104 protein-coding genes and 2 tRNA genes (1 of these 106 only partly in view) are annotated in these 115,343 nt (G+C 68.6%); 60 read left to right on the top strand and 46 right to left on the bottom strand.

The window, feature by feature from the left end; all coding sequences use genetic code 11:
- Positions 1-67 precede the first annotated feature (67 nt).
- Positions 68-141: transfer RNA gene (locus AOP72_RS06760), tRNA-Leu, on the bottom strand.
- A gap of 96 nt (positions 142-237) precedes the next feature.
- Between AOP72_RS06760 and AOP72_RS06755 the strand changes: the two genes are divergently transcribed.
- A complete protein-coding gene (locus AOP72_RS06755; protein ID WP_084631451.1) occupies positions 238-894 on the top strand; it encodes an ANTAR domain-containing response regulator in 657 nt (218 codons plus the stop codon).
- Between the two features lie 247 nt (positions 895-1,141).
- Positions 1,142-2,410, top strand: a complete 1,269-nt coding sequence (locus AOP72_RS06750) for an ABC transporter substrate-binding protein (protein ID WP_062134117.1) — start codon at positions 1,142-1,144, stop codon at positions 2,408-2,410.
- A gap of 310 nt (positions 2,411-2,720) precedes the next feature.
- On the opposite strand, the gene AOP72_RS06745 is transcribed toward AOP72_RS06750, so the two are convergent.
- Genes AOP72_RS06745 through AOP72_RS06725 form a run of 5 tightly spaced genes read right to left on the bottom strand, consistent with a single transcriptional unit; the run spans position 2,721 to position 6,892 of the window.
- The gene (locus AOP72_RS06745) at positions 2,721-3,449 is read right to left on the bottom strand and encodes an ABC transporter ATP-binding protein (RefSeq protein ID WP_062134115.1); all 729 of its coding nucleotides are present in this window, start codon (positions 3,447-3,449) and stop codon (positions 2,721-2,723) included.
- A complete protein-coding gene (locus tag AOP72_RS06740; protein ID WP_062134112.1) occupies positions 3,446-4,315 on the bottom strand; it encodes an ABC transporter ATP-binding protein in 870 nt (289 codons plus the stop codon). The genes AOP72_RS06745 and AOP72_RS06740 overlap by 4 nt, the downstream gene beginning before the upstream one ends.
- Positions 4,308-5,282 (bottom strand): branched-chain amino acid ABC transporter permease, encoded by a 975-nt coding sequence (locus tag AOP72_RS06735; protein WP_062134110.1) that lies wholly within the window; start codon positions 5,280-5,282, stop codon positions 4,308-4,310. The genes AOP72_RS06740 and AOP72_RS06735 overlap by 8 nt, the downstream gene beginning before the upstream one ends.
- 3 nt (positions 5,283-5,285) lie before the next feature.
- The gene (locus tag AOP72_RS06730) at positions 5,286-6,428 is read right to left on the bottom strand and encodes a branched-chain amino acid ABC transporter permease (protein WP_062134107.1); all 1,143 of its coding nucleotides are present in this window, start codon (positions 6,426-6,428) and stop codon (positions 5,286-5,288) included.
- A gap of 50 nt (positions 6,429-6,478) precedes the next feature.
- Positions 6,479-6,892 (bottom strand): PaaI family thioesterase, encoded by a 414-nt coding sequence (locus AOP72_RS06725; protein WP_062134104.1) that lies wholly within the window; start codon positions 6,890-6,892, stop codon positions 6,479-6,481.
- 18 nt (positions 6,893-6,910) lie between these two features.
- Between AOP72_RS06725 and polA the strand changes: the two genes are divergently transcribed.
- Together polA and AOP72_RS06715 are read left to right on the top strand one after the other, a co-directional pair.
- Positions 6,911-9,565 carry a DNA polymerase I gene (gene polA / locus AOP72_RS06720; protein WP_274519727.1) on the top strand — a complete coding sequence of 885 codons (2,655 nt, stop codon included), beginning with the start codon at positions 6,911-6,913 and terminating at the stop codon, positions 9,563-9,565.
- Positions 9,566-9,611: 46 nt separating this feature from the next.
- Positions 9,612-10,631, top strand: a complete 1,020-nt coding sequence (locus tag AOP72_RS06715; protein WP_062134102.1) for a 6-phosphofructokinase — start codon at positions 9,612-9,614, stop codon at positions 10,629-10,631.
- Here the strand turns inward: AOP72_RS06715 and AOP72_RS06710 are convergent.
- On the bottom strand, positions 10,628-12,007 hold the full coding sequence (locus AOP72_RS06710) for a CDP-glycerol glycerophosphotransferase family protein (protein WP_062134099.1): 1,380 nt from the start codon (positions 12,005-12,007) through the stop codon (positions 10,628-10,630). The genes AOP72_RS06715 and AOP72_RS06710 overlap by 4 nt on opposite strands.
- Positions 12,008-12,129: 122 nt before the next feature.
- Between AOP72_RS06710 and AOP72_RS06705 the strand changes: the two genes are divergently transcribed.
- The 5 genes from AOP72_RS06705 (at position 12,130) to AOP72_RS06685 (ending at position 18,055) form a co-directional block, all read left to right on the top strand.
- Positions 12,130-12,528 (top strand): FAD synthase family protein, encoded by a 399-nt coding sequence (locus AOP72_RS06705; protein ID WP_062134096.1) that lies wholly within the window; start codon positions 12,130-12,132, stop codon positions 12,526-12,528.
- Between the two features lie 156 nt (positions 12,529-12,684).
- The gene (gene rpsA / locus AOP72_RS06700) at positions 12,685-14,172 is read left to right on the top strand and encodes a 30S ribosomal protein S1 (protein WP_062134093.1); all 1,488 of its coding nucleotides are present in this window, start codon (positions 12,685-12,687) and stop codon (positions 14,170-14,172) included.
- 108 nt (positions 14,173-14,280) lie between these two features.
- Complete coding sequence (gene coaE, locus AOP72_RS06695) at positions 14,281-14,883, top strand: dephospho-CoA kinase (RefSeq protein ID WP_062134090.1); 603 nt, start codon at positions 14,281-14,283, stop codon at positions 14,881-14,883.
- 37 nt (positions 14,884-14,920) lie between these two features.
- On the top strand, positions 14,921-16,981 hold the full coding sequence (gene uvrB / locus AOP72_RS06690) for an excinuclease ABC subunit UvrB (protein WP_062134089.1): 2,061 nt from the start codon (positions 14,921-14,923) through the stop codon (positions 16,979-16,981).
- A gap of 39 nt (positions 16,982-17,020) precedes the next feature.
- Positions 17,021-18,055 carry a TerC family protein gene (locus AOP72_RS06685; RefSeq protein WP_062134086.1) on the top strand — a complete coding sequence of 345 codons (1,035 nt, stop codon included), beginning with the start codon at positions 17,021-17,023 and terminating at the stop codon, positions 18,053-18,055.
- Between the two features lie 116 nt (positions 18,056-18,171).
- On the opposite strand, the gene AOP72_RS06680 is transcribed toward AOP72_RS06685, so the two are convergent.
- Positions 18,172-18,474, bottom strand: a complete 303-nt coding sequence (locus AOP72_RS06680; RefSeq protein WP_062134083.1) for a YciI family protein — start codon at positions 18,472-18,474, stop codon at positions 18,172-18,174.
- Between the two features lie 81 nt (positions 18,475-18,555).
- Between AOP72_RS06680 and uvrA the strand changes: the two genes are divergently transcribed.
- The 11 genes from uvrA to AOP72_RS06625 all read left to right on the top strand — a co-directional run bounded on the left by uvrA (position 18,556) and on the right by AOP72_RS06625 (position 30,482).
- Entirely contained in the window at positions 18,556-21,402 is a 2,847-nt protein-coding gene (uvrA, locus tag AOP72_RS06675; RefSeq protein ID WP_193746375.1) for an excinuclease ABC subunit UvrA, read from the top strand.
- 10 nt (positions 21,403-21,412) lie between these two features.
- Positions 21,413-23,296: an excinuclease ABC subunit UvrC gene (gene uvrC, locus AOP72_RS06670; RefSeq protein ID WP_062134077.1), complete on the top strand. Its 1,884-nt coding sequence runs from the start codon at positions 21,413-21,415 to the stop codon at positions 23,294-23,296.
- On the top strand, positions 23,293-24,216 hold the full coding sequence (gene rapZ / locus AOP72_RS06665; protein WP_062134074.1) for an RNase adapter RapZ: 924 nt from the start codon (positions 23,293-23,295) through the stop codon (positions 24,214-24,216). The genes uvrC and rapZ overlap by 4 nt, the downstream gene beginning before the upstream one ends.
- Positions 24,213-25,181, top strand: a complete 969-nt coding sequence (locus AOP72_RS06660) for a gluconeogenesis factor YvcK family protein (protein ID WP_062134071.1) — start codon at positions 24,213-24,215, stop codon at positions 25,179-25,181. Before rapZ ends, AOP72_RS06660 begins: the two co-directional genes overlap by 4 nt.
- 4 nt (positions 25,182-25,185) lie before the next feature.
- Entirely contained in the window at positions 25,186-26,169 is a 984-nt protein-coding gene (gene whiA, locus AOP72_RS06655; protein WP_062134068.1) for a DNA-binding protein WhiA, read from the top strand.
- 160 nt (positions 26,170-26,329) lie between these two features.
- Positions 26,330-27,334 (top strand): type I glyceraldehyde-3-phosphate dehydrogenase, encoded by a 1,005-nt coding sequence (gene gap / locus AOP72_RS06650; RefSeq protein WP_062134065.1) that lies wholly within the window; start codon positions 26,330-26,332, stop codon positions 27,332-27,334.
- An 81-nt stretch (positions 27,335-27,415) separates the two neighbouring features.
- Positions 27,416-28,606: a phosphoglycerate kinase gene (locus AOP72_RS06645; RefSeq protein ID WP_062134062.1), complete on the top strand. Its 1,191-nt coding sequence runs from the start codon at positions 27,416-27,418 to the stop codon at positions 28,604-28,606.
- Between the two features lie 3 nt (positions 28,607-28,609).
- Positions 28,610-29,401, top strand: coding sequence for a triose-phosphate isomerase (tpiA, locus tag AOP72_RS06640; protein ID WP_062134059.1), 792 nt, complete (start codon positions 28,610-28,612; stop codon positions 29,399-29,401).
- A gap of 66 nt (positions 29,402-29,467) precedes the next feature.
- Positions 29,468-29,713, top strand: a complete 246-nt coding sequence (gene secG / locus AOP72_RS06635) for a preprotein translocase subunit SecG (RefSeq protein ID WP_062134056.1) — start codon at positions 29,468-29,470, stop codon at positions 29,711-29,713.
- A gap of 21 nt (positions 29,714-29,734) precedes the next feature.
- On the top strand, positions 29,735-30,100 hold the full coding sequence (locus AOP72_RS06630) for an RNA polymerase-binding protein RbpA (RefSeq protein ID WP_062134052.1): 366 nt from the start codon (positions 29,735-29,737) through the stop codon (positions 30,098-30,100).
- 157 nt (positions 30,101-30,257) lie between these two features.
- Positions 30,258-30,482 (top strand): SelT/SelW/SelH family protein, encoded by a 225-nt coding sequence (locus AOP72_RS06625; RefSeq protein WP_062134048.1) that lies wholly within the window; start codon positions 30,258-30,260, stop codon positions 30,480-30,482.
- A gap of 28 nt (positions 30,483-30,510) precedes the next feature.
- Here the strand turns inward: AOP72_RS06625 and pgl are convergent, their stop codons facing one another.
- The 4 genes from pgl to tkt all read right to left on the bottom strand — a co-directional run bounded on the left by pgl (position 30,511) and on the right by tkt (position 35,805).
- Positions 30,511-31,233: a 6-phosphogluconolactonase gene (pgl, locus tag AOP72_RS06620; RefSeq protein WP_062134046.1), complete on the bottom strand. Its 723-nt coding sequence runs from the start codon at positions 31,231-31,233 to the stop codon at positions 30,511-30,513.
- On the bottom strand, positions 31,230-32,147 hold the full coding sequence (locus AOP72_RS06615) for a glucose-6-phosphate dehydrogenase assembly protein OpcA (protein WP_062134043.1): 918 nt from the start codon (positions 32,145-32,147) through the stop codon (positions 31,230-31,232). The genes pgl and AOP72_RS06615 overlap by 4 nt, the downstream gene beginning before the upstream one ends.
- A complete protein-coding gene (zwf, locus tag AOP72_RS06610) occupies positions 32,144-33,661 on the bottom strand; it encodes a glucose-6-phosphate dehydrogenase (protein WP_238581628.1) in 1,518 nt (505 codons plus the stop codon). The genes AOP72_RS06615 and zwf overlap by 4 nt, the downstream gene beginning before the upstream one ends.
- A gap of 71 nt (positions 33,662-33,732) precedes the next feature.
- The gene (tkt, locus tag AOP72_RS06605) at positions 33,733-35,805 is read right to left on the bottom strand and encodes a transketolase (protein WP_062134040.1); all 2,073 of its coding nucleotides are present in this window, start codon (positions 35,803-35,805) and stop codon (positions 33,733-33,735) included.
- A 182-nt stretch (positions 35,806-35,987) separates the two neighbouring features.
- Here tkt and AOP72_RS06600 point away from each other — a divergent pair, with 182 nt between their 5' ends.
- Genes AOP72_RS06600 through der form a run of 11 tightly spaced genes read left to right on the top strand, consistent with a single transcriptional unit; the run spans position 35,988 to position 45,223 of the window.
- Positions 35,988-36,953, top strand: coding sequence for a heme o synthase (locus AOP72_RS06600; protein ID WP_084631434.1), 966 nt, complete (start codon positions 35,988-35,990; stop codon positions 36,951-36,953).
- 2 nt (positions 36,954-36,955) lie between these two features.
- Positions 36,956-37,873 carry a site-specific tyrosine recombinase XerD gene (locus AOP72_RS06595; protein ID WP_062134037.1) on the top strand — a complete coding sequence of 306 codons (918 nt, stop codon included), beginning with the start codon at positions 36,956-36,958 and terminating at the stop codon, positions 37,871-37,873.
- A 24-nt stretch (positions 37,874-37,897) separates the two neighbouring features.
- The gene (locus AOP72_RS06590) at positions 37,898-38,722 is read left to right on the top strand and encodes a ParA family protein (protein WP_062134034.1); all 825 of its coding nucleotides are present in this window, start codon (positions 37,898-37,900) and stop codon (positions 38,720-38,722) included.
- Positions 38,723-38,738: 16 nt separating this feature from the next.
- Positions 38,739-39,617 (top strand): segregation and condensation protein A, encoded by an 879-nt coding sequence (locus AOP72_RS06585; RefSeq protein ID WP_238581627.1) that lies wholly within the window; start codon positions 38,739-38,741, stop codon positions 39,615-39,617.
- Positions 39,610-40,155, top strand: coding sequence for an SMC-Scp complex subunit ScpB (gene scpB / locus AOP72_RS06580; protein WP_062134031.1), 546 nt, complete (start codon positions 39,610-39,612; stop codon positions 40,153-40,155). The genes AOP72_RS06585 and scpB overlap by 8 nt, the downstream gene beginning before the upstream one ends.
- Positions 40,155-40,904 carry a pseudouridine synthase gene (locus tag AOP72_RS06575; RefSeq protein ID WP_062134026.1) on the top strand — a complete coding sequence of 250 codons (750 nt, stop codon included), beginning with the start codon at positions 40,155-40,157 and terminating at the stop codon, positions 40,902-40,904. Before scpB ends, AOP72_RS06575 begins: the two co-directional genes overlap by 1 nt.
- Before the next feature lie 30 nt (positions 40,905-40,934).
- Positions 40,935-41,297: a chorismate mutase gene (aroH, locus tag AOP72_RS06570; RefSeq protein WP_062136945.1), complete on the top strand. Its 363-nt coding sequence runs from the start codon at positions 40,935-40,937 to the stop codon at positions 41,295-41,297.
- Between the two features lie 2 nt (positions 41,298-41,299).
- Positions 41,300-42,355 carry a prephenate dehydrogenase gene (locus AOP72_RS06565; RefSeq protein ID WP_062134023.1) on the top strand — a complete coding sequence of 352 codons (1,056 nt, stop codon included), beginning with the start codon at positions 41,300-41,302 and terminating at the stop codon, positions 42,353-42,355.
- Positions 42,352-43,029 (top strand): (d)CMP kinase, encoded by a 678-nt coding sequence (gene cmk, locus AOP72_RS06560; RefSeq protein WP_062134021.1) that lies wholly within the window; start codon positions 42,352-42,354, stop codon positions 43,027-43,029. Before AOP72_RS06565 ends, cmk begins: the two co-directional genes overlap by 4 nt.
- On the top strand, positions 43,026-43,724 hold the full coding sequence (locus tag AOP72_RS06555; protein ID WP_062134018.1) for a lysophospholipid acyltransferase family protein: 699 nt from the start codon (positions 43,026-43,028) through the stop codon (positions 43,722-43,724). Before cmk ends, AOP72_RS06555 begins: the two co-directional genes overlap by 4 nt.
- Before the next feature lie 44 nt (positions 43,725-43,768).
- Complete coding sequence (gene der, locus AOP72_RS06550) at positions 43,769-45,223, top strand: ribosome biogenesis GTPase Der (RefSeq protein WP_062136942.1); 1,455 nt, start codon at positions 43,769-43,771, stop codon at positions 45,221-45,223.
- Positions 45,224-45,295: 72 nt separating this feature from the next.
- Here der and AOP72_RS13560 read toward each other — a convergent pair whose 3' ends face one another.
- Complete coding sequence (locus AOP72_RS13560; RefSeq protein ID WP_193746374.1) at positions 45,296-45,469, bottom strand: hypothetical protein; 174 nt, start codon at positions 45,467-45,469, stop codon at positions 45,296-45,298.
- A gap of 92 nt (positions 45,470-45,561) precedes the next feature.
- Here AOP72_RS13560 and AOP72_RS06545 point away from each other — a divergent pair, with 92 nt between their 5' ends.
- A complete protein-coding gene (locus AOP72_RS06545) occupies positions 45,562-46,827 on the top strand; it encodes a GGDEF domain-containing protein (RefSeq protein WP_152650272.1) in 1,266 nt (421 codons plus the stop codon).
- On the opposite strand, the gene AOP72_RS06540 is transcribed toward AOP72_RS06545, so the two are convergent.
- Entirely contained in the window at positions 46,782-47,960 is a 1,179-nt protein-coding gene (locus AOP72_RS06540) for an FAD-dependent oxidoreductase (protein ID WP_238581626.1), read from the bottom strand. The two genes, AOP72_RS06545 and AOP72_RS06540, sit on opposite strands and share 46 nt — an antisense overlap.
- 5 nt (positions 47,961-47,965) lie before the next feature.
- Positions 47,966-48,604: a pyroglutamyl-peptidase I gene (gene pcp / locus AOP72_RS06535; RefSeq protein ID WP_062134013.1), complete on the bottom strand. Its 639-nt coding sequence runs from the start codon at positions 48,602-48,604 to the stop codon at positions 47,966-47,968.
- Between the two features lie 156 nt (positions 48,605-48,760).
- On the opposite strand from pcp, the gene nrdD reads away from it, so the two are divergent.
- The 3 genes from nrdD (at position 48,761) to AOP72_RS06520 (ending at position 52,840) form a co-directional block, all read left to right on the top strand.
- A complete protein-coding gene (nrdD, locus tag AOP72_RS06530) occupies positions 48,761-51,031 on the top strand; it encodes an anaerobic ribonucleoside-triphosphate reductase (RefSeq protein WP_238581625.1) in 2,271 nt (756 codons plus the stop codon).
- Between the two features lie 5 nt (positions 51,032-51,036).
- Positions 51,037-51,624 carry an anaerobic ribonucleoside-triphosphate reductase activating protein gene (nrdG, locus tag AOP72_RS06525; protein ID WP_062134010.1) on the top strand — a complete coding sequence of 196 codons (588 nt, stop codon included), beginning with the start codon at positions 51,037-51,039 and terminating at the stop codon, positions 51,622-51,624.
- Positions 51,625-51,781: 157 nt separating this feature from the next.
- Positions 51,782-52,840, top strand: a complete 1,059-nt coding sequence (locus AOP72_RS06520; protein ID WP_062134008.1) for a tRNA-dihydrouridine synthase — start codon at positions 51,782-51,784, stop codon at positions 52,838-52,840.
- Between the two features lie 29 nt (positions 52,841-52,869).
- On the opposite strand, the gene AOP72_RS06515 is transcribed toward AOP72_RS06520, so the two are convergent.
- From AOP72_RS06515 to AOP72_RS06490, 6 genes are read right to left on the bottom strand one after another with little or no spacing between them, the layout of a single operon-like run.
- The gene (locus AOP72_RS06515; RefSeq protein ID WP_062134005.1) at positions 52,870-53,955 is read right to left on the bottom strand and encodes a hypothetical protein; all 1,086 of its coding nucleotides are present in this window, start codon (positions 53,953-53,955) and stop codon (positions 52,870-52,872) included.
- A gap of 25 nt (positions 53,956-53,980) precedes the next feature.
- Entirely contained in the window at positions 53,981-55,699 is a 1,719-nt protein-coding gene (locus AOP72_RS06510) for an AMP-binding protein (protein ID WP_062136934.1), read from the bottom strand.
- A gap of 54 nt (positions 55,700-55,753) precedes the next feature.
- On the bottom strand, positions 55,754-56,275 hold the full coding sequence (locus tag AOP72_RS06505; protein ID WP_062134002.1) for an acyl-CoA thioesterase: 522 nt from the start codon (positions 56,273-56,275) through the stop codon (positions 55,754-55,756).
- A complete protein-coding gene (locus AOP72_RS06500; protein ID WP_062133999.1) occupies positions 56,272-57,093 on the bottom strand; it encodes a MaoC family dehydratase in 822 nt (273 codons plus the stop codon). The genes AOP72_RS06505 and AOP72_RS06500 overlap by 4 nt, the downstream gene beginning before the upstream one ends.
- A gap of 53 nt (positions 57,094-57,146) precedes the next feature.
- Positions 57,147-58,496, bottom strand: coding sequence for a 3-oxoacyl-ACP reductase (locus AOP72_RS06495; RefSeq protein ID WP_062133996.1), 1,350 nt, complete (start codon positions 58,494-58,496; stop codon positions 57,147-57,149).
- The gene (locus tag AOP72_RS06490) at positions 58,496-59,764 is read right to left on the bottom strand and encodes an acetyl-CoA C-acetyltransferase (protein ID WP_062133993.1); all 1,269 of its coding nucleotides are present in this window, start codon (positions 59,762-59,764) and stop codon (positions 58,496-58,498) included. The genes AOP72_RS06495 and AOP72_RS06490 overlap by 1 nt, the downstream gene beginning before the upstream one ends.
- 75 nt (positions 59,765-59,839) lie before the next feature.
- Here AOP72_RS06490 and AOP72_RS06485 point away from each other — a divergent pair, with 75 nt between their 5' ends.
- The 5 genes from AOP72_RS06485 (at position 59,840) to AOP72_RS06465 (ending at position 64,961) form a co-directional block, all read left to right on the top strand.
- Positions 59,840-60,490 carry a TetR/AcrR family transcriptional regulator gene (locus AOP72_RS06485; protein ID WP_062133990.1) on the top strand — a complete coding sequence of 217 codons (651 nt, stop codon included), beginning with the start codon at positions 59,840-59,842 and terminating at the stop codon, positions 60,488-60,490.
- A complete protein-coding gene (locus AOP72_RS06480) occupies positions 60,487-62,466 on the top strand; it encodes an acyl-CoA dehydrogenase family protein (protein WP_084631421.1) in 1,980 nt (659 codons plus the stop codon). The genes AOP72_RS06485 and AOP72_RS06480 overlap by 4 nt, the downstream gene beginning before the upstream one ends.
- 92 nt (positions 62,467-62,558) lie before the next feature.
- Entirely contained in the window at positions 62,559-63,017 is a 459-nt protein-coding gene (locus tag AOP72_RS06475) for a hypothetical protein (protein ID WP_062133987.1), read from the top strand.
- A gap of 64 nt (positions 63,018-63,081) precedes the next feature.
- Positions 63,082-64,338 (top strand): DUF2254 domain-containing protein, encoded by a 1,257-nt coding sequence (locus tag AOP72_RS06470; protein ID WP_062133984.1) that lies wholly within the window; start codon positions 63,082-63,084, stop codon positions 64,336-64,338.
- A gap of 8 nt (positions 64,339-64,346) precedes the next feature.
- On the top strand, positions 64,347-64,961 hold the full coding sequence (locus tag AOP72_RS06465) for a YitT family protein (RefSeq protein WP_062133981.1): 615 nt from the start codon (positions 64,347-64,349) through the stop codon (positions 64,959-64,961).
- A gap of 32 nt (positions 64,962-64,993) precedes the next feature.
- On the opposite strand, the gene AOP72_RS06460 is transcribed toward AOP72_RS06465, so the two are convergent.
- Positions 64,994-66,061, bottom strand: coding sequence for a methyltransferase domain-containing protein (locus AOP72_RS06460; protein ID WP_062133978.1), 1,068 nt, complete (start codon positions 66,059-66,061; stop codon positions 64,994-64,996).
- Between the two features lie 199 nt (positions 66,062-66,260).
- Here AOP72_RS06460 and AOP72_RS06455 point away from each other — a divergent pair.
- Positions 66,261-66,334: transfer RNA gene (locus AOP72_RS06455), tRNA-Pro, on the top strand.
- A gap of 114 nt (positions 66,335-66,448) precedes the next feature.
- Here the strand turns inward: AOP72_RS06455 and AOP72_RS06450 are convergent.
- Positions 66,449-67,567 (bottom strand): class I SAM-dependent methyltransferase, encoded by a 1,119-nt coding sequence (locus AOP72_RS06450; protein WP_062133975.1) that lies wholly within the window; start codon positions 67,565-67,567, stop codon positions 66,449-66,451.
- A 173-nt stretch (positions 67,568-67,740) separates the two neighbouring features.
- Here AOP72_RS06450 and AOP72_RS06445 point away from each other — a divergent pair, with 173 nt between their 5' ends.
- Positions 67,741-67,986 (top strand): putative acetyltransferase, encoded by a 246-nt coding sequence (locus AOP72_RS06445; RefSeq protein ID WP_062133973.1) that lies wholly within the window; start codon positions 67,741-67,743, stop codon positions 67,984-67,986.
- 89 nt (positions 67,987-68,075) lie between these two features.
- Here the strand turns inward: AOP72_RS06445 and AOP72_RS06440 are convergent, their stop codons facing one another.
- Entirely contained in the window at positions 68,076-68,636 is a 561-nt protein-coding gene (locus AOP72_RS06440) for a hypothetical protein (protein WP_062133971.1), read from the bottom strand.
- 151 nt (positions 68,637-68,787) lie between these two features.
- Positions 68,788-69,438 (bottom strand): hypothetical protein, encoded by a 651-nt coding sequence (locus AOP72_RS06435; protein ID WP_152650270.1) that lies wholly within the window; start codon positions 69,436-69,438, stop codon positions 68,788-68,790.
- A gap of 146 nt (positions 69,439-69,584) precedes the next feature.
- Between AOP72_RS06435 and AOP72_RS06430 the strand changes: the two genes are divergently transcribed.
- On the top strand, positions 69,585-70,625 hold the full coding sequence (locus tag AOP72_RS06430) for a helix-turn-helix transcriptional regulator (protein ID WP_062133965.1): 1,041 nt from the start codon (positions 69,585-69,587) through the stop codon (positions 70,623-70,625).
- Between the two features lie 136 nt (positions 70,626-70,761).
- Here AOP72_RS06430 and AOP72_RS06425 read toward each other — a convergent pair whose 3' ends face one another.
- Positions 70,762-72,354 (bottom strand): SDR family oxidoreductase, encoded by a 1,593-nt coding sequence (locus tag AOP72_RS06425; RefSeq protein WP_062133962.1) that lies wholly within the window; start codon positions 72,352-72,354, stop codon positions 70,762-70,764.
- Between the two features lie 317 nt (positions 72,355-72,671).
- Here AOP72_RS06425 and AOP72_RS06420 point away from each other — a divergent pair, with 317 nt between their 5' ends.
- From AOP72_RS06420 to AOP72_RS06400, 5 genes are all read left to right on the top strand, one after another.
- Complete coding sequence (locus AOP72_RS06420; protein ID WP_062133959.1) at positions 72,672-74,213, top strand: arylsulfatase; 1,542 nt, start codon at positions 72,672-72,674, stop codon at positions 74,211-74,213.
- Between the two features lie 4 nt (positions 74,214-74,217).
- Positions 74,218-75,141 carry a formylglycine-generating enzyme family protein gene (locus AOP72_RS06415; protein WP_084631419.1) on the top strand — a complete coding sequence of 308 codons (924 nt, stop codon included), beginning with the start codon at positions 74,218-74,220 and terminating at the stop codon, positions 75,139-75,141.
- Between the two features lie 21 nt (positions 75,142-75,162).
- On the top strand, positions 75,163-76,089 hold the full coding sequence (locus AOP72_RS06410) for an HAD family hydrolase (protein WP_238581624.1): 927 nt from the start codon (positions 75,163-75,165) through the stop codon (positions 76,087-76,089).
- 577 nt (positions 76,090-76,666) lie between these two features.
- Positions 76,667-76,834, top strand: coding sequence for a hypothetical protein (locus tag AOP72_RS13555; RefSeq protein ID WP_193746372.1), 168 nt, complete (start codon positions 76,667-76,669; stop codon positions 76,832-76,834).
- Between the two features lie 424 nt (positions 76,835-77,258).
- Positions 77,259-78,248 (top strand): DUF389 domain-containing protein, encoded by a 990-nt coding sequence (locus AOP72_RS06400; protein ID WP_062133953.1) that lies wholly within the window; start codon positions 77,259-77,261, stop codon positions 78,246-78,248.
- Between the two features lie 145 nt (positions 78,249-78,393).
- Here AOP72_RS06400 and AOP72_RS06395 read toward each other — a convergent pair whose 3' ends face one another.
- The gene (locus tag AOP72_RS06395) at positions 78,394-79,923 is read right to left on the bottom strand and encodes an SDR family NAD(P)-dependent oxidoreductase (protein ID WP_439645551.1); all 1,530 of its coding nucleotides are present in this window, start codon (positions 79,921-79,923) and stop codon (positions 78,394-78,396) included.
- An 86-nt stretch (positions 79,924-80,009) separates the two neighbouring features.
- On the opposite strand from AOP72_RS06395, the gene AOP72_RS06390 reads away from it, so the two are divergent.
- Positions 80,010-81,047, top strand: a complete 1,038-nt coding sequence (locus tag AOP72_RS06390; protein ID WP_062133946.1) for a phosphatase domain-containing protein — start codon at positions 80,010-80,012, stop codon at positions 81,045-81,047.
- A gap of 26 nt (positions 81,048-81,073) precedes the next feature.
- Here AOP72_RS06390 and AOP72_RS06385 read toward each other — a convergent pair whose 3' ends face one another.
- The 3 genes from AOP72_RS06385 to AOP72_RS06375 form a co-directional block, all read right to left on the bottom strand.
- Positions 81,074-82,042: an MsnO8 family LLM class oxidoreductase gene (locus AOP72_RS06385; protein WP_062133944.1), complete on the bottom strand. Its 969-nt coding sequence runs from the start codon at positions 82,040-82,042 to the stop codon at positions 81,074-81,076.
- 63 nt (positions 82,043-82,105) lie between these two features.
- On the bottom strand, positions 82,106-82,306 hold the full coding sequence (locus tag AOP72_RS06380; protein WP_062133941.1) for a CDGSH iron-sulfur domain-containing protein: 201 nt from the start codon (positions 82,304-82,306) through the stop codon (positions 82,106-82,108).
- Complete coding sequence (locus AOP72_RS06375; RefSeq protein ID WP_062133938.1) at positions 82,303-83,349, bottom strand: iron-containing redox enzyme family protein; 1,047 nt, start codon at positions 83,347-83,349, stop codon at positions 82,303-82,305. The genes AOP72_RS06380 and AOP72_RS06375 overlap by 4 nt, the downstream gene beginning before the upstream one ends.
- 165 nt (positions 83,350-83,514) lie before the next feature.
- On the opposite strand from AOP72_RS06375, the gene AOP72_RS06370 reads away from it, so the two are divergent.
- Positions 83,515-84,018, top strand: coding sequence for a hypothetical protein (locus AOP72_RS06370; protein ID WP_062136921.1), 504 nt, complete (start codon positions 83,515-83,517; stop codon positions 84,016-84,018).
- Between the two features lie 98 nt (positions 84,019-84,116).
- Here AOP72_RS06370 and AOP72_RS06365 read toward each other — a convergent pair whose 3' ends face one another.
- From AOP72_RS06365 to AOP72_RS06350, 4 genes are all read right to left on the bottom strand, one after another.
- Positions 84,117-85,673 (bottom strand): chitinase, encoded by a 1,557-nt coding sequence (locus AOP72_RS06365; protein WP_062133935.1) that lies wholly within the window; start codon positions 85,671-85,673, stop codon positions 84,117-84,119.
- A gap of 14 nt (positions 85,674-85,687) precedes the next feature.
- On the bottom strand, positions 85,688-88,093 hold the full coding sequence (locus tag AOP72_RS06360; RefSeq protein WP_193746371.1) for a glycosyltransferase family 2 protein: 2,406 nt from the start codon (positions 88,091-88,093) through the stop codon (positions 85,688-85,690).
- Positions 88,094-88,255: 162 nt separating this feature from the next.
- Positions 88,256-89,095 carry an SDR family oxidoreductase gene (locus tag AOP72_RS06355; protein WP_062133931.1) on the bottom strand — a complete coding sequence of 280 codons (840 nt, stop codon included), beginning with the start codon at positions 89,093-89,095 and terminating at the stop codon, positions 88,256-88,258.
- Complete coding sequence (locus AOP72_RS06350) at positions 89,092-89,868, bottom strand: enoyl-CoA hydratase/isomerase family protein (RefSeq protein ID WP_062133929.1); 777 nt, start codon at positions 89,866-89,868, stop codon at positions 89,092-89,094. Before AOP72_RS06350 ends, AOP72_RS06355 begins: the two co-directional genes overlap by 4 nt.
- Positions 89,869-90,017: 149 nt before the next feature.
- Here AOP72_RS06350 and AOP72_RS06345 point away from each other — a divergent pair, with 149 nt between their 5' ends.
- The 3 genes from AOP72_RS06345 to AOP72_RS06335 all read left to right on the top strand — a co-directional run bounded on the left by AOP72_RS06345 (position 90,018) and on the right by AOP72_RS06335 (position 93,417).
- Entirely contained in the window at positions 90,018-90,569 is a 552-nt protein-coding gene (locus AOP72_RS06345) for a PadR family transcriptional regulator (protein WP_062133927.1), read from the top strand.
- Positions 90,570-90,607: 38 nt separating this feature from the next.
- Positions 90,608-92,287: an ABC1 kinase family protein gene (locus AOP72_RS06340; RefSeq protein WP_062133924.1), complete on the top strand. Its 1,680-nt coding sequence runs from the start codon at positions 90,608-90,610 to the stop codon at positions 92,285-92,287.
- 128 nt (positions 92,288-92,415) lie between these two features.
- A complete protein-coding gene (locus tag AOP72_RS06335; protein WP_062133922.1) occupies positions 92,416-93,417 on the top strand; it encodes a phosphotransferase family protein in 1,002 nt (333 codons plus the stop codon).
- Between the two features lie 6 nt (positions 93,418-93,423).
- On the opposite strand, the gene AOP72_RS06330 is transcribed toward AOP72_RS06335, so the two are convergent.
- Positions 93,424-94,002, bottom strand: coding sequence for a hypothetical protein (locus AOP72_RS06330; protein ID WP_062133919.1), 579 nt, complete (start codon positions 94,000-94,002; stop codon positions 93,424-93,426).
- Positions 94,003-94,087: 85 nt separating this feature from the next.
- Here AOP72_RS06330 and AOP72_RS06325 point away from each other — a divergent pair, with 85 nt between their 5' ends.
- Positions 94,088-94,444: a DUF2200 domain-containing protein gene (locus AOP72_RS06325; RefSeq protein ID WP_062133915.1), complete on the top strand. Its 357-nt coding sequence runs from the start codon at positions 94,088-94,090 to the stop codon at positions 94,442-94,444.
- 96 nt (positions 94,445-94,540) lie between these two features.
- Complete coding sequence (locus AOP72_RS06320; RefSeq protein ID WP_062133912.1) at positions 94,541-95,140, top strand: thymidine kinase; 600 nt, start codon at positions 94,541-94,543, stop codon at positions 95,138-95,140.
- Between the two features lie 143 nt (positions 95,141-95,283).
- Here the strand turns inward: AOP72_RS06320 and AOP72_RS06315 are convergent, their stop codons facing one another.
- Positions 95,284-97,140: a DEAD/DEAH box helicase gene (locus AOP72_RS06315; protein WP_084631415.1), complete on the bottom strand. Its 1,857-nt coding sequence runs from the start codon at positions 97,138-97,140 to the stop codon at positions 95,284-95,286.
- A gap of 87 nt (positions 97,141-97,227) precedes the next feature.
- Positions 97,228-98,838 (bottom strand): M15 family metallopeptidase, encoded by a 1,611-nt coding sequence (locus AOP72_RS06310; protein WP_062133909.1) that lies wholly within the window; start codon positions 98,836-98,838, stop codon positions 97,228-97,230.
- 353 nt (positions 98,839-99,191) lie between these two features.
- On the opposite strand from AOP72_RS06310, the gene AOP72_RS06305 reads away from it, so the two are divergent.
- Entirely contained in the window at positions 99,192-100,346 is a 1,155-nt protein-coding gene (locus tag AOP72_RS06305) for a glycosyltransferase (RefSeq protein WP_439645535.1), read from the top strand.
- Here AOP72_RS06305 and AOP72_RS06300 read toward each other — a convergent pair.
- Complete coding sequence (locus AOP72_RS06300; RefSeq protein ID WP_062133906.1) at positions 100,290-101,519, bottom strand: glycosyltransferase 87 family protein; 1,230 nt, start codon at positions 101,517-101,519, stop codon at positions 100,290-100,292. The genes AOP72_RS06305 and AOP72_RS06300 overlap by 57 nt on opposite strands.
- Before the next feature lie 60 nt (positions 101,520-101,579).
- A complete protein-coding gene (locus AOP72_RS13550) occupies positions 101,580-102,239 on the bottom strand; it encodes a Pr6Pr family membrane protein (RefSeq protein WP_062133904.1) in 660 nt (219 codons plus the stop codon).
- A 162-nt stretch (positions 102,240-102,401) separates the two neighbouring features.
- Between AOP72_RS13550 and AOP72_RS13545 the strand changes: the two genes are divergently transcribed.
- From AOP72_RS13545 to AOP72_RS13205, 4 genes are all read left to right on the top strand, one after another.
- Positions 102,402-103,586: a GGDEF domain-containing protein gene (locus AOP72_RS13545; protein ID WP_062133901.1), complete on the top strand. Its 1,185-nt coding sequence runs from the start codon at positions 102,402-102,404 to the stop codon at positions 103,584-103,586.
- Positions 103,587-103,618: 32 nt separating this feature from the next.
- A complete protein-coding gene (locus AOP72_RS06285) occupies positions 103,619-104,530 on the top strand; it encodes an NUDIX hydrolase (protein WP_062133899.1) in 912 nt (303 codons plus the stop codon).
- A 116-nt stretch (positions 104,531-104,646) separates the two neighbouring features.
- A complete protein-coding gene (locus AOP72_RS06280; protein WP_062133896.1) occupies positions 104,647-106,359 on the top strand; it encodes a polysaccharide biosynthesis tyrosine autokinase in 1,713 nt (570 codons plus the stop codon).
- Positions 106,356-106,919, top strand: coding sequence for an arsenate reductase/protein-tyrosine-phosphatase family protein (locus AOP72_RS13205; protein WP_084631406.1), 564 nt, complete (start codon positions 106,356-106,358; stop codon positions 106,917-106,919). Before AOP72_RS06280 ends, AOP72_RS13205 begins: the two co-directional genes overlap by 4 nt.
- On the opposite strand, the gene AOP72_RS06275 is transcribed toward AOP72_RS13205, so the two are convergent.
- From AOP72_RS06275 to AOP72_RS06245, 7 genes are all read right to left on the bottom strand, one after another.
- On the bottom strand, positions 106,827-108,005 hold the full coding sequence (locus AOP72_RS06275) for a glycosyltransferase (protein WP_084631404.1): 1,179 nt from the start codon (positions 108,003-108,005) through the stop codon (positions 106,827-106,829). The genes AOP72_RS13205 and AOP72_RS06275 overlap by 93 nt on opposite strands.
- Positions 108,002-109,141, bottom strand: a complete 1,140-nt coding sequence (locus AOP72_RS06270; RefSeq protein ID WP_084631402.1) for a glycosyltransferase — start codon at positions 109,139-109,141, stop codon at positions 108,002-108,004. Before AOP72_RS06270 ends, AOP72_RS06275 begins: the two co-directional genes overlap by 4 nt.
- Positions 109,134-110,156 carry a glycosyltransferase family 4 protein gene (locus AOP72_RS06265; RefSeq protein WP_152650268.1) on the bottom strand — a complete coding sequence of 341 codons (1,023 nt, stop codon included), beginning with the start codon at positions 110,154-110,156 and terminating at the stop codon, positions 109,134-109,136. The genes AOP72_RS06270 and AOP72_RS06265 overlap by 8 nt, the downstream gene beginning before the upstream one ends.
- Positions 110,153-112,090, bottom strand: a complete 1,938-nt coding sequence (locus AOP72_RS06260) for a glycosyltransferase (RefSeq protein WP_062133888.1) — start codon at positions 112,088-112,090, stop codon at positions 110,153-110,155. Before AOP72_RS06260 ends, AOP72_RS06265 begins: the two co-directional genes overlap by 4 nt.
- Positions 112,091-112,152: 62 nt before the next feature.
- Positions 112,153-113,277, bottom strand: coding sequence for a glycosyltransferase family 4 protein (locus AOP72_RS06255; protein WP_152650267.1), 1,125 nt, complete (start codon positions 113,275-113,277; stop codon positions 112,153-112,155).
- A gap of 14 nt (positions 113,278-113,291) precedes the next feature.
- Positions 113,292-114,686, bottom strand: a complete 1,395-nt coding sequence (locus AOP72_RS06250; protein WP_062133882.1) for an O-antigen ligase family protein — start codon at positions 114,684-114,686, stop codon at positions 113,292-113,294.
- 32 nt (positions 114,687-114,718) lie between these two features.
- A protein-coding gene (locus AOP72_RS06245) for a glycosyltransferase family 2 protein (RefSeq protein WP_062133879.1) crosses the window boundary here: on the bottom strand, positions 114,719-115,343 show its 3' portion. 350 nt of this gene lie beyond the right edge of the window; the window shows 625 of its 975 coding nt (coding positions 351-975); the start codon falls outside the window, past its right edge; it ends in the stop codon at positions 114,719-114,721.

The following is a 115,343-nucleotide window of genomic DNA, read 5'->3' as shown; positions in this document are numbered from 1 at the left end:
GCGGTCCGTGACCGCACCGCACCGCTCACGCGAGATCGGCGCGTGCCTGACGTGTGGACCGCATGGGTGCCCCGAGTGGGATTCGAACCCACACTGGAACGGGTTTGAGCCGTTTGCCTCTGCCGGTTGGGCTATCGGGGCCAGCGGGTCACATGGTAGCGCGTGCACAGCCGCCGCCGGCGCGAGGCGGCCTCGCCGCGGGGCCATTCACGCGCATCGGCCGCGCCGGTTGGGCCAATGGGCACCAGGGATATTAGGCTGGGCACCGTGACTGAGACCCAAGACACCGCAGACCAGCCCGAGGCGCAGCCCAAGAAGCGCCGCGCCGTCGTCGCAGAGGACGAGGCGCTGATCCGGATGGACATCGTCGAGACGCTGACCGAGGGCGGCTACGACGTCGTCGGTGAGGCCGCCAACGGCGAGGAGGCGGTGGCGCTCGCCATCGAGCACAAGCCCGATGTCGTGGTCATGGACATCAAGATGCCCGTGATGGACGGCATCACCGCAGCCGAGAAGATCGCCGCCGAGCGGGTGGCGCCCGTCGTGCTCCTGACGGCCTTCAGCCAGACCGAGCTCGTCGAGCGGGCACGGGATGCCGGCGCGATGGCGTACGTCGTCAAGCCCTTCACTCCTGCGGACCTGCTTCCCGCCGTCGAGATCGCCGCCTCCCGATTCGTCGAGATCCGCGCGCTCGAGTCCGAGATCGCGGACATCACCGAGCGCATGGACACGCGCAAGAAGGTGGAGCGCGCGAAGGGTCTGCTCATGGAGAAGATGCGCCTGAACGAGCCCGAGGCCTTCCGTTGGATTCAGAAGACGTCGATGGACCGGCGCCTCACCATGCGCGAGGTGGCCGAGGCCGTCATCGACCAGATGGGCGACGCGAAGTCCTAGGCTCGCGCACCCCCCACACCAGCCCCTCCCACGCCATCCACCCCTGGCGCCCATCGACGCAGGAATGACGCGTCCCACCCGCAAGCGGTGCAGAATACCTGGCAATTCGATGCACGCAGGTCACGAAATCGTGATGCACGAGACCCACATCTGAAACGTCCGGGCGCTACCGTGAGGTTAATGCCGCCAGGGACCGTCCCTGGTGGGATGGTCTGGCGGACTTCCGCCAGTGTGGAGGGAACACAACATGGCTCGATGGAACACCATCGCGCGGGGCGCGGCCTTTGCCGCCGCGGCCTCGCTGGCCCTTGCGGCCTGCTCGAGCGAATCCGACCCTGAGACGTCGTCGACCGAGGGTGGCGGCTCAGAGGCCTCCGGCGACGCACTGACGATCGGCTCGCTGCTGCCGCTGACCGGCAGCCTTGCCTTCCTCGGCCCGCCCGAGGTCGCAGGAGTCGATCTGGCACAGAAGGAGATCAACGACGCAGGCGGCGTGTGGGGATCGGACGTGGAGATCATCCACACCGACTCGTCCGACACGGACAACCCGCAGATCGCTTCGCAGTCGGTGACCGAGCTCATCTCGCAGGACGTCGCAGCCATCGTGGGTGCGGCATCGTCTGCGGTGACGCTCAACGTGGTGGACGATGTGACCGCGGCCGGGATCGTGCAGATCTCGCCGGCGAACACCTCGACGGCGCTCACCGGCTACTCGCCGCTGTTCTTCCGCACGGCTCCGCCGGACACGGTCCAGGGCGACGCGCTCGGAAACCTCATCCTGGACGACGGGATCGAGAACCTCGGCATCCTGCTGTTCGCCGACGACTACGCCACCTCGCTGCGCGACGTGGTGCAGGGCGTCATCGAGGAGGCCGGCGGCACCGTGACCTATGGCGTCTCGGGTGATGAGTTCCAGACCGACGCCTCGAACTTCGAGTCGATCGTTCAGGACGTGCTCGCGACCAACCCCGATGGCATCCTCGTGATCGCCTTCGACCAGACGAAGGCCATCATCCCGGCCCTCGTGGGCGCGGGTTTCCCGGCGGACAAGCTGTACCTCACGGACGGCAACACCGCTGACTACTCGGCGGACTTCGAAGAGGGCACGATGACCGGCGCTCAGGGAACGATTCCTGGCGCCAACGCCGCCGACGACTTCAAGGCATTGCTCGACGAGGTCAACGGCAGCCCGCTCGACTCCTACGCCTACGGCGCAGAGTCCTACGACGCCACCATGCTGGTCGCCCTCGCGGCGCTCAAGGGTGGCGCCGGAGACGGCCAGACCGTCGCGGACAACCTGCCCGCGGTCTCTGGCGCAGACGGTGGCACCGAGTGCACCGGCTGGGTGGAGTGCTCGGAGCTGATCGAGGCCGGCGAGGACATCATCTACCAGGCGGTGTCCGGCGTGGGCCCGTTCAACGATGAGAACGACCCCTCGAGCGCCTACGTGGGCGTCTACGAGTACGACGAGTCCAACGTCCAGACCTGGGTCGAGGCGGTGTTCGGCGAGGTCTGATCCTCACTGAACGTCACGGACAGCGAGAGGGTCCCCGGCTTCGGCCGGGGGCCCTCTTCGCGTGCTCCCGACCGATGCGCGGGCGGGGTCGGCGTCCGTCGTCACGGAAGGGCGGCGCGCGACACGAGAGAAGGGTCGCCGGCAGCCGTCGTCACTCACGCTGCGAGTGCGGTACGCGGGGACGGGCGTCCGCGACCGTTGTCGCGCCTCCACGGCAGCGCCACGCGTGCGGGCGCCGCCGCCCGGACGCAGCAACGGACCCCGCCAGCATCGCTGCTGACGGGGTCCGGAACGGGGGAGCAGTGGGCGGTTAGGCGCCCAGCGTCCCCAAGTACAGCTCGATGACCTTGGGGTCCTTGAGGAGCTCCTGGCCCGTGGCCGTATATGCGGACGTGCCCTGGTCCAGCACGTAACCGCGGTCGCAGATCTGCAGGCAGCGCCGCGCATTCTGCTCCACCATGATGATGGTGACGCCGGACTTGTTGATCTCGCGCGTGCGCACGAACGTCTCATCCTGGCGCACCGGCGACAGACCCGCGGAGGGTTCGTCGAGCAGCAGCACCTTGGGGTCCATCATGAGCGCACGCGCCATCGCGACCATCTGGCGCTCGCCGCCCGAGAGCGACCCGGCACGCTGGTGATCGCGCGACGACAGATCGGGGAACAGGTCCATCACGCGCGCGTACTGCGCCTTGAATCCCTTGGCGTTCTGGTAGGCGCCCATCTCGAGGTTCTCGCGAATGGTCAGTGACGGGAACACGTTGTTGGTCTGCGGGACGAAGCCCACGCCCATCTGCACGAGCTCGTCCGCGCGCTTGTTCGAGATGTCCTCGCCGCCCAACGTTGCCGTGCCGGACGTGATGGTCACGAGACCGAACAGCGCCTTGAGGAACGTCGACTTGCCGGCGCCGTTCGGGCCGATGATGCCGATCAGTTCGCCTTCGTCGACGCGCATCGAACAGCCGTTGAGGATGTCGACGCCTGGCACGTAGCCGGCCACGATGTCGTCGGCGATCAGCAGAGGTGCAGTGTCGGTCATTCCGATGCCTCCTTCTTGATCTCGTCTACGGCAGCTGGCTCTGACAGGTCCTCGTCCATGTGCGCACCCAGGTAGGCCTCTTGGACCTGCGGGTTCAGCATGACGCTGTCGGGAGGGCCCTCGGCGATGATCTGCCCCTGGGCCATCACCACCACCCAGTCCGAGATGCGGCGCACCATGTGCATGTCGTGCTCGACGAACAGCACTGTGACGCCCTCGTTCTTGAGCTTCACGATGTGGTCCAGCAGGGACTCGGTGAGGGCAGGGTTCACGCCCGCCATCGGCTCGTCGAGCATGACCATCTCGGGGTCGGACATGAGCGCGCGCGCCATCTCGAGCAGCTTGCGCTGCCCGCCGGAGAGCGACCCCGCGAATTCGTCCTTCTTCTCGTAGAGCTTGAAGCGCTTGAGGAGCACGTGCGCCTTCGCCGTGATCTCCTCCTCTCGCGCCTTCCACAGCGCTGGGACGAACGCCACGAAGAAGTTCTCGCCGCTCTGGTCCGAGGCTCCCAGGCGCATGTTCTCGATCACGGTCATGCGGCTCAGCGCCTTGGTGAGCTGGAACGTGCGGACCTTGCCTGCTCGTGCGACCTTGGCCGGAGAGACGCCCTTGAGAGAGTGGCCGTTGAAGAGCCAGTCGCCCCTCTGCGGCTTGTCGAAGCCGGTGAGCAGGTTGAAGAACGTGGACTTCCCGGCGCCGTTCGGGCCGATCAGCGCCGTGATGGCGCCACGCTGGACCTCGAAGTGATCGACGTCGACGGCGGTGAGTCCGCCGAAGTGACGATGGACCTTGTCCGCGATCACGATGGGGTCCGGTTTGGGCGCTCCCGGCTCGCGGGGAACCTGTGCGAAGACGTCGTCAGTCATGGAAAGCCAGCTCCTTCTTGTCGCCCAGAATCCCTTGCGGCCGGAAGATCACCAGACACATCAGCGTCACGCCCACCAGCGTGAGCGAGAACGGCTCGAGCTGCTGCGTGTTGAGAACAGTGTCGGGAATGACCGCAGACGCTACGCCCTTCACGAAGACGAGCGCGCACCAGAACAGGATCGAGCCGAGCACCGGACCGAACACGGTCGCGGCGCCGCCGAGCAGCAGCAGCGTCCAGATCCAGAATGTGGTGGGACGGCCCATCGAGTCGGGCTGCACCGACGCGCCGAGGGCCCACACGATTCCGGCGAGCGCACCGATGGCACCGCCGATCACGAGCGCCTGCATCTTGTACGAGTACACGTTCTTGCCGAGCGACCGCACTGCGTCCTCGTCCTCGCGGACCCCCTTGAGGACGCGTCCCCACGGCGAGCGAGACAGTCGCCAGAAGAGCAGGACCATGAGCCCCACGAGGCTCCAGCCCACGAGGGCCAACCACCAACTGGTCGACTGCGAGCCGTGGAGCGCGATCGGGCCGAACTCGACCATGCGGTCAGGGAACGGCGAGAGCATCTCGAAGGAGCCCTTGAACTCGTTGCCGCGAATGCCTGTCGAGGCGCCCGTCAGCGAGTTCAGGTTCTGCGAGCGTCCCACGTATCGGATCATCTCCGCTGCCGCGATGGTCACGATGGCGAGGTAGTCGCCTCTCAGTTTCAGCGTGGGCCATCCCAGCACGACGGCGAAGACCACGGCCAACGCGATCGCCACGAGCACGCCGAGCCAGATCGGCCCGCCCTCGCGAGCGGTGATGGCGTACCCGTACATGCCGAGCAGCATGAATCCGGCCTGTCCCATGTTCAGCAGGCCGGTCATGCCGAAGTGGAAGTTGAGGCCGATCGCGGCGAGCGCGAATGCGGCAGTCGTCGGCGCGATCGCCTCGCGCAGGATGCTGACCAAGATGTCCATGCGCTAACCCACCCTCTCCGCTCGTCCCAGAATTCCTTGCGGTCTCACCAGCAGCACCAGGATGAGGATGGCGAGAGCCGTCGCGTACTTGAGGTCGGGGCCGAGCCACAGCGTCGAGGTCTCGACCACCACGCCGATGACGAGCGAGCCGACGAGTGCACCGAACGGCTGGCCCAGGCCACCCAGCGTGACGGCGGCGAACATCAGCAGCAGCAGCTTGGCGCCGGTGTCGAACTTGGTGCCGGAGTCGTACAGCGCCAGCAGGATGCCTCCGAGTGCGGCCAGGCTGGTGGCCATGACCCACACGAGGCGGATGATGCCGTCCACCTTGATGCCTGAGGCCGCGGCCAGCGCCGGGTTGTCCGAGACTGCGCGAGTCGCGCGTCCCAGGCGAGTGCGCAACAGGAAGTAGCCGACGGCGAGCAGTGCCACGACGGCGATGCCGATCGACATCGTGGTCGTGTCGCCGAGCTGGATGGGACCGATCTGCTTGCGCTCCTCGATCGCCGTGCTCACCCGGAGACGGTCGGGACCGATCCACCACTGCAGGAAGTTCAGCAGTGCCAGCGAGAAGCCGATCGAGACGATCATCTGCTGAACGGTCTTGACGCCGCGCTTGCGCAGCTTCGCCCACATGAAGCGATCCTGAAGCCAGCCGGTGGCGCCCGCGACGGCGATCGCCGCGATCGACGCAAGCCAGAGAGGCCAGCCGATGGTGAACTCCACCGGGACCAGCGGGATCGAGACCGGTTCCTGCGTGGCGAAGAAGTAGGCCAGCATCGCGCCGAGCGATACCTGCTCGCCGTGCGCGAAGTTGCTGAGTCCCGTAGTGCCGTAGATCAGTGAGAGTCCCACCGAGGCGAGTGCGAGCAGCAGCCCGAACACGATCCCGTTGAAGACGTTCTGTGCGATTCGGTTCGTGCCCAGGCCTGTCGTGCCGCCGGCATCCTCCTCGTCCACCGCCGCGTCGGCCGTCACTGTGTCGGAGTTGACCGCATCGGCAGCGACCACTGAGGTGGCGACGTCCGTGGCGTCGGCGGCAGCAGCTGTGGAGCCGAGCGTCGACAGTGCGGAGAAAGCGGCAACAGCAAGGACGAACACGATCACAGCGCGCATCACCGCGCGTCGGTCGATTCTCTTCGTCAAGGATCCCCTCCTCGTCAGGATTCCATCAACATACGCCATGCATGTTTCGGCTATGTGGCGGAATTTTGACGAATGGAGCAGGTAAGCCGCGCCGTTGCGACAGGTCTGCCCGATTCGTCTGTGATTGCGATCTCGTAGGTGGCGATGGTGCGGCCACGGTGCAGCGCAGTGGCGACGCCGCGTACGACGCCGTCCCTCGCCGAGCGGTGGTGAGTGATGTTCAGCTCGATGCCGACAGCGATGCCAGCGGGTGAGGCATGGGCCATCGCGGCGAAGGAGCCCAGGGTCTCGGCGAGCACCGCCGAGGCCCCGCCGTGAAGAAGGCCGTAGGGCTGGGTGTTGCCCGCCACGGGCATCGAGCCTTCAGCCCGATCCGCCGTGACGGAGTCGACAGTGATGCCCATGCGCTCCATGAGAGTGCCGGCCACCACAGCCTCGAATGACACGTCGTCGTTGTCAGTCATAGGGGATAGGTTGGCACAGTGAACGACTCCAGCCGACCGACACTGCTGCTGATCGACGGATTCTCGATGGCGTTTCGCGCCTTCTTCGCCCTCCCGGTCGAGAACTTCGCGACGTCGACGGGGGTGCCGACCAACGCCGTCTACGGGTTCGCGTCGATGCTCGCGACGCTCATGAAGGAGCACGCGCCCACGCACGCTGCGGTGGCGTTCGACCTTCCCGGCGGAACGTTCCGCACGGAGCGTCTTCCCTCCTACAAGGGCACCCGCGATGCCACGCCCCCAGAGTTCGAGCCGCAGGTGCCGCTCATTCGCGAGGTCCTCGACGCGCTCGGGATCGCGGCGGTCGACAAGGAGCGCTACGAGGCGGACGACCTCCTCGCCACGTACGCGCGCCTGGGCCGCGAAGCAGGGATGCGCGTCCTGGTGGTCTCGGGAGATCGCGACACGATTCAGCTCGTGACCGAGGACGTCACCCTGCTGTATCCGCGCAAAGGCGTGTCTGATCTGGTGCGCTTCACGCCCGATGCGGTGGTGGAGAAGTACGGGGTGAGGTCCGATCAGTACCCCGACCTGGCGGCACTCGTCGGGGAGACCAGCGACAACCTGCCCGGCGTTCCGGGCGTGGGACCCAAGACTGCCGCCAAGTGGATCGGCATCTACGGAGGTCTCGAGGGCATCCTCGACAACGCCGAGGATGTCCCGGGCAAGGCGGGGCAGAGTCTGCGCGACCACGTGGAGCAGGTCAGGCTCAACAGGGAGCTCAACCACCTGTTGACCGATCTCGAGGTGCCCCTCACCGTGGCGGACCTTGAGTATCGAGGCGCCGATGCGGTGGCCGTGCACCAGGTCTGCGACGCCTTGCAGTTCCGGTCGCTGAGGGAGCGCCTGCTGCCGCTCGTCACCTCGGACTCCGCCGAGGACGTGCCCGAGGAGCCCGACGAGGTCGAGGTCGTCACCGAGGGCGCTGTGGCGGCCGTGACCGGCCTCGCCGGACCAGTGTCACTTCACGTCGAGGGGCGCACGGGGGCCGATGCGGACGCGTGGGCGATCGGCGTGAGTGCCGGCGACGGGGCCTGGGGGATCGACCTCACGGCGCTGAGCGCGGCCGAGGAGGCCTCGCTGCGAGCGTGGCTCGAGGACGAAGCGGCCGCCAAGACCCTCCATGGGGCCAAGGATGGCTGGCACGCGCTCATGGCGCGCGGCATCGACCTCGCGGGCATCGCCGGCGACACGCAGGTGGGTGCCTTCCTCGTGAATGCCGACCAGCGGGGGTTCGATCTCGCTTCTGTGCTGCAGCGCTACCTGGGCGTGACGACGACCGGCGGCGCTGCGGGCGACGAGCTCGATCTCGGCCTCGATGCCTCCGCGGCACACGCTGCGGGCGTGACGGCGGCTCACGTCGGCCGACTCGCCGCCGAGCTGGATGCCGAGATCGAGCGGCGCGGCATGACGACCCTGTACCGGGAGGTGGAGATCCCGCTGATCGGTGTCCTGGCCCGGATGGAGCACGCGGGGATCGCGGTCGACCAGACGAGGCTGGGCGAGCGCGCCGACGGCGCGCGTGAACGCGCGGACCACGCCGCCGCGCAGGCCTACGAGGCCATCGGCGGCGAGGTCAACCTGGGCTCGCCCAAGCAGTTGCAGGAGGTGCTGTTCGAGCGGCTCGGCATGCCCAAGACCAAGAAGATCAAGACCGGCTACTCGACGGATGCGTCGTCGCTCGCCGATCTGCAGGCGAAGAGCCCGCACCCGTTCCTCGAGGCGCTGCTGGCACACCGCGACGCCGCCAAGCTCGGCCAGATCATCGAGACCCTCGCGCAGGCCGTGCGTGAGGACGGACGCATCCACACCACGTTCTCCCAGGTGGTGGCGTCGACGGGCCGGCTCAGCTCGAAGGACCCGAATCTGCAGAACATCCCGATCCGCACCGAGGAAGGTCATCGGATCCGCGAGGCATTCGTCGTGGGCCAGGGATACGAGACGCTGGTCACCGCCGACTACAGCCAGATCGAGATGCGCATCATGGCTCACCTCAGCGGTGACGAGGGACTGATCGAGGCGTTCCGGGCGGGGGAGGACCTCCACCGGTTCGTGGGCGCACGGGTGTTCGGGGTGGAGCCGGGGGACGTCACTCCTGAGATGCGGTCGAAGGTCAAGGCGATGAGCTACGGGCTGGCCTATGGGCTGTCGTCGTTCGGCCTCGCGCGCCAGCTGTCCGTGCCGGTGGGCGAGGCTCAGGCGATGATGGACGACTACTTCGCGCGGTTCGGCGGTGTGCGCGACTACCTGCGCACTGTCGTGGACCAGGCGCGCGAGGTCGGATACACCGAGACCATCCTCGGGCGCCGCCGCTACATTCCCGACCTCACCTCGACGAACAGGCAGCGTCGCGACATGGCGGAGCGAGTCGCTCTCAACGCTCCCATCCAGGGCAGCGCTGCAGACCTCATCAAGAAGGCGATGCTCGGCGTCGATGCGGCGCTCAGGGACCAAGGTCTTGCGTCCCGGCAGCTCCTGCAGGTGCACGATGAACTGGTAGTCGAGGTCGCAGCCGGAGAGCAGGACGCGGTCGAGGCGATACTGACCGAACAGATGCACGCCGCCGGCGACCTGTCTGTGCCCCTCGACGTCAACGTCGGCAAGGGGTCGGATTGGCGCGCGGCCGGACACTAGGCTTGCTGACGAACCAAGCTTGCCGAAGAAACCAAGGCTGGAGAACATGCGCGTAGGAATTCTGACCGGAGGTGGGGACTGCCCCGGCCTCAATGCCGCCATCCGAGCCGTCGTCAAGCGCGGCACGGCCGAGCACGGAATGTCCGTCGTGGGCTTCCGCAATGGCTGGGAGGGAGTGATCAACGGTGACGCCGTTCCCCTGACCAGGGACGACGTCAGCGGCATCCTCGTTCATGGAGGCACCATGCTGGGCACCGCACGGTGCCACCCCCACAAGGTCAAGGGCGGCATCGAAGCGGTTCACCAGACCGTGGAGGACGAGAAGCTCGACGCGCTCATCTGCATCGGCGGCGACGGCACTCTGAAGGCGGCGTCGAAGGTCCACGACTCTGGAGTGCCCGTGGTGGGCATCCCCAAGACCATCGACAACGATGTGGTGGGCACGGACGCGTCCATCGGCTTCGACACCGCCGTGTCGATCGCGACCGAAGCCATTGACCGCCTCCACTCGACCGCCGAGTCGCACAACCGCGTCATGGTGGTGGAGCTCATGGGACGGCACTGCGGCTGGATCGCGGTGACAGCGGGTATCGCGGGTGGCGCGGACATCATTCTCGCGCCCGAATCGCCGTTCGACATCGAGACCATCGGCAAGAAGATCCGTCATCGTCACCGCTACAAGGATTTCTCCATCGTGGCGGTCGCCGAGGGCGCCGTTCCCGCCGAGGGCAGCGAGTGGAACGCCTCTGACACGCTCGACGAGAAGGGCAACCCCATCGCGGGCCAGGTGGGCGCACAGGTCACGCGTGCGATCGAGCGCGTGACGGGATTCCCGTCGCGTCTCACCGTGCTCGGCTACGTGCAGCGCGGCGGTGTGCCCACGGCCGCAGACAGACTGCTCGCCACACGGTTCGGCGTGGCCGCGATCGACGCGGTGGCGACCCGCAACTTCGGGACGTTCACCGCCCTGCGCGGCGAGAGCATTGAGATGACGGAGTTCTCCGCGATGTCCGGCAAGACCAAGTACGTGCCTGAGGAACTCCTCCGCACGGCGTGGAGCCTCTAGCGATCGCCGCCCGGAGGGGTGCGCTGCGTCACCGTGAGCGTCTCTGAGATGGGCTCGGCTGACGGCGACGAGGGGGCAGACGGCACGTCGTCCTCGGCGACCTGCTGGCCCTGAGGCAGCACGGACGTCGAGGCTCGCGGAGCTCCCAGGGGAGCGAGCCGCTGCTCGCGCGCCGGGTTCTCGGGGTGGGCCACCCGGGGATGGGACGTCCACCCCCCGGGGTGGGCATCGGCATAGCCGGTGCCGGTGTACGGAGTGGGGTCCTCTCCGAGCAGCACGACCCGCACGACGATCTCGGAGGCGTTGCCGCGCTCGAACGTGGCGAACCGCTCTCGGAAGGACGCGCGGCGCGCGACGTGCTCGGGCGCGGCGTATGAGCCCGAGCCGATGATGTCCACGAGGTCGACGGCGGTCAGCGCCACCGGTCCGGGCGCATCGGCCGTGATGTCGAAGTAGGCCCCCCTGGACCAGCGGTAGTCGTCCCAGTCCTCGCACAGCAGCACGATCGGCTTGTCGAGCAGGGCGTAGTCGAACATCGCCGACGAGTAGTCGGTGAGCAGCACGTCGGCCGCCAGGTACAGGTCTTCCACTTCGCCGCCGGTCGAGACGTCGATGACCTGTTCTGGGATGAGGCGGCGTCCACGGCGGTCGTGGTAGTAGTGGTCGCGCACCAGCAGTCGGGTGCCCGCAGGCAGTGATCGCGCGAACACGTCGAGATCGAAGTCCTGCTCACGAGGGCGCCGTCGCGTTCGCCACGTCGGCATGTACAGCACCGCGGTCTCGTCCTCGCGCAGACCCAGGCGCGCGCGGGCCGCGACGCGATCCGCGTCCGTCGCGGCGAGCAGGACGTCGTTGCGCGGGAAGCCGACCTCGAGCTGGACGCAGCCGCTGTGGTAGGCCCGCTCCCACACCTCGGTGAGGTACGGGCTCGTGGTGAGGCTGTGCGTCCATCGCTGGCAGCGGCGGTGCATCGTGACGATGGTCTCGTCGGAGGGGCGCTTGCCGGAGTAGTGCCTGTCGGCGCCCATGTACTTCAGGGCGGTCCCGTGGTGGGTCTGGACGTATCGTTGGCCGTCGCGGGCCGGAAGGCTCCAATGGGGGTTCGCGTCGTCGACGAAGTACGACGCGGTGGCGATCACCCGCAGGTACCCCAAGGTGCGGGGAGTGACGTAGTCGATCCCCTCGGGGACCAGGTGAAGGTCCTGCTTGCGGACGATCCACACCGCCCTCAGGTGAGGCGCGAGTTCGAGCTGCTTGCGGTAGATCGCCAGGGGGTTGCCCCGCGGTGCGCGGTGCCAGAGCGTCGTGTACACCACCAGGTTCGGATCGAGCGGAAGCCGCATGTAGTACCAGCGGCCGAGGGTTCGATCCTGCACGGCCCTCACGGCCCGTGCCACGAACCGCCTCGCTCGCCTGACTGTGCGCCTTACTCGTCTCCCTATCACGCGGGAAGTATAGAGGTGAACAAACGGTGAACTCGAACCGATATATTGTTCTCATGACGCGCGTGCTGACCTTCGGAACGTTCGACCTGTTCCACATCGGCCACGTCAACATGCTGCTGAGGGCCGCCGAGCTCGGCGACCACCTCACCGTCGGGGTCTCCTCCGACGCGCTGAACTTCTCCAAGAAGCAGCGCTATCCCGTCTACAGGGAAGAGCACCGGATGGCGATCGTGGCCTCGCTCGCGTGTGTGCACGAGGTCTTCGTCGAGGAGTCCCTGGACCTCAAGGGCGACTACATCCGCGAGCACCGTGCGGACGTGCTGGTCATGGGGGATGACTGGGCCGGCAAGTTCGATCACTATCGCGAGCTGTGCGACGTCGTCTACCTCCCGCGCACGGCCGAGGTGTCGACCACCGACATCATCCAGAGCATCCGCGACGACCTGGAGTGACGCAGGCGGCGCCGTGAGTGCTCCGGCGCGCGGGCGTCCTTTGTGCTGGTGGGGTCACGCAGGGTAGGATGATCGTTGGTCTCGTGCGTCTTGTGCGCGCGGCGATCGATTGATGCATATTCCACTCATCCACCGTCCAACGGAGCTATCCCCTACATGTCCGTATCCACCCCCGAGTCCACCGCCATCGCGTTCAACGACATCGGCTCGAGCGAAGACTTCCTCGCCGCCATCGACGCGACCATCAAGAACTTCGACGACGGAGACCTCGTCGAGGGCACCATCGTCAAGGTCGACCGTGACGAGGTCCTCCTCGACATCGGCTACAAGACCGAAGGCGTCATCCCCGTCCGCGAGCTGTCGATCCGTCACGACGCGAACCCCGACGACGTCGTCGCCGTGGGTGACACCGTCGAGGCCCTCGTTCTCCAGAAGGAGGACAAGGAAGGCCGTCTGATCCTGTCCAAGAAGCGGGCTCAGTACGAGCGTGCCTGGGGCTCGATCGAGAAGCTCAAGGAAGAGGACGGCGTCGTCACCGGCTCGGTCATCGAGGTGGTCAAGGGCGGTCTCATCGTGGACATCGGCCTGCGTGGCTTCCTGCCCGCGTCGCTGGTGGAGATGCGTCGGGTCCGTGACCTGGCGCCGTACATCGGTCAGCAGATCGAGGCGAAGATCATCGAGCTCGACAAGAACCGCAACAACGTGGTCCTGTCGCGCCGTGCGTTCCTCGAGCAGACGCAGTCCGAGGTGCGCTCGAGCTTCCTCACTGCTCTGCAGCCCGGTCAGGTCCGCAAGGGCACCGTGTCGTCGATCGTCAACTTCGGTGCGTTCGTCGACCTGGGCGGCGTGGACGGCCTCGTGCACGTCTCCGAGCTCTCGTGGAAGCACATCGACCACCCGAACGAGGTCGTGTCCGTGGGCCAGGAGGTCGAGGTCGAGGTTCTCGACATCGACATGGACCGCGAGCGTGTCTCCCTGTCGCTGAAGGCGACGCAGGAGGACCCGTGGGAGGTCTACGCCCGCACTCACGCCATTGGGCAGATCGTGCCGGGCAAGGTCACCAAGCTCGTCCCGTTCGGCGCGTTCGTGCGCGTCTTCGAGGGCATCGAGGGACTCGTGCACATCTCCGAGCTGGCAGTGCGACACGTCGACCTTCCCGAGCAGGTCGTGCAGGCCGATGAAGAGGTCTTCGTCAAGATCATCGACATCGACCTCGAGCGTCGCCGCATCTCGCTGTCCATCAAGCAGGCGAACGAGGGTGTCGACCCGAACGGCGAGGACTTCGACCCCGCGCTGTACGGAATGACGGCCGAGTACGACGACAAGGGCAACTACAAGTACCCCGAGGGCTTCGACCCCGAGACCCAGGAATGGCGCGAGGGCTTCGACGAGCAGCGCGAGGCCTGGGAGGCGGAGTACGCGAAGGCGCACGAGCGCTGGGAGGCGCACAAGCAGTTCGTCACCAAGCAGGAGGAGCAGGCCGCAGAGGCCGAGACCTCCGATGCGCCTGCCGCTGCGCGCAAGCGCGGTCCGAAGGGTGAGGCTGGTCCGTCGTACACCTCGCACGACGAGCCGTCCGATGCGGGCACGCTCGCCTCGGACGAGCGTCTCGCCGCACTGCGCGAGAAGCTCACGGGCAACTAGCACCAGGACTATCGACAGGGCCGCGATCCGCTGAGGGTCGCGGCCCTGTCGCATGTCCGGGGCCCGGCCGGGTTGGCGAGACGTGGGCGGGAGTGCGACACTCTCGCCATGCTTCGCATCGGCCTCACGGGCGGCATCGCCGCCGGAAAGTCCACCGCATCCGCACGCTTCGCGGAACTGGGTGCCACTGTCATCGATCACGATGCCCTCGCGCGCCGGGCGGTGGCGCCGGGATCCGCTGCGCTCGTCGAGATCGTGCGGGCGTTCGGGGACCGTGCCGTGCGCGACGGCGAACTCGACCGTGCGGCGGTGGCCGACATCGTCTTCCACGACCCGTCCGCCAGGGCACAGCTCGATGAGATCGTGCACCCCTACGTCTTCGCGATGTCCAAGGCGGCGGACCGCCAGGCTCGCGCGCAGAACGCACGGGTGGTGGTCCATGACATCCCGCTGCTCGTCGAGAGCGGCCAGGGCGCGGCGGACTTCGACATGGTGGTGACGATCGCGGCCGACGTCGAGAGACGAGTCGCCCGCCTCACGCAGTCTCGGGGCATGACGTCGGCCGATGCACGGGCGAGGATCGCGTCGCAGGCGACCGACGAGCAGCGCGCGGCAGTCGCCGACGCGGTGCTGGACGGCAACGGCACGGCGGAGCAGTTGCGTGCTCAGGTCGATGAGTTCTGGGCGATGAGCGTCCCCGCACCCGCCTGAGGCGTCGGCGTCACACCCGGCGCGTACCGTAGAGACCATGACCGCAGACCTGCGACGTTCCCAAGCGCCCTTCCTCGTCGAATCCGACTATCGCCCGTCCGGCGACCAGCCCAAGGCCATCGACGAGCTCGCCCGCCGCATCACGGCGGGGGAGCAGGACGTCGTGCTGTTGGGCGCCACCGGTACCGGAAAGTCGGCGACGACAGCATGGCTCGTCGAGCGGCTCCAGCGGCCCACGCTGGTGATGGCACACAACAAGACGCTCGCCGCTCAGCTCGCCACCGAGTTCCGCGAGCTGCTGCCGCGCAACGCCGTCGAGTACTTCGTGAGCTATTACGACTACTACCAGCCTGAGGCGTACGTGCCGCAGACGGACACCTTCATCGAGAAGGACTCCTCGATCAACGAGGAGGTGGAGCGGCTGCGCTACTCAGCGACGAACTCGCTCCTCACCCGGCGGGACGTCGTCGTGGTGTCGTCCGTGTCGTGCATCTACGGGCTCGGCACGCCCGAGGAGTACATCCAGGGCATGGTGACCCTTGCCGTGGGCGACACCGTCGATCGCGACACCCTGCTTCGCGAGTTCGTCCACATGCAGTACTCGCGGAACGACCTCGCGTTCACGCGCGGCACCTTTCGCGTGCGCGGCGACACGGTGGAGATCATTCCCGTGTATGAGGAGCTCGCGATTCGGATCGAGCTGTTCGGCGACGAGATCGAGGCCGTGTACAGCCTCCACCCGCTGACGGGGGAGGTCGTCGAGCGTCAAGCCCAGGTGCACATCTTCCCGGCGTCGCACTACGTCGCGAGCGAAGACCGCATGAACAAGGCGATCTCCACCATCGAGATCGAGCTCGGTGAGCGGCTGGAGGAGCTCGAGCGTCAGAACAAGCTGCTCGAGGCGCAGCGACTCAAGATGCGCACCACCTTCGATCTCGAGATGATGCGCTCGGTCGGCACGTGCTCCGGCATCGAGAACTACTCGAGACACATCGAGCAGCGCGCGACCGGCACTCCGCCTCACACCCTGCTCGACTATTTCCCGGACGACTTCCTGCTCGTCATCGACGAGTCCCATGTGACCGTGCCCCAGATCGGTGCGATGTACGAGGGCGATGCGTCGCGCAAGCGCACCCTCGTCGAGCACGGGTTCCGGCTGCCCTCCGCGCTCGACAACCGCCCACTCAAGTGGGGCGAGTTCCAAGAGAGGGTGGGGCAGACCGTGTACCTGTCCGCCACGCCTGGACAGTACGAGCTCAACCGCGCTGACGGAGTCGTCGAGCAGATCATTCGGCCCACGGGTCTGGTCGACCCCAAGGTCGTGGTCAAACCCACTGAAGGGCAGATCGACGATCTCCTGGAGCAGATCCGCGCCCGCGTGGAGCGCGACGAGCGTGTGCTCGTCACCACGCTGACCAAGAAGATGGCTGAGGACCTCACCGAGTTCCTCGCGGACCGAGACGTCCGCGTCGAGTACCTTCACTCGGACGTCGACACGCTGCGACGGGTCGAGCTGCTGCGCGAGCTGCGCATGGGGCGCTTCGACGTCCTCGTGGGCATCAACTTGTTGCGTGAGGGGCTCGACCTGCCCGAGGTGTCCTTGGTGTCGATCCTGGACGCGGACAAGGAGGGATTCCTGCGGTCGGGGACCTCCCTCATCCAGACCATCGGTCGCGCGGCCCGCAATGTGTCGGGCGAAGTGCACATGTATGCCGACAGGATCACGGACTCGATGGCCCAGGCGATCGACGAGACCGACCGGCGCCGTGAGAAGCAGGTGGCCTTCAACACCGAGAACGGCATCGATCCCACCCCGCTGCGCAAGAGGATCGGCGACATCACGGAGATGCTCGCGCGCGAAGACGCCGACACCGCGGAGACCCTCGAGCGCGCCCAGCGCTCGTCCGGCGGTGGCAAGGGTGGGAGTGCGTCACCGATGGCGGGCCGTCCCGCAGACGAGCTCACCCAGCTGATCGAGGACCTGTCGGGCCAGATGCGCACCGCGGCGGCCGAGCTCAAGTTCGAGATCGCCGCGCGGCTGCGTGACGAGATCGCGGAGCTCAAGAAGGAGCTCCGACAGATGCTCGATGCGGGCTGACCGGCGCGGCGCGGGCGTGGCGCGGCTTAGGATTGCACGGTGACAGATCCCTTCGTGTGGACCGCGACCATCGCGCTCATCATCGCCCTGTTCGTGTTCGACTTCGCAGTCGTGATCCGCAAGCCGCACGAGCCCAGCTTCCGCGAGGCCGCCACGTGGTCCATCTTCTACATCGCTGTCGCTGTGGTGTTCGGCTTCGCCCTGCACCTGTGGCACCCGGAGTTCCCCACGGTCGAGTACTTCGCGGGCTACGTCACTGAGAAGTCGCTGTCAGTCGACAACCTGTTCGTCTTCCTCGTGATCATGTCCCGCTTCGCTGTGCCTCCCAAGTACCGCTCGCGGGTGCTGCTCGTGGGGATCGCGATCGCGCTGATCCTTCGCGCGGTGTTCATCGCGGCGGGCGCCGCTGCTCTCGATGCGTTCTCCGCGCTGTTCTATGTGTTCGGCGCCTTCCTCATCTACACGGCGTGGGGACTCGCACGCGAGAGCGAAGACGACGCGGGCCATCCGGACTACGAGGAGGGCCGCATGGTGCGGCTCGTGCGCCGGTTCTTCCCGGTGACGGACGGCTACCGCGAGGGCAAGGTCGTGGTGCGCGAGGCGGGCAGGCGCATGGTGACCCCGATGCTGCTCGTCATGGTCGCCATCGGCTCGACCGACGTGCTGTTCGCCCTCGACTCGATCCCTGCCATCTTCGGGCTCACCCAGGACCCGTTCATCGTGTTCACCGCCAATGCGTTTGCGCTGCTCGGCCTGCGGCAGCTGTACTTCCTGGTGGAGGGGCTCCTGCAGCGCCTCGTGTATCTGCACTACGGCCTCTCGGCGATTCTCGCCTTCATCGGCGTGAAGCTCGTCCTGCACGCGCTGCACGAGAACAACCTTCCGTTCATCAATGGCGGGGAGCCGCTCAAGGTCCCCGAGATCTCCACGGGTCTGTCGCTGACCGTGATCGTCGTGATCCTGACGATCGCGACGGTGGCGAGCGTCGTAGCGACCCGCAATGCGGCCCGGCTCGAGGACGAGATCGAGGCGGAGGAGCATGCGGAGAGCCTCAAGCCCGAAGAGCGTCCATAGCGCGGTGAACGCGAGCAATGCGTGCGCTCGCCAGCGCGGTGGCCTGGCAGGTGCGCACGGCGAGAGCGCGTCAGCGGGCGACGGCGGGAGCCGGGCCCGACGAGTGCTCGGGAGGTTCAGGCCTCGAGGTGCGAGCCGAGGGCCTTCGCCCAGGTCGCCGGCCATCGACGGATCCGGTGCTCTGGCACCAGCGCGGCGGCCACGAACGGGTCGCCGGCGACGATGAACTCGACATCGTCGACGCCGTCGGCCTCGCACACCAGCAGCGCGCCAGGCGCCCCCTCGTCGTCGTAACGCCCGTAGGCGAGCATCGTGCCCTCGTTCGCCAGCGCCGCAAGATACTCGCGGTGTGCGGGACGGTGCAGATCGCGCGCGTCGGCGCGGTCGTCGTAGCGGTATTCGATCGTCCAGGTCGCCATACCCCTCATCCTGCCAGCCTCGACATCAAGACACGACCGTTCGAACATGCGTTCGAACGCAAATGCACGTAGCATTGCCGTGTGAATGACCGACTCATGGTGCGCGGAGCGCGCGAACACAACCTCAAGGGCGTCGACATCGACCTGCCCCGGGACTCGCTGATCGTCTTCAGCGGGCTGTCCGGGTCCGGCAAGTCGTCGCTGGCCTTCGACACGATCTTCGCCGAGGGGCAGCGTCGGTATGTCGAGTCGCTGTCGGCCTACGCCCGCCAGTTCCTGGGGCAGATGGACAAGCCCGACGTGGACTTCATCGAGGGGCTCTCGCCGGCGGTGTCGATCGACCAGAAGTCGACCAACCGCAACCCGCGCTCGACGGTCGGCACCATCACCGAGGTCTACGACTACCTGCGCCTGCTGTACGCGCGGGTGGGCACTCCGCACTGCCCGGTATGCGGCGAGCGCATCCAGGCGCAGACGCCGCAGCAGATCGTGGACTCCGTGCTCGCGCTCCCAGAGGGCACGCGTTACCAGGTGCTCGCCCCCGTGGTGCGCGGCCGCAAGGGTGAATACGCCGATCTCTTCGAGGAGCTCCAGCAGCAGGGCTTCGCGCGAGCCCGGGTGGACGGCGAGACGGTGCAGCTCACCGACGTCCCGCAGCTCGAGAAGAAGCTCAAGCACACCATCGAAGTGGTCGTGGACCGGCTCGTGGCGCGCGATGGTGTGCGCCAGCGCCTCACCGACTCCGTCGAGACGGCGCTGCGGATCGCCGAGGGCCTGGTGCTGATCGATCCCGTCGATGACGACATGCCCCCACGCCGGTACAGCGAGAAGCGCGCGTGCCCGAACGATCACGTCCTCACGCTCGAAGAGGTCGAGCCACGCACCTTCTCGTTCAACGCCCCGTACGGCGCGTGCCCGGAGTGCACCGGCATCGGCGTGCGCCTGGAGGTCGATCCGGAGCTCATCGTGCCGGACCCGGCTCTCAGCCTGCGTGACGGCGCGGTGGCGCCGTGGTCGAGCACCTCCACCTCCTCCGAATACTTCGGTCGCATGATGACCGCGTTGTCTCATGACCTGGACTTCTCGATGGAGACACCGTGGGAGGACCTTCCGCAGAAGGTGCAGACCGCGATCCTCCGCGGCAACGACTACGAGGTCCACGTCAAGTTCCGCAACCGGTTCGGGCGCGAGCGGCAGTACACGACGGGGTTCGAGGGCGTCATCACGTGGCTCGAGCGGCTCCACTCGCAGACGGAGTCCGAGTGGTCGCGCGAGAAGTACGAGTCGTACATGCGCGAGGTGCCGTGCCCCGTCTGCAAGGGCACCCGCCTCAAGCCCGAGGTACTGGCAGTGACCATCGGCGGACAGTCGATCGCGCAGGTGTGCGACTTGTCGATCGCCGACGCCCGGGACTTCCTCCTCACGGCAGAGCTCGACGAGCGCGGCCGCCAGATCGCAGTTCAGGTGCTCAAGGAGATCGACGCTCGGCTCGGGTTCCTGCTCGACGTCGGCCTCGACTACCTCACCCTGTCGCGCGCCGCCGGGACGCTGTCGGGCGGCGAGGCTCAGCGCATCCGTCTCGCGACCCAGATCGGCAGCGGCCTGGTCGGCGTGCTGTACGTGCTCGACGAGCCCAGTATCGGTCTCCACCAGCGGGACAACCGGCGACTGATCGACACGCTCACCCGCCTTCGGGACCTCGGCAACACCCTCATCGTCGTCGAACACGACGAGGACACCATCCGCGCTGCGGACTGGATCGTCGACATCGGACCTGGCGCCGGTGAGCACGGGGGAGAAGTGGTCCACTCGGGGACGTACGAGGAGCTCCTGGCCAACGAGCGGTCCATCACCGGCGCCTACGTGGCGGGCCGGCGAGCGATCGCGATGCCGGTGGAGCGACGCACGAGCGACGCCGATCGCACCTTGACGGTGATGGGCGCGCGGGAGCACAACCTGCAGGACATCGACGTGACCTTCCCGCTGGGCGTGCTGACCGCCGTCACCGGGGTGTCAGGCTCGGGCAAGTCCACCCTGGTGAATGCGATCCTCTATACGTCCCTCGCCAACACCCTCAACGGCGCGCGCCAAGTGGCCGGACGCCACACCCGCATCACCGGCACGGATCACCTCGACAAGATCGTCCACGTGGACCAGGGGCCCATCGGCCGCACGCCGCGCTCGAACCCCGCGACGTACACGGGAGTGTGGGACAAGGTCCGCAAGCTCTTCGCCGAGACCAACGAGGCCAAGGTGCGCGGCTACGGGCCGGGCCGCTTCTCGTTCAACGTCAAGGGCGGTCGCTGCGAGTCGTGCTCCGGAGACGGGACGCTGAAGATCGAGATGAACTTTCTTCCCGACGTCTACGTGCCGTGCGAGGTCTGCCGCGGCGCCCGGTACAACCGCGAGACGCTCGAGGTCCACTTCAAGGGCAAGACGGTTGCCGATGTGCTGGACATGCCGATCGAGCAGGCGGCGGACTTCTTCGAGGCCATCCCGACCATCTCGCGCCACCTGCGGACCCTCGTGGACGTGGGGCTCGGATACGTGCGGCTCGGCCAGCCCGCCCCCACCCTCTCCGGGGGCGAGGCGCAGCGAGTGAAGCTCGCGTCGGAACTGCAGCGCAGATCGACGGGACGCACCATCTACGTCCTCGACGAGCCCACGACCGGTCTGCACTTCGAAGACGTGAGCAAGCTTCTTGGCGTGCTCCAGGGCCTCGTCGACAAGGGAAACACGGTCATCGTGATCGAGCACAACCTCGACGTCATCAAGTCGGCGGACTGGGTCATCGACATGGGGCCGGAGGGTGGCAACGGCGGCGGTCTCGTGGTCGCCGAGGGAACCCCGGAGCACATCGCAGACGTCGAGGCGAGCCACACCGGCCGGTTCCTCAAGGAGATCCTCGGCGTCGAGGCCCCCGCGTAGGCTGGCGGCCGTGACCAACCCTGCGGACTATCGGCCCGCGCCCGGGAGCATCCCGACGGACCCGGGCGTGTATCGCTTCCGCGACCCGCACGGACGGGTGGTGTACGTCGGCAAGGCGAACAACCTGCGTGCACGGCTGTCGAGCTACTTCCAGTCCCTCGCGGGTCTGCACCCGCGCACGCAGCAGATGGTGACCACGGCCGCATCGGTCGAGTGGACCGTGGTGCGCAACGAGGTCGAGGCGCTCATCCTCGAGCACACGTGGATCAAGCAGTACGATCCGCGGTTCAACGTGAGGTTCAAGGACGACAAGTCCTACCCGTATCTTGCCGTCACCCTCAATGAGAAGTACCCGCGCATGCAGGTGATGAGGGGCGACCGCAAGCAGGGGGTCCGGTACTTCGGGCCCTACGCGCGGGCATGGGCCATTCGCGACACGGTCGACACGCTGCTCACGGCGTTGCCTGTGAGGACCTGCGCCCCTGGAGTGTTCCGCAAGGCAGAGCGGCAGGGGAGGCCGTGCCTGCTGGGCTACATCGACAAGTGCTCGGCGCCGTGCGTGGGACGCATCTCGGAAGAGGACCACCGGGCATTGGCGGAGCGGGTGTGCGCCGTGCTGGGCGGGGACGCGAAGGGCATGATCCGGGACCTCACGAAGGCGATGACCGACGCGTCGGAGCGGGAGGACTTTGAAGCGGCCGCCCGTGCCCGGGACCGGCTGCGGGCGCTGCGCGACGTCATGGACCGCAACTCGATCGTGCTCGCGCCAGGGACGGACGCGGACATCTTCAGCCTGCTCGACGACGAGATGGAAGCTGCCGCGCACGTCTTCCATGTACGGGACGGGCGCATCACGGGCGAACGCGGGTGGGTCGTGGACAAGCCCGAACCGGTGGGGACGGCGGGACTCGTGGCCCAGCTGATCCAAGAGGCCTATGCCGGCGCCGACCGCGAGGAGGTGCCGCCGGAGATCCTGGTGCCCCAGACTCCCGACGGGGCCGATGCGGTGCGAGCGTGGCTGCGTGGCGTCCGCGGCGCGGCCGTCGCGATCAAGGTGCCCGCCCGCGGAAAGAAGGCCGAGCTCGCTCAGACCGGTCATCAGAACGCGCGCCAGGTGCTGGAGCAGCACCGCCTGCGGCGAGCATCGGATCTCACTACCCGGGCCGCCGCGCTGCAGGAGCTGCAGGAGTCGATCGGCATGGATCAGGCGCCGTTGCGGATCGAGTGCTACGACATCTCCCACACCGGCGGCACCAACCAGGTGGGATCGATGGTCGTCTTCGAGGACGGACTGCCGCGCAAGGCGGAGTACCGCCAGTTCTCGATCGCCGACGGGACGGACGACACGGCCGCGATGCGCGAGGTGTTGACGCGGCGCTTCCGGCGCTATCTCGAGGAGTCCGCACTGCCGCCGGAGGAACGCGACAGCGCTCGTTTCGCCTACCCTCCGCAGCTCGTGCTCGTCGACGGGGGCCTTCCTCAGGTCAACGTCGCGCGGGAGGCTCTGGACGCGCTGGGCATTCAGGACATCACCGTGGTCGGTCTGGCGAAGCGACTCGAGGAGGTCTGGGTTCCGGGTGAGGAGTTTCCGGTGATCATGCCGCGGGGCTCCGAGGCGCTGTTCCTGCTGCAGCGACTGCGAGACGAAGCGCACCGGTTCGCGATCACGCGCCACCGCGGCCGCCGGGGCAAGGCGATGAAGGCCTCGGCACTCGACGACGTCGCCGGGGTCGGCCCCACACGCGCCGCCGCCCTCATTCGGCACTTCGGCTCTCTCGCGAAGGTGCGGGAGGCCTCGGTCGACCAGATCGCGCTCGTCCCTGGCATCGGCGCCCGGACTGCGGAGACGATTCATGCCGCCGTGCGCGGCGGCAATGGCATGCTGGAGACATGAGCGACGAGGCACCGGCAGTCACCTACCCCTCCGGGATCCCCCGGCCCACCTTCGAAGCACCGGCCTCCGTGCCGGAACTGCTCGTGCTCACAGGCATGTCGGGTGCGGGCCGGACCAAGGCCTCGGCCGTGCTCGCGGATCTCGGGTGGTACGTCGTCGACAACCTGCCGCCCCACCTGCTGGCGGGCCTGGTCTCGGCGCACATCGCAGGCGAGGCGCAACGTCGGCTGGCCGCGGTGGTCGACGTCCGCGGTGGAGAGTTCTTCCAGGACCTCGACACCGTCATGGACGACCTGGAGCGCAAGGGCGTTCCGGTCCGGGTGCTGTTCCTCGACGCCTCCGACTCGACCCTCGTCCGCCGATTCGAGGAGGCCCGCCGGCCGCACCCGCTGCAGGAAGAGGGCACCATCCTCGAGGGGATCGCCCGGGAGCGGGAGCGCGTCGCCGACGTCCGTGACCGCGCGGACCTCGTGATTGACACCACGTCGCTCAACGTCCACCAACTGCGCGACGTGATGACCACAGAGGTCTCGCACGACGTGCCTGCGCTGCAGATCAACGTACTGTCGTTCGGGTTCAAGAACGGCCTTCCCGCAGACGCGGACTACGTGGCGGACGTGAGATTCCTGGACAATCCGCATTGGCAGCCGGAGCTGCGGCCGTTGACCGGCCTCGATGCCGCCGTGCGCGACCACGTGCTCTCCTCCGACGGTGCCCGCGAGTTCATCGACGGCTACGCCGAGGTGGTCCACGGCGCTCTCCGTCACTACCGTGCCCATGACAAGCACTCCGTCACGATCGCGGTGGGATGCACCGGCGGACGACACCGCTCCGTCGCCATCGCCGAGGCACTCGGCACCGCACTCCGCGCCCGCGGACATCAGGTCCGCACCACTCATCGGGACCGGTCTGGCACATGACGGGCGACGCGCGGATCGTCGCTCTCGGCGGCGGTCACGGGCTGTACGCATCGCTGACCGCGCTGCGAGGCCTCACGCCCGAGCTCACGGCGATCGTGACCGTCGCAGACGACGGCGGATCGTCTGGTCGCCTGCGCTCGGAACTGGGGATCGTGCCGCCCGGCGACCTGCGCATGGCGCTCAGCGCGCTGTGCGCGGACAACGACTGGGGCCGCACCTGGCGCGACGTGCTGCAGTGGCGGTTCGCGACGGATGGACCTCTCAACGGACACGCGCTCGGCAACCTGTTGATCGCCGCGCTGTGGGAGCGCAACGGCGACGTGGTGGACGGTCTCGCGTGGGTGGCGAGCCTTCTTCAGGCCCATGGTCGTGTCCTGCCGCTCTCCGCGGACCCACTGGAAGTGACTGCGCTCGTACGCGATGATGCCGGCCTGCGCGAGGTCGTGGGTCAGGTCGCGGTCGCGACGGCGCACGGCTCGATCGAGCAGCTGCGGCTGTCACCGGCGGACCCCGTAGTGCCGCGCGAGACGGTCGACGCCATCGATGCCGCCGACCTCGTGGTGCTCGGTCCGGGCAGCTGGTACACCTCGGTGCTCACGCACTTCATGGTGCGACCGGTCGGCGACGCACTGGTGCGAGCGGGGCAGCGGAGCGTGCTGGTGCTCAACGTCGGCCATGACGACGAGGAGACCGCCGGCACAGGCCGGGCCGATGATCTGCGCGCTCTGCAGCGGATGGCTCCTGACTTCGTGCCGCATACGGTGCTGGTCGACGCGGAGCACCGTGACGAGCCGGGCCTGGCCGATGCGGTGGCGACGTGGGGCGCGCGACTCCTGGTAGCACCGGTGAGAGACGGGCGCGGCGCATCGGCGCACGACCCCGAAGCGCTGCGGCGCGAGCTCGCTCACGTCGCGTTCGAGCACGGTCTCACGGTCCGCGGCGCCGAGCGAGGAGTGGCAGGATAGCGCCATGGCATTGACCGCTCAGGTGAAGGACGAGCTCGCGCGCGTCGCCGTCGAGAAGACGTCGGCCCGCAAGGCGGAGGTCGCGACGACGCTGAGGTTCGCAGGCGGACTTCACATCGTCTCGGGCCGCATCGTGATCGAGGCGGAGCTCGACACCGCGATCGCCGCGCGCCGATTGCGCGGGTACATTCACGAGGTCTACGGCCTGACGAGCGAGATCATCGTGGTGTCGGGCGGAGGGCTCAAGAAGGGCAACCGCTATGTGGTCCGCGTGGTCAAGGAGGGCGAGTCTCTGGCCCGCCAGACCGGACTGCTCGACCATCGTGGCCGTCCGGTCAGGGGCCTTCCGCCGCAGGTCGTGGGAGGCTCGATCGAGGACACGGTGGCGGCGTGGCGCGGGGCGTTCCTCGCCCATGGCTCGCTGACCGAGCCTGGCAGGTCGTCCGCTCTCGAGGTCACGTCTCCCGGGCCCGAGGCCGCGCTGGCACTCGTCGGTGCGGCGCGCAGGCTGGGAGTGAGCGCGAAGTCTCGCGAAGTGCGCGGCATCGACCGGGTCGTGATCCGCGACGGCGAGGCGATCTCACAGCTGCTGACGCGGCTCGGTGCTCATGACTCGGTGCTCGAGTGGGAGAACAAGCGCACGAGGCGCGAGGTGCGAGGCACGGCGAACCGCCTCGCAAATTTCGACGACGCGAACCTGCGCCGCAGCGCCCAGGCCGCAGTAGCCGCTGGTGCCCGCGTGCACCGCGCGTTCGAGATCCTTGGCGACGACGTGCCCGACCACCTCCAGGAGGCCGGACGACTGCGCCTCGAGAACCGCGATGCCTCGCTCGAGGAACTCGGCAAGCTCGCGTCGCCCCAGCTCACCAAGGACGCAGTGGCGGGCCGCATCCGCCGTCTCCTGGCGACCGCGGACAAGCGTGCCGAGGAGATGGGAATTCCCGACACCGAGGCCGGAATCAGCCAGGACCTGCTCGAACTGGAGTGACGGTTTGCAGGACTTTCGTACCGTGCCAGACGTGACTGGTTAGTAGTAGGCTGGCACAAGTGGCCTGTTCCCAACGGGCTCCCCGCGCACGTCGAGGTGCGCACCCGCATCCATCCACAACCGCGCCGGTCTCGTCCGGCGCAAGTCGAGGAGATCAATAGTGACCATCAAGGTCGGCATCAACGGCTTCGGCCGCATCGGACGCAACTTCTTCCGCGCCGTGCTCGCGTCGGGAGCGGACATCGAGGTGGTGGGGATCAACGACCTCACCGACAACGCGACCCTCGCTCACCTGCTCAAGTACGACTCCATTCTCGGCCGTCTCGGCAAGGACGTGTCGTTCACCGAGGACAGCATCACGGTCGACGGCCACACCTTCGCCGCCTCGGCAGAGCGCGACCCGGCCAACCTCAAGTGGGCAGACCTCGGCGCTGACGTCGTCATCGAGTCGACCGGCTTCTTCACGGACGCCACCAAGGCGCAGGCGCACATCGACGCCGGCGCCAAGAAGGTCATCATCTCGGCCCCGGCCAAGAACGAGGACGCCACCTTCGTGATGGGCGTGAACCACGAGGACTACGACCCTGCCTCGCACCACATCATCTCGAACGCTTCGTGCACCACGAACTGCCTCGCGCCGCTCGCGAAGGCGCTGAACGACGGCATCGGCATCGAGAAGGGCCTGATGACGACGATCCACGCCTACACGGCCGACCAGAACCTGCAGGACGCACCTCACAAGGACCTGCGCCGTGCCCGCGCCGCGGCACTGAACATCGTGCCGACGTCGACCGGTGCCGCCAAGGCCGTCGCGCTCGTGCTGCCGGAGCTCAAGGGCAAGCTGGACGGCTACGCCCTGCGCGTGCCCGTCGCGACTGGCTCCGCGACCGACCTCACCTTCACGGCCTCGCGTGAGACCTCCGTCGAGGAGATCAACGAGATCGTCAAGAAGGCCGCCGAGGGCGCCATGAAGGGCTTCCTGGTCTACACCGAGGACCCGATCGTGTCGAAGGACATCGAGACGGACCCGGCCTCGTCGATCTTCGACTCGGGCCTCACCAAGGTGATCGGCGACCAGGTCAAGGTCGTCTCCTGGTACGACAACGAGTGGGGCTACTCGAACCGCCTCGTGGACCTCACGGTCTTCGTCGGCGACAAGCTCTGAATCACCCCGAGATCATGACGACGTCCGCGCACGCACTGCGTGCGCGGACGTCGTCATGTCTGGACCACTAAGGACTCTGTGATGAAAACGATCAACAGCCTGGGCGACCTCACCGGCAAGAAGGTGCTGGTCCGCTCCGACCTCAACGTGCCGCTCGACGGCACCACGATCACCGACGACGGCCGCGTGCGCGCGTCGGTGCCCACGATTCAGAAGCTCCTCGACGCCGGTGCCGCCGTCATCGTGATGGCACACCTCGGCCGCCCCGGTGGTGAGCCGAAGCCCGAGTACTCGCTCGCTCCCGCAGCCGCGCGTCTGTCCGAGCTGCTCGGTCAGCCCGTGACTCTCGCAGACGACCTCGTCGGCGAGTCCGCGGCAGCCACGGTCGCCGCCCTCGAGTCCGGCCAGGTCGCGATGCTGGAGAACGTGCGCTACGACGCCCGTGAGACGTCGAAGGTCGACGCCGAGCGTGAGGAGCTCGCCGCAGAGCTGGCAGCGTTCGGAGATGCCTTCGTGTCCGATGGGTTCGGCGTCGTGCACCGCAAGCAGGCGTCCGTCTACGACATCGCCACTCAGCTTCCCGCAGCGGCAGGCACTCTCGTTCAGAACGAGGTGGAGTCACTGTCGCGCGCCACGACGAACCCCGAGCGTCCGTACGCCGTCGTGCTCGGCGGCTCGAAGGTGTCGGACAAGTTGGGCGTCATCGCCAACCTGCTCGGCAAGGCGGATCGCCTGCTGATCGGCGGAGGCATGGTGTTCACGTTCCTTGCCGCCAAGGGTCATGCGGTGGGCAACTCGCTGCTCGAAGAGGACCAGATCGAGGCCGTCAAGGGCTACCTCGCGACGGCAGAGGCCAATGGCGTCGAGATCGTGCTCCCCGAGGACATCGAGGTCGCCTCAGCGTTCGCGGCTGACGCCGAGCACAAGACTGTGCCCGCCGATCAGATCCCCGAGGGCTGGATGGGTCTCGACATCGGCCCCGTCGCAGCCAAGGCGTTCGCCGCCAAGATCGCGGACGCCAAGACGATCGTCTGGAACGGCCCCATGGGCGTGTTCGAGTTCGACGCCTTCGCAGGCGGCACCAAGGCCGTCGCGCAGGCGATGATCGACTCGGACGGGTTCTCCGTGGTCGGTGGCGGGGACTCGGCTGCGGCCGTGCGTCGTCTCGGCTTCGACGAGGCCGGCTTCAGCCACATTTCCACGGGCGGCGGCGCGTCGCTCGAACTGCTCGAAGGCAAGGTCCTGCCGGGCCTCGCCGTTCTGGAGGACTGACCCATGGCACGCACCCCGCTGATTGCTGGCAACTGGAAGCTCAACCTCGATCACCTCGAGGCCACTCACACCGTGCAGAAGCTGGCATGGCTGCTGCGCGACGCGAAGCACGACTTCGCGGACGTCGAGGTCGCAGTGCTCGCATCGTTCACCTCGATCCGGTCCGTGCAGACACTCGTCGACGCGGACCAGCTCGAGATCAAGTACGGCGCGCAGGACATCTCGCAGCACGCCTCGGGCGCCTACACGGGCGAGGTCGCGGGTTCTCAGCTCGCGAAGCTGGGCGTCTCCTACGTGGCCGTCGGCCACTCGGAGCGTCGTGAGTACCACGGCGAGACCGACGCGGTCGTCGCCGCGAAGGCCGCCGCCGCGTTCGAGAGCGGCATCGTGCCGATCGTGTGCGTGGGCGAGGGCCTCGACATCCGCAAGGAGGGTCGTCAGGTCGAGTACACGCTCGCCCAGCTCGACGGCTCGCTCGCGGGACTGCCCGCCGACAAGGCCAAGGACGTCGTCATCGCGTATGAGCCCGTCTGGGCCATCGGCACCGGCGAGGTCGCCACTCCCGCCGACGCGCAAGAGGTGTGCGCGGCGATCCGGGGGCGTCTCGCGGAGCTCTATGACGCCGAGCTGGCCGCCGGCGTGCGCGTGCTGTACGGCGGTTCGGTGAAGTCCGGGTCCATCGCGCAGCTGATGGCCGAGACCGACGTCGATGGTGGTCTCGTAGGCGGGGCAAGCCTCGATCCTGAGGAGTTCGCCAAGATCGCCCGTTTCCGTTCCCACCAGGTGGGCCTGTAACGGGTCCCCGTCGCGCGTGTCGTCGCGTATCCTGGTAGGCGTTCGATTCGGATCTGAAGGAGAGTTGTGGACATTCTCGAGACCACGCTGTGGGTGCTGCTGGTGATCACCAGCGTCATCATCATCGGCCTGGTGCTGATCCACCGCGGACGCGGCGGCGGCATCACCGATATGTTCGGCGGTGGATTCGCCTCGGGAGTGCAGTCCTCCGCAGTCGGCGAGCGCAACTTGTCCCGCATCACCTGGATTGTTGCGGTGCTGTGGGGCATGATCGTCGTGCTGCTGGGTCTCATCACCCGGTATTCGTTCTAACGCCAATTCCGAGGGGGAATCATGGCAGGTGGCAGTGCGATCCGTGGATCGCGTGTAGGCGCGGGACCGTTGGGCGAGGACGAGCGCGGCGAGTCCGCGCCTCGTCAGATGGTCCAGTACTTCTGTGCGCGTGGTCACATCACGTCTCCGAGTTTCGCGATGGGCGACGAGGGAGAGGCACCGGAGATCCCGCTCGAGTGGGATTGTCCCAAGTGCGGCTTCCCGGCCGGGCTCGACGCTGACAACCCGCCCGAGCCCATCCGCAACGAGCCCTTCAAGACGCACCTGGCGTACGTGAAGGAGCGCCGTTCGGAGGCGGAGGGCGAGGCACTGTTGGCCGAGGCTCTCGACGTGCTTCGCCAGCGGCGCATGGCCATCGCCGACTGATAGCGCGCGTACGCGCAACCGAGACCGCTCGCGCCCCTCGGGGCCGGGCGGTCTCGTGCGTCAAGAACCGGCGTGTCCGCGCGTGGTTCGTGTCGGCGGCGCGCACCGGGTAGCGTCGTGGGTGGGCAGCGTGCCCGCCGTCGAGACGAGGAGAACCATGCAGATCGAGATCGAGTACTGCGTCCCCTGTGGCTACCTGGACCGCGCGATGGATGCGCAGCGCACCCTGCTGAGCACCTTCGGGCAGCACCTCGCCGGTGTCACGCTGAAGCCGGGAGAGAAGGGTGTCTTCACCTTCCGCGCGGACGACGACGTCATCTACTCGAAGCCCGCCGATTTCGACATCACGACGATCGTCGAGGCCGTCAAGGAACGTCTCTAGCGCTCAGTTCTCGAGCCCTGCGGGCCCCTCAGATGCTGGTGGCGGCCGCCGCGTCGATCAGCCACAGCGTGCGGTCGGATCCGCTGACGGCCGCGCCCGGCAGGTCGGCGTCCCCACGGAGGCAACGGGCGACGACGTCTGCCTTGGCCGCCCCCGCCGCGATGACCCAGACCTCGCGTGCGCCGTTGATCGTCTCGAGAGCAAGCGACACCCGCGTGGGCGGAGGCTTGGGGGAGTCGTGGACCGCGAGAGTCGGCGCGCCGGATGCGGCAAACCCGGGGTGGCCCGGGAAGAGCGACGCGACGTGGCCGTCCGGTCCCAGTCCGAGCATCAGCACGTCGAAGGCGGGGGAGCCCGCGTCGGAGTAGTCGTTCGCATACGCGGACGCGGCATCCTCGACTGTCGCGTACTGACCCGGTGCACCCATCCGGTGGATGTTCTCCTCCGGCAGGGGAAGCGACGCGAGCAGCGCCGCCTGCGCCTGCCCCTCGTTTCGGTCCTCGTGTCCCACCGGGACGAACCGCTCGTCGCCCCACCAGATGTGGACGTCTGTCCAGTCGATCGCCTTCGCCAGCGGAGAGGTCGCAGCCGCCGCGAGCGTGGCGATCCCGACGGTGCCTCCGGTGACGACCACGTGGACGCTCTCCCGGTGGGCGAGCGTGTCGCCGATGCTCAGCAGCAGCCGTGCCGCAGTGGCGTCGGCGACCGCCTCGGCGTCCGCATAGACGATCACCTCGCGCGCGGCAGTCATGACCCGCTCCTCAGCTGAGCGTATTGCGACAGCGCCTCGCCGTAGACGGGATCGTCGTCGAGGCGGCGCAGCTCCTCCGCCAAGCAGTCGCCCAGCGTCCGGGCCGGCAACGCGATGGTGTGGTCTGGCTGACCTGGTTGCGTGAGGGTGGCGTTGTGGCCGTCGGGACGGTGAATGCCGATCTCGCCGGAGGGCGTCTCGAGCACGATCGACTGGAGGCCGCGCACCTGATCCGAGTAGGTGGCCTCGAATTCGCATCCCAGTGCGTGCTGGAGCCAAGCGCCCAGCAGCAGGATGGACGGGCTGCCGGTGTCGCCGTGCAGTCGCGCCTTGGTGACCTCGCGGTCGCCCACCTGTTCCAGCGCCGCGGCGAGCAGGGCGCGCCAGCGTGTGACCCGCGTCCAGGCCAGGTCGGTGTCACCAGGCTGGTACGCGTCCGCAAGCCTCACCAGCACCTCGTCGGGGTGATCCTCACCCTTGGTGTCGGTGATGCGGCGCGCAGCCATGCGCCCGATCCCTGAACCGGCCGTGGCAGCGGGTACCGCAGCCGGCCACCACGCGACGATGGGCGCGTCGGGGAGCAGCAAGGGCGTGACCAGGGTGTCGCCGTGCGCCACCTGCTCGCCAGATGGGCGCAGCACCACGACCTCGGAGGCGCCAGCATCGCCGCCCACGCGCAGCTCGGCGTTGAGGCAGTCGTCTCCGCACTCCTCGGGAGAGACCACGATGATGCGGCACGGATGCTCGCGAGAGGCGACGTTGGCCGTCTCGATGGCGGCCTCCACGTCAGCGTCGGTCGCGTCGATGACGAGAGTCATGACGCGACCCAGCGTGATCACGCCATAGTCCTTGCGCGCCTGCACCAGCTGCTTGTTGATGGCGGACGTGGTGGTCTTGGGCATCGTGTAGATCATGGGCGCCTCCAGACGCGGCCATCCTTCGCGAGCATCGCATCGGCGCTCGCTGGGCCCCACGTGCCCGAACGGTACTGCTCGGGCTGTCCCTGAGTCTCCCAATGCGAGGTGACAGGATCGAGAAGCTTCCAGGACAGCGCCACTTCCTCGTGCCGGGGGAACAGCGGGGGGTCTCCCAGCAGCACATCCAGGATGAGGCGCTCATAGGCCTCGGGCGAGGACTCGACGAACGAGTTTCCGTACGCGAAGTCCATGGTGACGTCACGCACCTCCATCTGGGTGCCGGGCACCTTGGAGCCGAACCGCAGCGTGACGCCCTCGTCGGGTTGCACGCGGATGACGAGCGCGTTGTTCCCCACGTCGACGCCTTCGATCTCCTGGAAGTACGGGCTCGGCGCCTTCTTGAAGACCAGCGCGATCTCCGTCACGCGCCTCCCGAGGCGCTTGCCTGCACGGAGATAGAACGGCGTTCCGGCCCACCGACGGTTCGAGACGTCGAGCCGGATGGCCGCGTAGGTCTCGGTGATCGACTCGGGGTCGATGCCGTCCTCGTCGAGGTAGCCGCCCACCTGTTCACCGCCCCGCCAGCCGGCGGAGTACTGACCGCGCGCCGTGTTGGCACTCAGGTCTGCGGGCAGCTTGGCCGCCCTCAGCACCTTCTCCTTCTCGTCACGGAGGTCGTTCGCGTCGAACGTCGCGGGCTCCTCCATGGCGGTGAGGGCGAACAGCTGGAGCAGGTGGTTCTGAATGACGTCACGGGCCTGGCCGATGCCGTCGTAGTAGCCGGCGCGCGACCCGATGCCGATGTCCTCGGCCATGGTGATCTGCACGTGGTCGATGTACTGGCTGTTCCAGATCGGCTCGAAGAGCTGGTTCGCGAAGCGCAGTGCCAGCAGGTTCTGCACCGTCTCCTTGCCCAGGTAGTGGTCGATGCGGAACACCGCATCGGCCGGGAAGACCTCGGACACCACGGCGTCGAGCGCGTTCGCCGATTCCAGGTCGTGTCCGAACGGCTTCTCGATCACGACGCGGCGCCAGGCGCCTTCGCGCGGATCTGACAGGCCAGAGTCCCGCAGCTGTGTGAGCACCTGGGGGAAGGCCGAGGGCGGAATCGACAGGTAGAACGCGTGGTTGCCACCGGTGCCGCGGCGCTCGTCGAGCTCCTCGACGGTGCGGCGCAGCTCGTGGAACGCATCGGGATCGTCGAATGTGCCCTGGACGAACCGGATGCCCTCGGCGAGCTGCTTCCAGGTCTCGTCGCGGAACGGCGTCCTGGCGTGCTCACGGACGGAGTCGTACACGACCTCTTCGAAGTCCTGTCGCTCCCAGTCGCGCCGCGCGAAGCCGGTGAGGGCGAAGGCGGGGGGAAGGAGACCGCGGTTGGCGAGGTCGTAGACGGCCGGCATGAGCTTCTTGCGAGCGAGGTCGCCCGTGACGCCGAACATCACCAGTCCACAGGAGCCGGCGATGCGGGGAAGCCTGCGATCCCGGGGATCACGCAGGGGGTTGTTCACGTGGGGTAAGCCCTTCAGTTCGGTGGTCCGAGGTGCGCGAACGGGGTGTGACGTCCGCGCACCTCGTCCGGTCACTTGGCGGCGTCGAGGGACTCGCGGGCATGTGCCGCGACGTTCTCGGCGGTGAAGCCGTACTTCTCGAACAGCAGGTTGGCGTCTGCCGAGGCGCCGTAGCTCTCGATCGAGACGATGCGGCCTGCATCGCCCACCAGGTCGTGCCACGACAGGGCGATGCCCGCCTCCACGGCCACGCGTGCCTTGACTGCGGCGGGGATGACGGACTCGCGATACGCCTCGTCCTGGTCGTCGAACCACTCGCGGCACGGCATGGACACGACGCGGGCGTGGATGCCGTCCTTCTCGAGCAGGTCCTTCGCTCCCATGGCGTGCTGGACCTCGGAGCCGGTCGCAATCAGCACCACGTCGGGAGTGCCGTCCGTGTCCGCGAGCACGTAGCCGCCCTTGAGGACGCCCTCGGCTCCGCCCAGGTCCGTGCGGTCGAACGTGGGCACGCCCTGACGGGTCAGGATGATGCCCGCGGGGCCCTCGACGCGCTCGAGAATGCCTCGCCACGCGTAGGACGTCTCATTGGCATCCGCCGGGCGCACCACGGCGAGGCCGGGAATCGCGCGCAGTGCCGCGAGGTGCTCGATCGGCTGGTGCGTGGGTCCGTCCTCTCCCAGGCCGATGCTGTCATGCGTCCACACGAAGATGCTCGGGGCCTTCATGAGTGCTCCCAGGCGGACTGCTGGCCTCATGTAGTCGGAGAACGTGAGGAAGGTTCCGCCGTATGCACGGGTGGGGCCGTGGAGCGCGATGCCGTTGAGAATCGCTCCCATGGCATGCTCGCGGATGCCGAAGTGCAGCGTGCGGCCGTAGATGTTGCCAGCGAACTTCTCGGTGGAGCGGTGCTCGGGCAGGAACGAGGGCTCACCGGCCATCGTGGTGTTGTTCGAGCCAGCGAGGTCGGCGGAGCCGCCCCACAGCTCCGGGAGCACGGGCGCGAGCGCATTGAGCACCTCGCCAGAGGCGGCGCGGGTCGCGACGGACGTGCCGGCCTCGAACACCGGGAGCGCGTCGGTCCAGCCCTCGGGGAGCTGCTCCGAGTTGAAGCGAGCAAGCAGCGCGGCGCGCTCGGGGTTCTCGGCCTCCCAGCGGGCGAACACGGCGTTCCATTCGGAGTGGGCCTGCTGGCCCCGCTCCCGAACCTTGAGGGAGTGCTGGAGAATCTCGGGCTCCACCTCGAAGGTCTTCTCGGGGTCGAAGCCCAGCAGCTCCTTGAGCGCCTTGACCTCATCGCCGCCGAGCTTCGAGCCGTGGATGCCACCGGTGTCCTGCTTGGTGGGGGAGGGCCAGCCGATGATCGTGCTGAGAGCGATGAAGGACGGCTTGCCGGTCTCGGCCTTCGCAGCGGCGAGGGCATCAGCCAGTGCGTCGATGTCCTCGACGTACGCCTCGCCGTCCTTCTTCCACTGCACGTGGTGGGTGTCCCAGCCGTACGCGGCGTAGCGCGCGATGACGTCCTCAGTGAAGGCGACATCCGTGTCGTCCTCGATCGAGATGTTGTTGTCGTCCCAGATCAGGATGAGGTTGCCGAGCTCCTGGGTGCCGGCAAGCGACGACGCCTCCGCCGAGACGCCTTCCTGCAGGTCGCCGTCAGAGGCGATCACGTAGATGTGGTGGTCGAACGGGCTCTCGCCTGCGTCGGCGTCCGGGTCGAGCAGGCCGCGCTCACGGCGAGCCGCCATCGCCATGCCGACCGCGGTGGCCACGCCCTGGCCCAGCGGGCCGGTGGTGGTCTCGACGCCGTCAGTGTGGTGATACTCGGGGTGCCCGGGGGTGCGCGAGCCCCAGGTCCGCAGCGCCTTGATGTCGTCCAAGTTCAGGTCGTAGCCGGACGCGAACAGCTGCAGGTACTGAGTCAGCGACGAGTGACCCGCTGAGAGCACGAACCGGTCGCGACCGAGCCAACGTGAGTCAGACGGGTCGTGCCGCATGACGTTCTGATAGAGCAGATACGCGGCAGGGGCCAGCGAGATGGCGGTGCCGGGGTGGCCGTTGCCGACCTTCTCGACTGCGTCGGCGGCAAGAACGCGAAGGGTGTCGACAGCGCGGCGATCCGCGTCGGTCCAATTGACGGTCACAGAATTCTCCCAAGGACTCGTGTGCTGATTCTCGGCCAGCCTACCGGGCACAGTGCCGCTACGGGCACGCTCGGCCATACCTCACAGGCGCGGACACGCGCGCGTGAGCGGGCGGACATGTGCGCGTCATGCCCGCCCGTCCGCTGGGGTCTCGGTCGCCCGTGCGCGGGTAGGATGGTGGCATGTCCTCAGCCGCCTCTGTGACCGACGAGGTGCCCGCGCCCACCGTGCCGCGGTGGCTGCTCGCCACCCGTCGGCTCAAGGCCTATGTGGCGCTGACGAAGCCCCGGATCATCGAACTGCTGCTGGTCACCACGATCCCCACGATGGTCCTCGCGGCAGACGGCTGGCCGTCCTGGGGACTCGTCGTCGCCACCTTGATCGGTGGGGCGCTCGCCGCCGGAGGCGCCAACGTGTTCAACAGTTACATCGACCGTGACATCGACGCCGTGATGAAGCGAACCCAGAACCGACCGCTCGTCACCGGCGCCGTGACTCCGCGGGCGGCGCTCGTGTTCGCGTGGGCTCTGAGCATCGCGTCGACGGCGTGGTTCCTGTGGGTGGTGGACTCGCCCCTGGCGACGCTGCTGGCCGTGCTCGCCATCCTCGGCTACGCCGTGGGCTACACCCTCGTCCTCAAGCGACGCACGTCGCAGAACATCGTGTGGGGCGGCCTCGCGGGCTGCATGCCGGTGCTGATCGGCTGGGCGGCCGTCACGGAGTCGCTGTCGTGGACGCCGGTGCTCCTCTTCGCTGTCATCTTCTTCTGGACCCCGCCGCACTACTGGCCCCTGTCGATGCGCTTCCGCCGCGACTACGCGAACGCCGAGGTGCCGATGCTTCCGGTGGTGGCCTCGACGCGTCGCGTCGCGATCGAGATGATCGCGTACGCGGTGGCGATGGTCGCCGCCACGCTGGCGCTCGTCCCCGTCGCGGGGATGACGTGGGTCTACCTGGCGGTCGCCGTCGGCTCGGGCGCGTGGTTCGTGGGCGGATGCATTCGTCTCTACCAGCGCTCGGAGCGCGGCGAGTCGAAGCTGCGCGAGATGCGGCTCTTCCGTGACTCCATCACCTATCTGAGCCTCGTGTTCGCGGCCGTGCTGATCGACCCCTTTCTTCCCGATGCGCTGACCGTCCTGCAGGCGTGAGCATGCTCGCAGACGAGCGCGAGGCCTACTTGGCTCACGTCACCGTCGAGCGGGGACTCAGCAGGAACACCGTCGCGGCGTATCGGCGCGACCTCGGGCGGTACGAGACTTTCCTGACCGAGCGCGGGCGCCCGGGTCTCGCCGAAGCGACGCGCGCCGACGTCGCCGCCTTCGCGGAGGCGATCGGGACCGGTGACGACGGAGGGCGCGCGCTCGCCCCTGCATCGGCCTCGCGCACGGTCGTCGCGGTGCGCGGCTGGCACCGCTTCGCCGTCGCCGAGGGATGGACGCGTGACGACCCGTCGCTGGACGTCAAGCCCCGGTCGGTCCCCAAACGACTCCCCAAAGCCATCTCGACTGACGACGTCGCGCGCATCTTGGATCAGGCCGGTGCCGGCGACGGAGTCGGCCCCGTGAGGGATCGCGCACTCCTCGAGTTGGTCTATGCCTCCGGTGCGCGAATCTCCGAGGCGATCGGCCTCGATGTCGATGATCTCTCCCTCGCTCCAGGGGAGCAGGCGGTGCTGCTGCGGGGCAAGGGGCGCAAGGAGCGCGTCGTCCCGATCGGCTCCTTTGCGGCCGATGCGCTCGAGGCCTATCTGGTGCGCGCCAGGTCTGCGCTGGCCCAGTCGGGACGCGGCACCGCCGCGTTGTTCCTGAACACCCGCGGTTCGCGACTGTCGCGACAGAGCGCGTGGGCCATTCTGAAGGCCGCGTCCGATCGTGCCGGCGTCGACGGGGTCTCGCCTCACACCCTCCGCCACTCGTTCGCGACGCACCTGCTGTCAGGCGGAGCAGACGTGCGGGTCGTGCAGGAACTGCTCGGCCACGCGTCCGTCACCACCACCCAGATCTACACCGCGGTGACCCAGGACGCCCTGCGTGAGGTCTATGCCGCGACGCACCCGCGTGCCCGCTGAGCGGCCCCGTCCTGGTTCGGTAGTGTGGGGCGGGTGACCGACTTCCCCGAACCGACCGCGCTGCGAGGGCACGGCCCGGCCCGAGTGATCGCCCTGTGCAATCAGAAGGGCGGCGTGGGAAAGACCACCACCACGGTCAATCTCGCGGCTGCGCTAGCCGAGTACGGACGCAAGGTGCTGGTGGTGGACTTCGACCCCCAGGGCGCCGCCTCCGCCGGCCTGGGCGTGAACCCCAACGAGCTCGACACCACGGTGTACGACCTGCTCATGCGCTCGTCCGTCGGCATCGAGGAGATCGTGCGCACGACCCCGGTCGAGGGCCTCGACCTCGTGCCCGCGAACATCGACCTGTCCGCCGCCGAGGTGCAGCTGGTCGGCGAGGTCGCGCGTGAGTCGACCCTGGCGCGCGGGCTGCGGCCCGTCCTCGACGACTACGACGTCATCCTCATCGACTGCCAGCCGTCGCTCGGCCTGCTCACGGTGAACGCCCTGGTGGCAGCTCACGGCGTGATCATTCCGCTCGCCTGCGAGTACTTCGCGATGCGCGGCGTCGCGTTGCTGGTGGAGACCATCGACAAGGTGCAGGATCGGCTCAACCCCCGCCTTGCCGTGGACGCGATCATCCCCACCATGTACGACGGCCGCACCCTGCACGCACAGGAGGTGGTCGAACGCGTCCGGGAGCGGTTCGGCGAGAAGGTCACGCAGACGATGATCCACCGCACTGTGAAGTTCCCGGACGCGACAGTCGCCGCCGAGCCCATCACGACGTTCGCACCCAAGCACGCGGGTGCCGAGCAGTACCGCGCCCTCGCCCGCGAGCTCGTCGCCTGGGGCGTCGCGGCCTGACCGCGACCGTCCGACCGTGACCGTCCCGACCGAGGCCCCAGCCGGGGAGCAGCGACCGGCGTTCTCGGTGCACCTGGACAACTTCGAGGGCCCATTCGACCTGCTGCTGTCGCTCATCTCGAAACATGAGATGGAGATCACGGATGTCGCGCTTGCCCGCGTGACCGACGAGTTCCTCGCCACGATCGCCGCATACGAGGCGGATTGGGACCTGTCGCAGGCCAGCGAGTTCCTCGTCGTCGCGGCCACCCTGCTCGACATGAAGGCGGCACGGCTGCTGCCGCAGGGCCAGGTCGATGACGTCGAGGACCTCGAGATGCTCGAGGCGCGCGATCTGCTGTTCGCGCGATTGCTGCAGTACCGGGCGTACAAGCTGGTCGCCGGGACGTTCGCCCAATTGCTGTCGGCGCCCCGGCGCCTGCCGCGCGACGTTCCCTTGGAGCCGCACTTCGCGATGCTGCTGCCAGAGCTGGTGTGGTCGGTCACTCCCGACGACCTGGCGCGCCTCGCCGCTCACGCGCTGAAGCCCAAGCCTGAGCAGGCGGGGGTGAGCCTGACACACCTGCACGCCCCGGCGGTGAGTGTCAGGGAGCAGGCCGCACTCGTGACGAGCCGGCTGCAGCGCGAGAAAGTGGTCACCTTCCGCGCGCTCGTGCAGGACGCGGATCACGTGAACGTGGTCGTCGCGCGGTTCCTCGCCCTGCTTGAATTGTTCAAGGAGGCGGTGGTCGCCTTCGAACAGATGAGATCGCTCGGCGAGCTCACCATCCGCTGGACTGGCGGAGAGGGAGACGTCGACATCGAGGTGTCGGACGAGTTCGACGAAGGCGCGCCCCACGGCGTGGCGGGCGCGGACGAGTCGGCACGGGAGACGGAGACGCGATCGGATGACTGACGTGCACACGAGGGGCGCGATCGAGGCGATCCTGATGGTGGTGGATGAGCCAGTGGACGCGGCAGATCTCGCCGCGGCGGTGGACAAACCGCTCGACCAGGTGATGGCCGTGCTCCACGAGCTGCGCGACGAGTACGCGGACCCCGCGGCGCCGCGCGGATTCGAGTTGCGCGAAGTCGACGGTCGCTGGCGCATCTACTCGTCACGCCTGTACGCCGATGCGGTCGGCACGTTCATCGTCGAGGGTCAGTCCGCGCGGCTGTCCCAGGCGGCGCTCGAGACCCTCGCTGTGGTGGCGTACCGGCAGCCCGTGACTCGCGGCCAGATCTCTCAGGTGCGCGGAGTGAGCGTCGACTCCGTCATGAAGACGCTGAGCGCGCGTTCGCTCGTCACTGAGGTGGGCGAGGTGGGCGGCGCCGTGCAGTACGGCACGACCACCGAGTTCCTCGAGCGTCTGGGCCTCGCCTCGCTCGACGACCTGCCCGAGCTCGCCCCGTACCTCCCTGACCTCGCTGACATCGACGGAGAGGGCCGCTGATGGATGAGCTCGAAGTGCATCGTCCGGAGGGCGTGCGATTGCAGAAGGTGCTGGCGGCCGCGGGAGTGGGGTCGCGTCGCAAGTGCGAGATCCTCATCGAACGCGGGCTCGTCAAGGTGAACGGTGAGGTCGTCGACCAACTCGGCGTCCGCGTCAATCCCGACGAGGTGACGATCGAGGTCAAGGGTCAGCGCATCAGCGTCGACGACTCGAAGGTGGTCGTGGTCCTCAACAAGCCGGCTGGCGTGGTCTCGACCATGAGCGACCCCCAGGGGCGTCGCTCCCTCGACGAGTTCGTCGCCGACTTCGACGAACGGCTCTTCCACGTCGGCAGGCTCGACGCGGAGACCACGGGGGTGCTGCTGCTCACCAACGATGGCGACCTCGCCAACCGGCTCGCCCACCCCTCGCACGGGGTGCCAAAGGTGTATGTCGCCAAGGTCGAGGGACGGGTCCCGAAGTCGCTGTGCACGATGCTCCGCGCCGGGGTGGACCTCGACGATGGCCCGGTACGGGTGACCGACTGTGCCATCCTCGACGCACGCGACGACGCCTCGCTCGTCAAGGTCGAACTCCACGAGGGCCGCAACCGCATCGTCCGCCGCATGCTCGACAAGGCGGGCCACCCCGTGATCGACCTGGTCAGGACCGACTTCGGGCCCATCCCACTGGGCACCTTGCAGCCCGGGCAGGTGCGCCGGCTGGGTCGCGAAGAGGTCGGCTCGCTGATGAAGGTCGCGGGGCTCTGAGCCTGTGCGCTGGCCGATACCATGGTGTCCATGCCCCTGAGAGCCATCCGTGGAGCCACCACGCTCGAGCGCGACGAGCGTGACCACCTGCGCCAGCGCACGCAGGAATTGGTCGAGGCGGTCGTGGCCGCCAACACCCTCGAGACTGACGACATCGTCTCGGTGATCTTCACCTGCACCCCCGACATCATCAGCGACTTCCCCGCCGCGGCAGCACGTGAACTGGGGTTCGGCGCAGTGCCGCTCATGTGCGCGCAGGAGATGGCGGTTCCGGGCGCACTCCCGCTCGTGGTGCGGGTCATGATGCACGCCGAGACCACGCGGTCCCGGAGCGACATCACCCACGTGTACCTTCACGACGCGGTGTCTCTGCGGCGCGACCTGGCGCAGTAGCCATGGATGGCACGCTGCCGCGCACCCACGTCATCGGCGCGGGACTCATCGGCGCGTCCATCGGCATCGGTCTGACGGCCGAGGGGTGGTCGGTCTCCCTCGAGGATGCGGACCCCGATGCTCAGGCACTCGGTCACGCCATCGGCGCGGGTGGCTCGCTCGGCAGCGCCGCACCGGACCTCGTCATCGTCGCGGTGCCCCCGGCGCTGGCCGCCGTGGTGGTCGCAGGCGCGCTCGAGCGATGGCCCGACGCGGTGGTCACCGACGTCGCCAGCGTGAAGGCGCCCATCGCCCGGGCCGCTGACGCGACGGGCTGCGGCGACAGGTATGTGGGGTCGCACCCGATGGCGGGCCGCGAGATCTCCGGCGCACTCGCGGCTCAGGGTGACCTGTTCAAGGCCAGGCCATGGGTGCTCTGCCCCAACGGGGCGACCCCGCATGCGGTCGAGCTCGTGTCGCGGGTGCCGCACGCGCTCCAATGCGACCTCGTCACGATGGAGGCTGACGCGCACGATGCTGCGGTCGCGCGAGTGTCGCACGCACCTCAAGTCGCCGCCTCCGCCGTCGCCGCGGCGCTCGGCACGCTGGGACCAGACGATGTGGCGCTGGCGGGCCAGGGGCTGCGGGACGTGACCCGCATCGCGGCCTCCGACCCTCGCATGTGGGCGGACATCGCGCGGCTCAACCGTCACGCGCTCGTCGCCACGCTGACGCACATCATCGACGACCTCGAGGACGTCCGGGACTCCGACGATGTGGGCGAGGCTCTCACCGACCTGATCGAACGTGGACGTGTCGAAGTCGCGCGCATCCCCGGCAAGCACGGCGGCGCCAAGCGGGAGTGGATTCCCGTCACCGTCATCGTTCCCGACGAGCCCGGGCAGCTGTTGCGGCTCCTGTCCGACGTGGCCTCGGTCGGAGTGAACGTCGAAGACATCACCATCGAGCACTCGCCACGACAGCCTGTGGGACTCACCACGCTGCACGTTCTCCCCGCCATGGCGGACGAGCTGTCGCGAGCGCTCATCGCACACGAGTGGGAGATCGCAGCCTCATGACCGGAATCGTCATCGCCATCGACGGGCCAGCGGGCACCGGCAAGTCCACGGTGTCCCGTGAGGTCGCCACGCGGCTGGGCCTGGCCTACTTCGACACCGGGGCGACCTACCGAGTCGCGACCCTCGCGTGCCTCATGGAGGGCGTCGACTTCTCCGTGACGAGCGACGTCGCCGCGATGGTCGCGACCATGAACGTGGAACTCGTCCTCGACCCGCGCAATCCGCGCGTGCTGCTGGACGGGGAGGACGTGTCGCGGCAGATCCGCACCGACACTGTCGCCCTCACGGTGTCGAAGGTCGCGACCAACCTGGAGGCGCGCCCGATCCTGCAGGAGATGCAGCGCGAGGTGATTCGCATGGAGCGGGCCGGTGGGATGTCTCAGGGCAGGGGAGTGTGCGTCGAGGGTCGCGACATCACGACAGTGATCGCACCCGACGCCGATGTCAGGGTGCTGATGACCGCCGATGACGAGGTGCGCGTGGCACGTCGCGCCGGCGAGGGTGCCGACGTGGCGACAGTCCGTGAAGCGGTGCTGGGTCGAGACCGACGAGACTCGGCCGTGGTGAGCTTCCACGAGGCCACCGACGGCGTCCACACCCTCGACACCACCGACCTGACCATCGACGAGGCGGTACGAGCGGTGGTGCAGCTCGCGCACGAGGCGACGCTGTGAGCGAATCTGACGCGCCGACCGTCTGGGGCCCGCGCTGGTCCCGGTGGATCGGCCTTGCTCTCGCGCGGGGCTGGTGGGCGACAGAGGTCCGCGGTCACAAGCACCTGCCGCGACGCGGCGCCGCCATCGTGGTCGCGAACCACGTGGGTTTCATCGATGGCCCGGTGCTGCACGGCGTCGTGTCCCGGCCGTCGCACTTCCTCATCGGATCGCACATGTTTCGCGGGGCGCTCGGGTTCATTCTGCGCGCCGCCGGCCAGATCCGCGTCGACGGTGCCGGCCGGACTGCACTCGCACAGGGGCTCGCCGTGCTGCGCAGAGGCGGCGTCGTGGGGATGTTCCCCGAAGGCACGCGCGGCGCGGGCACGGCCGATGCGGTGCACGGCGGCGCGGCGTGGTTGGCGCTCCAGTCGGGTGCTCCCATCGTTCCGACGGCGCTCATCGGCACACGTCGAGCGGGCGAGCCGGTCAGCGTGTGGCCGCCGCCGCGCCGCCGCATCCTCGCGGCGTTCGGCGCGCCCGTGACGCTCGCCCCGCCCGCGGATCTCAAGGGCCGCCGGCGCCAGGAGTGGGCCCAGCAGGCCGTCGCCGCCGCATTGCGCGCGCAGGTAGAGGCGACGCTCGCTGACACCGACCTCCGCTTGCCGGGGGATGATGGGGGCCGGACCAACGCAAGTATCGAGGAGAACGCATGAGCGACGAGCAGCAGTACCCCGGCCTGGAGGACGTCCCGCCGCCGATGCCCGTGGCGTCCGATCCTGAGGAGAGCCTCGACGAGGTTCGCGAGGCGGCGCTTCGCGCGGGTCTCGACGACTACGAGCTGAGCCCCGAGGACCTGGCGGCGCTGGAGGGCGACGTCGAGCCCGTCACCGAGCGTGCGCTGCCCATCCTCGCGGTGATCGGCCGCCCGAACGTCGGCAAGTCCACTCTCGTCAACCGCATCCTCGGCAAGCGGCTCGCCGTCGTCGAGGACAAGCCGGGCGTCACCCGCGACCGCGTTCTGTACCCAGCAGAGTGGTCCGGTACGGACTTCATGCTGATGGACACCGGTGGCTGGGAGGCCAAGGTGACCGGTCTCGATCTGTCCGTGGCCCAGCAGGCCGAGGTTGCGGTGGAGATGGCCGATGCGGTCATGTTCGTCGTGGACTCGAAGGTGGGCCCCACGGCCTCTGACGAGAAGGTGGTCCGGCTGCTGCGCCGTTCCGGCAAGCCAGTGGTCCTCGCCGCCAACAAGGTGGACGGTCCGCAGGGCGAGCTCGAGGCGGCATCCCTGTGGAGCCTCGGACTGGGCGAGCCGTATCCCGTCAGCGCTCTGCACGGCCGCGGCACCGGCGACCTCCTCGATGCGGCCGTCGCCATGCTTCCCACCGAGATGCCGCAGGTGGAGGTCGACCCAGACGCCCCGCGTCGCATCGCGCTGGTGGGCCGCCCGAACGTGGGCAAGAGCTCGCTGCTGAACCAGCTGGCCGGCGAGAACCGGGTCGTGGTGAACGAGGAGGCGGGCACCACGCGTGACCCGGTGGATGAGAGAGTCGAGATCGCAGGCCGCTCGTGGACACTGGTCGACACTGCGGGAATCCGTCGTCGGGTCCACATGTCCAAGGGGGCGGACTTCTACGCGTCGCTGCGGACCGCCACGGCCATCGAGCGCGCCGAGGTGGTGCTCGTGCTGCTCGACGCCTCGGTTCCGCTCACCGACCAGGACTCCCGGGTCATCACCCAGGTGCTGGACTCGGGTCGCGCGATCGTGCTGGTGTTCAACAAGTGGGACCTGGTGGGTGAAGACGAGCGGTTCCTGCTCGAGCGCTCCATCGAGCAGGACCTGGTCCAGCTGACCTGGGCGCCTCGGGTGAACCTGTCCGCTCTCACCTCGTGGCACACCAACCGGCTGGTGCCGGCGATCGATCTCGCCCTGGGCAGCTGGGACCAGCGCATCTCGACCGGGAAGCTCAACTCCTTCCTCGGCGAGCTCGTCGCGGAACACCCTCACCCGGTGCGCTCGGGCAAGCAGCCCAAGATCCTCTTCGCGACGCAGGCGTCGAACCGTCCTCCCCGGTTCGTCATCTTTGCTTCCGGGTTCCTGGAGCCCACCTACCGGAGGTTCATCGAACGGCGCCTCCGAGAGAAGTTCGGCTTCGAGGGCTCGCCGATTCAGATCTCGGTGAGAGTGCGGGAGAAGCGCAAGCGACGCTGAGGGGCGCGTCTCACGACGCGTCGTCGGCGCTGCGGTACGCCGAGTCGATGAGTTCTCGCAGGACGTCGTCGCTCACCGCGTCGGGACGCGTGATGTAGCCGCACCCCACGTGGTGGGGGCCTCTCCCGTCACGTCCGCCATGAGTGTGAGCAGCCGAAAGCCGTCCTCGCGTCGGCCCGCGGGTTCGATGGTCGCGAGGTACTCCTCGACGTCGCCGTCGGTGGGCTGTGCTGCGTTGTCGACCATGCGGTCACGATATGGCGACGAAGGCGCGTCTGCAGGGTGGGATGGGTCACGAGCATGCCCGAATGCGACACTCCGCCCGGTAGGTTGGACGCGTGCTTGACAACGAGACCATGCGAATCGCCCTGGGCGGCGTATCGCTGACGGTTCTCGTGCTGTTCTACCTGGGTGTCTATCGCCCCACGCGGTCGAGCTTCTCCGGTTGGTGGAGCGTCTCGCTCCTCTGTGCAGGCTCGGCCACGACCCTGCTGCTCTTGAACGGAAGCGCGCTGCAGGTGGTGGCGAACCCCGTCTCGAACGTCTTGTCCGTCATCGGGGTGACATGCGTGTGGTTCGCGACGCGGTCGCTGCGCCGTCGCCGTCTGCCGCGCTGGGTCCTCGCGGTCAGCCCGGTGCTGATCCTGATCCCCACGCTGCTCCAGAGTCCCGCGGACAACATCTGGGCCGGCAATGGGCCGCTGTTCACCTACATGGGTGTGCTCTTCGCGGCAGGTTCTCTCGAGGTGTGGATCGCCTGGCACGCGCGCCGGTCACGCACAGATTACGAGCCGAACGGCGAGGCCGTGGTGGCGCTGCTGGTGAGCGCCATCGCGTCGAGCGTGTTGGGGGCGTTCTACCTGCTCCGCAGCTTGTTGTTCTTCGTGGTGGGCCCCGAGAGCCCGACCTTCGAGACGATTGTCGGCACCGGGCCCACCACGGGAATCCTGCTGGTCACCCTTGTCGCTGTCACCTTCAGCGTGTCGGCCGTCGGCTGGGACCAGCAGACGCAGGAGCTGCGCACCCGGGCGATGCAGGACGACTTGACCGGCCTGCTGGGACGGACCGAGTTCCGCCTGCAGGCGGAGCGCGCGTTCGTGGACGCGAGGTCCGCCGGCACCGGCGCGCTGCTGGTGATGGCCGACCTCGACCACTTCAAGGCCGTCAACGATGCTCACGGTCACGCCGCGGGCGATCGGGCGCTGCTGACGTTCGCGGCGACGGTCAAGGACTCCCTTACGCCCGGCGAGCTTGCGGGAAGGCTGGGCGGCGAGGAGTTCGGGCTCGTGCTGCTGGAGGTGGATGCCGTGGGCGCGGTCGCGCGGCTGGAAGCCATGAGCACCGCGTTCGCCGCGCGATCCGACAAGCACGACTTCGAGCTGCCGACGGTGAGCTATGGCGTCGCTGGGCTCGCGGACGGGGTTGCCGCCGCGGAGATCTTCGAACGCGCCGATGTCGCGCTCTACCGAGCGAAGGCCGACGGTCGCGACCGCGCGGTCGCCTACACGCAGGAGTTCGGGCAGGACGCGGGGTTCGCCATGCGGCGTCGGGCGACCGATCAGGCGCGGGTGATCGACTCCGATGCCCCCACCCGCCGAGGCTGAGGGGGAGGCCACTGGCCGTCGGTCAGATAGGCGCCCACGTCACGCGCGATGCGGCGCGCGCCGCGATTCGCGCTGACGGTTGAGGCCTGCGGGCCGTAGCCCGCGAGGAAGAGCCCGGGCACACGCACGGCGCAGCCCCGGTCCACCTCGACGCCGTCGCGCGCGTCGACCCCGAGGGCGGCGAAGGGTGCCAGATCGGCGCGGAAGCCCATCGCCCAAATGATCGCGTCCACCACCGTGGTGTGCCCGTCCTGCTCGACGACGCCGTCGGTGACGAGGCGCACGAACATGGGGCGGCGTTCGAGAAGGCCCCGGTCGCGGAGCTTCCGGATCCGGGGCGTGAGCGGAATGCCAGTCGTCGACACGATGCTGGGCAGTTCCTGTCCCGCCCGCGCCGCCTCGTCCTGGAGGCGCACGGACTCGCGGCCCAGGTCCTCGCCGAGGGTCGCGTCAGCCTCGAGGAACCGCACGGGCTTGCGGGTGAACCACAACGGCGCCGCCCCGGCATCGGCCAGTTCGCGCACGAATCCGATGGCGGATGTGCCACCCCCCACGACGGCGACCCTGAGACCCGCGAAGTCGGCGGCGGAACGGTAGGCGGCGGTGGTGATCTGCACGCCCCGGAACAGGTCCGTGCCGGGGACCTCGGGCTGCCGGGGGGCGCCCCACGTCCCGACCGCGGCCACCACGGCCTTCGCCGTGAGTGGTGCTGCGAGATCCTCGGAGTCGACGAGAAGCCTGCCATCACGCTGACGCCTCACCGAGGCCACCTCGACGGGCCGGCGCACCTGGATCCTAAAGTGGTCCTCGAACCTGCGGTAGTACTCCGCGACGACGTCTCGCGCAGGCCGATCGCGCGGCGCAGTCTCGAAGGTGATCCCCAGCTCGTCCATGCCGGGCAGGTCGTGCACCCGGTGCGCGTCTCCGAGTCGCAGTGCCTCCCAGCGGTGCTGCCACGCGCCGCCGGTGGATGGGTCGCGGTCCAGGACCGTCACGTCGGCTCCCGTGACGAGCCCTCGCCTGCGCAAGTGGTATGCGACGGACAGCCCTGCCTGTCCAGCGCCGATGACGACGACGGGCGACGGGATTGGTGACGGCGCTGGTGCGCGCGCCGGAACTGCGGTGGGTGGCACCACCGTCAGTGCACCGTTCCTTCGGAGACCGCGACATCCGTGGTGTGCGCCAGCGTCGTCTCGACCGCGATGCGAATCCCGGCGGTGATGGTCGATTGCTCCATGGTGGGACCCGTGCCGTCGTGGCGCATGTCGGGACTCGCCGGGACGTGGATGAAGCCCGAGCGTGCGTCTGCGTGTCGCAACGCGTGCTGCAGCCAGAAGAAGACGTGGTTGCACACGAAGGTTCCGGCGCTGGCGGAGAGCTCGGAGGCGATGCCTGAGGCGCGGACCGCCTGCACGATCCTCTTCACCGGAAGGGTGGAGAACAGCCCGTCGGGGGCGCCCTCCACCACCCGAGCGTCAACGGGACGCGCGCCGCCGTTGTCCGGGATGCGAGCGTCGTCGACGTTGATCGCGATGCGCTCGGGCGTGATCGCGGCGCGCCCCTCGGCCACTCCCAGCGCGACCACCACGTCGGGCTGGTGCATGTCGAGTGCCTGGTGCAGTGCCGCGGTGGCCCGGTCAAACTCGACAGGCAGACGCACGGCCACCACAGTCGCCTCCCCGGTCCACTCCGCGGCCACGGCGCGCGCCGCCTCCCACGAGGGGTTGCAGGTCGCGGAGGCGAAGGGTTCGAAGGCGGTGATCAGCACAGTCGTCACCTCTCCAGGGTAGGTGACCCCGGCGGTGGGTCTGCCCCTCTCGCACACATGGGACCTAGGGCCTAGTTCCCCCAGATCACGAGATCTAGTGTATTCACACGGTGTTCACCACTAGATGTTGTGGTGACGGGGTGCCGGCGGACCACGGAGGGCGATATGAGCATCATCGAGAACGACCACGACATGACGACTCGCGGGGCGGGCTCCACAGGCACGCCTACTCTCGAGGTGGTCAAGCGCGACGGCCGCACGCTGACGTTCGACGACAGTCGCATCGGCATCGCACTCACGAAGGCATTCGCGGCCGTGCATGGGACCGTGACTCCCGGGCATGAGCGCGCGATCGACGTGCTGGTCACCCGGATCGTCGCGGAGCTCGCCCGCAGGCACGATTCCACCGTGATGATCTACGAGATCCAGGCCGTGGTCGAGCATGAGCTCCTCGATGCGGGCGAGCGCGCGGTGGCACGTGCGTACATCGACTACCGCGTCGATCGTGATCTGGCGAGGTCCGAGTCCACGGACCTCAACCACTCGATCCACCGGCTGCTCGGCAAGGAATCGTCCGTGGTGCACGAGAACGCTAACAAGGATGCGGACGTCTACAACACGCAGCGCGACCTCACGGCGGGGATGGTGGGCAAGGCGGTGGGTCTTCGCATGCTGCCGCCTCACGTGGCGAACGCCCATCAGAAGGGTGATCTTCACTACCACGACCTCGATTATCACCCCTATTCGCCGATGACCAACTGCTGCCTCATCGATTTCACGACGATGCTCTCTGCCGGATTCCGCATCGGCAATGCCCAGGTGGACCCGCCTCGCTCGATCCAGACCGCCACCGCCCAGATCTCGCAGATCATCGCCAACGTGTCCTCCAGTCAGTACGGCGGGTGCACCGTCAACCGCATCGACGAGCTGCTCGCTCCCTACGCCGCCCTGAACCGTGCGAAGCACGAGGTGGACGCGGAGCGCTGGATCGCCGACCCGGAGGCCCGCGCCGAGTACGCGCAGGAGAAGACGCGCAAGGACATCTACGACGCGATGCAGAGCCTCGAGTATGAGATCAACACTCTCTTCACGTCGAATGGCCAGACGCCGTTCACGTCTGTCGGTTTTGGGCTGGGCACCAATTGGTACGAGCGCGAGATCCAGCGGGCGATTCTGCAGATACGCATCCGTGGGCTCGGGCGCGAGCAACGCACAGCGATCTTCCCCAAGCTGCTGTTCACGGTGAAGCGTGGACTGAACCTGGTCGAGGGGGACCGGAACTACGACATCAAGCAGCTGGCCGTCGAATGCGCGACCAAGCGGATGTACCCGGACATGCTCAGCTACGACAAGATCGTCGAGCTCACCGGCTCCTTCAAGGCGCCGATGGGATGCCGGTCGTTCCTGCAGGGCTGGACCGACGAGGATGGCAATGACAGTGTCGACGGCCGCATGAACCTGGGCGTCGTCACCCTCAACCTGCCGCGCATCGCACTCGAAGCGCAGCGAGACCAGGACAAGTTCTGGCGACTGCTCGACGAGCGTCTCGAGACGGTCGGCGATGCCCTCATGTATCGCATCGCGCGGTGCAAGGAGGCGGTTCCCGGCAACGCTCCCATCCTCTACGTCCACGGCGCATTCGGCACTCGGCTCGGGCCCGACGACGACGTCGACTCGCTCTTCCGCGCCGGTCGCGCCACGGTCTCCCTGGGATACATCGGCCTGTACGAGGTGGCCACGGCGTTCTACGGCGGTCAATGGGAGTCGAATCCTGAGGCGAAGGAGCTGACCCTTGCCGTCCTGCGCCGCCTGGGGGAGCGGGCCGCGGCATGGAAGGCGCAGTCCGGATATCACGTCAGCGTCTACTCCACGCCGTCGGAGAGCCTCACGGACCGGTTCTGCCGGCTCGACAAGGAACGGTTCGGCTCGGTGCGAGACATCACCGACAAGGACTACTACACGAACTCGTTCCACTACGACGTGCGCAAGAGCCCGACGCCGTTCCAGAAGCTGGACTTCGAGGCGGAGTATGCGCCGCTCACGTCCGGCGGGTTCATCCACTACTGCGAGTACCCTGTGCTCCAACAGAACCCGCGCGCGCTGGAGGCGGTGTGGGACTACGCCTACGACCGCATCGGCTACCTGGGCACGAACACCCCGATCGACCGCTGCTACGAATGCGGCTACGCGGGAGACTTCGAGCCCACCGCGACGGGCTTCGAATGCCCCGCGTGCGGCAACGATGACCCGCGTTCGTGCGACGTCGTCAAGCGCACGTGCGGCTACCTGGGCAACCCGCAGCAGCGGCCGATGGTGCACGGCAGGCACGAGGAGATCGCGGCCCGCGTCAAGCACCTCCCGGGGGACACCCGGGTCGCGCCCGCGCTCGTGGATCGCATGGTCGAGCCCAACGACGCCCACGAACCGGAGCGCTGAGAGCGGTGTCGTCCGAGTTCGCATCGCACCGCACGCCGGTGCCGCGCACGTGGGTCGCCAGCAAGGTGAGCCACGACTACGTGGCGGACTACAAGCCGTTCCAGTTCGTGGATGGCGAGGGCGTGCGCTGCAGCCTCTACGTGGCGGGATGCCTGTTCAAGTGCGACGGGTGCTTCAACGAGGCGGCGTGGAGCTTTCGTCGCGGCGAACCGTACTCGACCGCTCTCGAGGATCGGATACTTGCGGACCTCGCTCATCCGGCCATCCAGGGCCTGTCGCTGCTGGGGGGCGAACCCTTCCTCAACACCACCGTGTGCCTCGCGGTGGTGCGGCGCATGCGGGCCGAGCTCCCGGCCAAGGACGTGTGGGCCTGGTCGGGGTACACGCTCGAGCAGATCCTGATGGACAGCGCCGACAAGCAGGAGCTGCTCGGTCACATCGACGTGCTCGTGGACGGGCCCTACGACCACGCTCGGCGGGACCTGTCTCTCGCCTTCCGCGGTTCCACGAACCAGCGTGTGCTCGACGCACGGGCCTCGGTGGCGGCAGGGCGAGCCATCCCCTGGGCGGGCGCGGACACCACAGCCGGATGAACCGAGCCCGCGAGGCAGTGCGCCTGCGTGGGGAACGCGGCGCTGCTCAGTTGGTCCGAGCCGCGTGTCCGGATCGTCCCGGCAGCCGATGCGCGCTCTGGCGGCCCGGGCCAGAGGTCACGGGGAAGCGGCGAAGAGCGGCGCTAGCGTCACAGGCATGGACTGGTGGTTCGATCCCGCGCGGACGTACGACGACAACGTGAGGAACGGTCCGTTCGGGGCGTTCGACGGCCAGCCCCCCACAGTGGCCGGCGCCACGGCGCCCGGCGAGACCTTCTTGGGACACGCCGTGCATCGGCCGTTCGGCGTCGCCGCGGGACCGCTCCCGACCGCGCGGCACTGCGCCGCCTCCTTCGCCCACGGCTTCGACGTGAACGTGTTCAAGACGGTGCGGTCGCGCGCGATGCCTGCTCATCCCTTTCCCAACACGCTTGCGGTGCGAGTCGACGGCGATCTGCCGGCGGAGCCTGGCGTGACGCTCATGGCGGACGCCGACCTCACCACCGCACACAGCATCTCCAACTCGTACGGCGTCCCGTCTCCTGACCCGGACGAGTGGCAGCCCGACATGGCTGCTGCGGCAGCGGCCGCGGCCGACGGCCAGGTGCTCGTCGGCTCGTGCCAGGGCACGCGCGATGGAGACGACGCGAATCTCGTCGCGGACTATGCGCGCACTGCGCAACTGGTCGTGGAGACCGGCGTCGGAGCCGTGGAGCTCAACCTCAGCTGCCCCAATGAGGGCACCGGAGCCTTGCTGTGCTTCGACACGGCGCTGGCGGCGAGAGTGGTGCGAGCCGTCAGGGAGCGGATCGGCGACATACCGCTGGTGCTCAAGATCGCCTACTTCCGCGACGACGATGCACTGGCGGGCTTGGTCCGTGCGGTGGCACCGGTCGTCGACGGGATCGCTGCCATCAACACGTTGCCCGCAATGCTCGTGGACGCGGCCGGACGGCAGGCGCTGCTGGGCCCTGGACGAGAGACTGCCGGCGTGTGCGGTGCCTCGATCCGGTGGGCTGGCCTCGCCATGACCCGCCGTTTGGTGCGCCACCGTGAGGACGGGGGCCACGCCTACGCGATCGTGGGGGTCGGCGGCGTGCTCACCGCGGAGGACTACCGCGTGTACCGCGACGAGGGCGCCGATGCGGTGATGACCGCCACGGGCGCGATGCGCGACCCTTCACTGGGCAGCGAGGTGCGCGCGCTGGCGCGATGACGAGAGGGCGCACCAGGAACTGTCGAGTGTCACGCCCGGCGCCACTCTCCGCCATCGGGCCACACCCATTCCACCTCCTGATCCTCCGGATGCGTGACGTCGCGCAGCCACACGGTCGCGTCGGGATTCCACCCGGCGATCACGCTCGCAAGACCGTCGCCGACCGTGATGGGAACACGTGAGGCCTCAAGATAGGCGGCGGCGGTGAGGTGCACGCCGTCGTACTCCGCGGCCACCCGCCCCCAGTCCGGGATCACCCAGTCTCCGTGGCGGCCGGTGCAGTTGAACCAATCGTGACGTCTCGACGCGGTCACATCGATGGAGTGGCGGCGGCACAGCTCCGCCCAGTCCTCCGCGCACGCAATCTCGAGTACGCGGGCGCGTGGCGGGACCGTGACCGGCACAGTCGTCGCCTGTTCCTCGCCGAAGGAGTCCTCCACCAGGTGCAGTCCCACGGGACCACGCTCGCCGAGGTTCCTCGTGGTGCTGACGAGTGGCAGCGGGGGGACCGACCACCAGGTCCCGCTCCAGTTCGCGTGGGGGTCGGCGGGACGCTCGCGCCGCGCGGTCGACTCCTCCTCGCGCACGGCCAGTCCCCACTGACCGAGCACCTCTGCCGCGGGCACCGACGTGTCCCAGGTGCCCGGCTCCCCGTGGCGGATCTCTGTCTCCGGCCACCGCACCCGATGCTGGTCACCGCCGCTCAGGGGAGCATCGAGCCATGCAGCAGCAGGGGACTTCGCGACGACACTCGCCATCCGGGCCAGCACCTTGTCGAGTCCCGGTCGGGACGCGAGGACTTCTTCGTTGCCTGGGGGCTGCCAATACATCGCGTCGTTCACAGTCTCGCGGAACGCGTGAAGCAGGCCCTCGCTCTCGGGAGCCGTAGGCGCGACCCCGGCGAGTGCATCAGCCGCCTGAGGGGCGGTGACGTGCGGAGGCTCCCCGTCGGCAGGTCCCTCGACAGCCCAGCCGAAGGAGGCGGTGTGATCGGAGAAGTCGCTCGTTGCGAAGACGACTGCCTCGCGGGCGCGGTCGTCCGCGGACGTCAGCAGCGCCATCAAGAAGCGACGCCCTCGCGGGCCGCGCATCAGGCGGTCTGCAAGGGCGTCCATGCCTCGAGGGTACTGAGTGGTTGACCTACGTGGTCTTGGCTGCTTCGAGCTCGCGGAGCCCGCGTCGCAGCACCTTGCCCACATTCGTCTTGGGCAGCTCGTCGAGGAACTCGATCTCCCGGGGGCGCTTGTAGCCGGTGAGCTCCTCCTTGAGGAAGGCCATGAGCTCGGCCTCGGTCAGCGAGTCATCGCGCCGGACCACGAACAGCTTGGGAACCTCGCCCGCGTGCTCGTCCTCGATGGGGATCGCGCCCGCCTCGAGCACCTTCGGATGCTGCATCGCCGCGTCCTCGAGGTCTCCCGGATACACATTGAAGCCGGACACCAGGATGATCTCCTTCTTGCGGTCCACGATGCGCAGGTAGCCGTCCTCGTCCATGGTGGCGATGTCGCCGGTGAGCAGCCAGCCGTCGTCCGTGATGACCTCTGCGGTCGCCTCCGGCTGGCGCCAGTAGCCCTGCATCACCTGCGGCCCCTTCACGGCGAGCTCACCCGGCTCGCCGAATGGCGCCTCAGTGCCGTCCTCGGCGAGAATCCGGACGTCGGTCGAGGGCAAGGGCACGCCGATGGTGCCCACGCGCGGCGGCAGGTGGGTGGGGTTGACGCTCACGACCGGTGAGGCCTCCGTGAGCCCGTAGCCCTCGATGATCTCCGAGTGGGTCAGGTCGCGCCAACGCGAGCCGACGGCCGTGCGCAAGGCCATGCCGCCCGCGACGGAGACCTTGACGTTGGACAGGTCGAGCTTCGAGAACTCGGGCCTCTCCATCAGCGCGCCGGCGAGCGTGCTGACCAGCACCAGGCAATCGGGCTTCTCGGCGTCGAGCGTCTTGATGAAGGCCGCCGTGTCGCGCGGGTTCGTGATGAGCACGTTGTGCCCGCCGAATCGGAAGAAGCCGATGCAGTTCACGGTCAGCGCGAACACGTGATAGAGCGGGAGCGCCGCGATGACGGAGGTGTTGCCCTCCTCGAGCACCACCCTGATCTGGCCGATGAACTGCTCCTGATTGTTGAGCAGGTTCCAGTGGGTGAGCACCGCGGCCTTGGTGCCACCGGTCGTGCCGCCCGTGTACTGCAGGAAGGCCACGTCGGAGTGCTCGACACCCGGGTCGGTGAACTCGACGGGGTCTCCGGTCAGCAGCGCGCGGAACTCGATGGCCTGCGGCAGCGAGTACGCGGGCACCATCTTCTTGATCCGCTTGGCGACGAGGTTGACGATGGCGCGCTTGGGCTGGTGGAGCATGTCGCCTGCCTGCGTGACGATCACGTGCTCGATGGTGCTGCCGGGCAGCACCTTCTCCACCTTGTCCGCGAAGTTGGCGAGCACGATGATGGCGCGCGGCTCCGCATCCTTCACCACCGCGGCGAGCTCGTGGGCGGTGTACAACGGGTTCGCGTTCACCACCACGAGCCCTGCTCTCAGCGCGCCGTACAGCGCCACCGGATACTGCATGAGGTTCGGCATCTGCAGCACGATGCGGTCGCCCTTGTGGAGCCCCAGGTCGTTCTGAAGGTACGAGGCGATGCGGGTGGCGATCTCGTCGACCTCGGCGAAGCTGAGCGTGCCGCCCAGATTCGAGAAGGCGGTGCGGTCCCCGTAGCGCTGCGCGGCGTGGGCCGCCATGTCGCCGAGCGAGCGCTCGACCGGCGGGTCGATGGTCCGGGACACGCTGTCGGGATAGAACGCGAACCAGGGGCGGTCGGCGTCCCCGATGGGGTCGTGACTGGGGAGGGTGGTGTCGTTCATCATTCATCTCCATTGATGGCGATGGGTCGGGGGACCGCGGGGATGGGGGACTGCTCAGACGGTCTTCGCCGCCGAGTGCGTTGTCCAGGAGCGTACCCAATCGGGCACGCTCACATGGTCAGGGAAGCCGCCGAGTTCCGCGTCGAGATCGGCGGTGGGGACGCGGCCGTGCCCACGTTCGACGAAGCAGGCTCGGATGAGCGCGTGAGCGTGCACGACGTCACCGCGCCTGAATGTCTGCTCGAGGTACACCCAGCGTTCGTCGCCGCCGGCCACGCGCGTGTGGACGTCGAAGGACTGGGCAAGAGTCAGGTTCTTCCAATAGGTGATGGTCTGGCCCGCCACGACCGGGAACCAGCCGCGGTCGCGGCATCGCTGCCAGAACCCGGAGCGGACCATCAGATCCAGCCGGCCGAGGTCGAGCAGCGTGAGGTACCGGCCATTGTTCATGTGGCCTACGGTGTCGAGGTCCGTGGGCACCACCCGGAACCGGGTCGCGACGGTGTCCCAGAGGCTGATGCGTGCGCCACGCTGCGCGGCGAGCCGCACGCGAAGCAGCCTCAGCCACAGGTTCACGGCGACCCGTCCTTGGCCCTCATCAGCAGGAACGGCGTGGCGCCGTCCCGCGAGGTCACGGCGACGTCCAGGCTGCGCTCGGTGGCGGTCGACGTGAAGCCCACGGTGCGCGGCAGCAGGATGGGCTTCACGAAGTCGACGTGCACCGAGAACGCGTCGGCGAGCCGTCCTTCGAGAGCTGCCAGGGCCCGAGCGTGAGTCCACATGCCGTGAATGATGGGCCGCGGGAACCCGAACGCCTTCGCCGCAAGACGGCTCGTGTGGATGGGATTGGGGTCCTTCGACGCGCGGCGGTACCGCCGCCCCAGGTCGGCGGGGAGGCGCCAGAGTCCGTGGGGCGTACCAGCCTCGAACGGCGTCCGGTCGCGCCCTTCGGGGTCGCCGGGAACGCTGACGCTGCTCGACAGGTACGTGCTGACGCCGTCCCAGACCAGTTCCCCGTCCGCGTGAGCCTGGCCCACGAGGTCCACCAGGGCGCCACGGCGGTGCGGGCGCAGGTTCTCGAGATGCACGGTGAGGTCCAGCGCCTCATCGGCGCCAACAGCCCGATGCATCGTCATGTCGTTCGACACGTGAACCGCACCTACGAGGGGCACCGACGACTCAGCGTCGCTCAAGAGGTGCACGTGGAGCGGGAACGTGAGGACGTGGATCCACGTCGCGGGCACCGAGTGCCGCAGCGTGAATTCGCAGACCCGGGAGTACTCGGCGAGACGGGCGAGGTCCTGCCGGTGCCCGTGAATCGTCACCGCACGGTCCGGGATGCGGGCCGTGTCGCCGCGGCGGGGGATCAGCGCGCGGGCGAACGCGGCTCCCATCCCGGGCGACTCACTGAGGTGCTCAACCGTGCGCGCTGGCTCCGTCCCGGCCATCACGCGCCCACCAGGTTCTGGCCGCAGACGCGCACGACCTGACCGGTCACCCCCTGGGAGCGAGGGTCGAGCAGGTATCCGATCGCCTCGGCGACGTCCTCGGGGTGGCCGCCCTGGCTCAAGGAGTTGCTGCGACGGAACACCTCGCGCTGCACGAACGGGATGCGCGCCGTCATGTCCGTCTCGATGAACCCTGGCGCCACGGCGTTGGTGGTGATCGATCGCGAGGCGAGGTCGGGCGCCATCGCAGCGACCAGGCCGGCCACCCCTGCCTTGGAGGCGGCGTAGTTGGTCTGTCCCTTGTTGCCGGCGAGCCCCGACGTGGACGCAATGCCGACGATGCGGCCCCCGTCCGTGATGCCGCCCGGGGTGGTGGGGTCCAGCAACACCTCGTTCATGCGGATCTGTGCCGCGAGGTTCACGTCCAGCACCGAGCCCCATCGGCTCGCATCGGTGTTCACCAGCATCTTGTCGCGGGTGATGCCGGCATTGTGAACGATCCCGTAGATGCTCTCGCCACGGCCGGCGACGTGCGCCGCGATGGTCGCGCCCGCATCGGCCGCCGTGATGTCGAGCTGCAGCGCGGTGCCGCCCACCTCGTTGGCGACCGCCGCGAGCGACTCACCGGCGGGCGGGATGTCGACGGCGACGATGCTCGCGCCGTCACGGGCGAGCGTCCGAGCGATGGCGGCGCCGATGCCGCGAGCGGCGCCGGTCACGACGATGACGCGGCCGTCGAGCGGCCTGTCCTCCATCGCCTGCGGACGCTGGGCGGCTGCGCTGACACGCCACGCCTGACCGTCGACGAACGCCGACCGACCCTGCAGGACGAAGCCGAGCGTCGACACCAGGTCTCCTGAGGCGGCATCGGCGTCGACGTAGAGCAGGGTCGCGGTCGCCCCCTTGCGCAGCTCCTTGCCGACGGTGCGATTGATGCCGTCGAGAGCGCGGGTCACGGCCTTCGCCTCCCAGCCGTCCTGTTCCGCGCGAGCGAGGATGACGATGCGTCCGGAGGGCTCGATGGCACGGACGGCGGGCCGCAGCACAGCCCTCAGGTCCTCGAGACCCGCGATCGTCGTCAGTTCAGTGGCGTCCACGACGAGCGCGCCGATGCGCGAGCCGTACCCTGCGGGGGTGTCGGGCTGGTCGTCGACGACGGGGGCCTCAGTCGCGCGCCCGAGCAGGCTCAGCGCATCGGCCGCGACGGTGCCGCCGCCCAGGGACGCGAGCACGATCGCGCCCTGCGGCCACGTGCGGCCCCGGCGCAGTCGCGGCGGCTCCTTGAGGCCGGCCTTCGCGGACAGCGCCTTGCCGGCGGGGGAGTAGAAGGCCTTCTCGAGCACGCCCATCACACGGCCTCCAGAATCGCGACGACTCCTTGGCCGCCGGCGGCACACATCGAGATCAGCCCCTTCGAGCCCGGTCCGCGCTGGTGCAGCAGCTTGGCAAGCGTCGGGACGATGCGCGCGCCGGTGGCGGCGAACGGGTGGCCCGCCGCGAGCGAGGAGCCGGTGACATTCAGGATTGAGCGGTCGATGGTGCCGAGCGCGCCGTCCAGGCCAAGGGACCGGCAGTATTCGTCGGACTTCCATGCCTCGAGCGTGGTGAGCACCGTCGACGCGAAGGCTTCGTGAATCTCGATCAGCGCAAAGTCGTCGAGGGTGAGGCCGCGGCGCGCCAGCATGCGCCCGGCCGCGGCGACGGGTCCGAGCAGGAGGTCGTCTCCGCCCGGGTGGTCCACGGCGGCCACCTCGGCGTCCACGACCTTCGCGAGCACGGGCAGGTGGTGCTCGCGTGCCCAGTCCTCGCTCGCGAGCAGGGACGTCGCGGCCCCGTCGGAGAGCGCGGTGGAGTTGCCTGCGGTCATGGTGCCGCCCGGACCGCCGAACACTGGTCGGAGCTTCGCGAGCTTCTCGACCGACGTGTCGGCGCGCAGGATGGCGTCGCGCGCCAGCCCCAGGTACGGGGTGACGAGGTCGTCGAAGAAGCCGTCATCCCACGCGGCGGCGAGCTTGTGATGCGAGGCCGCGGCGATCTCGTCCTGGTCCTCGCGCGAGATGCCCCACCGCTCGGTGGTGAGGGCCTGATGCTCGCCCATCGACAGGCCCGTGCGGGGCTCTGTGACGCTGGGGGCCTGCGGCTTGAGGTGAGCCGGGCGGATGCGGGACAGCGCCTTGAGGCGCTGGGGTGCCGTCTTGGCCGCGTTCGCGGCGAGGAGCGCTCGGCGCAGCGGATCCGAGACGGTGATGGGCGCATCGGAGGTGGAGTCCGTACCGCCGGCGATGCCCGAGTCGATCTGGCCCAGCGCGATCTTGTTCGCGACGTAGACCGTCGCCTCGAGACCCGTGCCGCACGCCTGCTGCAGGTCGCACGCGGGAGTGGACGGATCGAGAGCGGAGCTCAGCACGGCCTCGCGGGTGAGGTTGAAGTCCTTGGGATGCTTGAGCACCGCCCCGGCGGCGACCTCGCCGATCCGGGTGCCAGCGAGTCCGTAGCGTGCGACGAGTCCGTCGAGCGCTGCGGTGAGAAGGTCATGGTTCGAGGCCTGGGCGAGCGGTCCGCCCGCCTTCGCGAACGGCGTCCGATTGCCTCCGACGACCACGGCGTTGTGGGTCATGCGTCCTCCATCGTTGAGAGAAACTAGCCGATACCGACAGTAGCAGATACTCCCGGTATCGGGTACGGTGGCGCTATGGCCATCGACGGCAGGGACTCCCGCTGGGACGAACATCGCGCGACGCGGCGCAAGGAGCTCGTCTCCCACGCGCTGCGCGCCATTCGCATTCACGGCGCAACCGTAGGGATGGACGCGATCGCTCATCGCGCCGGCACCTCCAAGACCGTGATCTACCGGCACTTCGGCGACCGCGCCGGCCTGTACGACGCCGTGGTGGAGCAGGTGCATGACTACATTCATGCGGGCCTGTCGACGGCGTTCCGGCTCTCGGACCCCACCGACCTGGGTCGGCTCACCTCCGATCTGGCCGACGCCTACCTCGACCTGGTCGAGCGGGACCCCGAGATCTATCGCTTTGTCATGACACCTCCAGCGCCGGCAGCAGGTGCGGTGGTGGACCCGGTGCGCGGGCTCCCAGGGCTGATCGGAGAACAGATCTCGGACTCCATCGCACAGAACCTCGCGGCCCGCGGCCTCGACGTCTCCGGTGCGGCGACCTGGGGCCATGGGCTCGTGGGCTTCATCAGGGCGGTCGCCGACCACTGGATGGCGACCGATCCGCGACCGCCACGCGAGCACATCGTCCAGCACATCTCCGACTTCTTCGCCCCTGCACGGGTCGGCGCGTCTGCGCCGACCGCCACCCCTATGGAGGACCGACAATGACGTTGACCCACCCCGAGCGCTCGACCACTGCATCGGCGCCCCCGACGACGGACGGATCAGGGGCCGAGCGCCTGACCACCCTGGGTGCGCAGCTGCGCACGGCGCTGGACGGCGACTTCGCGGAGGACCGCGCGAGGATGCGCGCGACCTTCCCTGCGGAGGATCTGCTGCGCGACCCTGAGCTCGACGTCCAGGCCTCGCGAGAGTGGACGCTGAACCGCCTGTTGTCGCTCAACGATCAGGGATTCGGAAGCGCGGGCGTGCCCACGACCGCGAACGCCGGCTCCGACCCCCGCGGTGCGGTGCTGACGTTCGAGATGCTGTCCCATGGCGATCTGTCGGTGACCATCAAGTCGGGCGTGCAGTTCGGACTCTTCGGCGGTGCGGTCACCAATCTCGGCACAGAGTGGCATCACGAGACGTTCCTCCCGGACATCACGTCGATGACACTGCTGGGTGGCTTCGCCATGACGGAGCTGGGGCACGGCAGCGACGTGGCGAGTCTCGAGACCACGATCACCTATCTGCCGGACTCGGAGGAGTTCGAGGTGCACTCGCCCACGCCTGGCGCGACCAAGGCGTACATCGGCAACGCCGCCAAGGACGGCACCATGGCGGCCGTCTTCGGCCAGCTGGTGGTGGGAGGCGAGTCCCACGGCGTGCACGTGGTGCTGGTGCCGCTGCGGGACGACGCCGGGAACGACCTGCCTGGCATCACCACCGGGGATCACGGGCACAAGGGCGGACTGCTGGGAGTCGACAACGGCACCATCAGTTTCGACCACGTGCGCGTGCCGCGGCGCATGCTCCTCGACCGCTACGGCGGGGTCGACGAGTCCGGCACGTACGTGTCGCCCATCGACAACCAGAACCGGCGCTTCTTCACGATGCTCGGCACCCTCGTGCGCGGCCGCGTGTGCGTGGGAGGAGGGGGCGGAATCGCTGCCCGCCGCGGACTGTCCATCGCGACGCGTCACGCTCTTCGCCGCCGCCAGTTCCCCGCGGCCGGTCGTCCCGGTGGCGTGCTGCTGCTCGACTACCTGGTGCACCAGAAGCGCCTGCTGCCGCGAATCGCCCGCTCGTACGCGTTGGGCTTCGCGCAGAACGTGCTCATCGAGGCGCTGGTGCACGTCCAAGGAGGGGACGAGTCCACCGAGGAGGACCAGCGCAGCCTGGAGACCCATGCTGCGGGCCTCAAGGCCATCCAGACGTGGTTCGCGAACGAGGCCATTCAGGAGGCTCGCGAGGCGTGCGGCGGGGCCGGATACATGAGTGAGAACCAGCTGGTCGAGATGCGCCGCGACGTCGACATCTTCGCGACCTTCGAGGGCGACAACACCGTGCTGATGCAACTCGTCACCAAGTCGCTGCTCACCGACTACCGCAAGGAGTGGGGCGAGTTGGACCGCACCGGCGTGGTGCAGGCGACAGCGCGGGTCGCGGGGGAGTCGGTCCTCGAGGCCACGTCCGCCGGCATCATGCTGGGTCGGCTCGCCGATGCGGTGCGACGCCGGCCGGAAGAGACGACGCTGGTCGACCGTCGCTGGCATGCACTGATGTTCGAGCAGCGGACCCGGCACTCGCTGGAGTCGCTGGCGATGCGCATGCGAGCGGCTGCCAAGGGCAGGGACGATCAGTTCGAGTCGTTCAACGCCCTGGGCGACCACGTGCAGTTCGTCGCGCGTGCGTACATGGAGGAGTGGGTACTCTCGGCCTTCGTGGACGCACTCGAAGCGGTGGAGCCGGGCGAGAGCCGTGACGTGCTGGAACGGCTGTGCAGCCTGTATGCGCTGCAGTCGATTCACGACACTCGCGCATGGTTCATGGAGCACAACCGCATCAGTTCGGGCCGGTCCAAGGCCATCGGCGCGCAGATCAACGAGCTGTGCCGAGAGCTGCGTCGACACGCGCTGCCGCTCATCGAGGGCATGGGCATTCCTGAAGGGTGGCTCGGAGCCGCGCTGCTCGAGGACTGACGCGACTGGGCTGCCCTGGCGGGCGCATCGGCTAGCCTGACGAGGCATTTCGTCCCCGTCGCGCCCGCGCTGAGCCCTCAGGAGTCCCTGCAGTGATCGAAAGCCTTCAAGAGTTCGCCGCCTCGTTTCCCGCGTGGGCGCAGTGGTTCGCCGTCGCGCTCGTGTCCGCGATTCCCTTCGTCGAGTCGTACTTCGGCTCGGTGATCGGCGTGGCCATCGGCCTCCACCCTGGCGTCGCGATCGGCGCGGCCGTGGCGGGCAACGTGGTGTCGATGGTCGCGTTCGTGTACGCCGCGCATGCGGTGCGCCGTCGCAACGTGGGCGACGAGGCTCCGAGCGCGCGTCGCGTCAAGCTCAAGGCCATGTTCGACAGGTACGGCGTGCCAGGAGTGTCGCTGCTCGGCCAGACGATGCTCCCCAGTCAGATCACGGCCGGCGCGATGGTGGGATTCGGTGCGTCCCGCACCGCGGTGACCGGATGGCAGGTGCTCTCGATCATCCTCTGGGGAGCCGCCTTCGGACTCATCGCCGCGGGGCTCATCAGCGTGTAATGCGCGCCGATGCGCGCGCGGGTCGCTCGCACACGGCACTATCGACGTGACAAGAGGAGTCTCCATGGCAGGCATCGAATGGCGCACCTTCGTGGCGCGACTGGCTCAGCGCATCTGGTTCAGGCTCGCGCTGTTCACCGTGCTCGCGCTCGCGGTCTCCCTCCTTGGCCGCTTCGCTGGCCCGGCGCTGCCGGAGGCGTGGGCGCTCGACTTCGGTCAGGACTCGGTCGCGACCATCCTGCAGATTCTCGCGTCCTCAATGCTCGCGGTCACCACCTTCTCGCTCACGGTGATGATCTCCGCCTACTCGGGGGCGGCCGCCCAGACCACCCCACGAGCGACGCAACTGCTGCTCGCAGACAACACCTCTCAGAACGCGCTCTCGAGCTTCCTGGGATCGTTCGTGTTCGCCATCGTGGGCATCGTCGCGCTGTCCACCAGCTACTACGGCGAGAGGGGGCGCACGCTGCTGTTCCTCGGCACGCTGCTCGTCATCGCGATCGTCGTGGCCACGTTGGTGCGATGGATCCACCACCTCACCAACTTTGGCCGCATGGCGGACGTGCTGGATCGCGTGGAGAAGGCCGCCCACGACACCGTCTGTGCGTACGCCACGGCCCCCACTCTCGGCGGCGCCGCTGCCACGGACGTGCCGGCGAGCGCGCGCGCGATCCGCGCGGACGCCGCCGGCTGCGTCACGGGCATCGCGGTCGCGGCGTTGGCCGACGCCGCCGAGCGCGCACGCCTGACGGTGCACGTGGCCGCGCTTCCTGGAGTCATGGTGGGCCTGGGGACGCCCCTGGCCTACGTCGAGGGCTTCGCCGACGATGGCACGGCCGATGCGGTGCGCGAGGCGTTCCGTGTCGAGAAGCATCGGACGTTCGAGCAGGACCCCCGCTTGGGGCTCGTCGCCCTGTCCGAGATCGGCAGCCGCGCGTTGTCGCCGTCGACGAACGATCCGGGCACGGCGATCGAGGCACTGAACGCGATTCAGCGGGTGTTGACAGACCTGCTGACGACGTCGGCTGACTCCGAGGTCGCACATCCGAGTCTCCGGGTGCCCACCGTGAGCCTGGAGGACCTCATCGAAGACGCGTTGCGACCGCTCGCACGCGACGGGGCGGGAATCGTCGAGGTGGGCCTGCGCGTGCAGCGCGTGCTGGGCGACCTCATCGCCATTGCCGACTCGGAGGCGGCGGCGTCGCTCCGCGCGGCGTCGGAGCACGCCGAGCAGCGTGCAGTCGGCGGCCTTCCCGACGAGGGAGACCGCGACCTCATCACTGCTGCGGGGGCGAAGGCCCGCGCCCGCCACGAACGTTAAGGACACTCATGTCAGTGGTCGACCCACCCATCGCCGAGCGGCACGCCCTCTGGGAGGATGCCCTGGCGCTTCCCAGTGGGGCCTTCCTGATGTCGTTCGGCCTCTTTCTGCTCGAGCAGATCGGGGGAGTCTCAGGCGGGCTCGCAGGCGTGGCGATCCTGGGCGGTTACTGGACCGGCGTCTCGTTCGGCCTGCTGTTCTTCCTGGTGAACCTGCCCTTCTACTGGCTTGCCGTCCGACGGATGGGGTGGGTGTTCACGGCCAAGACCCTCATCACGGTCACGCTCGTGGCCGTGCTCGCGGAGGTGCACGGGCTGTACATGGACGTGAGCGAGGTGGCGCCGCTGTATGCCGCGATCTTCGCGGGGCTGGCGATCGGCGTGGGCATGATCATGATCTTCCGCCACGGTGCGTCCGCGGGCGGGTTCGGCATCCTCGCCGCGTACATGCAGGATCGGCACGGCATCCGTGCGGGATACGTGCAGGGCGCCCTGGACATCGTGGTGGTGGCCGCGTCGCTGGCGCTGGTGGAGCCGTTCATCCTGCTGTGCTCGGTCATCGGCGCAGTGCTGCTGAACCTCGTGCTGGCGATCAATCACCGGCCGGGCCGCTACTTCGGCTGAGGCTGCGGCACGCGATCGCGCACCGGCGCCCGTCAGTGGTGGAGCCGGTAGAAGCGGAAGAACGAGAAGTCCTCGATGGGCAGCACGGACATGTCGCTGAAGCCGGCCTCCTGCGCGTAGCTGCGGAGCGTGGAGGGACGCATCACCGTGCCGGTGCCCACCGACGGCTGCGACGACAGTCCGTCCGGAAGGCACACGAAGAGGCTGAACCCGTACATGAGCCGCTCGATGTCGTCGCCGACCGCCACCGGGGCATCGCCCACCCCTTCGTCCATGATGACCACGGCACCGTGCGGCACCACCGACCGGCGGATGGCGCGCAGGACGTCGACGGGCTGCGACATGTCGTGCACCGCCTCGAAGACGAACGCCGCGTCGAAGGACCCCGCGAGCGTGCTGGCATCGCCCTGGTGAAACGTGACCCGGGGTGCCACGCCTGCCTGTTCGGCGTTCGTGCGGGCCCGCGCGATCGAGGGTGCGTCGATGTCGACTCCCACGACGGTGGCCTGGGGGTACGCGTGCGCCAGAGCGATCGCTGACCATCCGGCGCCACATCCCACGTCGACGATGCGCGCGCCGGGCCTGTCCAGGATGTCGTGGAGGTCGGCGGCGCCTTCGAGCGCCCCCGCGAGCATGGACTCGAACCAGGGCCTGTTCATGTCCGCCTGCGACCAGCGGGCGTCGTCTCCCATCTGGTCCCAGCTGACGCCGCCGCCCGTGCGGTAGGCCTCGAGAAGCAGCGGCATCTGGGCGGCCGATGCGGCGAGCATGCGCGCGAGCGGCGAGATGAAGGCGAGCGAGCGCTCGTCCGTGAGCGCCTCCGCAGCGCCCGCGGGGAGAGAGAAGCGCATCGGCTCGTCATCTGTCGCGTCGACGAAGCCAGAGGTGGCCTGCTGTTCCAGCCATTCGCGGGCGTAGCGGGGGGAGGTGTCGGTGCGCTCGGCGAGCTCGTCCGCCGTCAATGGCCCGGCTTCCGCGAGGGCGCGGTACCAGCCCAGGCGATCTCCGATGTGGATGGCGAGGGTGTCGATGGCGCCGAGCGCCGAGGTGAAGACGTGCTCCGCCCATTCGTCGGCGGGCGCATGGGTGAGTGGGGACATCGTGATCCTCTTCTCGATCAGTGCGGTCCTCAGCCAGTCACTATTGAGCCTCGCAAACCGGGTCCGCGCAACCGCTGGCCTCCGTCGTCAGAGGGCGGTCCGTCGCGGTGGCGGGATCGCACTACGCCCGCGCTGGGCGCGCCGGGTCCCACCTGGTGCCGACCACCGCCAGGCATCCGGTACGATTATCAGGCTGTCACGGGCTGTGGCGCAGCTTGGTAGCGCACTTGACTGGGGGTCAAGGGGTCGCAGGTTCAAATCCTGTCAGCCCGACGATGAGGAGCCGTCTACCTGGGGAGACCCGGGTGGGCGGCTCCTGTCGTTCTCTCTGCCGCACGTGGGCTGTGACGACAGGGGAGACCCCGCGGTCCCCTCGCCTATGTCTGCTCAGCGACGCGTCGAGACTGTGACAGTGAACTTGGCGTTGCGTGCGACTTGGTGCGTGGGCCCCACTGCCTTCTCCAGGAGCGGTCGATACTTCAACGCCGAGTTCCAGACGCACCAGAGCTGTCCTCCGGGGCGCAGGACCCGGGCAGCATCGGCGAACAGGCGGGGCGCCAGCACGTCGGTCACGGCCGCGCCTGAGTGAAACGGCGGATTCAACGCGATGAACGATGCGCTGGCGGGGGGCCTTGCGCCGAGTCCGTCGTCGCGGACCACGTCGGCACGGTCCTCGATGCCGTTCGCGAGCATGGTCGCGTGTGCAGACTTGACCGCGATCGCCGACTGGTCGCACGCGTAGACGTGAGCATCAGGATGCCGCCTCGCGAGCCATGCCCCCACGATCCCCGTTCCGCACGCGAGGTCGATGAACGGATCGTCCAGCGTCCCGCCCTTCAGCTCTGGGGGGAGGCTCTCGAGGAGCAACCGAGTGCCGATGTCCAGGCGCGCTCCCGCGAAAGTGCCTCCGAAGGCCCGCACCTCGAGACCATCGATGCGCGCTGCCGACGGCTCTGGATCGCGGCCATCGTGCGGCTCACGCGCCACGAGCACACGGGACTTCTGCCGCGCGCGGGTCACGTCCAACCGCCCGAAGAACTCGCTCAGCACGTCATTCATCGAGAGGGCCATGTGCTTGAGCCGGCCGCCTGCGACGACGACCACCTCCGGATCTGCATGCGCGGCGATGAGCCCGGCGATGTCGCTCAGCGCGTCGAGGGATCGCGGCAGCCGGAGGAGGACGACGCGCGCGCCGCGCACGAGGTCCGGGTCCAGCGCGAAGGCGCGGTTGCTTCCCTCGAGGCCGGCGCGCTCGGCGTTGGCCGCGAGGGCGCGCTCGCCGTTCAGCGCATCGAGATGCGCCCTGATGCCGGTCGCACCCGCATGTGCCGCCCCGAGAGTCAGTGCCCCGTAGGCGTCGCCAATCACCACGATCGAGCCCGCATCCGCGTCGGCACGCAAGGAAGCCGACTCGTCCAGAATCAGGCGGTCCGCGGCATCGACGGCAACGAGGCCGGGCGCTTCGACATCAGGCCAACGCCGCAGCCCATCGAGCACCACGCTCACGGCATTCGACCCTCGCCAGGGGAGCACGCCCGCAGGATGCAGCGGCGTCCGTGGGAGTGGGCGTCCGAGGCCAGCGTCCCCGAGTTGATTCCGATCACGACGAAAGCCTAGACGCGTGTGCGGGGGAGGCTCGATCGTGCGGTGCCAGCGGCCGATGCTGCGAGGATGAGTTCATGACCGAGCCGAGACGAGAGAAGGGCCAGATCGTGCTGCCCGCGGCCGGCGCACGGGTGGTCGTTCGCTACTTGATCCCGACGGGGCAAGCAACCGATGCGCTAGGAGAGCTGCTCAGCGTCGACGACGAGACGGTGGTGGTCGACGGCGTGCGTGGCGTGGAGCGCATCGCGGTCGGGGACATCGTTGCCGCGAAGCCAGTGCCGCCCCGCCCGGCTTCGCCGCGAGACCCCGCTCAGTCCTGAGACCATGAAGGAGCGCGTCGCCGCCGGCCGCGGCGCCGCCGCGCACTCAATCCCTCGCTGGCGTCCGCATCGTCGATGCCCGCGTCCGGTCAGTTCGCACATCCCGGTACGTCCAGCGTGACACCGCTCCCGATCGTTGCCAGCGTGATCGTGTACGAGCTGACGTCCGGATCGGCGTCCGACTGCATTCGGAAGGTGCCGTCCGGCTGTGCCACTGCTCGGAGCTCGAAGTCCACTTCGGGAACGGTCTCGGCCACGTACTCGGCGTCGCCGGTCAACCCGCGTGCTCCGATGAGCATGAACGGCGTGCCTTCCTCGGGGCAGTTGATCCCCGCCGCGACGAGGACGCCGGTATCGGACGTGGCCTCAACGACGTTGTCGAAGGTCTCGCGAATGCTCGTGACGGTGTCGCGGACGTCGGCCGACTCCGGCTCGGCGTCATCGCCCGCGTCGGTGGACTCGGGGTCTCCGGCACCGGTACTCCCTTCTGACGTCTCGGCAGGCTGGCCACCAGCCTGAGTCGTGTCGTCATCAGCGGCGGGGGAGCACGCCGCGAGCGTCGCAGCTATGGCGATGACGGCGGCCGTGACCAGTGCTGTGCGGGCTCGTGGAAGCGGGCGGAACGCAGGGGAGATGAGTGCGGTTGTCATGAGTCGAGGGTGCCGACCGGCAACGGGCCTGTGCAATACGTCTTTCGCCGTACGCCCGCCTCTGGGGCACGCGCGACGTGGCTGCAGCTCGACTGTGCCCGGAGGATATGCTCATCGCCCGGAACTCGACACACGTCCGTGGGCAGGACAGCTAGAAGGCGTTCTGAAGCTCGCAGACGACGTCCGCCTCAAGCGTCGTACCGTCTTCGACGACTCCAGAGAAGCGCACTTCAACGATGTCGCGGCTGCCTTCCGCGGTTCGCGGACCGAGTTCCTTGATGGTGGTGATCTCACCTCTCGCGGGGGTGTCCACGCCCGATACTCCGGCGAGGTCGCCGAATCTGAAGCTCTCCTCATTGATCGCCGTGTAGTTCATGAACGCCTCGTCTTGGCCCTCTTGGGCCACGACATTGTCGATCCCCACGATCACCTGGATGTCGCCTTCGGTGAGATCCCCCACGTCCTTGCTTCCGGCCTCTCGGGAGATTTCGCAGTCTCCCGTGAAGTCGGGAAACTCCACGCCATTGACGCGGAGGGTGGCGTCTCCGACATCGTCGGAAGTGTAGCCGCCAGCATCGGGTACCTCGTCGGTGGCCTCGACGCCAGCGCTCTCGACGGGCTGCGGGTCAGGGCTGTCACCCGTGCTGTCCACGGGCAGTGCGTCAGCATGCGTCGGTTCGACGTCCGCAGCGGCGGAGCAGGCGGCGAGAGTCGCACCCATCGAGAGGACGACGAGGGCCACGAGTACCGTGCGTACGCGGCGAACAGCGAGGGACAGAGGGAGCGAGTGCGCAGGTGTCATGCGACCAAGGCTGACGAGTGGCAGCACGGTGGCGCAATGGGTCTTTCTGCGTAGGCGTCCCCCCATCGAGAGATTGTCCCTCGAGAGAGGTGAGTTCAGGTCGCTGCCACAGCCCTCACCATGGCGACCCGGTAGCGTGTCGCACCATGGGGCTGGCCGATTCTGATGCGCAAGCTGTCCTGCGAGTGGCCGGACGGCTCACCGCGCATCCGCCGCTGGGGTTCGCAGAGGTTCTCACGGCGGTGCGTGAGCTGATCGAGTGCGACAGCGCTTCCTTCAATGACATGGTGATGGCCACACAGGACTTCCGATACGTGATCGCGCCGGACAGCGAGACCGAGAAGGCAACCCGGCTCAAGCCTCAATATGACAAGTACTTTCACCAGCATCCGCTGATCGCCGCAAGCACGTCGACACCGGGGCTTGGCGCCATCCGGTTCTGTGATGTGGACGGCGGAGCAGATATCACCTCCACCGATCTCTACCGGCGCTTCTACGGCCCATTCGGTGTACGTTTTCAACTTGCGGTCCAGCTCCCGTCACCACCGGACGTCGTCGTGGGATACGCCCTCAATCGCAGTGAGCGCCTAGGCGAGTTCAGCGATCGCGACGTGGCCGTGATGAACGCCGTGAGCGGACATCTCGCCATGCACCACCGGTCAGCACTCGACGCTGAGCGCGCACACCTCGTGAACGCGGACATGGAACGCCACGCCTGGGCCGTCGTCTCGGTGCGTTCCGACGGTGTGGTCGAGGCGTCTTCATCGAAGGTGCTGGATGCGGGAGCAAGAGTTCCCGACAGTCTCGCGTCGCTCATCGTCGGCACAGAGCTCGTGCCTGGCGTTGAGTCTCGCCACGAGGTGATGATCGGGGGCCAACGATGGCATTGCATCGTGCATGCAGTGCGCTGGGGGCCTACGGTGCTCGTGCTGCGCAGGCAGCAAGATGTGGCGGCGGATGCCGCCGCGCTTCTGGCTGCGGGACTGACCCGCCGCCAAGCCGACGTGGTGATCGCTCTCGCACGCGCAGGAGGCTCGAACAACGAGCTCGCGCGTGAGCTCGGGATGTCAGAGTCGACCGTCAAGAAACACCTCGAAGTGATCTTCCGCGTACTTCAGGTCCCGAGCCGAGCCGCTGCGGTGCTGCGTCTGCGCGAGCTCACGGAGCCGGGTCCACCGGCACAGTAGTCGTCGCAGGCGAGCGAGGCCACGTGCTTCTCCTCGGCGACGTGAACGGAAGGCGCCCGCCTACGGCAGGAACGCTCCCCACCTATGCGCCGGTGAGGGCGGCCCTTGGTCTGATCCTCGTGCTCGGAGGCGCCGATCAGCGGGGCTGTTCCGCAGTTGCTGACTCGGCCTCGGCCTCGTCTTCTGCGATCGCGACGATTCGGTTCACCATCCCACTGAAGATCAGCCCGTGGAACGGCAGCATCGACAGCCAGTACAGGCGTCCCGTCAGCCCGCGGGGGAAGAACACGGCGCGCTGCCAGTACTTCGAGCCCTCGTCCGTGGGATCCACGCCGAGCTCGAGCCACGCGGCGCCGGGGACGCGCATCTCCGCGCGCAGGCGCAGCAACCGGCCGGGGTCCACGCGCTCGACGCGCCACACGTCGATCGCATCGCCCACTTTGATGTTCGAGAAGCTGCGGCGCCCGCGGCGCTGGCCGACGCCGCCAGACAGACGGTCGATCAGCCCTCGCGTGGCCCACAACACCGAGGCGGAGTACCAGCCGGTGGCACCTCCCACTTGGGAGATGACCCTCCAGACCGCCGCCGCGTCCGCTGCGGTCTCCTTGCTCCGGGAGTCCTCGAAGACGGTGCGGCCGGTCCAGTCGGGGTCACTGGGCATGGGGTCGCTGGGCGCGCCCGTCACGCGAGCGTCCACCCAGCTGGTCTCCACCTGGTCGAGTTCCATGCGGCCCAGCGCCCAGCGCACGGCCTCGCGGTATCCGGTGAGTCCCTCTGGGGGCGGCGGGATCAGGTCATTGATCGCATCGTCCTCGACGACGCACGAGTGCAGCAGTGACTCCACCAGCGGCCGTGCGATCTGGCGCGGCACTGGGGTGACCAGCCCGACCCAGTGCGACGCGAGGCGCGGGGTGAGCACGGGCAGAGCCGTGATGTGCCGCTCCGGAAGCCCCGCCTCGGCCGCGTAACCGTTCATCATCTCGGAGTACAGCATCACGTCCGGGCCACCGATGTCGTAGGTTCCGTTGGTGCGCTCCTCGACGCGCGCGGCTCCGAGGAGGTAGTAGAGCACGTCCCTGACGGCGATGGGTTGGATGGAGTTGCGCACCCAGCGGGGCGCGGGCATGTAGGGGAGGACCTCCGTGAGGTGGCGAATCATCTCGAAGGATGCGGAGCCCGCGCCGATGACCACCCCCGCCTCGAGCACCACCGTCGGGACCGCCGATGCGAGCAGGATGTCGCCCACCTCCTTGCGGGAGGCGAGGTGGGGCGAGAGCTCGACGCCGTCGGGGTGCAGGCCGCTCAGATAGATGAACCGCGCTACTCCGTGAGTGGCGCCGTGCAAGGCGACGTTGATCGCGATCGCGCGGTCGAGGCGCCCGTAGTCCTTGCCGCTGGACATCGAGTGCACCAAGAAGTACACGATGTCGACGTCGTCCATCGCGCGGTCCATGGCCTCGGGGTCGGCGGCGTCGCCCTCGACGACCTCGACGTCTTCCGCCCAGGGCATCGCGCCGATGCGGCCAGCAGACCTCGTCAGGGTGCGGACGCGGTATCCCCCTTGGAGGAGGCGCGGAACGAGCCGTCCGCCGATGTAGCCGGTCGCTCCGAGCACCAAGACACGCGGCGTCTGACCATCGGCCTTGGGGGCGGCCCGGACTTCCGGTTCCGAACCAAACGGAGTGCTGAGCGGCGGATGATCGAGCAGCGGGTCCGACTCGTGGGACATCCTCGATCTCCAGTCTCGCGCGTCGTGGGATGCGCGTGTAGTGAAAGGAACCGTGGGTGCTCTCCACCCATTCCCGATCGCGAATGGCCGCTGCGCCGCCGAAGGAGGTGTCCAGCCCACGCCCATCGGAGCAGGACGTGCCCGAGTTCGGGCGCGACCGGACTGCCGCCCATCGTCGAGCGGAGGAGACCGCGGACGCGCTGCGGTCAGAGCCCGACGACAGCGACGGCGCACCGCCCTTGACGAGCGAATGACAGAACCAGACCGGAGGCTTACAGTGCGAGAGTCGGACATATCGGACTTCGGGGGAGTGTGTCATGCCAGACGGCAAGCCGAACATATTGGTGATCTGGGGGGACGACATCGGTATCTCGAACCTCAGCGCGTACTCAGACGGACTGATGGGCTATCGGACTCCGAACATCGACCGCATCGCGGCCGAGGGAATGCGATTCACCGACTCGTACGGAGAACAGAGCTGCACCGCAGGACGATCGTCGTTCATCACCGGGCAGAGCGTCTTTCGCACGGGACTGAGCAAAGTAGGGATGCCCGGTGTCGACGTGGGACTCCAGGAGGAGGATCCCACGATCGCCACGCTTCTCAAGCCCTTGGGCTACGCGACGGGCCAGTTCGGCAAGAATCACCTCGGTGATCTCAACAAGTACCTTCCCACCAACCACGGGTTCGACGAGTTCTACGGCAATCTCTATCACCTCAATGCCGAGGAGGAGCCCGAGTCACCGAACTGGCCGACGCCTGAGGACTTTCCGGAGTTCAACCAGCGGGCGCGGCCGCGCGGCGTGATTCACTCCTGGGCAAGCGATGCGTATGACGACTCCGACGATGGTCGCTACGGCCCCGTCGGCAAGCAGCGCATCGAGGACACGGGGCCGCTCACCAAGAAGCGGATGGAGACCATCGACGAGGAGTTCGCCGCAGCGGCCAAGGACTTCATTGCGCGTCAGGCCGCCGAGTCCACGCCCTTCTTCGTCTGGATGAACACGACGCACATGCACTTTCGCACGCACACCAAGCCCGAGAGCGTCGGTCAGGCGGGGCGCTGGCAATCCGAGTACCACGACACGATGATCGACCACGACGTGCTCGTCGGCGCACTGCTCGACCAACTCGACGAACTCGGGATCGCGGACGACACGATTGTGATCTACTCGACCGACAACGGTCCGCACATGAACACGTGGCCGGATGCTGGCATGACGCCGTTCCGCAGCGAGAAGAATACTAACTGGGAGGGGGCGTTCCGCGTCCCCGAGATGATTCGCTGGCCCGGCCATATTCCTGCGGGAGTGGTCTCCAACGAAATCATCCAGCATCACGATTGGCTGCCTACCTTGCTGGCTGCGGCGGGGGACACGACGACCGTCGAAGAGTTGAAGTCGGGCAAGAGGATCGGCGCACGCACCTACAAGGTTCATATCGACGGCTATGACCTGCTGCCGTACCTCACGGGGAGCGCCGACAGGAGTCCGCGAAAGGGTCTCGTGTACTTCTCCGATGACGGCGACGTTCTCGCTCTACGGTTCGACAATTGGAAAGTCGTGTTCATGGAGCAGCGCACTCAAGGCACCTTGCAGGTGTGGTTTGACCCGTTCGTCGTCCTGCGCGTGCCCAAGCTCTACAACCTGCGCACGGACCCGTACGAGCGAGCCGACCTCACCTCGAATACCTACTTCGATTGGTTCTTCGAGAACGACTTCTTGGTCTTGGCCGCAAGTTCGATGGTGGCGCAATTCCTCGAGACGTTCAGGGAGTTTCCACCACGGCAGAAGGCGGCGACGTTCAGCATTGACCAGGTCGTCGAGAAGTTGCAGGGGTTCCTCGCGGGGGGCGACTGACGCCATGCGTTCGGCCGCGACGTCACCAGCGCAGGACTTCGTGCACCTCGATGGCGGCGAGTACGTGATGGGTTCAGATCATCACTATCCCGAAGAGGCGCCGGCGCACCGCGTGCGGGTAGGTGCCTTCGACATTGCCCGCACGACGGTGACCAACGAGGATTTCGCGCGGTTCGCGATTGCCACCAAGTACAAGACGGTGGCCGAGCGCCCACTCGATCCGGACGCCTATCCCGGCGCGCCTCCAGAGAATCTGGTGGCGGGCTCCATGGTGTTCACCGGAGCCCCCGGTCCTGTCGACCTTCGTCATCTGAGCCAATGGTGGGCGTGGACTCCCGGCGCCAATTGGCGTCGACCGTTCGGCCCCGGCTCGTCGATCGTGGACATGCCTCGCCATCCCGTCGTGCACGTGGCGTACGAGGACGCCCTCGCCTACGCCGAATGGGAGGGGGCACGCCTCCCCACCGAGGCCGAGTGGGAGTTTGCCGCGAGGGGCGGCCTGGACGCAGCGACGTTCACGTGGGGCGACGAGCCAGAAGGGCGAACCGACCGCAAGGCGAACTATTGGCACGGCGACTTTCCGTGGCGAGCTGAGCGTGGATACGGCTCGACGGCACCGGTCGGGACGTACCCCCACAACGGGTACGGACTCTACGACACGGCCGGCAATGTCTGGGAATGGACATCGGACTGGTACGGCGGGCATGACGACGGCGCGGGTTGCTGCATTCCGGACGACCCTCGAGGCGCGAGCGAAGAGGGAAGTATCGATCCCGGTCAGCCATTCGCCGTGCCACGCAGAGTCGTCAAAGGCGGATCGTGGCTGTGTGCGGACAGCTATTGCCTTCGCTACCGTCCGGCCGCTCGTCGGCCACAACAGGTCGACACGGGGATGAGTCACGTGGGGTTTCGGCTCGCTCGCGGCTAGACATCGAGTAGGAGACCTCACGTGAGTGCAGCGCTGGCGTCCTGGCGTGACGGACCTGTGCGTTCCGCGATCATGGACTTCGTCGCTGCGGTCGCTACAGGGCCCGCAGCCATACCCGAGGAAGAGCGCGTCGCCGTGTTCGACAACGATGGCACGCTCTGGACAGAGAAGCCGATGCCGACCCAGTTGCACTTCATCGTGGAGCAGTGGGCAGCGGCGGCTCACGCAGATCCCGCGCTCGCGGAGCAGCAACCGTATAGAGCCGCTGTCACGGGCGACTACGCGTGGTTGGGCGCTGCGGTCGATCAGCACTACGAGGGCGACGACTCCGACCTGCGGGCGCTCATCGCCGCGCTCGTGCGGACGACAGCGGGCCTGAGCGTCCAGGACTATCAGGCGGCCGTTGCCGCCTTCTATCGGGAGGCCACCCACCTCACCCTCGGGCGTGGGTACTCCGCCACCACCTATATCCCGATGGTCGAATTGCTCCGCTACCTGGAAGCTCACGGCTTCGCTTGCTACATCGTCTCCGGGGGCGACCGGGACTTCATGCGGCCCATGACGATGGACTACTACGGCATCCCTCCGGAACGCGTGATCGGCTCCGCCGTGGGACTCCGATACGACGCGAACAGCAATGATGTCCGCTACGGCCCGGACTTCGACTTCTTCGATGACGGACCGGAGAAGCCCCTGCGCATCTGGACGCGCATTGGCCGTCGGCCCGTCCTCGCGGTGGGAAACGCAAACGGCGACATTCCGATGCTGTCGTTCGTGAAGAAGCACCCGCGATCGCTCAGCCTCGTCGTCCATCACGACGATGACACCGGCCGAGGCGACGAGCCCTACGACAGAGGCGCGGAGACAATCCTCGCGGAAGCGTCGCGCCGAGGGTTCACTGTGATCAGCGTCAAGAACGACTGGCGGCGCGTCTTTGCCCCGACGTGACCGAGATCACGGTGGACGCACGCACGGGTGCTCGCAGAGGTCGTAGGTAGGGGACATGGGTGGGGCAGAGCAGAGGGGTCGGCCGTGAGCCCGCTGCCCACAGTGCGATCCTGGGCGGCCACGGGCGGTCCGGGCGGTGCCGGGTGAGGTGGGAATTCAGCGGGGATGCCTCTCTGACAGTGATCGACATCACCCGGAACGGACCGTCGGCACCCGAATCCAGTGGCAGGGCGCGAACCGACCGACTCCCTGACGACATGAGGGAACCCACAGGACTCCGACACCTCCGTGGAGTAGCGGCATGAGACCGGCTACTGCGCGGGGTGGCAGGTGCACGTGCCGTGGGACCGACTGTGAGCCAGCGGGTAGAGGGCGCTCTTCGCGGGATGCCGGGGAGGACCTTGGCCGTGTGTGGAGTGCGCATCGTGTGCCGCGCGATGCGCCTGCGGGGACATCGCCGGTGGCGGGAGGCACGTCGTCGCCGTGGAACGGGTCCCGAGGCCCCATACCCGCCGGAACTGAGCCGCAGAACAGCGAAGCACTTAGGCTGTCGTTGTTGCCGACCAAAGGACTCGCGATGTCTCCCCAGCACGATCACCCGTCTCAGGAGCGGATTCCCAGCCCAGATGAGTCGCCCATCCCCGAGCTCGAGACCGACCAGTCCATCGCACCGCGTCCCGAAGAGGAGATGGCCGACGCCCTGCGGGCGAAGACCGACGACGAGGACAGCCAGCAATCTGAGTGACGGCACCCAGGCCGGCCTTCCTTCGCCCCCGTCCTCCGCCCTGCCGACGGTGAGGAGCTGGGAGAGGCCTGCGACGGTGGCGCGAGTGCCGAACACCGCTCCCGACGTCCGCAACCGCGGTTCTACGGTGAAGGCTGGAACCGACGTCCGACACGCCGTGGCTGCGCTTGTCCGCGACACAGCCCCACCCCGAATGGCGGCGCGTACCGTGTCGCGGTGAGGTTCGGTTCCGACGAGGTCCTCAAGGTGGGTCTCGACAGCCTGTGTCCAGTGGTCGATGATGACCGTACTGATCGAACGGTGACGAGGTGGGCTCGGATCCGTCGCTTGTGCGCTGGGCGCGGCACCGTCGACCCTCACGGTGAGGCGACGGACGAGGACTCGCGGCTCGACCACGACACGATCGACCGCAAGGGAGGATCGCATGGGCCCTCGATTGGGTGGTGAGCGAAACACGGTCGAGCACGTGCGCTCGGCGGTGTTCTTCGAGGGCCCGAACGCTGCCCAGAAGCTCAGTCGGTTCTGGATCCTCCTCGTGCTCTCAGGTGTCATCGCGGCCGCCGGAGTCGTCGCCGACTCGACCGCAACGGTGATCGGCGCGATGATCGTGGCGCCGATGATGATCCCGATTCAGGGCATCGTGGTCGCCACCGTGCTCGGTGACAGAGTGGCCCTCGGCAGGTCCGTCACCCTCGTCGTGACCGGCGCGCTCGCCGCGGTGGCGATCGCCTACCTGATAGGCCTGCTCTCGGTCAACGAGATCGTGGCCGCGACCAACACCCAGGTGTCTGCCCGAGTCAATCCGAAACTCATCGACATGCTGGCCGCGCTCGGCACCGGCGTCGTGGGCTCGATCGCACTGGTGCGTCAGGACATCTCCGACACGCTTCCCGGCGTGGCGATAGCGATCTCCCTCGTCCCACCGCTCAGCGTGATCGGCGTGAGCCTCGAGTCCGGGGCATACGCGGAGGCCGGTGGCGCCGCATTGCTCTTTCTCGCGAACGTCGCAGCAATCCTTCTGACAGGGATCGTGGTGATGGGCGTCTATGGCGTCCATGGCCCCGACGCGGATGCGGTGAGCGCGAGGAGGCCCCGCCGTGCGCTGCTCTCGATCATTGCCATGGTCATCGCCATCGGCATCCCGTTGAGTGTGGCGACGGTCGCCAGCACTACCGCTGCGCTGCGCATCGACAAGGTTCAGCAGGTCGCCGATGACTGGCTGTCGGGAACCGAGTGGGAGCTGCTCGGCGTCGACGCCGAGGTTGACTCGCTGAGGGTTCGTGTGACCGGACAGTATCCGGCGCCCTCGAGTGAGGAACTCGCACACGACCTGACGCAGGCCGGGATCGATGTCGGAGGCGTCGAGGTCGAGTTCGTGCCCTCGACGATCGTTGACCTGGGTGCGCTCGAGTAGCAGGCCACGGTGTCACCGCACGCGGAACTCGCGGTGCACCGTCGTCAGGCTGAGACCGGCGACGACTCTCGTACGAGTGTTCTCATTGCGGAATGTCCAGCTGTCGACCCCCGGAACGTGATCGGCAGCCACTGCGCGTCTCCCGCTACCACCGCGACGGTTCGTAGTCCTTCAGGAACACCCCCAGCAGGTCCTCGCCCCGTTCGCCTCGGACGACCGGGTCATAGACGCGCGCGGCGCCGTCGACCAGGTCGAGCGGCGCGTGGAAGCCCTCCTCGGCGAGCCGGACCTTGGTGGGATGGGGACGTTCGTCCGTGATCCACCCCGTGTCCACACTGGTCATGAGGATCCGGTCCGACTCGAACATCTCCCGGGCGCTGGTGCGCGTGAGCATGTTGAGCGCAGCCTTCGCCATGTTGGTGTGGGGGTGTCCTGGACCCTTGTAGCCGCGCTCGAACACGCCCTCCATGGCCGAGACGTTGACCACGTAGCTGCGGCGGGCGGGCTCACGCCGTGCCGCCGCGGCCAACTGCGGCCGCAGCTGGTTGATGAGGATGAACGGGGCGGTCGAGTTGCACAGCTGCACCTCGATCAGTTCCCGAGGGTCGACGTCGCCCACGCCGTGGACCCACGAGTTCGAATCGTGAAGGTCGGGAACCAGTCCTCCCGCGTCGATCGCACTGCCGTCCGCGAGCCTGGCCAGCGACGATGAGCCGGGTGCCAGCGCGGCATCGGTGAGGCGTTGGGCAGATGCGGCCGGCCCGTCGGCGAGCTCGATCGAGGCGAGCAGCGGATGCGCAGCGACGGCGGACTCGATGCCGGGTGGGTGCTCATCCTTGGTCCGGCCGAACGTCAGCAGCCTCGGGCCGTGCCCCTCCTGCCAGAGTCCATCGGCCAGCGGCACCGCCTCGGCATCCACGAGTGGTGCGTACGCACCGGGGGAGCGGCGCACCGTCTGCGCAGCGTTGTTGATGAGGATGTCGAGAGGCCCAGCCGCCGCGATCGACTCCGCCAGCGCCACCACCTGCGACGGGTCGCGGAGGTCGATGCCCACCACGGTGAGCCGGTGCAGCCACTCGTCTGCGTCCTCCATGGCGGCGAAGCGGCGGACCGCGTCCCGAGGAAACCGGGTGGTGATCGTGAGGTCGGCGCCGTCGCGCAGCAGCCGCAGCGCGATGTGCATGCCGATCTTGGCCCGACCGCCGGTCAGCAGCGCCCGCCGACCCCGCAGGTCGGTGCGGGCGTGCCGTTTCGCGTGACTCGTCTCCGCACACGTCGGGCACAGCTGGTGATAGAACGCGTCCACCGTCGAGTACTTCTGCTTGCAGATGTAGCACGGGCGGGGCTTGGCGAAGGTCCCTGCCACCGGTGCCTCGGCGCGCGCGGAGAGCGTGAGGCCCCGGGTCTCGTCGTCGATCCTGTCGGGGGCCCCCGTCGCCGTCGCGGCGACCACGGCTGAATCGGCGGAGTAGATCGCCGCGCGCCGCTCTCGCCGGCGGGCTTGCTTCACCGACTTGATCATGCCGGCAGCGGCGTTGCGCACCGTGGTGAAGTCCGGATCTGCCTCATCGAGCTGGTCGAGCATCCCGAGCACCCGCAGCGTCGTCGCGAGATCGCTGGGATCGAGCCGTGACGGTGCGGAGGCACGAGAAGCGGGTGGAGGCACGTGCGGAATTCTACCGACCGGCGCCGTCACCAGACTGCCCCGCGAGTGGCCGCCCGGATTCGGCAGCAGTCGTCACTCGCGCATAGCGTGGACCAATGTCCTCCGACCACACCTTCACGGCCCGCCTCAACGCGAGAGCCATCTCCGTGGCGTATCGCACCGAGACCGGCGTCCGGGATTGGTTCGCTCGCCGAGCGCGGCGACATGGGTGGAATCCTGCGGTGCTCCCGTACTCGGGCTACTCGAGCCTCGGTACGGCCCGCGTGCTCGCGCGAGTCGTGCTTGCGCCTCCGTCCTTTGATCTGAATGCTCGTCAGGGAATGCGGGGATGGAGGCATCTGCTCTCGCTGGAATGCCCACACACCGAAGTCGAGATCACCCTGGGCGACACCACGGTCGTGGCGACGAGCGACGAATCGGGACTCGTGGACCAGCTGATCGCCATGGACGCCCCGCTCGCGCCAGGCACCACGCATGCGCACCTCGTGCTTCCCGACCGCGACCCGGTGCCCGCGAGCGTCCACTCCATCAGTTCGGGTCCGGTGCGAGGCGTGATCTGCGACATCGACGACACCGCATGGGTGACGGGCCTGGCCCACCCCTTCCGCGCCGCATGGCGCACCCTCCGCGGCACCAGCGGCTCGCGACAGTCCGTCCCCGGCATGCCCGCACTGGTGCGGACGGCGCTGGGCGTTGAGCCTGATCCCGCTCTGATGTATCTGAGCAACGGCCCGTGGAACTTCGTGGGCGCGGTGACGCACTTTCTCGAGTTGCAGAAGTTTCCGGCCGGCGCCCTGCTGATGACCGACTGGGGCGTGACGCCCACGACGTGGTTCCGGGACGGAAGGCTCCACAAGGAGTCGTCGATCACGCGACTGATGACGGACCTGCCTCACGTCACGTGGGTGCTCATAGGAGACGACGGTGAGAATGATCCCGAGATCTACATGGCAGCAGCGAAGGAGCACCCCGGTCGCGTGGCGGCGATCGTGCTCCGGCGTGCGGGCCTCAAGCGCGTGGGCGAGGACCAGGAGTCCGTCCACGGTGTGCCCGTCATCCGGGGCGACGACGGCGACGAGCTCCTGCCACGGCTCCTGACGGTGCTGCCGGACGGTGGCGCGACCAGCGACTGAGCCCGCTGGCGTTCGGGATGCGGCTGCTAGGCGTGCAGCGACGCGAGGAACTCATCGGTCCGCGCCGTGTGCTCCCGGTCGTAGGTGCTGACGTTCGCGAGGATCTCTGAGGCACCCGTGCGCGCCAGCACCTCGACGAGCGCCGCCTCCACCTGGTCAGGACTGCCCGCCACGCCTGCGGATGCCCATGAGCGCACGGTCGACACCTTCTTCCGGCTGGGTTCCACCTCAATCAGGCGTCTCACTTCCTCGACGGGTCGCAAGGGGCCGAACTCCCCGACGTCTCGTGAGTCGGCATAGGCCCAGGCTTCGGGCAGCAAGAGGTCTCGCGCGTGGCCTGGGTCGTCGGACACCGAGACGTCGAGGTTGACCATCAGGTAGGGAGTGGACAGCTGCTCGCTCGGGCGGAAGGAACGAAAGTACGCCTGAATCGCGTCCGTATCGTGCACGATCGGGCCCCCGACCACTGCCGGCAGTCCCATCTGTGCTGCCGTGGCAAGTCCGCCCTTGACCGCGAGCAGGTACATGGGTGGGGGATCGACACGCGGCCGCGCCGTGATCTCGCCACGCCCCGCGAGGAAGTCGCGCACCTGCTCGAGCTCAGCGCCGTACTCGCCCTCGGTGATCCCCATGCGCCCCAGGGCGCGCCGGATCGGGGGTGTGAAGCCGAGGGAACCCCCGAGCCCAAGGTCGATCCGGCCCGGGTGCAGGGCCTCGAGGAGCAGTGCCTGCTCGGCGATCACCAGTGGACGATGCTGGGGAACCATGACACCGCCCGTGCCCACGCGGATGCGCCGGGTGCCGGCAGCGATCATGGAGGCGAGCACGGTAGGCGCCGCGCTGGCGATGCCGGGAACCGCGTGGTGCTCGGCGGTCCAGAAGCGATGAAGACCAAGTGCGTCTGCCCGGACGGCGCGCTCCACCGTCGTCGCTACGGCGTCGGCATCGCTCTCGCCGACGCGCGTACGCGATCTGTCAAGAAGAGAGATTCGCATGGGGAAGGGGCACCTCCTCCCGGCACCGCGGCCGTCGGGGACGGATGGGTCGACCGAGGACTGTCACTCGTCGGTGCGGAAGTTCGACAGCTTGTGCGTGCCATCGCAGAACGGCTTGATCGCCGAGAGTCCGCACCGGCACAGTGCGACGGTGGGGCGGTGGCGTGCGATCGGGTCGCCGTCGGCAGTCAGCAACTCCACGTCACCCCGCAGAAGCAGGGGGCCATCCGGATAGGTCGTGATGGAAGGGCGCTCATCTCTCACAGGAGCGCTCCGGTCCTCAGCGACGATTCGCCTCGTGACCACGCATCCAGGATGTGCTCGTCGACCCAGGCGTCGACCGCCATGCACGCGGCGGCGCCGAACATGATGTCGCTCAACGCCTCCGGGCTATCCTCGGCAAGTGCGCCGGCGAGATCGCGGCCGGCGATCTGCTCGTGAACCGCGTCCGCTTCGACATGGACGTCGAAGTAGTCCGTGACGTCCGTGCCGAAGCCGAGCCTGCGCAGCCCGTCCGCGTACATGCGGCTCGGAATCGAGGACGTCATCTCGAACGCCGCGAGATGACCGACGATCGCGCCGATCAGGCGTCGGTTGATCCCGAACATCGACATCATGTTGTGAGAGGTCAGCGTGAGCGCCGGGACGGCGTCCACGTACGCGCCATACGCGTCGTCGAGGCCCATCCCGCGCATGGCCGTGGCGAACATCGCGGAGTGCATGTGCTCGACCCTGCCGCCTCCGTACTCGTCGGCCTGGATCTCCACGAGTGCTGCTTTGGCGCGCCCGTGGAGGCGGGGGATGGCCCACGAGTGAGGGTCGGCTTCGCGCAACGTGTAGACCGAGCGCTGCACGAGCAACTCCTTCGCCTGTATCGCGGTCGCCCTCGTGGCGACGTGGCGAGAAAGGCTCGGACCGGGTGAAGGCTTGGTCAGTGAGAACAGCGCCCGTGCCACTGCACCCTTCTCAGCGGTGGGGAGCGCAGGCGCGGGAACCGCGGCCCGGAGAGCTTCCTCGAGGCTGTGCTCCAGCACCTGTCGCGTGGCGATCAGGTGGGGATCCCATTCCAGGTCGGGTGCGAGAGGGTCGATCGAGCCGTAGGACGAGGCATAGAGCGTGAACAAGGCGAGCGCGAGATCCTCGTCACGACAGGCGTCAGGCGTGCGCGCGACGGCGCGTTGAGCCAATTCCGTGTGATCCACGTGCTCCGTCGACCCGCTCAGGTGACGCATCACGGCGTCGCTGACGGGACCTCGCTCGGTGAAGGGAAGGCGGACCGCGCTGGGGGCGGCAACGGTGACTGCCATGGTGGTCTCCGATTCTGAGGAACTGGCGCGGACCGCGCTCGTTCAGGATGGGACTGAAACGCCCCGTGTCGTCGTGATATTTCGTGGGGGTCGCGCTGGCCTCGCCCGGGTCAGGCCGCGGGAGCCACCGGGAAGACGCCACGATGGCGGATGGTTGCACCTCACATGCCCCCAGCCGTGACCGTGCCGCCCGTGTACCGCGCTCCGATGCGTTCGCGCCGGGCCGACGTCCCCGAGGGCGCCGGAGTCGAACGGGCCCTGATCGCCCGCGTGTGCGGGTTCGGCGGCGTGCTGAAGCCGGCGCCGGGGTCCCTCGATGACGCGATCGTCAAGGCGCGAGACCAGCACGACGACCGTCTGGCGCGACGCATCCGCCGGTTCGCCGACGCTCCCGCCGGCGCACACGTGTGGACGCGCGACATCGACGGCTGGTACTGGTGGGGTCGCCTGGGCGGCCCATGGGCCTACGACGAGAGCGCGGCCGCAGTCGGGGCCGACCTCGTCCACGTACGTCCGTGCGAGTGGCTCACGTCTCCGGTGGCGGAGCACGTCGTGCCGGAGGGCGTGCTCGCCACCTTCGCGCGCGGGGGCAAGAACTGGCAGGAGAGTCATTCCGTCGCAGACGCGGAGGCCAGCGATCGGCGCTGGCGGGAGGCCGCGCCGCGCTAGTCGTGCGGGGTGGTCTGTCGGTCACGACGTCCGCATGCCAACGAGATCGAGCGCTCGTCAGACGCTGGCGACGCGTCAGGGTCTCCGGTTCCGGCCGGCTAGCTCGCCGGCATCACCAGCACCCACGGGGTCCCGCCCTCGACGGGCACGCCGGGCTCAACGCCCTGGGTCCACCACTTCGCCTCGTAAGGCACGAGGCCGAGCTGCACGCGTGAACCTGCCGTGTAGACCTCCTCCTCGTCCCACTGCGGGTAGCTGCCCTCTGGCAGTGTCGGCAGCGGAGCGGGGGTGTCTCCGGGCAGCACGGGGCCGAGGAGTGACCAGGGAGAATCGGCGGCGTTCGCGACTGCCGAGTCGGGTGCGACTCCGCTCGTCCAGAACTTCGCCTCGTACACCTGCTGGCGCCACACGATCTTGGTGCCGGCGGGATACGTGCCCAGTGGGTCCCAGATGGGGTAGGGGCTGCTTGCCGGATCGTCCACGACCCGGCGCGTCGTCGGCGCCGCGGGCGCAGAGGCGACGGGCGCCGGGGACGCATCCGACGACACGTGCACGGTGCTCGACGGAAGGTCGACGGCCAAGGCTTCCGCGAACAGTTGACCGTTCTGGTCGACTCCGCTGCACGACGTCTGGACGACGGTCAGGACGGACGGCAGTGGCGCGGTGCAGGTCGCGTCGCGGTTCAGCGACCACATCGACACCAGGCCCACGCCGGTGTCCCGCGCGAACTGATTGATCACCGCCGCATCAGCGAGAGTGAAGCGCTCGTTGGGGATGTCGTTCTGGCCGATCATCGGGGTGATGCCGACCTTGCCCCACGCCTGCGTCTCGCTCAACGAGATCCCCACCTGCTGGTGGAGGTCGGACACCTGTTGCTGGAGCGCCGTCGCCGACTCGATGACGGCATCGGACTGCGGCTTGCTCGCGGTGGTCGGCACTCCGAGGTTCATCGTCATGCCGTTCACGCCCGCGAGCTCCACGCCCGCAGCGAGCATCTGGGAGACGACCTGCTCGCCCGCTGCGGTCATGCCGTGGGGATCCACCGGCAGCGTGAGCCAGACGGCCAGACCGTCGTCCGTCATGCGCTCGTCCTGCAGTGCGGCGATCGCCACGGCGCGCCGGGCGATGCTCGCCGTGTCGTCGAGAGCGCCGCCTTCGATGTCGAGGTCGATCGTGGTCAGGCTGTAGCGCTCCACGACCGACCGGTAGGCCTCCAGGAGACTGTCGGGGTCGGTGCATCCGAGCGCGAGTTCACTGTTGGCTTGTCCGCCGAACGAGACGCGCACGTCGCCACCGACCTCCCGCAGCTGGCGCACCCGACGCTCGAGCTCGAGGTCTGCTGCGGCCGAGTCGAGAGAGTAGTAGGCGCCCCAGCTCGGTGCGCAGGCGTCTTGGGGGTCGGAGACGACGAACGCGAGAGTGACGTCGGATTGGGCCGGGCCGTCGGGAGTCTCGAAGGCGTAGCTCGGGGTCGCCGTCACGTCGACGTACCCACTGAACGTGGACGGTCCCGGCTTGGCAGGGCCCAGGGCCACGGCGGAGATGGCGTGGAACCCGAACCATCCGGTGAGGCCGACGGTGAGCAGCAGGATGCCGAGCCTCAGCAACGATACACGGGTGCGGCGTGGATTCTTGGCAGACGAAAGGCTGGTCATAGCGGATTCCTGATTCACGAGGTGCGTTGACGCGAGCGGGTGTCGCCGTGACGCCGAGGGGCAGTGGACGTCATCGCGACCGGCGGCGGCGCGTCGGAGGACGGGTCGTAGTCAGGCCCGAAGTAGAGGATCGACTCCCACTGGCTCTCGACCGTGCGGGGAGCCTCGGCGGCCTTCTTCGGACGGCGCGGCACCTGAATCCAGTGCACTGCGCCCAGCACCAAGTCCGCGATCGAGTTGCGGAAGCCGATGAAGGCGCCGATCGCGTAGGTGGTGAGCACTCCGTTGAACGCCGCGAAGGCCGCGTGGCTCCAGTTCTCCGTCCGGATGTCGTTGGCCACGGTGTAGAACGAGAAGATCGCGATGGCGTACGCGGCCAGGATGTAGAGAGCAGGGGCGGCGGTGCGGTTGGCGACCTTGGGCGTCCTCGCGAACGCGATCTTGGACTTCGCGGCGGCCTGCTGCAAGGACTTGAACGTCCCAGCGAGGTTGACGGGAAGCAGGATCAGGTTGAACGCGTACACCCGGAAGATGTCGGAGCGCTTGTATCCGAGCCTGCGGAAGTCGTACGACATCGCGAGGAAGTACGGGAGCGCTGCCGCCACGATGATGGGGCTGAGGAGTCGGTCATCGAACGGGAACGTGAGGAGGACCACGAGGCCGATGCTCGCCCAGGAGATCGACGCCATGTAGTTGGTGCGCAGGATGATCGACGCGCGGCGCACGCGGTTGCCCTCCTTGCGGCGGCTCTTGATCAGACGCCGGAACTTGGGCGCGATGAGCAGTCCGCCGTTGGCCCACCTGGCTCGCTGAACTGCGAGCGACCCGAAGTCGGGCGGCGTCGCGCTGTAGCTCAGTCGCTCGGGGTAGTTATACAGGCTCCACCCGTGCGCCACGAGGTCGATGCTCGACTCGGTGTCCTCGATCACGGTGCGGTCCTGAACGTAGCGACGCACCTCCTGGCCGCCGACGAACGAGACCTCGACGATGTCGTTCAGGGCCGCCTTGCGGATCACGGCGTTCGCCCCCACCCAGAAGGTGGCGTCGAAGTGCGTCAGCCCCTGGTGCAGGATGTGCTGGATGTCCGTGGTCGCGGCAGCGATTCGCTCGAGCCGGGTGGGTGCGCCGCGGAACGCGGAGTAGGGCGTCTGAATCACGCCGATGCGCTCGTTTCCTGGCATCTCCAGGTGGTGGACCAGGCGCAGGCAGTACTCGCGCAACAGCACGCTGTCGGCATCGAGGGTGAGCAGGTAGTCGCTGTCGGGGATGAGGATGCCATCCTCCGCGTCGGTGTAGCGGAGCATCGATCCCAGGCGCGTCTCCACACGCTTGACCTTGCGGCCCATCAGCCCCATGTACGCGTTGAGGTTCATCGCCTTGTTCGCGTCGTGCGGCAGGTTCTCGTAGGCCTTGCGCTCGAACGAGGAGAGCTTGACGTCGAAGGTCCAGACGAGTCGGCGGCACAGCTGGCTGAGCCGTTCGGCGGGGATCGCTGCGCCCTGGTCGAGTGCCGTGAACAGCGCCTGTGACGTGCGCTCGAAGTCGCCGGCCAGTCCGCCCAGCACCTCGTCGGCGAGGAAGTCGTCGGCGTTGGACGCTCGCACGTAGGCCTTCTGCTGCTCACGGAGCCACGTCGCCGCCCAGCGGTAGTCGATCGCCAGCGTGCGCACGCCCTGGGGGGTTCCGGCGCCGCTCTCCCCAGCGGCCTCCTCGTGGGCCAGGAGGGAGTGGCTGAACCGCTCGTAGGGTCCATCCAGGAGGACCTGCAGTTCACCCGGAAGGGCCCGGCACGCGTCCAGGCTTGCCGCAGCGGCCGGATCCGTCGGGTTCGGCGGGTCATCGAGGAGCAGGACCACACGCAGCTGCGGGTACTCCTGGAGTGCCGCGGAGAGGAGCGTCGCGCGCACCACCCCGGGGTCCTCGGCGTAGGAGGGCACGAGAGCGGTCAGTGACGGACGCTTGGTCGACATGAAGGCGTCGATCTCTGCCCGGGGCGTCCGGACGTGGCCGCGGGAGCGGTACAGCGCGCCCTGTCGAGCCAGGAGATAGGAGAACGTCGAGAAGATGAGGAAGCCCATCACGATCACGTACGCAAGTGACTGGCCCAGGTACCTGCTGTCCGTGATGCCGTTGTCGATCACCTGCGAGACGATGGTCAACGCGAAGTATGCGACGAACGCGACGACCGTGGCGACGATCGCGAAGCCCCCCATCCACGTCGCGGCCGTGCTCGCCGGCTTCTCCATCGCGGGCAGCGGAGGACGAGGGCGCTCGGCGCCCCACTGCCGTCGCCTGCGGCGCGGCGGAGCCACGGGCTGCGACGAGTCGCGGTGCTCCTCGGGATCCATGGACAGCACGTCCAGTGGATTGGCGTGGTCGTCGGTGTGGTCCATCGTGTCGACGGTGCTCGCGCGCTTCACGTCGAGACGGTCGAAGCCCGTCGGGTCCGGCCATCGTTCGTCACTCTGCATTATTGGTATGCCCCATCAGCGTCATCGCGGCTCTCCGCTCGAGAGCCTCACCGAGTGTAGGCGGTTTCGAGTGATGCAGATCACACCGACGGACCAATGTGTCCGTTTCGCTCAGTCCAAGAAGACGTCGGGATAGAGCCTCTCGTCCGGAGTACCTGGCACGGCGGCATAACGGGAGAAATCGGTCACTCCGACGGACTCCAGCACATCCTCGACGATGAGGCTCTGACCGGTGACCTCGTGGGCAGGAGCCGTGATCACCTCATACGCGGCATCGGCGTAGATCTCCGGGGTGCGGCTCACTCGCATCAGCCTCTCGCCTCCCAGGACGTTCCGGACCGCGGCCGTGGCGATCGTGGTGCGAGGCCACAGGGTGGTGGCGGCGATTCCCTGCTGTTCGAGCTCGGCGGCGAGGCCGAGCGTCGCCATCGTCATGCCGAACTTGGAGAGCGTGTACCCGGTATGGGCGCCCAGCCACCGAGGACTGGGATTGAGCGGAGGGGACAGGGACAGGATGTGCGGGTTCGTCGACCGCACCAGGTGCGGCAGCGCCGCGCGCGAGAGCATCAGCGTGCCGCGCACGTTCACATCCTGCATGAGGTCGTACTTCTTTGCGGAGAGCTCTGCCGTCGTGGAGAGGTCGATCACGCTCGCGTTGTTCAGCACCACGTCGATGCCGCCGAAGGTGCTGACAGTCTGCTCCACGGCGCGCGCGATGTCCTCGTCTCGGCGGACGTCGCCCACCACGGCGAGCGCCTGGCCGCCTGCCGCGCGGATCGCGTCGGCCGCGGAATGGACCGTTCCCTCGAGCGTGGGGTGCGGTGAGTCCGTCTTGGCCAGCATGGCGATGCTGGCCCCATCGGCGGCTGCTCTGAGGGCGATGGCGAGGCCGATGCCGCGGCTCCCACCGGACATCAGGATCGTGGTGCCCGCCAGGGTGCGATCAGTCATCGCGCTCCTCCTCGTGCCGCGCTGGCGGCGGCGAACGCGGCGATGCGCTGTCGCGCCTCATCGCCGTCGAATGCCGCGCCGATGGTCGTGGCCTCGTCCGCGAGGCTGTCGCCCACGGGCCGATGCGCGGACGCTCGCACCAGTCGCTTGGCCTGTCCCAGGGCGCCGGCTGCCCCCGCACTCCAGGTGAGTGCGACCTCCCGGGCGCGCGCCTCGGGATCGCCGGCGACTTCTGCGGCCGCCCCCCACTCCAGCGCCGTCTGCGCATCGAGCTCGCGTGACGTGAGGAGCAGGGTCAGCGCCCGGCGCTCGCCCACGGCCCGGCTCAGCAGGGTGCTCACCCCGAGGTCTGGCGTGAGCCCGATGTCCGCGTACTTGCCGGCCATCCTCAGGTCCTCCCCGGCGACCACGTAGTCGGCGGCGAGCATCAGCCCGATGCCGCCGCCTGCGACCGCGCCGCGGGCGGCGAGGACGACGGGGACGGCGGACTCGAGCAGGGCCATGATCCCGTCGTGGATCACGTGTGCGCCCGACGTCACCTGAGAGCCCGAGACCTTCGCACCCGCCATCGCCAGCACGTCGCCGCCGGCGCAGAACGCGGGGCCTTGCGCGGTAATGAGGATGGCGCGGACGTCAGGGGAGGAGGTCGCCGCCACGCACGCGTCGCGGTACTGCCGGCCCATCTCGAAGTCGAAGGCATTCAGGCGATCGGGCCGTGCGAAGGTGAGGTGCGCGATGCCATCGCTGATGTCGAGGGTGATCAGGGCTGCCACGGTCGCTCCTAGGAACTCGTCGTCGAGTCGTCTCGTTCATCGTGCCACAGGCACGGGGCGGTCATGTGGTTGTCAACTGACGTCTCGCGTGCGAGGATAGCGACATATCGTTCAGTATCGCTCACGCGTCAACGACAGAGGAGTTCCGCATGACCAGCACCCACCGACACAGTCGCTCGAACTTCAACCCCGGCCAGGCCGCCGACGCCATGTGGGAGGCCATGGAGCAGATGCGATCCTCGGTCGAGAAGAAGGTGGGGACGCGGATGGGCCGCGGGGACGTGCGCGCCGCGGTGCTTGCGCTGCTCACCGAGCAGCCGATGCACGGGTACCAGATCATCCGCGAGATCTCCGAGCGGACCGGCGGGCGCTGGAAGCCCAGCGCCGGCTCCGTCTACCCCACGCTGCAACTCCTCGCCGATGAGGGAGTGGTGCGCGCGGAGACCACCCAGGACCGCAAGACCTACTCCCTCACCGAGGCAGGCAAGGACGAGGCCGCTGCCGCCGCCGCATCGGCCCCGTGGGAAGAGCACGCCGACCAGGAGGACAGCCGGTTCGGCAAGGTCTCGAAGGCCGGGTTCGACCTGGCGCAGGCCGTCTCGCAGGTGGCGCGCACGGGTTCGCATCCTCAGCAGGACCAGGCCATCGAGGTTCTTCACGACGCGCGACGTAAGATCTACTCGATCCTCGCGCAGGACTGACGGGGGTGCCGTCGGACCGTCGGGGTCGAGGAGAGCTGATGCCCGACGACGTACTCGACCGCGCGCGTTATCGCCGCATTCTGCGCTTCGCCGCGTGGAACCTGTGGGTGACGTGGTGGTACGAGATCTTCCTGCCCACGATCGGCCTGTCGCGCATCGCCGAGCGCACCCGGACACGGCGAATGCAGCGCTTCGCCCGCAGGTTCCGCGTGCTCGCGGTCGAGCTCGGCGGATTGATGATCAAGCTCGGCCAGTTCATGTCGTCCCGGCTCGACGTGCTGCCGCCCGAGATCACGAGAGAGCTCGAGGATCTGCAGGACGAGGTCCCTCCGGTGCCGTTCTCGGCCATTCGTGCGCTCGCAGAGGACGAGCTCGGCGTCTCCCTCGAGCGAGTATTCGCATACGTCGAGGACTCGCCCCTCGCCTCAGCCTCGCTGGGCCAGGCCCACCGCGCACGGCTGATGGAGCGCGATGCTGCAGCCGCGGGATTCGAGGACGTCGTGATCAAGGTGCAGCGGCCCGGCATCGGCGCGATCGTCGCCGTCGACCTTGCCGCGCTGCGCAAGGTGGGCGGCTGGCTCAGCCGAGTGCGCCTCGTGAACACCCGCGTGGACATGCCGGCGCTGGTCGAGGAGTTCGGAGAGGTCAGCCTCGAGGAGATCGACTACCTCCACGAAGGACAGAGCGCGGAGCAGTTCGCGGAGAACTTCGCGGACGACGCGCGCATCCGCGTTCCCGAGGTGGTGTGGGAGCGGACGTCCAGACGCGTACTGACGCTCGAGGACGTGACAGCGATCAAGATCACCGATCACGACGCGCTCCGCGCCGCGGGGATCGATCCGGTCGACGTGGCTCCTGTGTTCGCCGAGGTCATGTTCGACCAGCTGTTCATGCACAGCTTCTTCCACGCGGATCCGCACCCGGGCAACCTCTTCATCGCCCCTAGCGCCGATGCGGGCGACGGGCCTCCCTGGCGCCTCACCTTCGTGGACTTCGGCATGATGGGCCACGTCCCGCCCCACCTGCGGGGCTCCCTGCGCGCGCTCATCATCGCGGCCGCAGCCCGTGACGGCAAGGGCATGGTGGCCGCCATGAGCGAGGCGGGCGTACTGCTGCCGAACGCGGACACGGTCGAGCTCGAGCGCGTGATGAGCCACGTCTTCGAGAGGTTCGGCGGGATGGGCTTCGCCGAACTGCGTGAGCTCGACCCCAAGCAGTTCCGAGACTTCGCTCTCGAGTTCAGCGACGTCATCCTGACGCTGCCATTCCAGCTGCCCGAGGACTTCCTCCTGGTGATGCGCGCGGTGTCACTGACCTCTGGAGTCTGCAGCGCGCTTCATCCCGCCTACAACCTGTGGGACTCCGTCGAGCCCTACGCTCAGACGCTGCTGCGTGCCGAGGGCGGAAACGTCGCCGGGGACGTCGCGCGGGAGGGGCTCGAGTCTCTCGCGGTCCTGTGGCGACTCCCCAAGCGGATCGATGCCGTGCTCACTCGCGCCGAGGACGGCACCCTGCCGCTCAGTGCGCCCACGCTCGAGACCGCCGTCACGCGGCTTGAACGCACGGCGCGGCGGGGCGTCTCGGCCCTCGTGTTCGCAGGCCTGCTGGCGGGAGGCGCCCTGGTGCGACCCGAGGAGCCCGGACTGAGCACGTTCTTGATGATCGCATCGGCCATTCCTCTCGTGCATGCGGTGCTGGGTGGACGCTCCGGACGCTGACGGACTCCGTAGCTCGGGGCAGTGAATCCACGTGGAGTGCAGGGGTACGGTAGGGAACGGCGGTTTCACGGCGACGTTCACTGCGTGGTCCCGCCCCTCTCCACGCCCACCCTGTCTGCCGAGGACCCATGACTGCCGCGCACACGGTCGACCTCAGTGCTACCGACCTTGCGACGGTGCTCGCGCCATTGGGGCAGGTCCGCGAAGCCGTCACCCTCACCGGTGGCATGTTCGCAGCCGCCACCCTCGCCACCTTGGCTGATGACACCAAGGTGGTCGTCAAGGTGTCCGGAACAGACGTCGCACGGCTGTGCAGCTATGAACGGGGAATCGCCCGCACCGAGGCTCGCACCTACCGCGAGCTCGCCACCCGTGGACTGCCAGTCCCCGAGGTGCTGCTGACCGACTTCACCCACAGCGTGGTCCCTGGTGATGTCGTGGTGACCCGCCACCTCTCCGGGACTCCCTGGAATGAGGCAGACCTGGACGAGCCCGCATCGTCCCGTGTGAAGCACTCGCTGGGGGCCCTCATGGCGCGCCTGCACCGCGTCCCGGCACCAGCCTTCGGATACCCCGCCACGGAGTCCGGTATGCAGGCCCCGGACTGGCGCACCGCGTTCGGCGCGATGGTGGAGGGGATCCTCGCGGATGCGGCGCGCACAGGAACCGTGGTGCCCGCCGATCGCATTCGCGCCGCACTCGACGCCCACGGCCCCGCACTCGATGGCGTCGCAGACGCGGTGTTCGTGCACAACGACCTGTGGCCAGCGAACGTGTTCCTGGACGACGGGCGCGCGATCATAGGCATCATCGACACCGAGCGCACGGTCTGGGGCGACCCCCTCTTGGACCTCGTGGGTGCCGATCAGATGGGGCTATGGGACATCGATGCGTCCCTGATCGAGGGCAACACGTCGGCGGGTGGAGTCCTGGCCGCAGAGTTGGCCTCGGCCTCCGGTCCCACGCGGTTCGCGCTCTACAGGCTCTACGACTCGCTGATCCTGGTCGCTGAGATCCGCATTCGCGGCTACGACGGCGCGTGGGTCGACGATCACCTTCGCACAGCCCAGTCACTCGTCAATGCTGCGCTCGCATGGCTCGAGGCAGAGGGCACCACGCTGAGCGCCTGACGAAGGTCAGCGCGCCAGGTGCTCGCCAGCCGCCCACCCTGGCGCCCGGCCTCCCATCGGGGGCTCATAGTCGGTGCGGAGTCCGGCGGTGCCGAGCGTCCAGGACACGAGCGAGTTCGAGTTCCACATGTCTCCCGTGTCTCCCACCTTCCGGCCCCACGTCAGCGGGGGCGCAGAGCCCACCGCCAGGAGCATGCTCTCGATGATCTCGGCCTCGTGGGTCAGGATCACCGGGGCGCCCATCGCCCACGCCCGATCAGGGATGATCCCGTGATCCCCACAGCGGATCTCGTAGCGGAAGAACCGTGATCGGCCAAGCCAGGCGAGACCCACCGGGCCCGTCGCGCGGACGCCAGGGCCTCCCGAGCCGGCGCCCCACGCGGGAGCCATCTCGATCGCGGAGGGAACGCCGGCGAGTCGGACCTCCAGTGCGGCGTGGAACAGGGGTGCTGGCGGGCGGTGCTCGACGGCGGCGCGCCACCGCTCCCACCACGCGCTCGTGTGGATGACGACGTGCCCGCCTGCTCCCACGGGCAGCCACAGGAGCGTGGCGTGGTCGCCGTCCTGGGTGCGGTCGGTGCTCACTCGTCCACAGTAGGACGGCGGGGCGATCGGTCGTGCGGCACGGAGGCGACGGCGATACGCTCGAGGAGAGACGGAGGCGCAGAGCATGGCAGAGCACCGTATCTACGGCATGAGCTTGGGAAGCATGCACCAGCTGTACGTGAACAAGGTGGAGCGCAAGGGTCGCACGAGGGACGAGGTGGACCAGGTCATCGCCTGGCTCACCGGCTATGACCGCGAGGGGCTGAACCGTGCCATCGACGCTGGCGTGAGCCTCCGAGACTTCTTCGCGGAGGCGCCGGGCATGAACGCGTCCGCACACCTCATCACCGGTGTGATCTGCGGCGTGCGGGTCGAGGACATCGAGGATCCGCTCATGCAGCAGATCCGGTGGATGGACAAGCTCGTGGACGAGGTCGCCCGCGGCAAGAACATGGCGTCGATTCTGCGCACGCCTGCGTGAGCCGGCCCCACGTGCGCGCGGGCGCCAGGTACCGTGACGCGTAGAAAGACCCGGCCGCGGCGCCCGGTCCGCTAGCGAACGACGACGAGGACTCACGTGGCCAAGCTGTACTTCCGATATGGGGCGATGAACTCGTCCAAGTCCGCCCTGCTGCTCACCGCCGCGTACAACTACGAGGAGCGGGACCAGCGGCCGGTGATCGTCAAGCCCGGCGTCGATACGAAGGCCGGTCGCGCGGTGTCCTCGCGCATCGGCGTGGAGCGGCCGGTCGACGTGCTGCTCGACGACAGCGTGTCGCTCGAGGCCGCCGTCACCGCACACGCGCCGTTGGACCAGATCGACGCCATCTTCATCGATGAGGCCCAGTTCCTCACGCCGTGGCAGGTGGACGAGGCCTTCACGATCGCCGTCACCGGGGGAGTGCCCGTGCTCTGCTACGGGCTGCGGGGCGACTTCACGACGCGCTCGTTTCCCGGATCGCTCCGGCTGCTGGAGATCGCACACTCGATCGAGGAGCTGAAGACCATCTGCCGATGCGGGTCCAAGGCCATCTTCAACGCCCGGATCGTGGGCGGCGAGTTCGTGAGTCACGGAGCGCAGGTAGCGATCGACGGACAGCAGGCCGACTACGAGTCGCTGTGCGGACGGTGCTACCTGGCGAAGGTGGGACCGCTGCGCGGGGGCGCCGAGGCGTAGGCCGCGACACCCTGGGCCTCAGCCGATCGTCTGGGTGAGGACAGCGCGGATGCGCCCGGCCACCGTGTGGTCGGGCGCATCCGCGCTCTCGACACGCGAGCGACCGCCGGGCGCTCCGCGCTTCTCGATACCTGACCGATGCGTCAGTAGCGGGGCTTGCGCGGCGGTCGGTCATCCCGGTCACGCCGGGGCGCGCCTTGGCCCCGGGGACCAGAGGCGCGTCCGCCGGGAGCGCCACCGTCGGCCTTCAGTTCGATGAGGTGTCCGCTGATCCGGGTCCGCTCCAGCCTGCGCAGCGTGTCCGGGGACAGTTCAGCCGGCAGGTCCACGAGCGAGAAGTTGGGGAAGATGCGAATCTGGCCGAAGTCGTCGCGGTTCAGACCGCCTTCGTTGGCGATCGCTCCCACGATCTGGCGGGGCTCGACCTTGTGGCGCTTGCCCACAGCGATCCGATAGGTCGTGAGCGGCCCGGAGGTGCCACGACGGTTCCGCTCGCCCCGGTCAGGACGACCGGCACTGTCCTTGCCGCCGCGGAACTCTTCGCGTTTGGGCTCGGTTGCGGGGTCCAGCAGCAGGGGCGTCTCTCCCTGCGCCACGACGGCGAGGGCCGCGGCGACATCCGCTTCGGGCACGTCATGGTGCTCGACGTAGTGGCCGATGATGTCGCGGAACCGATCGATGCGCTCCGTCATGCCCAGAGCCTCAGTGATGGCGTCGTCGAACCGCGTGAGCCGGGTCGCGTTGACGTCGTCCACGCTCGGCAGGTGCATCTGCGTGAGCGGCTGACGGGTCGCGCGCTCGATCGCTCCCAGGGTGCGGCGCTCGCGCGGCGTCACGAAGCTGATCGCGTCGCCGGTGCGGCCCGCACGGCCCGTGCGCCCCACGCGGTGCACGTAGGACTCGGTGTCGATGGGGAGGTCGTAGTTCACCACGTGAGAGATGCGGTCCACGTCAAGGCCGCGCGCGGCGACGTCGGTGGCGACCAGGATGTCGAGCTTGCCGTCCTTCAGCTGCTTGACCGTCCGCTCGCGCTGCGCCTGCACCACGTCGCCGCTGATCGCCGCCGCAGTGTATCCGCGGGCTCGCAACTTCTCGGCAAGCGTCTCGGTCTCGTTCTTGGTGCGCGTGAACACGATCATCGCCTCGAAGTTCTCGACCTCGAGGATGCGTGTCAGCGCGTCCACCTTCTGGGGGTAGGACACGATGAGGTAGCGCTGCGTGAGATTGGTGGAGGTGGTGGTCTTCTTCTTGACCGCGATCTCCTCCGGGTCGCGCAGGTACTTGGCACTGAGGCGGCGGATCTGCGGCGGCATGGTCGCAGAGAACATCGCGACCTGCTTCTCGGCGGGGGTCTTGGCGAGGATCGTCTCCACGTCCTCAGCGAAGCCCATCTTGAGCATCTCATCGGCCTCGTCGAGCACCAGGAAGGCGAGCTCGGAGAGGTCGAGGGTGCCCTTGTCGAGGTGATCCATGATCCGGCCTGGCGTACCGACCACGATGTGCACGCCGCGCCGCAGCGCCGACAGCTGGACGCCGTAGCCCTGGCCCCCGTACACGGGCAGGATGTGCATCGCCTTGCTGTGCCCGGCGTACTGCTCGAAGGCCTCGCACACCTGGAGCGCGAGCTCACGGGTGGGAGCGAGAATGAGTGCCTGAGGCTTCTTCTTGGAGGTGTCGAGACGCTCGAGGATGGGGAGGGCGAATGCGGCCGTCTTGCCCGTGCCCGTCTGGGCGAGCCCCACGACATCGCGGCCCGCCAGCAGCGTCGGGATGGTGGCGGCCTGAATCGCACTGGGCTCCTCGTAGCCCACGGCGCTCAACGCCTTCAGAACCGAGGCGCCGAGGCCCAGGTCCGCAAAGGTGAGGCGGTTGGGGTCGGGATTCGCCTCGGCGGGCGGGGCCGTGTCAGGTGCGGCGTCGTCTGGCGCTGCGCTGGCGTCGTGCGTGGTGGCGTCAGCAGACGCCGCGGTGTCGAAAGGCTCGGTGGTATCAGAAGGCATGGCTCTACGGTAGTGCCGTCAGGCTGTCACGACTGGACGAGCGCGCCCAGAGGGCGGCCGATGCGAGGGTGCCGGCGCTGCACACGATCACTTCTGGCCCGCACCGGCAGGGTCGAAGGCGCTGGTGACGGCCTCCTCGAGAGCGGGCGCAGGCGGGGGGTCGAACGCCCCGACGTCGGTCGCCAGGTACTCGAGGTGCCACCATTCCGGACGCACGCCGTTGGGCTTGGCCCACGTGGGGTTCGCCCAGCCGTAGTCGGGGCCATTCTCCGCGAGCCAGATCGCCGATGGCCGGTCGAGGTCCACGGCCATTCCCCAGCCGTGATTCGACGTGCCCGGACGGGCGGCGGTGGTGGGCTTGAGGGCACGCGTGCGCACCTGGAGCGAGAAGGAGCGATACGAGTCGGTCATCGTCAATTGACGACCCGTCTGCGCCGCATAGGCATCATTGGCATCGTCGAGGGAACGCGCGGCGTCGCACTGGAGTCGGTGGCCGGGCGCGAAGTCGAGTTCGCACAGGCCGTCGAAGGCCAGTGAGCCGTTGGTGCCCGACACCCCGTCGGGCCGTCCCGTCCATCCGTTCGCCCGTGCGGCGACGGCGTCCCGGTTGGCCTGGGCGTGATCGTCTCGTGCGCTCGCGACCTGCAGCTCGTGCTGTTCGCGCAGCGAATCGTTGCGGGACTGGATGGAGGCGTTCTCGCGGACGATCCAGTCCTCGTGCGTGTCGCGCAGGCCTGCCATCGCCGCGTCGAAGACCGCCTGGGCGGCCACGACCTGGTCGAGTTCTTCGACGACGCGCTGGGGTTCCCCACGATCCACCAGCGTCGCGGTCGCGGATCCGCTCATGAGGAGAGTGAGCGCACTCCGCGCGGCGGCGATGGGGGCATCGTCGAGCACACGCCCCTCGGTGGCGGCGATGGTGCCCGGCGCCTGAGCCGCCGCCTCATCTGCGCTCTCGACCGCCGCGTCGAGCAGCAGCAGGGTCTCGTCGTGGGCGGCTTCGAGCGCCGCCGTGGACAGGGCGGAGGCGCCTCCGTCGAGCGCGGCGAGCGCGACGTCAAGAGCACGGGAGGCGTCTTCCAGTCGGTGGGCGGCCGCGCGAGCCTCGTCTGCGCTGTCGGTGTCGCCGGCGAGCACCCTCGCCACCGCCATCTCCTCCCTCAGGTCCACCAGGGCGCTGGACGTCGGGGGTGCCTCGGAGGAGGTCGCCTCGGGAGTGGGGGGCGCCGAGTCTCGTGGCATCGAGCTGCCGCCGGCGTTGGGGTCCTGCTCCCGTGCGTCGGGGTCGACGTCGCGCGTGACCGCCTGGGGCTCGCTGGCCGGTGCGTCGTCACGCGTGGCCTCTGACAAGGCCTCGAGGTCGTCGGCTTCGATCGGCGCGATGTCCACGACCACGCCGCTGCGCGCGGCATGATCCGCAGCGGTCTGCGTCGCCGAGCTGAGGGCCTGTGCCGCCGCAGCCACTGTGCTCTCGTCCACGACCTCCCCCGCATCGCGCACGGCACCGTGCGCTTCGCTCAGCGACTCCTCGAGCGCCGCGCGCTTGACCTCGAGCTCCTGTGCGGCGGCGCGGGCGTCGCCCACGGCGATGCGGGTGTCGAGCGCGTGGGCGCCGTAGGCGCCGGTGAAGCCGATGCCGAAACATGTGAGCGTGATGGCGCCGGTGAGGGCGCGGGCGGAACGGGGGAGTCGAGTCATGGTGGAGGTGGGGGTCGGTGCAGGGACACGCGCGACGCGACGGCGTGGTGCCGCACAGCGCAAGACCCCGAGGCGCGTTGCCACGGGGTCTCGATGTCGAATCGCTCTCCGAAGGGACCGGACGGAGCCGGGCGGGATTCCACTCCGCAGGAAGGCCTCGTGAACGAGCGCCTTCCCTCAGCAACGGGAGACGATGCGACGGTGTGTCAACGGCTGGATACCCACCGGGGTTCCCGGCGCGTCACGAGGCCCGGGTCGAGGCCGGCCGCCCGCCGCCTCACGACAGGAGTCGGTCCTGACATGTACACGCGGATGCAGCGCGGCTACGCTTCCTCCAGGCGAGGGGAGTGCGCGTGGCTGACGAGTCGGTGGAGCTGTCCGTCATCGTGCCCACCTTCAACGAGGCGGGGAACGTGGCGGAGCTGGTACGTCGCGCCCGAACGGCACTCGCCGGGCTCGCGGTGGAGATCATCTTCGTCGACGACAGCACGGACGACACGCCCCAGGTCGTCACCAGCGTCGCCGCTACCGCCTCAGTCCCGGTGCGGCTCATCCATCGCGACGCGCCGACCGGAGGTCTCGGCGGGGCCGTGGTCGAGGGCATCACGGCAGCAGCGTCTGATGTCTGCGTGGTGATGGACGGGGACCTGCAGCACCCGCCTGAGCAGATCAGGGCCCTCCTGGCCACGTACGGCGAGGCCGACGCCGATGTGGTGGTCGCGTCGCGGTACCTCGACGGCGGATCCTCGGGCGGGCTGGCGGATCGAGCGCGGGTGCTCGTGTCACGCGCGTCGACCGCGTTGACCAAGGCGATGTTTCCGCGCCGCCTCGCACAGGTGACTGACCCCATGACCGGGTTCTTCCTGATCGACCGCCGATCCGTGGAGTGGGACAGCCTTCATCCGCGAGGCTTCAAGATCCTCCTGGAGATCCTCGCACGCCGCACTCTCCGTGTCGCGGAGATACCGTTCGTCTTCGAGGAGAGGTTCGCGGGCGAGTCGAAGGCATCCTTCCGCCAGGGCGTGCACTTCCTGACTCAGCTGGCCGCGCTGCGGTTCGGCAAGATGTCGGGCTTCGCGCTGATCGGTGCGGGCGGTGTGGTGGCGAACCTCGCCATCATGGCTGCGCTCATCCAGGTGGGCGCGCCGTACCTCGTGGCAGCGATCATCGCGGCCGAGGTGACGATCGTGACGAACTTCCTGCTTCAGGATCGCTACGTGTTCCGCGACATGCGCGAGCATGCCGCGCCCTGGTGGGCGCGCTTCGCCACCTCCTTCACGTTCAACAACGCCGAGGCCATGATCCGCATCCCCGTGCTGGCGTGGATGGTGGAGGCGCTTCACATCCAGAGCATCGTCGCGGCCGCCATCACGCTGGCGGTGGCATTCGTGGTGCGATTCGTGTTTCACTCCCTCGTGGTCTACGCGCCCCGTCGCCCCTCCGTGCGCGCATCAGCCGACGAGCATCGACTCGACATCGAGACCGACCATGTGCGCAAGGAACCATAGGTCGATCGTCACGAGCGGCACGACAGCGAGCACCAGGGCACGCCGCGTGCCGACGAACGCGCATGCGCCCCATGCGGCGTGCACCAGCAGCATCGCCGGGTAGGCGGTCCTGAACGCGACCGCTTGCGCCACGGCAGCGACCGCGGCCCAGGCGGCGATCGCCGCCATCGCGGTGCCGATCACGAGCAGCGGCATCGGCGATCTCGTCGCACGGTATCGCAGCATCAGCACGACGCCCGCCGCGACCGCAAGGGTGAGCGCGGCGACCAGCACGTCGATCACGGCAGGCGCTGCGATGACGTTGCGCACGTACTCCGTCGGAAGCCAGAGATAGGTCACCGCCGACTTCGCGAGAGCCATCGGGCTGGCGTCGGGAAGCGCGGGGAAGTCGTAGCCCGCCGCCTCCACGCCCGCACGCGCGGTCACGTCGCCGTAGAGCACCAGGTTCCGCACGAACCACCAGCCCGAGACCACTGCGGTCACGAGCGCCATCACGAGAAGTTCGCGCACGCGGCGCTGCCACAGCAGCAGCACTCCGAGCGCCACCACGAACGGCCATGCGGTCACCTTGGTGAGCAGGGCAAGCCCGAGGAGCAGACCCGCGAGGGCCGCTGTGTGCATGGGGCGCGGGCGGCGCTCCACGACCGCGAGGAGGGCGGCGCTGCCGCAGGCGAGCGCCAGGGTGTCGTTCTGGACCGAGGTGGACACCGCGAGCAGCATGGGGTTCAGGACTGCGGCCGCCGTCGCCACGATCGCGACGCCGGGGCGGATGGCGACGGTGCGGCGAGCGACGGCCGCCAGCAGCAGCGCGAGCACGAGCAGCTGCGCGATACCGAGTGCACGAGCGGCGTAGAAGGCGGCGGTGTCTGCACCGAGGAGGTGGAAGGGTGCCGCCACCAGGGCGTAGAGCACGTACGCGAACGGGCCCATCTGCGCCTCGTACGACGTCCCCGGCTCGCCGAGTGTGGGCATCCGACCATGGCCGAGGTAGAACTGGACGTTCAGCCAATGGGCGGGCTCGTCGTAGGGAAGCCCCGCCGGGACCAGCACCACGAACGCGACGCCCGCGAGCGTCCCCGCGAGCAGCACGGGCCAGACCTGCCGCGTGATGCGGGCCAACTCTGCGCGGAGAGTCTCCGCACCGGTGGCCACCGTGCTGGGAGCCGCTGTCATGCGCTCAACGTAGCGGATGCCTCCGTTCCGTCGACAGGGAGCGCGCGTGCAGCCGATGCCTCACCGTCGAGAGGTACGGGCCGTCCGGACCGCGACTGCTCCCGACTCGGGCCGGGGCTCGCGGCGGAGGGGGCGCAGCACGATCGCGAGGTGAAGGATCGCCGCGACCGCGAGGCCGATGCCGGCGATCACGCCGATGGTCGCGGCCACAGTCGACACTCCTCGCGCGGGGTCGAGGAACGGATAGGGCACCCATCCGTCCAGGGTCGCCCGCACGAGCAAGTATCCGATCCATGCCGCCGGCACCACCAGCACGGTCCACAGCGTGCGCAGCGGAAGCCTCACAGGCTTGCCGATGAGCAGCCAGTCCGCCACCAGGAAGGCTCCTGCGCCGCCGTGGAGCACCATGTTCGCCCAGGGGTACACCGGAGTCGCCACGCCGGCGAGCAGGTACCAGTAGACCGCTCCGGTGATGACTCCGTACGTGGCGGCGTTGACGCGGAGCAGCGCCACCCATCTCGGCTCATCGGCGCCGGTGATCGCCGCCGCCACGAGCGCCACCACGGCGGCGAGGGCGGCGAGGGGGGTGAAGTATCCCGGAAGCTGCGCCCAGGTGAACGTGCCGTAGGTCAGGTCCGCCCACGCCTGCACGCCGAGCGCAGCGGCGATCACGACTGCTGCTGCGAGGCGCGTGACGGTCACGACGGCGGCATTGCTCACGGCACAGTACTTTACTCTCGCTTGACTCAGTGGGGGACAAGGCACGCCATTCAGAGACGGCTTGACGGCGCCAGCGGTGGTTCTGTCGCGTTCTCGCGATGTTCAGGCAAAAATCTCCTGGGGTGTGGAGCAACACTGCTCGCACCCCATAGAGTTCGCCTCATGCTCGACATCGAGACCCTGCGGGTGATTCAGGCGTCGATCGCGATCATCGTGTTCGTTCTCGTCCGGTTCGGCAGCTATCGGCACACGCGTTCGCTCTACGCGCGCGGCTGGAGCTGGGTCGTGGTGCTGTCGGCGGCGAGTTCGGGCAGCTACTTCCTGATCGGAACCTCGCTCGACGGACTCGCTGCACCCCTGGGAAACGCGCTGGGTGTCGCCAGCGCTGGCGTGACCTGGGCCACCGGCCGTGCGCTGCGCCACGCGTCTCCGCGCCCGTGGTCGGTGGCAGGCGCGTGCGCTGCGGTCGCGATGCTGTCCGCTCTGGATGGGCGCACCGATGGCACGATTCCCGGCACGCCGGCGCTCCTCGCGGGCATGGCGCTGATGTTCGCTCTGGCGTCCAGAGAGGTGTGGGCGCTGGTGCTCGACCCGGGACTGCAGCACAGCGAGGCGGCGATCCAGCGAGCGCGCCCGGCGCTGCGCGCCATGCTCTCCGCCTCGACGTTCCTCGCGGCCTTCTACGCCATGAGGCTCGTCGCGTTCGTGGCGCTCGGCCCCGACTCATCCGTCTACGCCACGTGGGCTGGCCCCGACGCCACGACCTTCGTCATCCTGGTGCTGCTGGTGGTCGTGACCTTCACCGTCACCGAACTGAGTCGCTTCGAGTCGACCACGGCCTGGCAGGTGCGCGCGTCTCGGGACGATCTGACTCATCTGCTAGCGCGCCACGCCTTCGAAGAGCACTATCTACGGCACACCACGCGGCCCGCCGTACGGTCGGGCCCGAGCGTGCTGGTGATCGCCGACTTCGATGACTTCAAGGCCGTCAATGACGGGTACGGACACGACGAGGGCGATCGCGTCCTCCAGTGCTTTGGCGATGCCCTGCGCGACTGCCTCACCGACAGCGATGTCGCGTGCCGGTGGGGCGGGGACGAGTTCGTCCTCCTCCTCGCGGGAACTGACGCCCAGCGCGCCCAGCGCGCACTGCTCGACGTCAACGATGCGTTCGCGAGCCGAGCGGCGAACGGTCCGAGTCAACCGTCGATCAGCTATGGCGTGGCGCATGTGGAGTCCGGGCAGTCCCTCTCCGATGCGCTGGACGTTGCGGACGAGGCGCTCCGTGGAGCGAAGGTCACGGGCCGCGCGCGCATCGTGATCGCGCAGAGTGCTGCTTCAGGCTGAGGCCTCCCCCGGGGCTGTGAGAGGCTCGAGTCATGACCGGTGAACGCGCCTCCCAGGCGACGCCGCCACCGTTGCGGCGCGACCGGAATCCCGGGGACGCGTGGGTCGAGTCGCCAACGGGGGAGCGCTTCTGGGGACGGTTCGGAGCCGCGGGAGTGCTCGCAGTCGACCCCACGAGAGGCGTCCTGCTTCAGCATCGCGCCGAGTGGAGCCACCACGGCGGCACGTGGGGCATTCCGGGAGGTGCGCTGCACGAAGGTGAATCGCCCGTCGCCGGCGCGCTCCGCGAGGCGAACGAGGAGGCAGGCGTCCCGCGTGGATCCGTGCGCCCGCGTTCGTTCTGGGTCGTCGACCGGGGAGTTTGGTCCTACACCACCGTCGTCGTGGATGTGGAGGAGCCCTTCGATCCCGTTCGAGGTGATGCCGAGAGCCTGGAGCTCCGGTGGGTGAGCACACGCGACGTGGATCAGCTCCCGCTCCACCCGGCGTTCGCTCAGGCGTGGCCGTCGCTGCGCCGCAGTCTCGACAGGCGCCCGCACATGCTGGTCGACGCCGCGAATGTGATCGGATCCGTGCCGGACGGATGGTGGCGGGACCGACAGGGCGCGGTGGAGCGCCTCGTGGGCCGGCTTGTGGCGCTGGACCGTGCAGGCGTCTCTGCGTCGTCGCTCGGGCTCGAAGGCGCATCGTGGCACCCCCGGATCGAGGTCGTGGTCGAGGGTGCCGCACGAGAAGCCGCCGCGAGCGGCGACATCGCGCTCACCAGGGCGTTGGGCTCTGGTGACGACGCCATCGAGGCACGAGCCCGCGACCTCACCGCTGCTGGCGTGACCCCTATCGTCGTCACGAGCGACCGCGGACTGAGGGAGCGTGCGGTCGCGGCGGGTGCCGCGGTGCGTGGCGCCAGGTGGCTTCTCGACCTCGTGGAGGACGCGCACAGGTGACCACGACGCTGCGCACCCCCCAGTGACTGGTCTTGCCACGTCACTATTCCGCTTGAGGCCGCCGCCCGGTAGTGTGAGCCGAGTCACATCTGACGCAGCTGAGGGGGTGGGGTCGAGTGACGCTCAACGAGATGCTCACCGTGCTGTGGCGACGCAAATGGCTCATGGCTGCCATCGTGGTCGTCACCATGGTCGTCGCGGTCCTGCTCGTGCAGCGGCAGGTGCCCACCTACGAGTCCGGCGCGGTGGTCCGCACCAGCGCCACCGTCGCTGAGGCTGCGGGCGTCAGCCAACTTGCGGGGGTGCCCGTCGAGGTGTCGCCGTTCGTGCTGCTCAGCGATGGCAAGCTCAGCCAGATCGTCGCCGAGGCGGAACCACAGCTGGCCGAGGTCTCTCCTCAAGAGGTTGAGATCGTGCCCGACGAGCTGTACGGCATGGAGCGTCTCTACGTCGACGCGACCGCCACCAGCGCGGAGGACGCTCAGGCGCTGGCCCAGGCCTATGCCGCGGCGTTGGTGAGTCAGATCGACGCCGAGGTCGCGAGGGCGATCGTGGAGCTCACGGAGCAGCGAGACAGCGCGCTCGCCGAGGCGCAGGACCTCCAGGCGGAGGCCCTGGAAGACCCGGAGGATTCGATCGTCGCGAGCAGGCTTGCCGATGCGCTCGGGCGCTACGGCGGCGCGCGAGAGTCCGTGCGTGCCCTCGAGAGCGGAGGCTCATCCGCATCAGTCCAGGTGATGGCGACACCGGGGGAGCTCACGGGCGCGGACACCACCACGATCTTGGCCATCGCTCTGCTCTCTGGCCTGGTGGCGGCCATCGGGGCCGCGCTGCTGCGGGACCAGTTCGACCCACGCCTGCGCGGAGAGGCAGAGGCCGAGCGCCTCACCACGCTGCCGGTCGTGGGGGATCTGGCCTTCGATCGAGGAGTGAGACGGACCCACGACACTCTTCCCGTGACGCGGACGCAGGCCACCGCGCTCGCCGAGAGCCTGCGGTCCGCACGCTCCGCGCTGCAGGTGCTGTTGCCCTCGGAGCACGCGGCGTTCGTCATGACCAGCGTGGAACCTGGCGACGGCAAGTCCTTCGCGTCGGCGAACATCGCCTTGGCCTGGGCCCGCGCGGGTCGGAACGTGATCCTCGTGGGCGGCGACCTGCGGCGACCGTCGCTCGAGACCTACTTCGGCGCGGCCGCCATGGGCCCCGGACTCGCCGAGATCATGCAGGAGGGCCTCGAGGCAGGCAAGGGGCCCACTCGGTCCTCGGTCGAGGCGCGCCTGAAGTCCACCGATTTCCGGGGACTTCGCGTGCTTCCCTCCGGCACCCCGCCCGCTGATCCTGCGGACCTGCTCGCGAACTCGTCCGTTGCCGACGTCGTCGCCGTGCTGCGCAGCCTCGCGGACGTGGTGATCTTCGACTCGCCGCCATCGCTCCGGCTCGTCGACGCGAGCCTGATCGCCAAGCACACTGACGGGATCGCGGTCATCGCCTGGGACGGTCGCACGCATCGCGACCACCTGGTCGAGACCGTCGAGGGCCTGTCCCTCAACGGCCTGCAGATTCTTGGGGTGATCCTGAACGGCGCGAAGCGTCGCCACCCCCGCTCCTACACTCCGTACTACGTGAAGTCGAGCACCCCGCCGTCGCGCCTGCGCGGCGTGACTCGCAGGCTCGGCCGGAGCGACGACGACACTGACCGGGCTCTCGACGCGCTCGTGAAGGACGCCCCGCACGACGCGGGCCCTCGACGCGCACGGTCGCACGGTGGCGGGACGCAAGGTTCGCCAGAACCGACGTCGGGGGACCACGAGCACAGCCCCCGTCGGTGACCCCCGAGGTGGCGTGCGTTCTGGTGGTGTGCACCGCGAACAGGTGCCGGTCACCGCTGGCCGCAGCACTGCTGCGTCGTCACTTGGGGACCACTGCGGTGAGGGTCAGGTCTGCGGGCCTGTTGCCCGGTGGGGAGGCCGTGCCGGAGATCGGGAGACAGGTGGCATCGGCCGCCGGGCTCGACCTCGAGAGTCATCGCAGCACCCAGGTGACGTCCGAGATGCTCGAGGAGGCGGACCTGGTCCTCACGGCCAGCCGCGCGCACGCTCAAGAGCTGGTCGCCCGCGCTCCTGACCTGTGGCCGCGAGTCTTCACGCTCCGCCAGGGCGAGCGGTGGTGGGCGGAGCACCCCCGCGATCCTTCGACGTCGCTGCGAGGCTGGGTCGAGCGTGAGGCCGCTGACCGACCGCGCCGCGAAGTCATCGGCGCCTCGACGGCGGACGACATCGTGGATCCGTTCGGGCGGTCACGACGCGTCTGGAGGCAGGTGCTCGCCGTCACTGACGCCGCGACCGCGAGTGTCGCTCGAGGGATCTCCGGCGGAGACATCGGCGCCTAGCCCTGCCATCCAGGTGGCGACCCGAGCGCCGAACGTGCGTCCATCGAACGTGGCCGCCCGCGCGCGGCAGTCGTGGGGAGAGGCCTCTGCCGCGCGCCGCACGGCCTCGCCGAGCTGAGCCGCGCCGAGCCCGGAGACCAGTGCCCCCGTGACGCCGTCCACCACGGTCTCCGACGCACCTCCGATGTCCCGCGCGACGACCGGCGTGCCCGCCGCCATCGCCTCCACGGGCATGATGCCGAAGTCCTCGACGGGGGCGAAGACATACACCGTCGCTCGCCGGTAGAGCTCGCGGAGCAAGGCGTCCGATGTGCGTCCCAGCAAGGTCACTGGCACCCGCGCACGCTCCGCGAGCGCGGCGAGCCGCGGGCGGTCGGGGCCGTCTCCCGCGATCACCACCGGCAGTCGGGCGGCCTCACCGGCCATGATGGCGGCGTCGACCCTCTTGTATGGCACGAGGCGCGACGCGCCCAGCACGAAGGCGCCGGGGAGAGACGATGCCACGATGGCGTCGGCCTCGGTCAGGGACGGGGGAGCGGCGAAGGCCGCGATGTTCACGGGTGGGTGGATCACGGTCGACTCGCGACCCCAGGTGGTCTCGATGCGCCGCGCGATGTACTCGCTCACCGCGGCGATGCCGGTGGGCTCCTGAGCCCGACGGCGGTCGATCCTCGTCAGGGGACGGGATGCGAGACGCGCAGCGAACGAGTCGCCCCGTCCGTCGAGCTCAGGCACCCACAGGTAGCGCGCCGGCGTGTGGACGAACGCGAACTTCGGCACGTCAGGGGCGGACGCGACGCGAGCGTGATGGGCGAACAGATGGCTCGAACACAGCAGCCAGTCCGGCTCGCGTCCGGGGAGGTGCCGCCAGGTGGGGAGCATGAACGGCAGCGCCGCGACCTTGCTGTGCCGCAGCGGGGTGCGCGCGAGCCACGTCTCAATGGTGCGTCCAGGAGCGAACCGGTCGTCGGTGTCGTCCCACGCGCACACGATCGGCGCTTCCGGAAACCGTGCAGCGAACTCCGCGACCACGTTCTCAGCACCGCCATGCGGTTCGATCCACTCGTGCACGATCAGGCCGGTCATGGTGCGGCTCCTGGGGTGGCGGTCGAGGGGCGACGGAGCTCGTCGAGGACCTCGAGCATCTGGCTGGCGCGGTCGGCCCAATCCGCGACGTCGGCCGGCTCGCGGGGCTCGTGCCGGGCCGCGAAGGCCGCGTCGACGGCCTCGGCGAATTGTGCGGGAGCGACTACGGTGACGAGTCCCTCGACGGCGGCGTCCACGAAGCCGGCACAGGGTGTGGACACGATGGGTCGGCCAACCGCGAGATATTCATACAGCTTGATCGGATCCAGGGTCGCGGTGAAGTCGTCGACCAGATGCGGCACCACCAGGACATCCGCGTGCTGGAGGTACGCGGGCACATCCTCGAACCCTCGAGCGCCGAGCACCGTGATCCCCGGGGCGCGGAGGAGTCGTCTGCCATTGGTCTCGGTGAGCGCCACCGGGCCCAGCAGCGCGAGGACGGCGTCGTGCGCCGCCAGGTGCTCACCCACAGCGATCACGAGGTCGATGTCGAGCCGGTCCTCGTGCAGGGTGCCGCAGTACAGTGCCGTGCGCTGGGGAAGGTCGTGAGGGCGGGGCTGTGGTGCGCGGTAGGCAGCGACGTCGACGGCGTTGCGGATGAGCGTGCCGCCTTTGCTCATCTGCAGGGCGGGGGAGCAGACCACGACCGCAGCGGCATGGTGCGTGAGCCACGCGTCACCGTCCACGAGCCGGGCCCGCTCCCGAGGTGCGCGTCGGGCCTCTGTCCAGTCGTCGGTGACGTCGTACAGCGTCGGCACCTCGAGCAGCCGCGCCACCCCGGCGCGGCGGGGATCGTTGATCCAGAGTGCGTCCACGCCGCGGCCGCGTCGCAGGTGGCGAGAGATGGATCGATCGAGTCCGCGATCCCCGGCGGCGCCGAAGGACCCGGGCAGCCATTTCGTCGGTTGGAAGGTCGTCAGGCGCTCCTCGTAGCCGGCCACCACCTGTGACCGCGCGCCGGGACGCGGGGTGCGCCCCTTCGTGGCGGCGTGCAAGGGGTCGGCCGGGGGCGTCACGAATGTCACCGTCAGCCCGGGTGACAGGGCCAGCAGCCGGTCCACCAGGTGCTGGTTGCGCCGCCAGATGCGGTCCCAGGGCTCGAGCGAGACCACGCCAAGGTTCCACGTGTCAGCCATGTGCAGCGCCCGCAGCAAGGATCGCCCGTGTCAGGGCGGATGTCTGGGTGTCGCGGTCGAAGGCGTCCCGCTGACGGCGAGCGAGGGCGACACCGTAGGACTCGCGGCGCTCGGACTCGGCGACGAGCCCTGCGATCAAGGTCGCAGCTGCGCCTGCGTCTCCCGGCGGGAAGAGCGCGGCACCGGGGACCGATCCGACGGTCTCCCGGTGGCCACCAGCGTCGGTGGCGACGACAGCGACGCCGTGGGACATCGCCTCGAGCACAGAGATCCCGAGGCCTTCGCGCGGAGTGGGCGCGAGCAGGAGCGAGGCCCGCGCCATGAGGTCGGGCACCGTGTCGATGGCTCCGAGGAATGTCACCGATGGCTCCGTCGCCGCCAGCCGCTCGAGGGAGGCCCGCTCGGAGCCGTCGCCCGCCACGAGCAGCCTCCACCCGGCGGGTGGGCCCGACTGGGCCCAGGCCCGCAGAGCGGTGGCGGTGTCCTTCTCCGGTTCGAGCCGTTGCACGATCAGGGCGACGTTCTCGCGGGACAATGACGACGACAGGGATGGCTCGACGCCCGTGTGCACCACTGTCGAGGGCGCACCGATCGCGTCGGCGACGTAGTGCGACACCGCGATCTGAGCACGGATTCGCCGCACGATGGGGCGCAGCAGGGCGCGGGTGACGGAGCGACCCCCACGTGGTGCAGCGAAGTGGCGGATGCTCACGACCGGCGCCCCCGTCCGCAGCGACCACCAGCCGCCCAGCGCATCGGCCGCGGTCATGTGGGTGATGAGCAGCGCTGGTGCGTTGAGACTCCGCAGCGATTGCCACGCCTCGACCAGCGTGGCGCCAGGCAGCCAGCGCGCGCCGGCCTCGTCAAGAGCAGGCTCGAGGTGTGCCCGCGAGCCCCCGACGACCACCACCTGGTGGCCGTGACGCGATTGGTGGACCGCCGTGGAGAGCACGTGGCGTTCCACGCCGGCAAAGGCGTCAGTGCAGACCACGTGGACGAGCGTGTGAGCCGTCATCGCCACTGTCGCTCCCAGGCCTGCGGCCCTTCGACGAAGATGCGTCGTCGGCGTGCCGCCTCCCGGGCACGGGCGCCCCTGAGGAGGAGGGCCCTCACCGTCGCACCCGTCACCGTGGCGGCGCGGTAGACCTGCCAGCCCCACGCCCGATAGTGCTTGCGAATGTAACGCTCGGCGGATCCGTAGAAGTAGGCCTCGCGGGCGCCAGGGTCGCCGCCCGTGCCGGCTCCCACGTGCGTCGCCTCGACGTCGGCCACGGCGATGGCCCAGCCGGCCCGGCGCGCACGTCGCTGCCAGTCGACCTCCTCTGCGTAGAGGAAGAACCTCTCATCCAGCGCACCGAGGGCGTCGAGCGCTTCACGACGCAGCAACAGCACGGATCCGATGGCGAAGCCGTGGGCGGTGCGCAGACGGCCGAGGCCCATCGCCTCGACCCACGCTCCCCACGGCGTAGGGAACGGCCACCACACCCGCGCTCGTGCGCGCGACACCGGGTCCACCTGGTGGGCCCCCACCGCAGCCAGGTTCCGATCAGCGCTCAGGAGCCGATGCATCTCGGCCACCGCCTCCGCGCCGATGGTGGCGTCAGGGTTCAGCAGCAGCACGTCGCCTGCCCTCCCATGCTCGGCGAGCGCACGGAGGCCCCTGTTCACGCCAGCCGCGAAGCCGAGGTTGGAACCCGCATCGACGTATTCGATCCCGTGTCGCTCGCACACGTCGCGCGTGGCGGGGAGCGAGGAGTTGTCGACGACGAGTGCGGGCACCTGGCCGTCGAGGGCCGTCAGCGTGGCGTCGAGCCCGTCGGGCGCGCCGTACGCGACGATGACGGCGTCGAGAGTGCGCGGGGCGCTTTCGCGAGCCTCGGTGTAGAGCTCCGCCATCTGGGCCGCGACGCTGGCCCAGTCACACCGCGCGGCGTGCTGGAGGCCCGCGGTGCGCAGCTCTTCCCAGTACCCGGGGCGCGTCGCCGCCACGAGCGCCTCTCCCAGAGCGTGGGCATCCCCCTCCGGCACCAGGACTCCTGCGGCACCGACGACGTCAGGCAGCGCCCCGGTATGGGTCGCGACCACGGGGACTCCGCATGCCATCGCCTCGATCGCGACGCGGCCGAACTGCTCGAGCCAGTTCGGGGTGGACCGTGACGGCACCGCGACGACGTCGAACGACCGGTAGTGCTCGACCAGCGCGCTGTCCGCGGCGAAGCCCACGAAGTCCACCCGCTCTGCAATGCTCAACGCGCGGGCGAGGTCAGCGAGCGCGGCGCGCTCGGGCCCGTCGCCCACGATGACGAGCCGGAGCAGCGGCTGGGCGGCAATGGCACGCAGCAGGACGTCGACGCCCTTATGGGTGGCGAGCCGGCCCACGTAGCCGACCGTGGCCCGGCCTCTCGGCGCGGATCGGTCCACCGGGGCGAACACCGTGGTGTCGACTCCCAGCGGGATCGTGTGCACCGGTCCCCGCAGTCCCTTGCGCCTCAGGATGCGTCCGGCCTCCGCATTGCAGACATACGCGCCCGCGGCGCCCCTGAGAGCCCGGCGCTCCGCCCATCGGAACGGGGCCGGAAAGCGCTTGTCGATGTTCTGTGCCGAGTAGAGAACGTACGGCGCGCGTCTGCGCCTGAGCGCGCGGAGCGCGAGCACCTCGGCCGTCGCGAGTGCGTAGGGCTCCTCGTGCAGGTCGAGGACATCGACCTCCGTGCCGAGCGCTCGCCACAGCGCGCCGGGAGAGTACACAAACCCGTTGGGGTGGGTGCCCCAGGTGCGCGCCGGCCGCACGAAGTCGTCGCCGTCGGCACTCAGCGTGACGGGATGCCCACCCTCGTTCCACACGGTGGCGGAGACCAGGTCCACGCGGTGGCCCTGGGCGATGAGGGCGCGTTCGCGTTCGCGCCAGGCCGAGACGACCGCGTGATGCGCGATGCGTTGCACCCTCACGGAACCTCCCTCAGCGTGCGGATCGCTCCACTGTAATGGGGGTCAGTCGCCACGGATAGGCCTCATATTGCGTCGAGGACGTCGCGCATCTGGCGCCAGGCCCACGCCCAGTCGTGCGCCTGAGCCCGCTCGCGGGCCAGCGCGCTCTTGGCGGCGCGGAACTCGGGATCGTCCGCCACGCGCGCCATCGCCGTCGCCAGCGCCGTGGCGCTGTCGGGGGGGATCACCACGCCTGCGTCCCCAAGCAGCTCAGGGATCCCTCCCACCGCACTCGCGATCACCACGGCGCCGCTCGCCATGCCCTCACCCACGGTGAGGCCCGCCGGCTCGCGCCAGCGCGACGGCACCACGAGCGCGTGTGCAGCCGCGAGCAGGCCTGGCAGTTCGGACCGGTCCGTGAACGGGAGGAAGGTGACGGGGGTGAGGGATGCCGCCGCGGCCTCCCGTAGTGCACGCTCGTAGCCAGTGAGGGGAGCGTGAGGATCGAACCCATGGCTGCCCACCACCACCACCTCGACGTCCGACCGGGCCAGCCGCCGAGCCGCTTCGACGAGGACATCGGCGCCCTTGTGCGCAATCGTGCGGCCCACGAACACGAACCGGATGGGTGACGGGGGGCGTGGGCCGGGTGCGAACGCCAGCGGGTCCACGCCATGTCGCACCACATGCACGGTGTCGCGCAGGCCTGCGGGGAGACGTTCCCGGGTCGCCGCGGCGTGATCGGAGCTGACACAGACCAGCGCAGCGGCGCTGCCCACCCACCTGCGTGCCTCGTGACGGCGCATCGAGGCGGGGAGGGCATTGTGGGCGTGCAGCACGATGCGGTGCGGCGTGCGGGCCAGCGCAGGGCCCAGGAAGGGTGCGTTGTGAGCCACGACGATCCCCGGGGAAGCATCCCGGAGGACGGCCAACACCGGCACATACGGGCGCAGCAATGCCGCTCGGTCGCGGCCCATGACGGCGCGACCGTAGTCAAGGAGCCGGTCGGCTCGGGACGACGGGGCGGAAGGGGAGTACTCGAGCACATCGGCACTGCTGTACCGGGGCCTGTACGTGGTGCGGTCGAGCACCACCACGTGTCGATAGGCAGGCGCGTCGTCGCGAGCGCTCGCCGACGCAAGGCCGTCGACGACCGTGGGGATCGCGGACCCCGTCCGGGGCGAGTAGTGATCACCCGGGGTGATCACGTGATAGACGGTTCTCACCTGGGGTCACGGACCGCGCTGCCAGCCCGGTCCACACGGGCCACCCGGTCCCGGCCGGAGCCTCGGTGAGGCACGCCGGAACGGGCGGCGTGCTCCCGCATGGCGCTGGCGGTGCGGTCGATGCCGAGGAACCGGTCGCGCTCCCGCACCCCGTAGACGATGCCCGCGACGATCCACAGCAGCGACGCTTGACCAGCGACCCAGTAGAGATCGAACTGGGCCTGGGCGAAGCGTCCGGCCACCACCGCGACCGCGACCGTTCCGTACACGGGCTCCATGCGCATCAGCGCGACTGCGGCGACCAGGAACATGAGCAGGAATCCCATCAGTCCCACCACTCCCACCGAGGTCAGCACCTCGAGCTCCGCGTTGGGCGGCTGGAAGGACTCCCCGAATCGGTCGGTGTACCACCAGCGCAGCCCGTTCCCAAAGGCGGGCGACTGCCTCCAGATCTCGATCGAACTGTCGAACCAGGCCAGGCGGGCGTTCGCGCTGTTGTAGGGGTTGTCCTCGGAGAGCTGCTGGTTGACGCTGAAGACGATGCCCACCGCCACGACGGCGGCAAGAATCCAGATGAGCTTCGGGCGGCGCATGCCCCTGACGATGGGGCGCACACCGACGATGAGCATGCCCACGCCTGCCGCGATCATCCCTTGGCGTGATTGGGTGGCGAGCACGCCGGCGAGGCAGAGCACCACGCCAAGCTGCGCGCTGCCTCGCGTCCAGCCGGTCCATGACGGCCGTGCATAGGCGAGTATCGCGGCCGACGCGAGCATCCCGCCGAGCGTGTTCTTGTGGAGGTCCCCGATGTACACCGGGAGGAACTGTCCGCTCGACAGCGCGGACTGGAGAGCGAGGAAGACGGCGACGACGCCGAGCGCCGCACAGACCATCACGTAGACGGAGAGCGCGAGCCGGGCACGCCCGCCCCGGCCGATCGCGAAGCCCACCACCATGCTGCCGAGCACCAGGAACAGCTCGTGGACCCACTCGACCAGGTTGGCGGTGTAGGGGTTGATGATGAGGGTGGGCACGGCGAGCACCAGGTAGAGCGATCCCGCGACGAGCAGCGGCTGCATCGCCAGCGCACCCGACCCGCGCAGCAGGAACAGCGCGACCATCGTGCCGGCGGCCAGCGCGACGTCCGCCACCGCGATCTCGCCCCCCACTCGCATCAGCGCCAAGGTCGCGGGCACCGCGACGATGGGCACCAAGGTCATGTCGACCGAGGCGACGCCCAGCACCAGCAGCGCGATCGCCACCGGGATGGCGAACCCGTCGTACCCGACGCTCAGCACCGCCATGGTGCTGCCGACCGCGAGCGCCACGAGGGAGAGCACCACTGCAGGCGCCCACGCACGCGACCTCAGAGGCGCCTGGAAGCGGGACATGCGCTCATCCTAGGGACGCCGTGCCAGCACGACTAGGGCGAGCCGGCCCCGGCGCTCGCCCAGCGGGCGGTGGTACGGGCCAGGCGCGCCGGCGCGGGGCCCATGCGGCCCCGCGAGTAGTCCGCCCACCCATGGGCGATCATGCGCAGTTCCCGCGCTCCGGCACGCCACGCACGCTCCCGGCGCCTGCGCGCGACCGCGTCTCTTGCGACCCGGGTCACGAACCGTCGACGGGCCCGGGAGTCGCCGCCTGCGGCACGGTTGAAGTCGAGTCCGTTGCGCACGTAGTAGTACGTCCCGAGGCTGGCAGCCGCGCCGGTGAATGACGCCGAGACGGCGTGGAGGATGACCGCATCCGTGCGAACACGGAGGCTGACGCCGGCGCGAGCCGCGCGGACGCTCCATTCCGAGTCCTCGAAGTTGAGGAAGTAGCGTTCATTGAAGCCTCCGACGGCCCCCCATACCTCGGTGGACGCGGTCACGCAGCATCCGGACAGAACGTCGACGGTCCGGGTGTCGCCCTCTGCCTGCGCCAGCCGCGCCGCAGGCGTGTGATGGGGAAACCAGTCGGGTGGCGACAGCGTGCCGCCGGCGAACCACACCCGATCGGGCTCGTCTCGATAGCGCACCTCCGGGCTCACGGCACACGCGCCCTCG

Origin of the sequence: Demequina aestuarii, from assembly GCF_000975095.1 — a bacterium.
GTDB classification, from domain to species: Bacteria; Actinomycetota; Actinomycetes; order Actinomycetales; family Demequinaceae; genus Demequina; species Demequina aestuarii.
This window is presented reverse-complemented; position numbering and strand designations above follow the sequence as displayed.

What these genes read in the sequence shown, in the direction of transcription:
- nrdD (WP_238581625.1), top strand. Translation starts at nt 48,761, where the DNA reads ATGAGCATCATCGAGAACGACCACGACATGACGACTCGCGGGGCGGGC.
- rpsA (WP_062134093.1), top strand. Translation starts at nt 12,685, where the DNA reads ATGTCCGTATCCACCCCCGAGTCCACCGCCATCGCGTTCAACGACATC.
- AOP72_RS06680 (WP_062134083.1), bottom strand. Translation starts at nt 18,474, where the DNA reads ATGGCGACCTGGACGATCGAATACCGCTACGACGACCGCGCCGACGCG.
- AOP72_RS06285 (WP_062133899.1), top strand. Translation starts at nt 103,619, where the DNA reads ATGACCGGTGAACGCGCCTCCCAGGCGACGCCGCCACCGTTGCGGCGC.
- AOP72_RS06445 (WP_062133973.1), top strand. Translation starts at nt 67,741, where the DNA reads ATGACCGAGCCGAGACGAGAGAAGGGCCAGATCGTGCTGCCCGCGGCC.
- AOP72_RS06485 (WP_062133990.1), top strand. Translation starts at nt 59,840, where the DNA reads ATGGCCATCGACGGCAGGGACTCCCGCTGGGACGAACATCGCGCGACG.
- AOP72_RS06340 (WP_062133924.1), top strand. Translation starts at nt 90,608, where the DNA reads ATGCCCGACGACGTACTCGACCGCGCGCGTTATCGCCGCATTCTGCGC.
- AOP72_RS06270 (WP_084631402.1), bottom strand. Translation starts at nt 109,141, where the DNA reads ATGGCTGACACGTGGAACCTTGGCGTGGTCTCGCTCGAGCCCTGGGAC.
- AOP72_RS06415 (WP_084631419.1), top strand. Translation starts at nt 74,218, where the DNA reads ATGCGTTCGGCCGCGACGTCACCAGCGCAGGACTTCGTGCACCTCGAT.
- AOP72_RS06500 (WP_062133999.1), bottom strand. Translation starts at nt 57,093, where the DNA reads ATGGGAGCCGCGTTCGCCCGCGCGCTGATCCCCCGCCGCGGCGACACG.
- pgl (WP_062134046.1), bottom strand. Translation starts at nt 31,233, where the DNA reads ATGACTGCCGCGCGCGAGGTGATCGTCTATGCGGACGCCGAGGCGGTC.
- AOP72_RS06345 (WP_062133927.1), top strand. Translation starts at nt 90,018, where the DNA reads ATGACCAGCACCCACCGACACAGTCGCTCGAACTTCAACCCCGGCCAG.
- AOP72_RS06325 (WP_062133915.1), top strand. Translation starts at nt 94,088, where the DNA reads ATGGCAGAGCACCGTATCTACGGCATGAGCTTGGGAAGCATGCACCAG.
- scpB (WP_062134031.1), top strand. Translation starts at nt 39,610, where the DNA reads ATGACTGACGTGCACACGAGGGGCGCGATCGAGGCGATCCTGATGGTG.
- AOP72_RS13555 (WP_193746372.1), top strand. Translation starts at nt 76,667, where the DNA reads ATGTCTCCCCAGCACGATCACCCGTCTCAGGAGCGGATTCCCAGCCCA.
- AOP72_RS06510 (WP_062136934.1), bottom strand. Translation starts at nt 55,699, where the DNA reads ATGAACGACACCACCCTCCCCAGTCACGACCCCATCGGGGACGCCGAC.
- AOP72_RS06495 (WP_062133996.1), bottom strand. Translation starts at nt 58,496, where the DNA reads ATGGGCGTGCTCGAGAAGGCCTTCTACTCCCCCGCCGGCAAGGCGCTG.
- AOP72_RS06520 (WP_062134008.1), top strand. Translation starts at nt 51,782, where the DNA reads ATGGACTGGTGGTTCGATCCCGCGCGGACGTACGACGACAACGTGAGG.
- AOP72_RS06365 (WP_062133935.1), bottom strand. Translation starts at nt 85,673, where the DNA reads ATGACCAGCCTTTCGTCTGCCAAGAATCCACGCCGCACCCGTGTATCG.
- AOP72_RS06465 (WP_062133981.1), top strand. Translation starts at nt 64,347, where the DNA reads ATGTCAGTGGTCGACCCACCCATCGCCGAGCGGCACGCCCTCTGGGAG.
- AOP72_RS06755 (WP_084631451.1), top strand. Translation starts at nt 238, where the DNA reads ATGGGCACCAGGGATATTAGGCTGGGCACCGTGACTGAGACCCAAGAC.
- AOP72_RS06470 (WP_062133984.1), top strand. Translation starts at nt 63,082, where the DNA reads ATGGCAGGCATCGAATGGCGCACCTTCGTGGCGCGACTGGCTCAGCGC.
- AOP72_RS06715 (WP_062134102.1), top strand. Translation starts at nt 9,612, where the DNA reads ATGCGCGTAGGAATTCTGACCGGAGGTGGGGACTGCCCCGGCCTCAAT.
- AOP72_RS06575 (WP_062134026.1), top strand. Translation starts at nt 40,155, where the DNA reads ATGGATGAGCTCGAAGTGCATCGTCCGGAGGGCGTGCGATTGCAGAAG.
- AOP72_RS06645 (WP_062134062.1), top strand. Translation starts at nt 27,416, where the DNA reads ATGAAAACGATCAACAGCCTGGGCGACCTCACCGGCAAGAAGGTGCTG.
- AOP72_RS06595 (WP_062134037.1), top strand. Translation starts at nt 36,956, where the DNA reads ATGCTCGCAGACGAGCGCGAGGCCTACTTGGCTCACGTCACCGTCGAG.
- AOP72_RS06480 (WP_084631421.1), top strand. Translation starts at nt 60,487, where the DNA reads ATGACGTTGACCCACCCCGAGCGCTCGACCACTGCATCGGCGCCCCCG.
- AOP72_RS06265 (WP_152650268.1), bottom strand. Translation starts at nt 110,156, where the DNA reads ATGACGGCTCACACGCTCGTCCACGTGGTCTGCACTGACGCCTTTGCC.
- AOP72_RS13560 (WP_193746374.1), bottom strand. Translation starts at nt 45,469, where the DNA reads ATGGTCGACAACGCAGCACAGCCCACCGACGGCGACGTCGAGGAGTAC.
- cmk (WP_062134021.1), top strand. Translation starts at nt 42,352, where the DNA reads ATGACCGGAATCGTCATCGCCATCGACGGGCCAGCGGGCACCGGCAAG.
- AOP72_RS06705 (WP_062134096.1), top strand. Translation starts at nt 12,130, where the DNA reads ATGACGCGCGTGCTGACCTTCGGAACGTTCGACCTGTTCCACATCGGC.
- AOP72_RS06745 (WP_062134115.1), bottom strand. Translation starts at nt 3,449, where the DNA reads ATGACCGACACTGCACCTCTGCTGATCGCCGACGACATCGTGGCCGGC.
- AOP72_RS06370 (WP_062136921.1), top strand. Translation starts at nt 83,515, where the DNA reads ATGCCCCCAGCCGTGACCGTGCCGCCCGTGTACCGCGCTCCGATGCGT.
- uvrB (WP_062134089.1), top strand. Translation starts at nt 14,921, where the DNA reads ATGACCGCAGACCTGCGACGTTCCCAAGCGCCCTTCCTCGTCGAATCC.
- AOP72_RS06460 (WP_062133978.1), bottom strand. Translation starts at nt 66,061, where the DNA reads ATGTCCCCACTCACCCATGCGCCCGCCGACGAATGGGCGGAGCACGTC.
- AOP72_RS06355 (WP_062133931.1), bottom strand. Translation starts at nt 89,095, where the DNA reads ATGACTGATCGCACCCTGGCGGGCACCACGATCCTGATGTCCGGTGGG.
- AOP72_RS13545 (WP_062133901.1), top strand. Translation starts at nt 102,402, where the DNA reads ATGCTCGACATCGAGACCCTGCGGGTGATTCAGGCGTCGATCGCGATC.
- AOP72_RS06660 (WP_062134071.1), top strand. Translation starts at nt 24,213, where the DNA reads ATGACGGGCGACGCGCGGATCGTCGCTCTCGGCGGCGGTCACGGGCTG.
- AOP72_RS06735 (WP_062134110.1), bottom strand. Translation starts at nt 5,282, where the DNA reads ATGGACATCTTGGTCAGCATCCTGCGCGAGGCGATCGCGCCGACGACT.
- AOP72_RS06430 (WP_062133965.1), top strand. Translation starts at nt 69,585, where the DNA reads ATGGGGCTGGCCGATTCTGATGCGCAAGCTGTCCTGCGAGTGGCCGGA.
- der (WP_062136942.1), top strand. Translation starts at nt 43,769, where the DNA reads ATGCCCGTGGCGTCCGATCCTGAGGAGAGCCTCGACGAGGTTCGCGAG.
- AOP72_RS06375 (WP_062133938.1), bottom strand. Translation starts at nt 83,349, where the DNA reads ATGGCAGTCACCGTTGCCGCCCCCAGCGCGGTCCGCCTTCCCTTCACC.
- AOP72_RS06625 (WP_062134048.1), top strand. Translation starts at nt 30,258, where the DNA reads ATGCAGATCGAGATCGAGTACTGCGTCCCCTGTGGCTACCTGGACCGC.
- coaE (WP_062134090.1), top strand. Translation starts at nt 14,281, where the DNA reads ATGCTTCGCATCGGCCTCACGGGCGGCATCGCCGCCGGAAAGTCCACC.
- AOP72_RS06335 (WP_062133922.1), top strand. Translation starts at nt 92,416, where the DNA reads ATGACTGCCGCGCACACGGTCGACCTCAGTGCTACCGACCTTGCGACG.
- AOP72_RS06310 (WP_062133909.1), bottom strand. Translation starts at nt 98,838, where the DNA reads ATGACTCGACTCCCCCGTTCCGCCCGCGCCCTCACCGGCGCCATCACG.
- AOP72_RS06425 (WP_062133962.1), bottom strand. Translation starts at nt 72,354, where the DNA reads ATGTCCCACGAGTCGGACCCGCTGCTCGATCATCCGCCGCTCAGCACT.
- AOP72_RS06420 (WP_062133959.1), top strand. Translation starts at nt 72,672, where the DNA reads ATGCCAGACGGCAAGCCGAACATATTGGTGATCTGGGGGGACGACATC.
- AOP72_RS06300 (WP_062133906.1), bottom strand. Translation starts at nt 101,519, where the DNA reads ATGACAGCGGCTCCCAGCACGGTGGCCACCGGTGCGGAGACTCTCCGC.
- AOP72_RS06600 (WP_084631434.1), top strand. Translation starts at nt 35,988, where the DNA reads ATGTCCTCAGCCGCCTCTGTGACCGACGAGGTGCCCGCGCCCACCGTG.
- aroH (WP_062136945.1), top strand. Translation starts at nt 40,935, where the DNA reads ATGCCCCTGAGAGCCATCCGTGGAGCCACCACGCTCGAGCGCGACGAG.
- AOP72_RS06490 (WP_062133993.1), bottom strand. Translation starts at nt 59,764, where the DNA reads ATGACCCACAACGCCGTGGTCGTCGGAGGCAATCGGACGCCGTTCGCG.
- AOP72_RS06725 (WP_062134104.1), bottom strand. Translation starts at nt 6,892, where the DNA reads ATGACTGACAACGACGACGTGTCATTCGAGGCTGTGGTGGCCGGCACT.
- AOP72_RS06435 (WP_152650270.1), bottom strand. Translation starts at nt 69,438, where the DNA reads ATGACACCTGCGCACTCGCTCCCTCTGTCCCTCGCTGTTCGCCGCGTA.
- AOP72_RS06565 (WP_062134023.1), top strand. Translation starts at nt 41,300, where the DNA reads ATGGATGGCACGCTGCCGCGCACCCACGTCATCGGCGCGGGACTCATC.
- AOP72_RS06250 (WP_062133882.1), bottom strand. Translation starts at nt 114,686, where the DNA reads ATGTCCCGCTTCCAGGCGCCTCTGAGGTCGCGTGCGTGGGCGCCTGCA.
- AOP72_RS06390 (WP_062133946.1), top strand. Translation starts at nt 80,010, where the DNA reads ATGTCCTCCGACCACACCTTCACGGCCCGCCTCAACGCGAGAGCCATC.
- rapZ (WP_062134074.1), top strand. Translation starts at nt 23,293, where the DNA reads ATGAGCGACGAGGCACCGGCAGTCACCTACCCCTCCGGGATCCCCCGG.
- AOP72_RS06400 (WP_062133953.1), top strand. Translation starts at nt 77,259, where the DNA reads ATGGGCCCTCGATTGGGTGGTGAGCGAAACACGGTCGAGCACGTGCGC.
- AOP72_RS06750 (WP_062134117.1), top strand. Translation starts at nt 1,142, where the DNA reads ATGGCTCGATGGAACACCATCGCGCGGGGCGCGGCCTTTGCCGCCGCG.
- AOP72_RS06615 (WP_062134043.1), bottom strand. Translation starts at nt 32,147, where the DNA reads ATGATCTACACGATGCCCAAGACCACCACGTCCGCCATCAACAAGCAG.
- AOP72_RS06630 (WP_062134052.1), top strand. Translation starts at nt 29,735, where the DNA reads ATGGCAGGTGGCAGTGCGATCCGTGGATCGCGTGTAGGCGCGGGACCG.
- whiA (WP_062134068.1), top strand. Translation starts at nt 25,186, where the DNA reads ATGGCATTGACCGCTCAGGTGAAGGACGAGCTCGCGCGCGTCGCCGTC.
- AOP72_RS06515 (WP_062134005.1), bottom strand. Translation starts at nt 53,955, where the DNA reads ATGGACGCCCTTGCAGACCGCCTGATGCGCGGCCCGCGAGGGCGTCGC.
- AOP72_RS06385 (WP_062133944.1), bottom strand. Translation starts at nt 82,042, where the DNA reads ATGCGAATCTCTCTTCTTGACAGATCGCGTACGCGCGTCGGCGAGAGC.
- AOP72_RS06275 (WP_084631404.1), bottom strand. Translation starts at nt 108,005, where the DNA reads ATGACCGGCCTGATCGTGCACGAGTGGATCGAACCGCATGGCGGTGCT.
- AOP72_RS06440 (WP_062133971.1), bottom strand. Translation starts at nt 68,636, where the DNA reads ATGACAACCGCACTCATCTCCCCTGCGTTCCGCCCGCTTCCACGAGCC.
- tpiA (WP_062134059.1), top strand. Translation starts at nt 28,610, where the DNA reads ATGGCACGCACCCCGCTGATTGCTGGCAACTGGAAGCTCAACCTCGAT.
- AOP72_RS06315 (WP_084631415.1), bottom strand. Translation starts at nt 97,140, where the DNA reads ATGCCTTCTGATACCACCGAGCCTTTCGACACCGCGGCGTCTGCTGAC.
- AOP72_RS06740 (WP_062134112.1), bottom strand. Translation starts at nt 4,315, where the DNA reads ATGACTGACGACGTCTTCGCACAGGTTCCCCGCGAGCCGGGAGCGCCC.